The sequence below is a fragment of the Sodalis sp. RH14 genome, from assembly GCF_047324285.1.
Lineage (GTDB): Bacteria > Pseudomonadota > Gammaproteobacteria > Enterobacterales > Enterobacteriaceae > Acerihabitans.
On sequence record NZ_CP178739.1, the window covers coordinates 2,816,231 to 2,931,234 of the forward strand.

Annotated in this window: 102 protein-coding genes, 2 tRNA genes, 1 other RNA gene and 1 other annotated feature (2 of these 106 running past the window's edge); of the genes, 65 read left to right on the top strand and 40 right to left on the bottom strand. The window is 55.5% G+C overall.

The features are described 5' to 3' along the window. From ACL2XQ_RS12860 to ACL2XQ_RS12875, 4 genes are all read left to right on the top strand, one after another. On the top strand, positions 1 to 176 hold the final stretch of the coding sequence (locus ACL2XQ_RS12860) for an ABC transporter substrate-binding protein (protein WP_410014939.1). The gene continues 853 nt to the left of window position 1, outside the view; the window shows 176 of its 1,029 coding nt (coding positions 854-1,029); the start codon falls outside the window, past its left edge; it ends in the stop codon at positions 174 to 176. Between the two features lie 43 nt (positions 177 to 219). Continuing rightward, entirely contained in the window at positions 220 to 1,488 is a 1,269-nt protein-coding gene (locus tag ACL2XQ_RS12865; RefSeq protein WP_410014940.1) for an ABC transporter permease, read from the top strand. 8 nt (positions 1,489 to 1,496) lie between these two features. Then, a complete protein-coding gene (locus ACL2XQ_RS12870) occupies positions 1,497 to 2,336 on the top strand; it encodes an ABC transporter permease (protein ID WP_413740455.1) in 840 nt (279 codons plus the stop codon). A gap of 111 nt (positions 2,337 to 2,447) precedes the next feature. Beyond that, positions 2,448 to 3,179 carry an SDR family NAD(P)-dependent oxidoreductase gene (locus ACL2XQ_RS12875; protein WP_410014942.1) on the top strand — a complete coding sequence of 244 codons (732 nt, stop codon included), beginning with the start codon at positions 2,448 to 2,450 and terminating at the stop codon, positions 3,177 to 3,179. Positions 3,180 to 3,199: 20 nt separating this feature from the next. On the opposite strand, the gene ACL2XQ_RS12880 is transcribed toward ACL2XQ_RS12875, so the two are convergent. After that, complete coding sequence (locus tag ACL2XQ_RS12880) at positions 3,200 to 3,880, bottom strand: GntR family transcriptional regulator (protein ID WP_410014943.1); 681 nt, start codon at positions 3,878 to 3,880, stop codon at positions 3,200 to 3,202. Positions 3,881 to 4,161: 281 nt separating this feature from the next. Here ACL2XQ_RS12880 and ACL2XQ_RS12885 point away from each other — a divergent pair, with 281 nt between their 5' ends. The 3 genes from ACL2XQ_RS12885 (at position 4,162) to btsR (ending at position 7,824) form a co-directional block, all read left to right on the top strand. Further along, a complete protein-coding gene (locus tag ACL2XQ_RS12885; protein WP_413740456.1) occupies positions 4,162 to 5,169 on the top strand; it encodes a zinc-binding alcohol dehydrogenase family protein in 1,008 nt (335 codons plus the stop codon). A 244-nt stretch (positions 5,170 to 5,413) separates the two neighbouring features. Next, a complete protein-coding gene (locus tag ACL2XQ_RS12890; RefSeq protein WP_410014945.1) occupies positions 5,414 to 7,105 on the top strand; it encodes a LytS/YhcK type 5TM receptor domain-containing protein in 1,692 nt (563 codons plus the stop codon). Then, entirely contained in the window at positions 7,099 to 7,824 is a 726-nt protein-coding gene (gene btsR, locus ACL2XQ_RS12895) for a two-component system response regulator BtsR (protein ID WP_413722927.1), read from the top strand. The genes ACL2XQ_RS12890 and btsR overlap by 7 nt, the downstream gene beginning before the upstream one ends. 36 nt (positions 7,825 to 7,860) lie before the next feature. Here btsR and ACL2XQ_RS12900 read toward each other — a convergent pair whose 3' ends face one another. Then, positions 7,861 to 8,724, bottom strand: a complete 864-nt coding sequence (locus tag ACL2XQ_RS12900) for a helix-turn-helix transcriptional regulator (protein ID WP_413740457.1) — start codon at positions 8,722 to 8,724, stop codon at positions 7,861 to 7,863. 189 nt (positions 8,725 to 8,913) lie between these two features. On the opposite strand from ACL2XQ_RS12900, the gene ACL2XQ_RS12905 reads away from it, so the two are divergent. The 4 genes from ACL2XQ_RS12905 to ACL2XQ_RS12920 all read left to right on the top strand — a co-directional run bounded on the left by ACL2XQ_RS12905 (position 8,914) and on the right by ACL2XQ_RS12920 (position 10,764). Next, a complete protein-coding gene (locus ACL2XQ_RS12905) occupies positions 8,914 to 9,228 on the top strand; it encodes an ArsR/SmtB family transcription factor (protein ID WP_410014948.1) in 315 nt (104 codons plus the stop codon). After that, a complete protein-coding gene (locus ACL2XQ_RS12910) occupies positions 9,225 to 9,584 on the top strand; it encodes an SRPBCC domain-containing protein (protein ID WP_410014949.1) in 360 nt (119 codons plus the stop codon). Before ACL2XQ_RS12905 ends, ACL2XQ_RS12910 begins: the two co-directional genes overlap by 4 nt. 51 nt (positions 9,585 to 9,635) lie before the next feature. Further along, on the top strand, positions 9,636 to 10,229 hold the full coding sequence (locus tag ACL2XQ_RS12915) for an ATP-dependent Clp protease proteolytic subunit (protein WP_413740458.1): 594 nt from the start codon (positions 9,636 to 9,638) through the stop codon (positions 10,227 to 10,229). A gap of 259 nt (positions 10,230 to 10,488) precedes the next feature. Then, positions 10,489 to 10,764 (top strand): alpha/beta fold hydrolase, encoded by a 276-nt coding sequence (locus tag ACL2XQ_RS12920; protein WP_413740459.1) that lies wholly within the window; start codon positions 10,489 to 10,491, stop codon positions 10,762 to 10,764. 6 nt (positions 10,765 to 10,770) lie between these two features. Here the strand turns inward: ACL2XQ_RS12920 and ACL2XQ_RS12925 are convergent, their stop codons facing one another. Then, positions 10,771 to 11,235: a nuclear transport factor 2 family protein gene (locus ACL2XQ_RS12925; RefSeq protein WP_413740460.1), complete on the bottom strand. Its 465-nt coding sequence runs from the start codon at positions 11,233 to 11,235 to the stop codon at positions 10,771 to 10,773. 98 nt (positions 11,236 to 11,333) lie between these two features. On the opposite strand from ACL2XQ_RS12925, the gene ACL2XQ_RS12930 reads away from it, so the two are divergent. After that, a complete protein-coding gene (locus ACL2XQ_RS12930) occupies positions 11,334 to 11,738 on the top strand; it encodes a winged helix-turn-helix transcriptional regulator (RefSeq protein WP_410014953.1) in 405 nt (134 codons plus the stop codon). 136 nt (positions 11,739 to 11,874) lie between these two features. Here ACL2XQ_RS12930 and ACL2XQ_RS12935 read toward each other — a convergent pair whose 3' ends face one another. Then, a complete protein-coding gene (locus tag ACL2XQ_RS12935) occupies positions 11,875 to 12,708 on the bottom strand; it encodes an EamA family transporter (RefSeq protein ID WP_413723441.1) in 834 nt (277 codons plus the stop codon). 307 nt (positions 12,709 to 13,015) lie between these two features. On the opposite strand from ACL2XQ_RS12935, the gene gcvA reads away from it, so the two are divergent. Beyond that, a complete protein-coding gene (gene gcvA, locus ACL2XQ_RS12940) occupies positions 13,016 to 13,921 on the top strand; it encodes a transcriptional regulator GcvA (RefSeq protein WP_413728794.1) in 906 nt (301 codons plus the stop codon). An 80-nt stretch (positions 13,922 to 14,001) separates the two neighbouring features. Beyond that, the gene (locus ACL2XQ_RS12945; protein ID WP_413740461.1) at positions 14,002 to 14,829 is read left to right on the top strand and encodes a DMT family transporter; all 828 of its coding nucleotides are present in this window, start codon (positions 14,002 to 14,004) and stop codon (positions 14,827 to 14,829) included. 113 nt (positions 14,830 to 14,942) lie between these two features. Here the strand turns inward: ACL2XQ_RS12945 and ACL2XQ_RS12950 are convergent, their stop codons facing one another. Next, positions 14,943 to 15,518, bottom strand: a complete 576-nt coding sequence (locus tag ACL2XQ_RS12950; protein ID WP_413740462.1) for a TetR/AcrR family transcriptional regulator — start codon at positions 15,516 to 15,518, stop codon at positions 14,943 to 14,945. A 152-nt stretch (positions 15,519 to 15,670) separates the two neighbouring features. Here ACL2XQ_RS12950 and ACL2XQ_RS12955 point away from each other — a divergent pair, with 152 nt between their 5' ends. Further along, entirely contained in the window at positions 15,671 to 16,405 is a 735-nt protein-coding gene (locus tag ACL2XQ_RS12955) for an SDR family NAD(P)-dependent oxidoreductase (protein ID WP_410014956.1), read from the top strand. Between the two features lie 170 nt (positions 16,406 to 16,575). Continuing rightward, a complete protein-coding gene (locus ACL2XQ_RS12960) occupies positions 16,576 to 17,175 on the top strand; it encodes an NADPH-dependent F420 reductase (protein WP_410014957.1) in 600 nt (199 codons plus the stop codon). A gap of 170 nt (positions 17,176 to 17,345) precedes the next feature. On the opposite strand, the gene ychF is transcribed toward ACL2XQ_RS12960, so the two are convergent. Together ychF and pth are read right to left on the bottom strand one after the other, a co-directional pair. Continuing rightward, on the bottom strand, positions 17,346 to 18,437 hold the full coding sequence (gene ychF, locus ACL2XQ_RS12965; protein WP_410014958.1) for a redox-regulated ATPase YchF: 1,092 nt from the start codon (positions 18,435 to 18,437) through the stop codon (positions 17,346 to 17,348). A 187-nt stretch (positions 18,438 to 18,624) separates the two neighbouring features. Further along, complete coding sequence (gene pth, locus ACL2XQ_RS12970; protein ID WP_410014959.1) at positions 18,625 to 19,209, bottom strand: aminoacyl-tRNA hydrolase; 585 nt, start codon at positions 19,207 to 19,209, stop codon at positions 18,625 to 18,627. A gap of 262 nt (positions 19,210 to 19,471) precedes the next feature. On the opposite strand from pth, the gene ACL2XQ_RS12975 reads away from it, so the two are divergent. Both ACL2XQ_RS12975 and ychH read left to right on the top strand, forming a co-directional pair. Beyond that, positions 19,472 to 19,945, top strand: coding sequence for a GNAT family N-acetyltransferase (locus tag ACL2XQ_RS12975; protein WP_413740463.1), 474 nt, complete (start codon positions 19,472 to 19,474; stop codon positions 19,943 to 19,945). 383 nt (positions 19,946 to 20,328) lie between these two features. Then, positions 20,329 to 20,598, top strand: a complete 270-nt coding sequence (gene ychH / locus ACL2XQ_RS12980) for a stress-induced protein YchH (RefSeq protein ID WP_410014961.1) — start codon at positions 20,329 to 20,331, stop codon at positions 20,596 to 20,598. Between the two features lie 366 nt (positions 20,599 to 20,964). Here ychH and prs read toward each other — a convergent pair whose 3' ends face one another. From prs to lolB, 3 genes are all read right to left on the bottom strand, one after another. After that, a complete protein-coding gene (gene prs / locus ACL2XQ_RS12985; RefSeq protein WP_331122568.1) occupies positions 20,965 to 21,912 on the bottom strand; it encodes a ribose-phosphate diphosphokinase in 948 nt (315 codons plus the stop codon). 152 nt (positions 21,913 to 22,064) lie between these two features. Continuing rightward, complete coding sequence (gene ispE, locus ACL2XQ_RS12990; protein ID WP_410014962.1) at positions 22,065 to 22,925, bottom strand: 4-(cytidine 5'-diphospho)-2-C-methyl-D-erythritol kinase; 861 nt, start codon at positions 22,923 to 22,925, stop codon at positions 22,065 to 22,067. Further along, complete coding sequence (gene lolB / locus ACL2XQ_RS12995) at positions 22,922 to 23,545, bottom strand: lipoprotein insertase outer membrane protein LolB (protein WP_410014963.1); 624 nt, start codon at positions 23,543 to 23,545, stop codon at positions 22,922 to 22,924. Before lolB ends, ispE begins: the two co-directional genes overlap by 4 nt. A gap of 221 nt (positions 23,546 to 23,766) precedes the next feature. Between lolB and hemA the strand changes: the two genes are divergently transcribed. Genes hemA through kdsA form a run of 6 tightly spaced genes read left to right on the top strand, consistent with a single transcriptional unit; the run spans position 23,767 to position 29,121 of the window. After that, complete coding sequence (hemA, locus tag ACL2XQ_RS13000; RefSeq protein WP_410014964.1) at positions 23,767 to 25,023, top strand: glutamyl-tRNA reductase; 1,257 nt, start codon at positions 23,767 to 23,769, stop codon at positions 25,021 to 25,023. 32 nt (positions 25,024 to 25,055) lie between these two features. Continuing rightward, positions 25,056 to 26,138, top strand: a complete 1,083-nt coding sequence (gene prfA / locus ACL2XQ_RS13005; protein WP_410014965.1) for a peptide chain release factor 1 — start codon at positions 25,056 to 25,058, stop codon at positions 26,136 to 26,138. Continuing rightward, positions 26,138 to 26,971: a peptide chain release factor N(5)-glutamine methyltransferase gene (gene prmC / locus ACL2XQ_RS13010; protein ID WP_410014966.1), complete on the top strand. Its 834-nt coding sequence runs from the start codon at positions 26,138 to 26,140 to the stop codon at positions 26,969 to 26,971. Before prfA ends, prmC begins: the two co-directional genes overlap by 1 nt. Positions 26,972 to 27,002: 31 nt before the next feature. Continuing rightward, entirely contained in the window at positions 27,003 to 27,401 is a 399-nt protein-coding gene (locus tag ACL2XQ_RS13015) for a SirB2 family protein (protein ID WP_410014967.1), read from the top strand. Next, on the top strand, positions 27,398 to 28,207 hold the full coding sequence (sirB1, locus tag ACL2XQ_RS13020) for an invasion regulator SirB1 (protein ID WP_410014968.1): 810 nt from the start codon (positions 27,398 to 27,400) through the stop codon (positions 28,205 to 28,207). Before ACL2XQ_RS13015 ends, sirB1 begins: the two co-directional genes overlap by 4 nt. A gap of 59 nt (positions 28,208 to 28,266) precedes the next feature. Beyond that, positions 28,267 to 29,121, top strand: coding sequence for a 3-deoxy-8-phosphooctulonate synthase (kdsA, locus tag ACL2XQ_RS13025; RefSeq protein ID WP_410014969.1), 855 nt, complete (start codon positions 28,267 to 28,269; stop codon positions 29,119 to 29,121). Positions 29,122 to 29,724: 603 nt separating this feature from the next. Here the strand turns inward: kdsA and dauA are convergent. Both dauA and chaA read right to left on the bottom strand, forming a co-directional pair. Then, positions 29,725 to 31,419, bottom strand: coding sequence for a C4-dicarboxylic acid transporter DauA (dauA, locus tag ACL2XQ_RS13030; RefSeq protein WP_413740464.1), 1,695 nt, complete (start codon positions 31,417 to 31,419; stop codon positions 29,725 to 29,727). A 299-nt stretch (positions 31,420 to 31,718) separates the two neighbouring features. Beyond that, the gene (chaA, locus tag ACL2XQ_RS13035; RefSeq protein WP_410014971.1) at positions 31,719 to 32,813 is read right to left on the bottom strand and encodes a sodium-potassium/proton antiporter ChaA; all 1,095 of its coding nucleotides are present in this window, start codon (positions 32,811 to 32,813) and stop codon (positions 31,719 to 31,721) included. A 414-nt stretch (positions 32,814 to 33,227) separates the two neighbouring features. Here chaA and chaB point away from each other — a divergent pair, with 414 nt between their 5' ends. Together chaB and ACL2XQ_RS13045 are read left to right on the top strand one after the other, a co-directional pair. After that, complete coding sequence (gene chaB, locus ACL2XQ_RS13040) at positions 33,228 to 33,458, top strand: putative cation transport regulator ChaB (protein WP_413722917.1); 231 nt, start codon at positions 33,228 to 33,230, stop codon at positions 33,456 to 33,458. 259 nt (positions 33,459 to 33,717) lie between these two features. Next, positions 33,718 to 34,425: a gamma-glutamylcyclotransferase gene (locus ACL2XQ_RS13045; RefSeq protein WP_410014973.1), complete on the top strand. Its 708-nt coding sequence runs from the start codon at positions 33,718 to 33,720 to the stop codon at positions 34,423 to 34,425. A 144-nt stretch (positions 34,426 to 34,569) separates the two neighbouring features. Here the strand turns inward: ACL2XQ_RS13045 and ACL2XQ_RS13050 are convergent, their stop codons facing one another. Next, positions 34,570 to 35,865 (bottom strand): acyltransferase family protein, encoded by a 1,296-nt coding sequence (locus ACL2XQ_RS13050; protein WP_413740465.1) that lies wholly within the window; start codon positions 35,863 to 35,865, stop codon positions 34,570 to 34,572. A 240-nt stretch (positions 35,866 to 36,105) separates the two neighbouring features. On the opposite strand from ACL2XQ_RS13050, the gene ACL2XQ_RS13055 reads away from it, so the two are divergent. The 4 genes from ACL2XQ_RS13055 (at position 36,106) to spy (ending at position 41,337) form a co-directional block, all read left to right on the top strand. Further along, positions 36,106 to 37,524: a YchO/YchP family invasin gene (locus ACL2XQ_RS13055; RefSeq protein WP_413740466.1), complete on the top strand. Its 1,419-nt coding sequence runs from the start codon at positions 36,106 to 36,108 to the stop codon at positions 37,522 to 37,524. Positions 37,525 to 38,017: 493 nt separating this feature from the next. Beyond that, a complete protein-coding gene (gene astA, locus ACL2XQ_RS13060; protein WP_410014976.1) occupies positions 38,018 to 39,118 on the top strand; it encodes an arginine N-succinyltransferase in 1,101 nt (366 codons plus the stop codon). After that, a complete protein-coding gene (gene astB, locus ACL2XQ_RS13065; protein ID WP_413740467.1) occupies positions 39,102 to 40,442 on the top strand; it encodes an N-succinylarginine dihydrolase in 1,341 nt (446 codons plus the stop codon). The genes astA and astB overlap by 17 nt, the downstream gene beginning before the upstream one ends. Positions 40,443 to 40,869: 427 nt before the next feature. Next, a complete protein-coding gene (gene spy / locus ACL2XQ_RS13070) occupies positions 40,870 to 41,337 on the top strand; it encodes an ATP-independent periplasmic protein-refolding chaperone Spy (RefSeq protein ID WP_413740521.1) in 468 nt (155 codons plus the stop codon). A 49-nt stretch (positions 41,338 to 41,386) separates the two neighbouring features. Here the strand turns inward: spy and nadE are convergent, their stop codons facing one another. Then, a complete protein-coding gene (gene nadE, locus ACL2XQ_RS13075; RefSeq protein WP_413740468.1) occupies positions 41,387 to 42,211 on the bottom strand; it encodes an ammonia-dependent NAD(+) synthetase in 825 nt (274 codons plus the stop codon). A gap of 230 nt (positions 42,212 to 42,441) precedes the next feature. Between nadE and osmE the strand changes: the two genes are divergently transcribed. Then, positions 42,442 to 42,774 carry an osmotically-inducible lipoprotein OsmE gene (gene osmE / locus ACL2XQ_RS13080; RefSeq protein WP_410014980.1) on the top strand — a complete coding sequence of 111 codons (333 nt, stop codon included), beginning with the start codon at positions 42,442 to 42,444 and terminating at the stop codon, positions 42,772 to 42,774. 120 nt (positions 42,775 to 42,894) lie between these two features. Here osmE and katE read toward each other — a convergent pair whose 3' ends face one another. Together katE and ACL2XQ_RS13090 are read right to left on the bottom strand one after the other, a co-directional pair. Then, positions 42,895 to 45,168, bottom strand: a complete 2,274-nt coding sequence (gene katE / locus ACL2XQ_RS13085; RefSeq protein ID WP_413722914.1) for a catalase HPII — start codon at positions 45,166 to 45,168, stop codon at positions 42,895 to 42,897. Positions 45,169 to 45,333: 165 nt separating this feature from the next. Continuing rightward, positions 45,334 to 45,903, bottom strand: coding sequence for a metal-dependent hydrolase (locus ACL2XQ_RS13090; RefSeq protein ID WP_413722913.1), 570 nt, complete (start codon positions 45,901 to 45,903; stop codon positions 45,334 to 45,336). Between the two features lie 300 nt (positions 45,904 to 46,203). Between ACL2XQ_RS13090 and ACL2XQ_RS13095 the strand changes: the two genes are divergently transcribed. Beyond that, complete coding sequence (locus ACL2XQ_RS13095) at positions 46,204 to 46,383, top strand: hypothetical protein (RefSeq protein ID WP_413740469.1); 180 nt, start codon at positions 46,204 to 46,206, stop codon at positions 46,381 to 46,383. A gap of 805 nt (positions 46,384 to 47,188) precedes the next feature. Here ACL2XQ_RS13095 and kduD read toward each other — a convergent pair. Continuing rightward, positions 47,189 to 47,950 carry a 2-dehydro-3-deoxy-D-gluconate 5-dehydrogenase KduD gene (kduD, locus tag ACL2XQ_RS13100; RefSeq protein ID WP_410014983.1) on the bottom strand — a complete coding sequence of 254 codons (762 nt, stop codon included), beginning with the start codon at positions 47,948 to 47,950 and terminating at the stop codon, positions 47,189 to 47,191. Positions 47,951 to 48,031: 81 nt separating this feature from the next. Then, entirely contained in the window at positions 48,032 to 48,868 is an 837-nt protein-coding gene (gene kduI, locus ACL2XQ_RS13105) for a 5-dehydro-4-deoxy-D-glucuronate isomerase (RefSeq protein WP_410014984.1), read from the bottom strand. 278 nt (positions 48,869 to 49,146) lie between these two features. Between kduI and ACL2XQ_RS13110 the strand changes: the two genes are divergently transcribed. Further along, the gene (locus tag ACL2XQ_RS13110) at positions 49,147 to 49,479 is read left to right on the top strand and encodes a cupin domain-containing protein (RefSeq protein WP_413728388.1); all 333 of its coding nucleotides are present in this window, start codon (positions 49,147 to 49,149) and stop codon (positions 49,477 to 49,479) included. 88 nt (positions 49,480 to 49,567) lie between these two features. Here the strand turns inward: ACL2XQ_RS13110 and hxpB are convergent, their stop codons facing one another. Further along, positions 49,568 to 50,233 (bottom strand): hexitol phosphatase HxpB, encoded by a 666-nt coding sequence (gene hxpB / locus ACL2XQ_RS13115; RefSeq protein WP_410014986.1) that lies wholly within the window; start codon positions 50,231 to 50,233, stop codon positions 49,568 to 49,570. 125 nt (positions 50,234 to 50,358) lie between these two features. Between hxpB and ACL2XQ_RS13120 the strand changes: the two genes are divergently transcribed. After that, positions 50,359 to 50,904 carry a YniB family protein gene (locus ACL2XQ_RS13120; protein ID WP_410014987.1) on the top strand — a complete coding sequence of 182 codons (546 nt, stop codon included), beginning with the start codon at positions 50,359 to 50,361 and terminating at the stop codon, positions 50,902 to 50,904. A gap of 40 nt (positions 50,905 to 50,944) precedes the next feature. Here the strand turns inward: ACL2XQ_RS13120 and ACL2XQ_RS13125 are convergent, their stop codons facing one another. The 4 genes from ACL2XQ_RS13125 to ACL2XQ_RS13140 all read right to left on the bottom strand — a co-directional run bounded on the left by ACL2XQ_RS13125 (position 50,945) and on the right by ACL2XQ_RS13140 (position 54,737). After that, positions 50,945 to 51,808 carry a fructosamine kinase family protein gene (locus ACL2XQ_RS13125; protein WP_410014988.1) on the bottom strand — a complete coding sequence of 288 codons (864 nt, stop codon included), beginning with the start codon at positions 51,806 to 51,808 and terminating at the stop codon, positions 50,945 to 50,947. 315 nt (positions 51,809 to 52,123) lie between these two features. Continuing rightward, complete coding sequence (pfkB, locus tag ACL2XQ_RS13130; RefSeq protein WP_413728389.1) at positions 52,124 to 53,065, bottom strand: 6-phosphofructokinase II; 942 nt, start codon at positions 53,063 to 53,065, stop codon at positions 52,124 to 52,126. Positions 53,066 to 53,514: 449 nt separating this feature from the next. Continuing rightward, positions 53,515 to 53,691 carry a hypothetical protein gene (locus tag ACL2XQ_RS13135; RefSeq protein ID WP_410014990.1) on the bottom strand — a complete coding sequence of 59 codons (177 nt, stop codon included), beginning with the start codon at positions 53,689 to 53,691 and terminating at the stop codon, positions 53,515 to 53,517. A 134-nt stretch (positions 53,692 to 53,825) separates the two neighbouring features. Further along, positions 53,826 to 54,737: a glycosyltransferase family 2 protein gene (locus ACL2XQ_RS13140; protein WP_413722910.1), complete on the bottom strand. Its 912-nt coding sequence runs from the start codon at positions 54,735 to 54,737 to the stop codon at positions 53,826 to 53,828. Positions 54,738 to 55,181: 444 nt separating this feature from the next. Here ACL2XQ_RS13140 and thrS point away from each other — a divergent pair, with 444 nt between their 5' ends. The 16 genes from thrS (at position 55,182) to ACL2XQ_RS13220 (ending at position 70,185) form a co-directional block, all read left to right on the top strand. After that, entirely contained in the window at positions 55,182 to 57,110 is a 1,929-nt protein-coding gene (thrS, locus tag ACL2XQ_RS13145) for a threonine--tRNA ligase (RefSeq protein WP_410014992.1), read from the top strand. A 3-nt stretch (positions 57,111 to 57,113) separates the two neighbouring features. Further along, positions 57,114 to 57,656: a translation initiation factor IF-3 gene (gene infC, locus ACL2XQ_RS13150; RefSeq protein ID WP_162365931.1), complete on the top strand. Its 543-nt coding sequence runs from the start codon at positions 57,114 to 57,116 to the stop codon at positions 57,654 to 57,656. 96 nt (positions 57,657 to 57,752) lie between these two features. After that, entirely contained in the window at positions 57,753 to 57,950 is a 198-nt protein-coding gene (gene rpmI, locus ACL2XQ_RS13155; protein WP_162365777.1) for a 50S ribosomal protein L35, read from the top strand. A 43-nt stretch (positions 57,951 to 57,993) separates the two neighbouring features. Beyond that, positions 57,994 to 58,350, top strand: a complete 357-nt coding sequence (rplT, locus tag ACL2XQ_RS13160; RefSeq protein WP_162365778.1) for a 50S ribosomal protein L20 — start codon at positions 57,994 to 57,996, stop codon at positions 58,348 to 58,350. A 107-nt stretch (positions 58,351 to 58,457) separates the two neighbouring features. After that, positions 58,458 to 58,580: a sequence feature (Phe leader region), on the top strand. Beyond that, positions 58,463 to 58,507 carry a pheST operon leader peptide PheM gene (gene pheM, locus ACL2XQ_RS13165; RefSeq protein ID WP_001386830.1) on the top strand — a complete coding sequence of 15 codons (45 nt, stop codon included), beginning with the start codon at positions 58,463 to 58,465 and terminating at the stop codon, positions 58,505 to 58,507. Its footprint overlaps the feature before it by 45 nt. Positions 58,581 to 58,627: 47 nt before the next feature. Then, positions 58,628 to 59,611 (top strand): phenylalanine--tRNA ligase subunit alpha, encoded by a 984-nt coding sequence (pheS, locus tag ACL2XQ_RS13170; RefSeq protein WP_410014993.1) that lies wholly within the window; start codon positions 58,628 to 58,630, stop codon positions 59,609 to 59,611. A gap of 14 nt (positions 59,612 to 59,625) precedes the next feature. Next, positions 59,626 to 62,013 carry a phenylalanine--tRNA ligase subunit beta gene (gene pheT / locus ACL2XQ_RS13175; protein WP_413722909.1) on the top strand — a complete coding sequence of 796 codons (2,388 nt, stop codon included), beginning with the start codon at positions 59,626 to 59,628 and terminating at the stop codon, positions 62,011 to 62,013. Positions 62,014 to 62,017: 4 nt separating this feature from the next. Beyond that, positions 62,018 to 62,314, top strand: coding sequence for an integration host factor subunit alpha (ihfA, locus tag ACL2XQ_RS13180; RefSeq protein WP_011411244.1), 297 nt, complete (start codon positions 62,018 to 62,020; stop codon positions 62,312 to 62,314). 289 nt (positions 62,315 to 62,603) lie between these two features. Beyond that, positions 62,604 to 63,728, top strand: coding sequence for a DUF2502 domain-containing protein (locus tag ACL2XQ_RS13185; RefSeq protein ID WP_413740470.1), 1,125 nt, complete (start codon positions 62,604 to 62,606; stop codon positions 63,726 to 63,728). Between the two features lie 181 nt (positions 63,729 to 63,909). Then, positions 63,910 to 64,386 (top strand): DUF2502 domain-containing protein, encoded by a 477-nt coding sequence (locus ACL2XQ_RS13190; RefSeq protein ID WP_413730404.1) that lies wholly within the window; start codon positions 63,910 to 63,912, stop codon positions 64,384 to 64,386. 241 nt (positions 64,387 to 64,627) lie between these two features. Then, positions 64,628 to 65,629 carry a vitamin B12 ABC transporter permease BtuC gene (gene btuC / locus ACL2XQ_RS13195; protein WP_413740522.1) on the top strand — a complete coding sequence of 334 codons (1,002 nt, stop codon included), beginning with the start codon at positions 64,628 to 64,630 and terminating at the stop codon, positions 65,627 to 65,629. A 54-nt stretch (positions 65,630 to 65,683) separates the two neighbouring features. Next, the gene (locus tag ACL2XQ_RS13200; RefSeq protein WP_413730406.1) at positions 65,684 to 66,235 is read left to right on the top strand and encodes a glutathione peroxidase; all 552 of its coding nucleotides are present in this window, start codon (positions 65,684 to 65,686) and stop codon (positions 66,233 to 66,235) included. Between the two features lie 14 nt (positions 66,236 to 66,249). Beyond that, positions 66,250 to 67,056 carry a vitamin B12 ABC transporter ATP-binding protein BtuD gene (btuD, locus tag ACL2XQ_RS13205; protein ID WP_413722907.1) on the top strand — a complete coding sequence of 269 codons (807 nt, stop codon included), beginning with the start codon at positions 66,250 to 66,252 and terminating at the stop codon, positions 67,054 to 67,056. A 44-nt stretch (positions 67,057 to 67,100) separates the two neighbouring features. Then, entirely contained in the window at positions 67,101 to 67,559 is a 459-nt protein-coding gene (locus ACL2XQ_RS13210; protein WP_410014999.1) for a C40 family peptidase, read from the top strand. 35 nt (positions 67,560 to 67,594) lie between these two features. Beyond that, positions 67,595 to 68,611 carry a lipoate--protein ligase gene (locus ACL2XQ_RS13215; RefSeq protein WP_413740471.1) on the top strand — a complete coding sequence of 339 codons (1,017 nt, stop codon included), beginning with the start codon at positions 67,595 to 67,597 and terminating at the stop codon, positions 68,609 to 68,611. Between the two features lie 122 nt (positions 68,612 to 68,733). After that, positions 68,734 to 70,185 (top strand): protein adenylyltransferase SelO, encoded by a 1,452-nt coding sequence (locus ACL2XQ_RS13220; protein ID WP_413722905.1) that lies wholly within the window; start codon positions 68,734 to 68,736, stop codon positions 70,183 to 70,185. Between the two features lie 51 nt (positions 70,186 to 70,236). On the opposite strand, the gene ACL2XQ_RS13225 is transcribed toward ACL2XQ_RS13220, so the two are convergent. The 4 genes from ACL2XQ_RS13225 to ACL2XQ_RS13240 form a co-directional block, all read right to left on the bottom strand. Beyond that, entirely contained in the window at positions 70,237 to 76,095 is a 5,859-nt protein-coding gene (locus tag ACL2XQ_RS13225) for a hypothetical protein (protein WP_413740472.1), read from the bottom strand. A gap of 917 nt (positions 76,096 to 77,012) precedes the next feature. After that, positions 77,013 to 82,856 carry a hypothetical protein gene (locus tag ACL2XQ_RS13230; protein ID WP_413740473.1) on the bottom strand — a complete coding sequence of 1,948 codons (5,844 nt, stop codon included), beginning with the start codon at positions 82,854 to 82,856 and terminating at the stop codon, positions 77,013 to 77,015. 296 nt (positions 82,857 to 83,152) lie between these two features. Next, the gene (locus ACL2XQ_RS13235; RefSeq protein WP_413740474.1) at positions 83,153 to 84,199 is read right to left on the bottom strand and encodes a 3-deoxy-7-phosphoheptulonate synthase; all 1,047 of its coding nucleotides are present in this window, start codon (positions 84,197 to 84,199) and stop codon (positions 83,153 to 83,155) included. 107 nt (positions 84,200 to 84,306) lie between these two features. Continuing rightward, positions 84,307 to 85,128 (bottom strand): pyruvate, water dikinase regulatory protein, encoded by an 822-nt coding sequence (locus tag ACL2XQ_RS13240; protein ID WP_410015005.1) that lies wholly within the window; start codon positions 85,126 to 85,128, stop codon positions 84,307 to 84,309. A 207-nt stretch (positions 85,129 to 85,335) separates the two neighbouring features. On the opposite strand from ACL2XQ_RS13240, the gene ppsA reads away from it, so the two are divergent. Then, positions 85,336 to 87,711 carry a phosphoenolpyruvate synthase gene (ppsA, locus tag ACL2XQ_RS13245; RefSeq protein WP_410015006.1) on the top strand — a complete coding sequence of 792 codons (2,376 nt, stop codon included), beginning with the start codon at positions 85,336 to 85,338 and terminating at the stop codon, positions 87,709 to 87,711. A gap of 135 nt (positions 87,712 to 87,846) precedes the next feature. Here ppsA and rprA read toward each other — a convergent pair. After that, positions 87,847 to 87,951, bottom strand: an RNA gene (gene rprA, locus ACL2XQ_RS13250) — antisense sRNA RprA. Between the two features lie 157 nt (positions 87,952 to 88,108). After that, positions 88,109 to 89,215 (bottom strand): AI-2E family transporter YdiK, encoded by a 1,107-nt coding sequence (ydiK, locus tag ACL2XQ_RS13255; protein ID WP_410015007.1) that lies wholly within the window; start codon positions 89,213 to 89,215, stop codon positions 88,109 to 88,111. Between the two features lie 310 nt (positions 89,216 to 89,525). Between ydiK and ACL2XQ_RS13260 the strand changes: the two genes are divergently transcribed. Together ACL2XQ_RS13260 and ACL2XQ_RS13265 are read left to right on the top strand one after the other, a co-directional pair. Then, entirely contained in the window at positions 89,526 to 92,648 is a 3,123-nt protein-coding gene (locus ACL2XQ_RS13260) for an FAD-binding and (Fe-S)-binding domain-containing protein (protein WP_413740475.1), read from the top strand. Then, entirely contained in the window at positions 92,648 to 93,097 is a 450-nt protein-coding gene (locus ACL2XQ_RS13265) for a hotdog fold thioesterase (RefSeq protein ID WP_413722901.1), read from the top strand. The genes ACL2XQ_RS13260 and ACL2XQ_RS13265 overlap by 1 nt, the downstream gene beginning before the upstream one ends. On the opposite strand, the gene ACL2XQ_RS13270 is transcribed toward ACL2XQ_RS13265, so the two are convergent. Then, on the bottom strand, positions 93,075 to 94,280 hold the full coding sequence (locus ACL2XQ_RS13270) for an MFS transporter (RefSeq protein ID WP_413740476.1): 1,206 nt from the start codon (positions 94,278 to 94,280) through the stop codon (positions 93,075 to 93,077). The genes ACL2XQ_RS13265 and ACL2XQ_RS13270 overlap by 23 nt on opposite strands. A 757-nt stretch (positions 94,281 to 95,037) precedes the next feature. On the opposite strand from ACL2XQ_RS13270, the gene sufA reads away from it, so the two are divergent. The 7 genes from sufA (at position 95,038) to ACL2XQ_RS13305 (ending at position 102,063) form a co-directional block, all read left to right on the top strand. Next, a complete protein-coding gene (gene sufA, locus ACL2XQ_RS13275; protein ID WP_410015011.1) occupies positions 95,038 to 95,412 on the top strand; it encodes a Fe-S cluster assembly scaffold SufA in 375 nt (124 codons plus the stop codon). Between the two features lie 13 nt (positions 95,413 to 95,425). Continuing rightward, complete coding sequence (gene sufB / locus ACL2XQ_RS13280) at positions 95,426 to 96,931, top strand: Fe-S cluster assembly protein SufB (RefSeq protein ID WP_410015012.1); 1,506 nt, start codon at positions 95,426 to 95,428, stop codon at positions 96,929 to 96,931. Positions 96,932 to 97,010: 79 nt separating this feature from the next. Then, positions 97,011 to 97,757, top strand: coding sequence for a Fe-S cluster assembly ATPase SufC (sufC, locus tag ACL2XQ_RS13285; protein ID WP_410015013.1), 747 nt, complete (start codon positions 97,011 to 97,013; stop codon positions 97,755 to 97,757). Then, the gene (gene sufD, locus ACL2XQ_RS13290) at positions 97,732 to 99,033 is read left to right on the top strand and encodes a Fe-S cluster assembly protein SufD (protein WP_413722899.1); all 1,302 of its coding nucleotides are present in this window, start codon (positions 97,732 to 97,734) and stop codon (positions 99,031 to 99,033) included. Before sufC ends, sufD begins: the two co-directional genes overlap by 26 nt. Then, positions 99,017 to 100,243 (top strand): cysteine desulfurase SufS, encoded by a 1,227-nt coding sequence (gene sufS / locus ACL2XQ_RS13295; RefSeq protein ID WP_413740477.1) that lies wholly within the window; start codon positions 99,017 to 99,019, stop codon positions 100,241 to 100,243. The genes sufD and sufS overlap by 17 nt, the downstream gene beginning before the upstream one ends. 25 nt (positions 100,244 to 100,268) lie before the next feature. Next, on the top strand, positions 100,269 to 100,682 hold the full coding sequence (gene sufE / locus ACL2XQ_RS13300; RefSeq protein WP_410015016.1) for a cysteine desulfuration protein SufE: 414 nt from the start codon (positions 100,269 to 100,271) through the stop codon (positions 100,680 to 100,682). Positions 100,683 to 100,992: 310 nt separating this feature from the next. Further along, on the top strand, positions 100,993 to 102,063 hold the full coding sequence (locus ACL2XQ_RS13305; RefSeq protein ID WP_413730412.1) for a L,D-transpeptidase family protein: 1,071 nt from the start codon (positions 100,993 to 100,995) through the stop codon (positions 102,061 to 102,063). 300 nt (positions 102,064 to 102,363) lie between these two features. Here ACL2XQ_RS13305 and ACL2XQ_RS13310 read toward each other — a convergent pair whose 3' ends face one another. From ACL2XQ_RS13310 to ACL2XQ_RS13330, 5 genes are all read right to left on the bottom strand, one after another. Further along, positions 102,364 to 102,603, bottom strand: coding sequence for a major outer membrane lipoprotein (locus tag ACL2XQ_RS13310; RefSeq protein ID WP_410015018.1), 240 nt, complete (start codon positions 102,601 to 102,603; stop codon positions 102,364 to 102,366). A gap of 341 nt (positions 102,604 to 102,944) precedes the next feature. After that, positions 102,945 to 104,357, bottom strand: coding sequence for a pyruvate kinase PykF (gene pykF / locus ACL2XQ_RS13315; RefSeq protein ID WP_410015019.1), 1,413 nt, complete (start codon positions 104,355 to 104,357; stop codon positions 102,945 to 102,947). Positions 104,358 to 104,933: 576 nt separating this feature from the next. Then, positions 104,934 to 105,010, bottom strand: a tRNA-Val gene (locus tag ACL2XQ_RS13320). A gap of 8 nt (positions 105,011 to 105,018) precedes the next feature. Then, positions 105,019 to 105,095 (bottom strand) — tRNA-Val (locus ACL2XQ_RS13325). 150 nt (positions 105,096 to 105,245) lie between these two features. Next, positions 105,246 to 106,619 carry an MATE family efflux transporter gene (locus ACL2XQ_RS13330; RefSeq protein ID WP_410015020.1) on the bottom strand — a complete coding sequence of 458 codons (1,374 nt, stop codon included), beginning with the start codon at positions 106,617 to 106,619 and terminating at the stop codon, positions 105,246 to 105,248. 205 nt (positions 106,620 to 106,824) lie between these two features. Between ACL2XQ_RS13330 and ACL2XQ_RS13335 the strand changes: the two genes are divergently transcribed. Further along, positions 106,825 to 107,466: a riboflavin synthase subunit alpha gene (locus ACL2XQ_RS13335; RefSeq protein WP_410015021.1), complete on the top strand. Its 642-nt coding sequence runs from the start codon at positions 106,825 to 106,827 to the stop codon at positions 107,464 to 107,466. Positions 107,467 to 107,719: 253 nt separating this feature from the next. On the opposite strand, the gene cfa is transcribed toward ACL2XQ_RS13335, so the two are convergent. Continuing rightward, positions 107,720 to 108,871 carry a cyclopropane fatty acyl phospholipid synthase gene (gene cfa / locus ACL2XQ_RS13340; protein ID WP_413722897.1) on the bottom strand — a complete coding sequence of 384 codons (1,152 nt, stop codon included), beginning with the start codon at positions 108,869 to 108,871 and terminating at the stop codon, positions 107,720 to 107,722. Between the two features lie 445 nt (positions 108,872 to 109,316). Next, complete coding sequence (gene purR / locus ACL2XQ_RS13345) at positions 109,317 to 110,333, bottom strand: HTH-type transcriptional repressor PurR (protein WP_410015023.1); 1,017 nt, start codon at positions 110,331 to 110,333, stop codon at positions 109,317 to 109,319. 237 nt (positions 110,334 to 110,570) lie between these two features. Here purR and ACL2XQ_RS13350 point away from each other — a divergent pair, with 237 nt between their 5' ends. Then, a complete protein-coding gene (locus tag ACL2XQ_RS13350; RefSeq protein ID WP_162365808.1) occupies positions 110,571 to 110,660 on the top strand; it encodes a YnhF family membrane protein in 90 nt (29 codons plus the stop codon). Between the two features lie 63 nt (positions 110,661 to 110,723). Here the strand turns inward: ACL2XQ_RS13350 and ACL2XQ_RS13355 are convergent, their stop codons facing one another. Continuing rightward, complete coding sequence (locus ACL2XQ_RS13355; protein WP_410015024.1) at positions 110,724 to 111,617, bottom strand: NlpC/P60 family protein; 894 nt, start codon at positions 111,615 to 111,617, stop codon at positions 110,724 to 110,726. 411 nt (positions 111,618 to 112,028) lie between these two features. On the opposite strand from ACL2XQ_RS13355, the gene ACL2XQ_RS13360 reads away from it, so the two are divergent. After that, on the top strand, positions 112,029 to 112,376 hold the full coding sequence (locus tag ACL2XQ_RS13360) for a Grx4 family monothiol glutaredoxin (protein ID WP_410015025.1): 348 nt from the start codon (positions 112,029 to 112,031) through the stop codon (positions 112,374 to 112,376). Between the two features lie 73 nt (positions 112,377 to 112,449). Here ACL2XQ_RS13360 and rnt read toward each other — a convergent pair whose 3' ends face one another. Both rnt and gloA read right to left on the bottom strand, forming a co-directional pair. Next, positions 112,450 to 113,115 (bottom strand): ribonuclease T, encoded by a 666-nt coding sequence (gene rnt / locus ACL2XQ_RS13365; RefSeq protein ID WP_410015026.1) that lies wholly within the window; start codon positions 113,113 to 113,115, stop codon positions 112,450 to 112,452. A gap of 119 nt (positions 113,116 to 113,234) precedes the next feature. After that, on the bottom strand, positions 113,235 to 113,642 hold the full coding sequence (gloA, locus tag ACL2XQ_RS13370; RefSeq protein ID WP_413740478.1) for a lactoylglutathione lyase: 408 nt from the start codon (positions 113,640 to 113,642) through the stop codon (positions 113,235 to 113,237). 225 nt (positions 113,643 to 113,867) lie between these two features. On the opposite strand from gloA, the gene ACL2XQ_RS13375 reads away from it, so the two are divergent. Continuing rightward, positions 113,868 to 114,113, top strand: coding sequence for a DUF1289 domain-containing protein (locus ACL2XQ_RS13375; protein WP_410015028.1), 246 nt, complete (start codon positions 113,868 to 113,870; stop codon positions 114,111 to 114,113). A 572-nt stretch (positions 114,114 to 114,685) separates the two neighbouring features. Then, positions 114,686 to 115,004 carry the 5' portion of a transcriptional regulator SlyA gene (slyA, locus tag ACL2XQ_RS13380; protein ID WP_162365814.1) on the top strand. Its footprint extends 116 nt past the window's final position, so only the first 319 of its 435 coding nucleotides appear in the window; its start codon is at positions 114,686 to 114,688; its stop codon lies beyond the right edge, outside the window.

The window sequence follows — 115,004 nt, forward strand, 5'->3', positions numbered from 1 at the left end:
ATATTCCCTACGGGCCAACCAATAAAAACGCCATCGGCCTGATCGCGCCGGCGATTGCCGCCAACCTGCCGACGTCGCCGGATAACCTGGCCAATGCCCTGGCGGTGGATACGCAGTTCTGGATCGAGCATGGCGAAGATCTTGAGCAGCGCTTTAACGCCTGGGCCGCCCAGTAAGGGTTGGCGGCATGGGATCGCCACGCATTTCGGAGACGAAACAATGACATCAAGTAGAGCCATGCCGGCGCGGGATGCCGACGACGGCACGTTAAATACCGCCACGCTGAAGCAGCAGTTGTCTCAGTCGCAAAGGATTTACAAGCGCCGCACCTGGCTGCTGGTGGCTCCGCTGTTGCTGTTTATCCTGATAAGTTTTGTGGTGCCCATCGCCTCTATCCTGATAAAAAGCGTGGCGAACCCCGAGGTTCGCGACGGGCTGCCCAACGTGACGGCGGCGCTGTCCCGGTGGGACGGCACCGCGCTGCCGGATGAGGCCGTTTTCCAGGCGCTGGTCAGCGATCTGCGCCGGGCGCGCGCCGACGGGCAGATTGCCACGGTGGCAAAACGCCTGAGCTACGAAAGCCCCGCTTACCGCGGGCTGATTATGCGTACGCTGCGCGCCGCGCCTGACGCGCCGGGCATGACCCGCGCCGCGCTGATCCAGGCCTTACCGCAATGGGGCGATATTACCGTCTGGCGCTCGGTGCAGCGGGCCAGCCGGCCTTTTACCGGTTATTATGTCCTGGCGGTGTTTGATCGCAAGGTGGATATCCAGACCGGGGAGATAACCCGTTTGCCCGAGGGGCAGGCGCTGTATATCGGGGTGCTGCTGCGTACGCTGCTGATGGCGGCGGTGGTGACGCTTATCTGCCTGGCGCTGGGCTACCCGCTGGCTTACTGGCTGTCGAAACAGCCGGCCGGCCGCGCCAACCTGCTGCTGATCATGGTGCTGCTGCCGTTCTGGACTTCGTTAATTGTTCGTACCGCCAGTTGGATTGTGCTGTTGCAATCGGGCGGCTTGATCAACGGCGCCCTGTTGTATGCCGGCATTATCGACAAGCCCCTGGTGCTGGTGTTTAACCGCGTCGGCGTGTATATCGCCATGACCCATATTTTGCTGCCCTTTATCGTCCTGCCGCTGTATGCCGTGATGAAAGGCATCTCGCCTAACTATATGCGCGCCGCCATTTCGCTGGGCGCGCATCCCTTTACCGCCTTCTGGCGGGTGTATGTGCCGCAAACCTATGCCGGCATTGCGGCGGGGGGACTGCTGGTGTTTATCATGGCCATCGGTTATTACATCACGCCCGCGCTGCTCGGTGGCCCCGGCGACCAGATGCTGAGCTATTTTGTGGCGTTCTTCACCAATACCACGATGAATTGGGGCATGGCGGCGGCTCTCGGCAGCCAATTGCTCATCATCGTGATCCTGCTCTATATCGTCTACATCCGGGTTACCCGGACGCAGGCGGAGCTGGCCGCGCATTAACCGGGAGAATGATGATGATAAGACAGGAAGGCCTGTTTCTGATGCGGTTGTGGCATACCGCCTTTAATTTTTACAGCGCGGCGATACTGCTGTTTTTGGTGGTGCCGGTGCTGATCATCGTGCCGCTGTCGTTTAACTCCGGCTCGTTTCTCAGCTATCCGCTAAACGGATTTTCACTGCGCTGGTATCAGGCGTTTTTTCATTCCCGCGAGTGGTTGGGGGCGCTGGGCAATAGTTTGCTGATAGCGCCGCTGGCCACGCTGCTGGCCACTATTCTCGGCGTCCTGGCCTCGGTGGGCCTGGTGCGCGGCGAGTTCCGCGGCAAGACCCTGGTGATGGCGATTATCGTCTCGCCGATGATAGCGCCGGTGGTGATCGTGGCGGTGGGCCTGTTTTTCTTTTTCGCCCGCATATCGCTGTTGAACAGCTATCTCGGCCTGGTGCTGGCGCACGCCATGCTGGGCGTGCCTTTTGTGGTCATCACCGTCACCGCGGTGCTGAAAAACTACGATCGTAACCTGTCCCGCGCCGCCGCCAGCCTTGGCGCGCCGCCGTGGCTGGTGTTTGCCAGGGTAACGCTGCCGCTGATTGCCCCCGGGGTGTTTTCCGGCGCCTTGTTTGCCTTTGCCGCCTCATTCGACGAGGTGGTGGTCACTTTGTTCCTGGCCAGTCCCGGACAGCGTACCCTGCCAATCCAAATGTTCGCCGGCATCCGCGAAAACCTGGATCCGACCATTGCCGCCGCCGCCTCGCTGATGGTGGGCGCCTCGCTGATATTATTATTGGTGATGGAAATGCTCCGCCGCCGTTCCGCACGCATCCGCGGATCGGAAGGGCGCGGGAGATAAGATGGCGCAACGGTGATTAGGGGGGCGGCGCCAAGCGGAAAAAAGCGGATGCCCCGGCAAGGGTTTTCAGGTAGATTTTGTTGCATCACGCATCACAGGGGAGTGAACGCCTTGGAGCAGAAAACCTTATTGCTGACCGGCGCCAGCCGCGGGATCGGCCATGCCACCGTCAAGCATTTCCATGCGGCCGGCTGGCGGATTTTTACCGCCTCGCGCCAAAGCTGGGTGGAAGAATGTCCCTGGGCCGAAAAAATGCTCAATCACATCCATCTGGATCTGGAAGATATCGCCGGCGTCGAGTCCGCGCTGCCGCTTATCAAAGAAAAACTGGGCGGGCGGCTGGACGCGCTGGTCAATAACGCCGGCATCTCGCCCAAGGCCGCCGACGGCGGCAGGCTGGGGGTGCGCGAAACCGATTACGCCACCTGGATGCGGGTGTTCAATGTCAACCTGTTCTCCACCGCGCTGCTGGCCAACGGCCTGTTTGCGGAGCTGCGGCAGGCCCAGGGCGGGATCATCAACGTGACCTCCATTGCCGGCACCCGGGTGCATCCTTTCGCCGGCGTCGCCTATGCCACCTCCAAGGCGGCGCTGTCCGCGCTGACCCGCGAAATGGCCTATGATTTCGGCCGTTTCGGCATCCGCGTCAATGCCATTGCGCCGGGGGAAATCGATACCGCCATCCTCTCACCCGGCACCCAGGATATTATCGAACGGCAGGTACCCTTGCAGCGCCTGGGCCGGCCGGAGGAAGTGGCCTCGCTGATTTATTTTCTTTCCACCAACGGCGCCGCCTATGTCAACGGCGCGGAAATTCCGGTTAACGGCGGGCAGCACGTCTGACCGGGAGCGGGTTTACCGGTTTACCCCGGCGGCGCCGTCTGGCTGGCGGCGGTAAATCGGGCCAGCATCGCATCGCTGTCCAGGATATCCTGGCGCATGGCGTTGGCGGCCGCGTCACCGTCCCGCTGGCGCAACGCGGCCAGCAGCGTCTGGTGATGGCCGATGGTCATCTGTTGGGTGAGCTGGGCGTAGGCTTGGGCAATCAGCGGCCCGGTGCGCATCCACAACCGGTCGATAAAGCTGCTCAGCACCGGCATCATGGCGCTTTGCGCCACCAGTAAATGAAATTCGCTGTTAAGCCTGAGCGCGGACACCCAATCCTCTTCGGTAATGGCGCGAATATTGCGCCGGATATTGACGGTCAACAGCTGGACGGCGGCGGGGGTGACGCGCATGGCCGCGCGCTGCGCGCCCATGCCTTCCAGCTCCAGGCGCAGGGTTTTCAGCTCCAGGTATTGTTCCTGGTTAAGGGACGGCACGCGAATGTCTTTGGGCGTGCGCATCTCCAGCGCCTGTTCTTTGGCCAACTGCAATACCGCGTCCCTGACCGGGGTTACGCTGGTGCCGACCTGCGCCGCCAGTTCGCGGATGCGTAATCGATCGTTAGGTTTCAGCTGGCCGGTAATCAATGCCTGGCGCAGATTGGCGTATACGCTGGAACCGAGGTAAGAGTGTTCTATTGGGCCTGGTTGATAACTCACCGCTTTTCCCGCCTGAAGGCCGCCGCGGCGGCAAATAAACACAGTGCATCAAATATACAACATGATGCGTCAGAATAGCCATGCGCTTTCCGCCGCCGCTGATTTACACTTCTACAGAGTAGGTGTTAGTGCATTTTATGGGTAGGTGGCGGTAAAAAAAAAGTCTAGACTTTCAGAATGTTGATGAATCCGCATTGCGCCCGGCGCCGGCGTTGCGCCACGCTTGAACGCCAGATGGCCCGGGCCGCATTTTATTAAGACGATCTACGGGAGAAAAACTGATGAAAGCGATTGCCTATACCCGCCATGGACTGCCTATTGAGGATCCCCAGGCGCTGGTGGATATCGACCTGCCCAAACCGACACCGGGAGCGCGCGATTTGCTGGTGGCGGTCAAGGCGATTTCCGTCAATCCGGTCGACACCAAGGTGCGCGCCAAGGCGGAGGTCAGCGCACCGCGCGTGCTGGGCTGGGATGTCGCCGGCGTTGTCGAGGCGGTGGGCGCGGACGTCACGCTGTTTAAACCCGGCGATGAGGTTTTTTATGCCGGTTCCATTACACGGCCGGGCTGCAACAGCGAATTTCACCTGGTGGATGAGCGCATCGCCGGGCACAAACCAGCCTCGCTGGACTTCGCCCATGCCGCCGCGCTGCCGCTGACCTCGGTCACCGCCTGGGAATTGTTGTTTGACCGGCTGGGCGTGGCCGAAAACGGCGGCGAAGGCGACGTGCTGCTGATTATCGGCGCCGGCGGCGGGGTGGGGTCGATACTCACCCAACTGGCGCGAAGGCTGACCCGAATGACGGTGGTCGGCACCGCCTCGCGTCAGGAAACCCGCGACTGGGTGCTGAAACTGGGCGCGCACCATGTGATCGATCATTCCCGTCCCCTGCTGGATCAGTTAACGCAGTTGGGTATCGCCAATGTCACCCACGTGGCGAGCCTGACGCATACCGACAGCTATTATCCGCAGCTGATCGAGGCTCTGGCGCCACAGGGACGCCTGGCCCTGATTGACGATCCGGCCGCGCTCGACGCATTGCCGCTTAAGGCCAAGTCCCTGTCCCTGCACTGGGAATTGATGTTCACCCGTTCCCGGTTTGAAACCGCGGATATGATTAACCAGCACCACCTGCTTGAACGCATTGCCGCGCTTATCGACCAGGGCGTGCTCCAGACCACGTTCGCCCGGCATTTCGGCGCCATCAACGCCGCCAATCTGCGCAAAGCGCACGCGCTGCTGGAAAGCGGCAAATCCCGGGGCAAGTTAGTGCTGGAAGGGTTCTGATCCTAAGGACTGATAGCCGCGCGTACGGTATTGCCGCCGGCCGGGCTTACGCCTTAGCGCCTGCGTAACAGAACGGCGGCGGCGGGGTCAAAACCTACCGCCGCCGTTTACAGCGCTTTTAATGTAATCAGCATACAAATTAGTGAGTACCATCAAAGACAACGCCGGCGTTTTTCGGTAAGTTAGCGCCACTGAGTCCCGCGCGCGCCGCGCATGACGGGCGTTATTTTACGAGCCGTTGTTTATGCATGAGTTCAATTTGGTTTTACTGTTGTTACAGCAGATGTGCGTCTATTTGGTTATTGCGTACCTGCTGAGTAAAACGCCGCTGTTTATCCCGCTGATGCAAGTTACCGTCCGACTGCCCCATAAGCTCTTGTGCTATGTCATGTTTTCCATGTTTTGCATTATGGGCACCTATTTCGGCCTGCATATTCAGGATTCCATCGCCAATACCCGCGCCATCGGCGCGGTGCTGGGCGGCCTGCTGGGCGGGCCGGTGGTCGGCGTGCTGGTCGGTTTGACCGGGGGGCTGCACCGCTATTCCCTGGGCGGCATGACCGCCGTCAGCTGCATGATTTCCACGGTGGTGGAAGGCCTGCTCGGCGGTCTGGCGCACCGGCTGCTGATCAGGCGCGGGCGTATCGATCGCCTGTTTAATCCGTTTACCGCCGCCGGCGTCACGCTGCTGGCGGAAATGCTGCAGATGATGATTATCCTGGCGGTGGCCCGTCCTTATGAAGAGGCGCTGCGGCTGGTCAGGAGCATCGCCTTGCCGATGATCGTCACCAACAGCGTCGGGGCGGCGATGTTTATGCGCATCCTGCTGGACCGGCGGGCGATGTTCGAGAAATATACCTCGGCCTTTTCCGCCCGCGCGCTGAAAATCGCCGTTTGTACCGAAGGTTTTCTGCGCCAGGGTTTTAACCAGGAAAACAGCATGAAGGTGGCGGAGGTCATCTACCAGGAGCTGGATATCGGCGCCGTCGCTATTACCGACCGGGAAAAGCTGCTGGCGTTTATCGGCATCGGCGACGATCACCATGTACCCGGCACGCCGATTTCCTCCGCGCATTCGCGCCGGGCCATTGATAATAATGAAGTGTTCTATGCCGACGGCAACGAGACGCCGTACCAGTGTTCGTTACAACGTCACTGCAAGCTGGGGTCGGCGCTGGTCATCCCGCTGCAAGGCGAAAACGGTGAGGTGATTGGCACAATCAAGCTGTACGAGGCCAAAAACCGGCTGTTCAGCTCCATCAACCGTACCCTGGGCGAAGGCATCGCCAGCCTGCTGTCCGCGCAGATCCTGGCCGGGCAGTACGAACGGCATAAACTGTTGCTGACGCAGTCGGAAATCAAGCTGCTGCATGCCCAGGTCAATCCGCATTTTTTATTTAACGCCCTGAATACGCTGGTGGCGGTGATCCGCCGCGACAGCGATCAGGCCAGCCAACTGGTGCAGAATCTCTCGACGTTTTTTCGCAAGAATCTGAAACGCTCGGAGGAGGTGGTCACGCTCGCCGACGAAATCGAGCATGTCAATGCCTACCTGCAAATTGAAAAGGCGCGTTTTCAGGACCGTCTGCAAATCCGCTTTGATCTGCCCGAGGCATTGCTCGGCATGCATCTGCCGGCCTTCTCCCTGCAGCCCCTGGTGGAAAACGCCATTAAGCACGGCACCTCGCAACTGCTGGGTCAGGGCATCGTGACCCTGAGCGCGCGGCAGCATGACCACCGCCTGCTGTTGTGCATCGAGGACAATGCCGGTCTGTATCGGTTGGTCGCCGGCAATACCGGGCTTGGCATGAATCTGGTGGATAAGCGCGTACGGGTGCGCTATGGCGAGGAGTACGGCATCAGCGTCGAATCCCGTCCCGAGCTGTTTACCCGTATTATCCTGAGCCTGCCGCTGGAGGAAGAGGTCCCATGCTGAGCGTGCTGATTGTCGATGACGAACCGCTGGCGCGGGAAAACCTGCGCTGCCTGCTCCAGCAGGATCCGCAAATTGCCATCGTCGGCGAGAGCGCCAATGCCCTGGAAGCGATAGGGGCGGTGCACCGGCTGCATCCGGACGTCATCTTTCTGGATATCCAGATGCCGCGCATCAGCGGGCTGGAAATGGTCGGCATGATCGATCCGGCCTGCATGCCGTATATCGTCTTCCTGACCGCCTTTGATGAGTACGCCGTCCGCGCGTTCGAGGAACACGCCTTTGATTATCTGCTAAAACCTATCGAGTCGCGGCGCCTGGCCAAGACGCTTGGCCGTCTGCACAATGAACGCCCGGAGCAGGATATCGGCCTGCTGGCGGTTCAGGAAAGCGCCCTGAAATACATTCCCTGCACCGGCCACAGCCGCATCTATCTTTTGAAAACCGAGGACGTGCTGTTCGCCAACTCCAGGCTGAGCGGGGTGTATGTCACAGGTATCGAGGGCGGGGAATGTTTCACCGAGCTGACGCTGAAACTGCTGGAAAGCCGCACCCCGCTGGTGCGATGTCACCGGCAGTTCCTGGTCAATCTGGCGCATTTGCGCGAAATTCGCCTGGAAGATTCCGGCCAGGCGGAGATTGTACTGAGCAACGGCCAGACGGTGCCGGTCAGCCGGCGCTACCTTAAATCCCTCAAGCAAAGCCTGGGGCTAAAAGCGTAGCAGGGGGCCAATGCGCCGCCGCCCTGGCCTGGGCGTCTACTCCGGCATCGCCGGCGGTAGCGGCGCAGGCGCCTGGGTTGCCGCCAACAGCGCCCGGATGCCGGCCCGATCGCCGGGCGTTGCCGGATTATAGATAACCAGGCCCAGATCCGGCTTGCCGTCGACGGAGAACGCCGAATATTCGAGCGTGATCAGTCCCAGGGTCGAATGCCGGATGTACTTGGTTCCCTCGCCATAAATGCCGACGTCGTGGTCACGCCACAGGGCCGCGAACTCCGGGCTGGCCAGGCTTAATTCCTCTACCAGCGCCCTGGCATGCGCGCCTACGCCGGTCCTGGCCGTTTCGGTGCGAAAGGCGGTGACCACGAAACGCGCCACGCTTTCCCAATTGGGTATTTTTGTCATGACGCCGGGATCGCAGAAAATGATGCGCAAAATATTGCGCCGGGATTCGGGCAGCGCCGGATAATTGGCCAGCACCACCGTGGCGGCGCGATTCCAGGCAATAATGTCCCATTCGGCGGTTTTGACATACGCGGGACAATATTCCAGCGAGTCAAGCATACGTTGCAACTGCGGCGTCACGCCGCGGCGCTTGGCATAAGCCACCTCCGGCGGCCGGTTCTGGGCCAGCAGGAATAAATGCTCGCGCTCGACATCCGTCAGGGCGAGCGCGCGGGCGAGGCGGTCGAGCACGTCGGCCGACGGCGCGCCGCCGCGGCCCTGCTCAAGCCAGGTATACCATGTGGTACTGACGTTGGCGAGCAGCGCCACCTCCTCGCGGCGCAGGCCGGGCGTACGCCTGCGTGTCATGGAATAGCCCAGGCTTGCCGCGTCGAGCCTGGTGCGGCGATACCTGAGATAGTTTCCCAGCAGATTGTCATCCTGCGCTGTCGTCATGCCGTTGCCTTTCCCCACGGGTGCTTTGCCGTATTATCGCCATATCGGGCCGGTTTGTCACAGACCGCCTTGAACCGGTGCGACATAAACAGTATAGCGCCATGCTTTTTCGCGCACCATCACGCGTTCAGGGCGCTTAAATAGCGTGGAAGCTTGCGCGACACATAAGTAAGTGCTAATGTATTTGCTATGATAGAAAACGACATCTTCAAGGCGTTAGCCGATCCGACGCGACGCGCCATCTTCGAAAAACTGGCGGACGGCAGTATGAACGCCAGCGCGCTGCGCGTGGGCATCGAAATTAGCCAATCCGCCATGTCGCAGCACCTGGCGGTACTGCGCAACGCCGGTCTGGTGCGCGAAGAGCGGCGGGGCCGTTTTGTCAACTACGACATTAATCCGCAGGGTTTGGCGCTTATCGCCCGCTGGCTGGCGAAGTATCGGGCCTACTGGCCCGCGCGGGTGGATGATTTGAAGGTTTTGCTGAAGGATATGGATCAATGACAAACCCTAAAACCGGGGATCGCGTCAACGAGCTGCGATTCGAATATGAACTTGATGCGCCTGCGGAAAAGGTCTGGCGGGCCATCAGTATTCCCGCGCTGCGTGAGAAATGGCTACCCGGCGTGGCCCTGGGGCAATGCGCACCCCTCTCATCAACCCGGGAAGGCGAAATACGTTATCGCCTGCGGGAAGCAGAACCGCCTTTCCTTGCAAGCCATGTCACGTTGCATATCAGGCCGAATGACGCGGGCGGGACCATTCTGACTATTATCCACCGGCTGGCAGATGCGCGGCTGGGCAGCCCGGTGCCCCCTGCGGCCAACGACGACACGTCTTCTCTGATGCTTGCCGCCTGATCCGCCTGGCGGGCCACAGCGTATTTTTGCCATAACCATAAGGAGTCGCCCATGCGCGAAGCGCTGCAACTCATCCCGATGGTGGTCGAGCAATCCAGCCGGGGTGAACGATCTTTCGATATTTATTCACGGCTGTTGCGCGAACGCATTATCTTCCTCAATGGTGAAGTCGACGATACGATGTCGGCATTGGTCTGCGCGCAGCTTCTTTTCCTGGAAGCCGAGAATCCGGAAAAGCCCATCCATCTGTATATCAATTCGCCCGGCGGCGTCGTTACCAGCGGTTTCGCCATATATGACACCATGCAGTTTATTCAGGCGCCGGTCTATACCCTTTGCATGGGAACCGCGCGCTCGATGGGATCATTTCTGTTGATGGCGGGCGCGCCCGGCCAGCGGGTGGCGCTGCCCAACGCCAGTTTGCACGTGCATCAACCTTTGGGCGGTTATCAGGGACAGGCGTCGGACATCTTTATCCACGCCGAAGAAATGCGGCAAACGAAACGCCGGATTACGCGATTATATGCCGAGCATTGCGGGCGCAGCTATGAAGAGGTTGAGCGCACGCTCGATCGCGACCGTTTTATGACGGCGGAGGAAGCGCTTGAGTGGGGACTGATCGATCGCGTTCTTATTAAGACGTAAGAGAATATTTTGAATGCGCACCGATCGCGCGCGTTCTTATAAAACGTAACAGGGCTTTTATGACGTACGGCAACGCTCCACCACGGCAAGCCGTCCAGGCTACCCCTGAATTTTCTCTTGACCTTGACAGCACTGTCAGAGTTTAGCCTAAAGCCTCCTTTGATTACGGTGAGAGTTTATATCATGCCAATGGTTAAAATCGAGGGTACGACAGTGTCCTATCGGGTTGATGGCGAGGGTCCTGGTCTGGTATTGGTACATGGCACCGGCGGTGTCGGGGAAAGTAACTGGGCGCCAGGTGGAACTGGACCTGGTTTTGGACGTAAGCGATCGGGTCGGGCGCATTACCCAACCCGCGCTGGTCATAGGCTGCACTCATGACTATATGGTGCCGCCCGCCCACGGGCGGGCGCTGGCCGCGCAAATAGCCGGCGCCCGCTATGCTGAACTGGACGGCGGACACCTGGCGATGCTGGAACGCCCCGAAGAATTCACGCAGAGGGTGACGGGCTTCCTGCGCGCCGCGGGACGTTAAGGGATCCTAAGCACCCGCGAGCACCGTTGGATCCCCCGTCCGCCAGACGTTGTCGACCGTGTTGCGCTGAATAAGCCAGACCTGGTCACGCCTTACCAGCTCGACGTTATAGCGGTTTTTCATCAGGTAGTGGCGCGAGTTATCATTGCGCGCTACGTGCTGCGCCTCCACCAACGCCTCCAGATGCGCCTTATCGCCGTTAATGCAGACCCGCGGATTGCTCACGGAATGTGTCGTGTCGAGCTGGCTAAGTGCGTTCGACAGGGCCGTGACAATCGTCTCCCGGCCTTCCAGCACCGGGTATTCAAATCCGGCTTTTGCCGCGGCGGGCCGGAAATCGGACACCGCATCTTCCGCCAGCGCTGAGGCGAGCAGGTCGGTATCGCGCAGATCGATGCCCGCGGCGAACCGGTACAACGCCTCGACCACGGCGAGCGTATCGGCGGTTTGCTCAGGATATAAAGATGACATGGGTAACTCCTTGTGGGTTATGAATCTATATGGTATATGACGTATACTAGGTGTCAATTAGGCACTAATATGTCATCAGGTATCCCAGAGGAAACCGCATGTTGAATCAGGCTGGGCAAACGGCGGCTCAAGACGAGCCGGCTATAGAGGCGGGGGGAGCCGGCGGTTCAAGCCGTTTACTGCTGGATCAGATCACGGATAAATGGTCGGTGCTGATCCTGGCGGCGCTGTGCCATAAGCCCTTGCGCTTCAATGAAATCAGGCGTTGCCTGGACGGCATTTCCCAAAAATCACTGACCCTTAGCCTAAGGCGCCTCGAGCGCAGCGGCATCCTTGCCCGCCGGGTTATTCCTGCTTCCCAGGTCGCGGTGGAGTACAGCGTCACGCCGCTGGGGCGCACGCTGGAGGTGCCGTTTCGGGCATTATTTGACTGGACGGTTACTCATTCAGCCCAGGTTCTGCAAGCCCAGATGGATTACGATAAGGGAACAATGAATCTGTAGTGGTCATCACGGCATTGCGGCACGGCCTTTCGTCGCTGTCTCTTTCTAATGCCGGCGCTGGCGATCGCCTTCGGTACTACGCGATGTAAACCAGATTAATTGCTTAACGGCTGGGGGAAATTTTAGCGCCGGGATTTTAAGCCAACCGCAACACTCCCGCGCCTATCGCTATGATGCAGGCCGCCACGACCCGTGATGGACTTATGCGTTCGCGCAGGACCAGGCCCGAGAGAATAAGACCAAATAATATCGAGGTTTCCCGCAGCGCGGCAACCACGGCGACCGGCGCAACCGTCATGGCCCACAGCGCCAGCCCATAGGAGGCGACGGTGCCAAATCCGCCCGCCATGCCCAGATGCCAATTGGCGGCGAAATAGCCTTTTACCGCAGCGCGTCGCCTGCACATGGCCCAGGCAAGCAGGGGCACTCCGGTAAACAGGAAAATCAACAACGTATACGCGGCGGGGGCGCGGGATAACCGCACGCCTTGCCCGTCAATAAGGGTGTAACCGGCGATAACAGCGGCATTGAGCAACGCCAACACCACCCCTTTTTTGTCTTGCCCGTGCGCAAATATGGCCATGCTTATTATGCCTGCGCAAATTATGGCAATTCCCAGCCAGGCGGTCGGCGTTAATAGCACGCCAAAAAATAGCGCGCCCATGGCCGCGACGATAAGCGGGGCGCTGCCGCGCATTAAAGGATAGGTCTGACTCATATCGGCGATGCGATAGGTTCTCGCCACCAGGCAAAAATACAGAACTTGCAGCAGGGCCGACGCGCCGATAAAAGGCCAGCTTTCCCTGGCGGGGGCGGGCAAAAACGGCAGCGCCAGGGCGGCGATCAGCGCGGCGCACGCGGTGACCAGTATGGTCGTTAGTAGTTTATCGGCGCCGCCTTTGACCACGGCATTCCAGGTGGCGTGCAACACAGCGGCAAACAGCACTACGCTAAAGGCAAAAGCGGTCATGCGAACCAGCGTCGAGGGAAGCAAAATAGGGTCATAGATATACTGCGTTTTGCGAATGTTAAAAAAAAGCATGCCGCATGATGGGCACGGAAATCAAATACAAATGCTGTAGGCATATAAATTTTCGGGGACTTGGCCGCGTACGGGCGGCGCCTGAACGTCCCGGTCCGTCCCTGGGGTAGATTTTCGATGAATTCAGCACCGCAAGACCCCGGCATCTATTTTTCAGCCGGGGCATAGAATATATTACCATGAGCTTCTGTTCATATAAGCCGCTATGGCGTGTGTTCACCGAGGAAACAACATGATGAGGGATCTGCCTCCCACCGCCACGCTGCGCGCCTTTGAGGTGGCGACGCGGCATGCAACGTTCACCGCCGCTGCGGACGAATTGCATATTACCCAAAGCGCGGTAAGCCATCAGCTTAAACATCTCGAAGAGATCTGGGGCTTGTCGCTATTTCAGCGTGGCAAATCATTGAGCCTGACGCCTGCAGGCGCAGCGCTGGCGCCCATCGTGCGTGAATTCTTTATGCACCTGGAGGCGACGCTCAGCGATCTGAGAGAGCAAAAGGGCAGGGTCCGGCTCAGGCTTAGTACCACCTACTCCTTCGCCCTGAAATGGCTGCTGCCAAGATTGCCGGATTTGTCCCAGCGGCATCCGGAAATTCTGGTCACGCTGGAAACCACGGACAAAGCCATCAATTTTTCCAGCGCCGAGTCGGACGTGGCCATCCGTTTCGGCACCGGCAATTATCCAGGCCTGTACTCGGAATTCATGTTCAGGGAGCAGATCTTTCCGGTTGCCAGTCCCGATCTCTTGCACCGTTTTGGCGCGCCCCATGAGCCTGCCGAATTATTGCGCTACCCGCTGCTGACAAGAGACGGCGCGGATCTGGTGCCGAAATGGGCGCTGTGGCTGCAACAGGCGGGGGTCGGCATTTCCGCGCTCCGGGAAAGCGTCAGGTTCGCCGACACGAATATGACGGTCCAGGCGGCGCTGCTGGGCCAGGGTATCGCCCTGGCCCGCAGCGGACATGTCGAAACTGAACTACGCGACGGCAGCCTGGTCCGGCTGTTCGACATACCGTTCCCTTCGCCGGTCGCTTATTATTTTGTCTGTCCAAAAGCTGTCGAATCGCAGCCTCATATCGTCAGCTTTCGCCACTGGCTCATGGCGCAATCAGCCCAGGCCCAACAAGGCTATCTCTGATACCGATACATGAGGATATCTTCATGCAGCAATGAGGAGACTTTGCTTTCATCAAAGAGCGGGGCTGCTTACTATGGCGCATGCCCTTTCATATTATTTTACTGATACTGTGCGCCGCGCTCTTGCATGCCGGCTGGAATACGCTTTTGCGCGGCGGAGCCGACAGGTTGTGGTCGATGACGGTCATGTGCCTGGCGGTGGCGGTTGCCAGCGCCGCCATCGCCTTGTGCCTGGCGCCTCCAGCCAAAGCCAGCTGGATGTATGCGCTGCTGTCAGCGGGACTGCATGTGGGTTATAACCTGTTTCTCGTCAAGAGCTATCAAGCCGGAGACCTCGGGCAAACCTATCCGGTTTCACGCGGCTCCTCGCCTTTGTTAATCACCCTCGCGGCATCGGTGTTCGACGGCGAGCGGATAGGGATGGGCGCTCTGGTTGGCATCGCCCTGATATCGGGCGGTATTATTTCCCTGACCTTCACCGGGCGCCGGCTGGCGCCGGCAAGCCTGCCGTATGCCCTGGGAACCGGATGTTTCATTGCCGCTTACAGCGTAACGGACGGCATCGGCGTGCGCTTGTCCGGCGCGCCGATGGCATACACGGCATGGATGTGCGCCTTGTGGGGCATCTTGATGCCGGCGGTATACATCGGCCTGCGCGGCGTAACAAGTTTATTGACCCCCCGGCCCGGGTTCATCACGGCTTTTATCGGCGGGCTGGTGTCTCTGCTGGCCTATGGCATCGTCATTTACGCCATGGCGGGCGCTCCGATGGGGGCGGTATCGGCATTGCGCGAAACCAGCATCCTGTTCGCGGCGGCGATGGGGTATTTTTTCCTGGGCGAGGCGCTGACGGTGCGCAAGATGCTGGCGTGCGCGGTGATCGCCGCCGGCGCCATTCTCATCGGCTGACGACCCATGGCGGGGTGGCGTGGCAGGCTATCAGACTGACGCGCCACAATAGTCCGCCACGCCCAGCCAACGGACAATCTCACGCAATGCGAACAGCCATGCGTTGCGCTCTGCTACGTTGCCTTGTTAATGGCGTTGCCCGGCTGATTTGTCAGGATGGCGCTCGTAATAAGATGAAAGAGATGATCCCGCCGCGGCGCGAATCCGGGCTGGGCGACGAGCCAGCCGAGCGCCGACATCAGGGCGAACAGGTCGTCCGCATCCATATCTGCGCGCGCCGTTCCCTCGGCCTGGGCACGGCGCAGCAGTCGCGCGCCCGCCGAGCGCACCGCGATGCATGGCGCGTAAAGCGCGGACTCCGGGTCTGCGTGGGCGCTGGCCATCAAGGCGACTACGCCGCTGTAGCTATCAACGAACGCCACCCCGGCGTGAAACCAGGACACGAGCGCCTCGTCAGGTGGCTTCGACGTCTCAACTTCGCCTGCCTTTTGCGTCAGAGCCTCCAGATTCGTGCGCAGCAACGCTTCGAACAAGGCTTCGCGCGTCGGGAAATGCCGGAGCAGTGTGGCCAGCCCGACGTCGGCCCGGCGGGCGATCTCGCGCATGGACGCATCGGCGCCCTGCTCGGTGACGACCTCACGCGCGACGGTAAGGAGATGGCTGTAATTTTTTCTGGCGTCGGCTCGCATAGGGTACCTTGACAAGTGGATCAGTGATCCGTATATTTGGATCAGTGGTCCAGATACTGGCGTGATGATCTGGACCGGTGATCCACAAGATACAGCGTCCTGATACCAATGGCAATACAGACGCTGTCCGACACGATGAAAGGGGAAACGCCATGGGAAAGCTGGAAGGTAAGGTCGCAGTTATCACGGGTGGCTCAAGCGGCATGGCGCTGGCGAGCGCCAAGCGGTTCGTAGAAGAAGGCGCCTATGTTTTTATCACGGGCCGCAGGCAAGAGACGTTGGACGAGGCCGTTAAGCTCATCGGGCGCAACGTGACCGGCGTGCGCGGCGACGCGTCCAATCTCGACGACCTCGACCGCCTGTTCGCGACGGTCAAACGGGAAAAGGGCAAGATCGATGTCTTGTACGCGAGCGCTGGCACCGGCGAAGCCGTCCCGCTCGGCGAGATTACCGAGCAGCATTTCGATGCGACCTTCGGCCTGAATACGCGCGGCACGCTGTTTACGGTTCAGAAGGCGTTACCGCTGTTTAACGATGGCGGATCGATCTTTATGACCGGGTCAATTGCGTCAATCAAAGGTTTTCCTGGTTTCAGCGTCTATGCGGCGAGCAAGGCGACGTTGCTTGCATTCGCCCGCGGGTGGCTCAACGAACTGAAGGGCCGCAAAATCCGGGTGAACGTGCTGAGCCCCGGGCAGATCGCCACCCCCATTCAAGAGCAACTCTTCGACGAAGAGACGAAGCGGTATTTCGAATCCCTGGTGCCGCGGGGAAAGATGGGGGGGCCTGAGGAAATCGCGGCGGTGGCGCTGTTTCTTGCTTCAGACGAATCGAGCTTCGTGAATGGGGTGGAATTGTATGTCGACGGCGGCACCTCGGCCATCTGAAATCGCGCTGGAAAGCGGGTGGCGGCCCGCTAACGTGGCGAAGATGATCCGGGTTATGTCGATAAATAGGGCATCCCGTTCAATTAACGGGACTGATTTCGGTGATTGTCCAGCGGGTATTGCCATGTCTGCTTACGCTGCCGGTCACCCCTACTGAAGGGAGAGTTTGCATGAGTTATTCGATTATTGGCTTTGGCGCGGTAGGCCAGGCGCTCGCCCGGGCGTTTGCAAGAAAGAACATCAATGTGAGCGTCGCTAGCCGTCGCCCTCCCGAAGCGTTGATGCAGCGGGCACAAGCGATCGGCCCCACCGTTGTCCCCAGGACGCTGCAGGATGCCATTGCGTCCGACATCATCTTTTTGGCGGTGCCGTTTTGGGAACATCGGGACGTCGCGAAACAGAAAACCACCTGGCGCGGCAAGACCGTCATCGACATGACCAATGCTTTCGGCGTTGCCGTTGAAGACTTGCAAGATCAGCCGTCGTCCGCGGTTGTCGCCAAAGCCTTTACCGACGCCGGGTTCGTAAAGGGTTTTAACCATCTGGCCGCCGGCGTTCTGGCCGCTGATCCGAGCGTGAATGGCGGCAGCCGCGTCGTGTTTTTGTCGAGCGATGACGAAAATGCGCTGGCGCCGGTCGCGGTTCTCGCGGAACAGCTCGGTTTCGCGCCGATTGCGCTAGGACCGCTCAAGGATGGCGGCCTGCTCGTCCAGGCCAGGGGCAATACCTGGGGTAAACTGATCTTCAAGGATCTCGTCAAGTTCACATAACGGCGCCTCAACGCTATGCTGCTTATGACAGTCAGCCAGCCACTCATCAAGAAGTGAGCATAACTGTGTTGAGACGATTAAAAACGAAAAATCCACGCAACCGCGTGGATTTAGGATAATCATTTATTTGAAATGCCCTGTGACGCGTCGAAGTTGAGTGACCTATTTAATTAAACATTAAACAAGAAGTTCATCACATCCCCATCCTTGACGATATATTCCTTGCCTTCGGAGCGCATCTTGCCGGCTTCCTTGGCGCCTTGCTCGCCTTTATAGGCAATAAAATCTTCAAACGCGATAGTCTGGGCGCGGATAAAACCTTTTTCGAAATCGGTATGGATTTTACCGGCCGCTTGCGGGGCGGTGGCACCGACCGGTATGGTCCAGGCGCGCACTTCCTTGACCCCGGCGGTAAAGTAGGTTTGCAGGTTCAGCAACTCGTAGCCGGCGCGGATCACCCGGTTCAGGCCCGGTTCTTCCAGCCCCAGTTCCGCCATGAATTCCGCGCGCTCCTCTTCTTCCAGTTCGGCGATATCGGATTCCACCGCGGCGCAAACCGCCACCACAACCGAGCCTTCCCCGGCGGCGATAGCCCGGACTTTATCCAGGTAGGGGTTGTTTTCGTAGCCGTCTTCATTGACGTTGGCGATATACATGGTCGGCTTAAGCGTCAGGAAGCTGAGATAACGGATAGCCGCTTTTTCTTCCTCATTGAGATCGAGCGTGCGCAGCATGCCGGCGTTGCCCAGGTGCGGCAGGCATTTTTCCAGCGCGGACAGCTCGATCTTGGCATCCTTATCGCCGCCCTTGGCGCGTTTTTGCACCCGGAAGATAGCGCGCTCGCAGGCTTCCAGATCGGACAGCGCCAGCTCGGTATTAATCACGTCGATATCATCCACCGGGTCGACTTTGCCGGCAACGTGGATGATATTATCGTTCTCGAAGCAGCGCACCACATGGCCGATGGCCTCGGTTTCGCGGATATTGGTCAGGAACTGGTTGCCCAGTCCTTCGCCCTTCGACGCGCCTTTGACCAGGCCGGCGATATCAACGAATTCCATGGTGGTCGGCACGATACGCTGCGGCTTGACGATGGCCGCCAGCTGGTCCAGGCGCGGATCGGGCATCGGCACCACGCCGGTATTCGGTTCAATCGTACAGAACGGGAAATTGGCCGCTTCAATTCCCGCTTTGGTCAATGCATTGAATAGCGTGGACTTACCCACGTTCGGCAGACCCACAATACCGCATTTGAAACCCATGGTTATATCACCTTAAATAGCTTTATTATCAGATGGTTAATTTAGTCTTACCGTACCATCAATACGTTAATGCCCCATTATACACATAAACCGCGCATAACTCGATTGGCGCCGGGCGACCGGGGTCATCGCCTGTTATAGATCCGCACGCGGCGGCAGACCGTTTTTGCTCCGGATCGGGGAGCCATCAGGCGGCTTTGAAGGCGTGCAGGCGATTCATCGCTTTTACCGGGCCTTCCTGGATTAAGATCTCGGTGCATTTAACCGCCTCGGCCACGGCTTGATCGATTAAGTCCAGTTCGCTGGCCGGCGGCTTGCCCAGCACAAAACCCACCACTTTGCTTTTGTCGCCCGGATGGCCGATGCCGATGCGCAGACGATGGAAGTTGGGATTATTGCCCAACCGGCTGATGATATCCTTCAGGCCGTTATGGCCGCCATGGCCGCCGCCCAGCTTCAAGCGGGCGTTGCCCGGCAACAGATCCAGCTCATCGTGCGCCACCAGGATTTCTTCCGGCAGAATACGGTAAAACGTGGCAACAGAGGCGACCGCCTTGCCGCTCAGATTCATAAAGGTGGTCGGGACCAGCAGCCTGACGTCCTGTCCGGCAATCGCCAGGCGGGCGGTATACCCGTAGAATTTGCTCTCTTCCCTGAGGGACTGGCGAAACTGTTCCGCCAGCAGATCCACATACCAGGCGCCCGCGTTATGGCGGGTGGCGGCATATTCCGCGCCCGGATTCGCCAGGCCAACAATCAACTTGATAGTCATTACGGTTTCATTCTCAACTATTGCTCTCGATTAAACAGACCAACGCACAACGGGAAATCAGGCGGCCGTGGTCCTGCGCCGGTGATCCCGCGGTCATGTTAACAGATTTGCGCCGCAGCGGCTTAGCGAAGTGTCATCACCCCGTCGGGCAAGCCTCATGGCCTTGCGGGTGCCCTGGCGCGCGAAAACACACTTTCGTTGCCGGCGGATTGATGGCAATAATGGGATGATGTGTAACGCGTGAAAACGTCATGGGGGCATTATGGAACTGCGGCTGGCGCGCGCCCAGGAGGCGCAGGCATTATGGCTAATCCGCAATCAGGCCGTCCGGGCGGGCTGTGTGGGCGTCTATGATGCCGACACCATCATGGCTTTTACCCCGGACATCATGCCGGCGGGCTTTGTTGCCTGCATCACGCAAAATCCTTTTTTCGTCATTGCCGCGACAGCCGCCGGCGGGCCTGTGGCAACGGGGTTCCTGGATGTCACCAGGGCGTCGGTGGAGGCCATCTTTACCCTGCCGGCGTACCAGGGCAGGGGATATGCCGCGCGTATCCTGGCGCGGATTATCAGCGAGGCGAAAACCCGGGGGTTAACCCGTTTAACCCTGGCCTCGACGCCGAACGCCGTGCAATTTTATCGTCGCCGCGGTTTCAGCATCCTGGGCGAGGGGCAATATTATTCCGCCTCGGCGCAACGCTATCTGTTTTGCGTCGACATGAGCCTCGCGTTGTAACCCCGTCCGTTACAGCAACGCGCAAAACAGAATGATAATCGTCAGTGCAAGCCCGAGGCTGGTTATCACTTCCAGGTCGTCAGTGTACATAGTCACCTCCTCTCGTCTGATCCGATAATGAGGTAATCCCTGGCGCCAGGCTGTGACCGGCCGTTCAAAAAAGCTGCAATCCCGCGTGCCGGCACGCTATTGCGCGCCTCATTGATCGAGATCAATTTCTTTTAAAAACAGAATGACAGGGAATTATGATTTGTGTGACTTATTGTCAACTCTGTGATCGCGGGCACGATGCCTTTAGCAAGATATTGACTATACTTTACACAGATTGATAAGGACGACGAATGAACAATTCACGATTTCATTGAGTAACCCGGAGGTGAACGATGAAACGCAAATCAGCACTCTTATGTGGCAACAGCCTGATGGGCGTAGGTATGATAATGATGCTCGCAGGGCTTGCCTGTTCAGTATTAAATCAGCTTCCGCAATTGCACTTTACGCCATTGGTCGCGCATAGCGCCATCATGGGTATTTTTATCGGCGCCTTGTTATGGGTTGCAGGGGCGCGCATGGGCGGGCACGAACGCATCAGCGATCGTTACTGGTGGCATCGCAGGTTTGATTCCCGCTGCCGTCGTACCGGACATCATTAAGCGCCGGCACCTTGAGCCAGGTTTTTGACAAATGCACTGATCCGGCGGAGGTCTTTATTGGCGCCGCTGGTTGGCAACCGGTCATTTAACGCCGCCGTCGAAACAGCGGCTTGTGTCTCTCACTGTCCGTTAACGCGGGCGATAACAATTGAAAAAACAACGACATAGATTAATATCAACGATGACTGGTTTTATTTCCTGTCCTGAACCTGCTTACGGGTTCGGGATTTTTTTTGCATAAAAAGCGGGAAACAGTAATACGGGCGGGCCGGGCGGCCCGTATCCGGGGGCTAAACCACACGCCGGCCGATCGCCGTGGCGTGGAATGAGCAAGGCGCGCCGCCGGGGCGGCGACGCCGGCGGCTATTAATGCTCGAACATGGCGGAGATGGATTCTTCGTTGCTGATGCGACGAATGGCCTCGGCCAACATGCCCGACAGGGTCAGGGTACGGACGTTGGGCAGTGCTTTAATCTTGGGATCCAACGGAATGGTATCGCAAACAATGACCTCATCGATAACCGAATTCTTGATGTTGTCGAACGCATTACCGGAAAAAATCGGATGGGTGGCATAGGCAAAAACACGTTTTGCGCCCCGATCCTTCAGCGCCTCCGCCGCTTTGCACAGGGTGCCGCCGGTATCGATCATATCGTCCACCAACACACAGTCGCGGCCCGCCACGTCACCGATGATATGCATCACCTGGGAAACGTTTGCGCGCGGACGGCGTTTATCGATGATGGCCATATCGGTATCGTTCAGCAATTTGGCGATGGCGCGGGCGCGTACCACGCCGCCGATATCCGGCGATACCACGATCGGATTTTCCAAATCCTGCTGCAGCATATCCTCCAGCAGAATCGGGCTGCCGAAAACGTTGTCGACCGGAACATCAAAGAAGCCTTGGATCTGTTCCGCGTGCAGGTCCACCGTCAGGACACGGTCAACCCCTACGCTGGATAAGAAGTCCGCCACCACTTTCGCGGTGATGGGCACACGTGCGGAACGCACGCGCCGATCCTGGCGGGCATAACCAAAATAGGGGATAACGGCGGTGATACGACCGGCGGATGCGCGGCGTAACGCGTCGACCATGACCACCAGTTCCATCAGGTTGTCATTGGTTGGCGCACAGGTGGACTGGATGATGAAAATATCACCACCGCGTACATTTTCATTGATTTGCACGCTGACTTCGCCGTCGCTAAAGCGACCTACAGCGGCGTCACCAAGACTGGTATATAAACGGTTGGCAATACGTTGTGCTAGTTCCGGGGTGGCGTTACCAGCAAAAAGCTTCATATCAGGCACGAGAAGAACCTCAGGCTTGCGTCCAGAGAAGGTATTGCACAGCATAACACTCGGGACCGGAGCGCCATACAGGGCAATGCCACACGGGTAAAGATAAATCGAGATAACCTGGCGGAACCGTCACCTAGCGGCGGCATAACGGTCCGGTTACCTTAATGCGCCCCGGTCAACACGCGGTGCAGCGGCGAAACGTTAACGCCTCGCGCCACAAAACCACGCATCCACGCCGGGGCATGCTCCAGCACCTGACGGGCGGCGGACTCGGTATCGAATTCGGCAAATACACAAGCGCCGGTGCCAGTCAGTCGCGACGGCGCGTATTCTAACAGCCATGAAAGATGCTGTTCAACCTCGTAAAAATGTTTTCTTGCGATTGGCTCACAATCATTATGAAAAGGCTGCGCTAATAACGCCTCCAGCGCGCGTACCGGCGAGTCTCTTTTTAACGCCGGATCGGCGAATATCGCCGGCGTCGATATGCTTACGCCGGGGAGGGTGACCAGGTACCATTTTTCCGGCGGATCGGCCGGGGTCAATATTTCGCCGATTCCCTCGGCAAAGGCCGCGTGGCCCCGCACGAACACCGGTACGTCGGCGCCAAGTTCGAGGCCCAGACGGGCCAGCGCTTCCTGCTCAAGGCCGCAGCGCCACAGATGATTAAGGGCCACCAGCACCGTGGCGGCGTCGGAGGATCCCCCGCCGAGCCCGCCGCCCATCGGCAGGCGTTTAACCAGGCGAATATCGGCGCCGGGTAGGGCGGAATTATTTTTAGCCCCCCACCGGCGACGCTGCAGCAACCGCGCCGCCCGGACGATAAGGTTATCATCGTCGCGTACGCCGGCAAGGGGCGTCAGCAGCCGGATATCCCCGCCTGCGACCGGCTCGATGGTCAGCGTATCGCCGTAGTCAAGAAACTGGAACAGCGTTTGCAACTGATGGTAGCCGTCGGGCCGCCGGCCGGTAATATATAAAAATAAATTGAGTTTAGCCGGCGCCGGCCATTGATGAATCATTGCAGGGTCCAGCTGTCCATTTTGAGTTTAATACGCTGCTCGCCCTGGCGCAGTTCCAGATTGGCCGGCAGCACCGGCCGGCTGTCGTCATGGTAGCCCAGGTAAACCACCGTCCATTGCTGGCCGTCCTGGCTGTAGTTGACCTGTTTGAGCAAGCCGCGCGAATCGAGGGTGAAATCGGTGGCGTCGCCCGGCAGCCCCAGCATCCATTTACGCAGGTTGTCGAGGGGAATATTCATGCCGGTCAGCTTTTGGATCATCTGCTGCGGATCGTTGCTGACATACTTCTTACCCTGGTTATTGGTAATCTGGGCCACGCCGGGCTGCACGTTCAAATCCATTTCGGTGCTGCCGAGCGGATTGGTCAGCAGCAGGCGGTAGCGATCGGCGCCGGTTTGCTGCCAGTTAAAGCGGGCATAGACTTTTTGCTGGCCGGAAATATAGGCGAAAGAGCCGCGCGTCTGGTAGCTGGACAGCTGCGACACCGAGCGTTGATGCTGTTGCCACTCGGGGGAGGTTTGGCTTTTAGCGGGGCCTGAGGGCGTGTGGACGCTACAGGCGGCCAATAGCAGGCCGGCCAGCGGCAATACGCGGTAGTAGGCGGGAATACGCTTCGGCATAGGGAACTGCTTCCTTAATTTTCTCGTGGGTAAGGCGTTTTGTCCGGTGTTTAACACCATGATAGCGTCAATTTTCACGCTAAGCGGCATTTATTTCATTACCGGCGCCATGCCCTGATAGGTCGAAAATGCGGTGTGACTTTTCTTGATCACGCGCATCAAGTAGAATGCACTCAAACCATAACCATACTAACACTCGTATTATTTAATAGCCGTATTCCATGACCCTGCTCGCATTAGGTATTAATCATAAAACGGCGCCGGTTGCGTTACGCGAGCGGATAGCGTTTTCGCCCGAAACCCTTGACCAGGCGCTGGTCAGCCTGCTCCAGCAACCGCTGGTGCGGGGCGGCGTCGTGCTGTCTACATGCAACCGGACCGAATTATACCTAAGCGTGGCGCAGCAGGAAAATTTCAAGGAATCGCTGGTGGGCTGGTTATGCGATTATCATCATTTGCAGCCGGACGAGGTGCGCCAAAGCCTTTACTGGCATCTGGACGACGGCGCGGTCAGCCACTTGATGCGGGTCGCCAGCGGGCTGGATTCCATGGTGCTGGGCGAGCCGCAGATCCTTGGGCAGGTAAAAAAAGCCTTTGCGGATTCCCAACGCGGGCATACCGTTTCCGGCGAGCTGGAACGCTTATTCCAGAAATCCTTTTCCGTCGCCAAGCGGGTGCGCACTGAAACCGAAATCGGGTCCAACGCGGTATCGGTGGCGTTTGCCGCCTGTACCCTGGCGCGGCAGATTTTTGAATCCCTGGCTGATGTCACGGTGCTGCTGGTCGGCGCCGGCGAAACCATCGAACTGGTGGCGCGTCATCTGCGTGAGCACCATGTCAAGCAGCTGATCATCGCCAACCGCACCCGCGAGCGCGCGCAACTGCTGGCCGACGAGGTCGGGGCGCAGGTCATCGACCTGGCCGGGCTCGACGACCGCCTGGCCAGTGCCGATATCATTATCAGTTCCACCGCCAGCACGCTTCCCATTATCGGCAAGGGCATGGTCGAGCGGGCTATGAAGCAGCGCCGCAACCAGCCGATGTTGCTGGTGGATATCGCGGTGCCGCGCGATATCGAGCCGGACGTGGGCAAGGTCCCCAACGCCTATCTTTATACGGTGGATGATTTACAGGCCATTATTGAAAAAAACCTCGCCCAGCGACAGTCGGCGGCCGTCCAGGCCGAAACCATCGTCGCGCAGGAATGCCTGGATTTCATGGGCTGGCTGCGCGCGCAAAGCGCGGTGGAAACCATTCGCGATTTCCGTTCCCAGGCCGATAGCCTGCGTGCGGAAATAGAGGAGCGCGCCGTGGCGGCCATCAGGCTCGGCGCCGACCCCGAGGCGGTGATCCGCGACATGGCCCACCGCCTGACCAATCGTCTTATCCACGCTCCAACCAAATCACTGCAACAGGCCGCCCGTGACGGTGATGTCGAACGGCTGCAAATACTGCGGGACAGTCTGGGACTGGACTAGTTCATTATACTAATAAGGTAAAACCATCACCTATGAAGCCTTCTATCGTTGCCAAACTGGAAGCGTTGCAAGAGCGCCAAGAAGAAGTCGAGGTGTTGCTTGGCGACGCCGGCATCATTAACGATCAGGATAGATTTCGCGCGCTGTCGAAAGAATATGCGCAGCTGACCGATGTTACCGCGTCCTTTAAGCGCTGGCAGCAGGTACAGGAGGATATCCACACCGCGGAAACGATGCTCGACGACCCGGAAATGCGCGATATGGCGCAAGAAGAACTGAAAGAGTTAAAAGCATTGCAGGAAGAGCTGGAGCAGCAGTTGCAGTTGCTGCTGCTGCCGCAAGACCCGGATGATGAACGCGGCTGTTTCCTGGAAGTGCGCGCCGGCACCGGCGGCGACGAAGCCGCCATCTTTGCCGGCGATCTGTTCAGGATGTACAGCCGCTTTGCCGAAACCCGGCGCTGGCGGGTAGAGATCGTCAGCGCCAGCGACGGCGAGCACGGCGGCTACAAGGAAGTGATCGCTAAAATAGACAACGACGGCGCCTATGGCCAGCTGAAGTTCGAGTCCGGCGGCCATCGCGTGCAGCGGGTGCCGGAAACCGAATCCCAGGGCCGCATCCACACTTCCGCCTGCACGGTGGCGGTCATGCCCGCAATCCCGGAAGAGGAATTGCCGGTGATCAATGCCGGGGATTTGCGTATCGATACCTTTCGGTCCTCCGGCGCGGGCGGCCAGCACGTCAATACCACCGATTCCGCCATCCGCATTACCCATCTTCCAACCGGCCTGGTGGTTGAATGCCAGGACGAACGGTCGCAGCACAAGAACAAAGCCAAGGCGCTGGCGGTGCTGGGCGCCAGGCTGCGCGCGGCCGAGGTGCGCCGGCGCCAGCTGGAGGAGGCGTCGACCCGCCGCAACCTGCTGGGCAGCGGCGATCGCTCCGATCGTATCCGGACCTATAATTTCCCCCAGGGGCGCGTGACCGATCACCGTATCGGCCTGACGCTTTATCGCCTGGATGAAGTGATTGAAGGCAAACTGGATATGCTGATCCAGCCGATCATGCAGGAGTACCAGGCGGATCAGCTGGCGGCGCTGGCAGAGCAATCCTGATGCAGTGCGGCCAGTGGCTTGATGGCGCCGCGCGCCGGCTCGCCGGCGGCGACAGCCCCAGACGGGATGCCGAAATCCTGCTCGGTTTTGTCACCGGACGTGCGCGTACCTGGCTGCTGGCCTTTGGCGAAACACCCCTGACGCCGGAGGAGCTTGCGCGGCTCGACGCCCTGCTGTTGCGGCGTGCGGCGGGGGAACCTATAGCCTACCTGACCGGCGAGCGTGAATTTTGGTCCCTGAAGCTTAAGGTTTCGTCCGCCACGCTTATCCCGCGTCCCGACACCGAATGTTTGGTGGAGCAGGCGCTGGCGCTGCTGCCCGACCAGCCGGCGCAGGTGCTGGATCTGGGCACCGGCACCGGCGCCATTGCCCTGGCATTGGCCAGCGAAAGGCCGTCATGGCGGGTGACCGGCGTGGACTTGCGGCCCGAGGCGGTGGCATTGGCGCGTGAGAACGCCCTGCAGCTGGGTATCGCCAATGCGCGCTTCGCGACGGGAAGTTGGTTTAAATCATTGCAGGGAATGCGCTATACCCTTATTGTGAGTAATCCGCCCTATATCGCCGTGGACGACCCGCATCTGCATCAGGGAGACGTGCGTTTCGAGCCGCAAAGCGCGCTGGTGGCGGACGATAACGGACTGGCCGATTTGACGGCCATCGTCGTGGGCGCCGCCGACCACCTGCATCCCGGTGGCTGGGTGGCGCTGGAGCATGGCTGGCATCAGGGCGAGGCGGTGCGCGGCCTGTTGGCGCGCGCTGGTTTCGTCCTGGTGGGTTCCCGGCGGGATTATGGCGGCAATGAACGCGTAACAATGGGACAATGGCCGGGTTAAGACCCGCCGGTTATAGGATGCTGGAGCAGTGATGAGTGCTTACATGACCATCAAGTACTTACATTTAACAACGGTATGGATCACCATTACGCTGTTTATCATCCGTTTTTATTGGCGCTGGCGCGGTTCCACCCTGCTGAGCAAAGGGTGGGTGCGCATTGTCCCGCATATCAACGATACCCTGTTATTGATATCCGGCGTCACGCTGATTATCCTCTCGGGCATTTCTCCCTTCACCGCCGACGGCCGCTGGCTGCTGGATAAACTGGTGTTGGTCGTTATTTATATCCTGCTCGGCTCTGTTGCGCTGGGCAACAATACGCGGCGCGAAAAAATCCGCTGGCTGGCATTTATCTGCGGGCTGGCGTGTCTGTACACTATTTACCGGCTGGCTAGCAGTAAGCTTCCCCTGCTGACAGGATTTCTATGAGTAATATTGCGGATTTTGAATATAATCTTTCACCGCTTAGCGAGGGTGTCATACGTATTTCCCTCGCCATCCGGGAGGATTTTCCCGCCGATAGCGTTCGCCAGCAGCTGCGTTTGCTGGCCGAGGACGCGCGGGAGCAGATCTCGGTGGAGCTGAACCAGGACGAACAGCTTGGGCTTTTGCTCAAGCTGTTTTATCGTACCTGGGGATTTGGCGGCGTCGGCGGCGTGTATCGCCTGTCGGACGCCCTGTGGCTTGATAATGTGCTGGAGCGCCGCCAGGGTCTGCCTGCGTCGTTGGGCATTATCCTGCTGCATGTGGCGCAGTCCATGGGCATTCCCCTGCTGCCGGTGATTTTCCCTACCCAGATGATACTGCGCGCGGGCTGGCTTGACGGCGAGATGTGGCTTATCAACCCGATTAACGGCGATACCCTTGATGAGCATACGCTGGATATTTGGCTGCGCGGCAATATCGGCACCGGTATCGAGCTGGCGGATGAAGATCTGGAAGAAGCGGATAACAATACCGTGGTGCGTAAATTGCTCGACACCTTAAAATCGGCGCTGATGGACGAAAAACAGATGGAGCTGGCCCTGGGCGCCAGCGAGGCGATGCTGGAATTTGATCCCGACGATCCTTATGAAATCCGCGATCGCGGTTTGATTTATGCCCAGCTGGAGTGTGATCACGTGGCGCTTTCGGACCTGAATTATTTTGTCGAGCAGTGTCCGGAAGATCCCATCAGTGAAATGATCAAGGTTCAGATACATTCCATCGAGCAGAAGTCGGTGACCCTACATTAACCCGATGCCGGACGGTATTACCCCGGCCGGCAGGTCGATAAAAAGTATAAGGTACAGGTATGAAACAACTTGTGGTGAATATCGGCGATATCCCGGTGGCGAACGATCGTCCTTTTGTGCTGTTCGGCGGCATGAATGTGCTTGAATCGCGCGATCTGGCCATGCGCATTTGTGAGCATTACGTGACCGTGACCCAAAAACTGGGTATTCCGTATGTGTTCAAAGCTTCGTTTGATAAAGCCAACCGTTCATCTATTCACTCTTATCGCGGTCCGGGCCTGGAAGAGGGCATGAAGATCTTTCAGGAGCTGAAAGCGCAGTTTGGCGTGAAGGTCATTACCGACGTGCATGAGGCGGCTCAGGCGCAGACGGTGGCCGGGGTGGTGGACGTGATACAGTTGCCGGCATTCCTGGCGCGCCAGACCGATCTGGTGGAGGCCATGGCCCGCACGGGTGCGGTGATAAACGTTAAAAAACCGCAGTTTATCAGCCCGTCGCAGGTGGGCAATATCGTTGATAAATTCCGTGAAGCCGGTAATGAGCAGGTTATCCTGTGCGATCGCGGCAGTAATTTCGGCTACGATAACCTGGTGGTGGATATATTGGGATTTAACGTGATGAACCGCGTTTCCGGCGGTTGTCCGGTGATTTTTGACGTGACCCATGCGCTGCAGACGCGAGATCCGTTCGGCGCCGCCTCGGGCGGTCGTCGCGCGCAGGTGGGCGAGCTGGCCCGCGCCGGTATGGCGGTGGGTATTGCCGGGCTGTTTATCGAGGCCCATCCCGATCCCGATCATGCCAAATGCGATGGCCCGTCGGCGCTGCCGCTGGATAAGCTCGAGCCGTTCCTGGTGCAGATGAAAGCCATTGACGATTTGGTGAAAAGCTTTCCGGCGCTGGATACGGGCAGTTAACGTCCTGTCTGCATCGACCCCCATCGGCACGGTCTCCCTTGAACACGGCTGCTTTAAGTCCGGTGTTGGCGGGCCTAGCGTGCCATGGGGCGCTCGGTCGGGCGGGAACACCACGCCCGATTCGACCCCATAGGCACGCTCTCCCTTGAACACGGCTGCTTTAAGCCCGGTGTTGGCGGGCCTAGCGTGCCATGGGGCGCTCGGTCGGGCGGGAACACCACGCCCGATTCGACCCCATAGGCACGCTCTCCCTTGGACACGGCTGCTTTAAGCCCGGTGTTGGCGGGCTTACCGTGCCATGGGGCGCCCGGTCGGGCGGGAACACCACGCCCGATTCGACCCCATAGGCACGCTCTCCCTTGAACACGGCTGCTTTAAGCCCGGTGTTGGCGGGCTTACCGTGCCATGGGGCGCCCGGTCGGGCGGAACACCACGCCCGATTCGACCCCATAGGCACGGTTTCCCTTGAACACGGCTGCTTTAAGCCCGGTGTTGGCGGGCTTACCGTGCCATGGGGCGCCCGGTCGGGCGGAACACCACGCCCGATTCGACCCCATAGGCACGCTCTCCCTTTAACACGGCGGCATTAAGCCCGGTGTTGGCTTATTTGGCTTCCTCCGCCAGCGCCTGTTCCAACGTGCTGTAGAATGCCAGCCGGCCGGGGATGGGATGGATATTGGCCCGCGCCAGCGTTTTCAGCGGCTGGAAGGGGATATCGGTTATCACCAGGCGTTTGCCCGCCGCCAGGTTTTCGCTGAAGTGCACAAACGCCTGCAGGCCGCCGGCATCCAGTACCGGCACCGCATCCCATTGCAGAATAATCACGTCATCCTGCGCCGTCAGCACGGCGATTTCCTCAAAAATGCGTTCGGCGGCGGCAAAGAACAGCGGACCGTTGACCCGCAGCGCCCTGAGCTTGCCGCTGGTGCTTTGCGGCAATTCGCTGATACGGGTCATGGCGGCGATACGGCGCATAAACAGCAGCGAGGCCAGGACGATGCCCACCGTAATGGCGATCACCATATCGAACAATACCGTCAGCGACATGCACAGCAGCATGACCACGATATCGTCCCTGGGCGCCCGGCGCAGCAGGTAAATGACCTTGCGCGCCTCGCTCATGTTCCAGGCTACCAGCAACAGCAGCGCGGCCATGGCCGACAGGGGCAGATAGGACAGGGCCGGCGCCAGCACCAGCAGCGCCAGCAGCACCAGCAGGGAATGTACCAACGACGACACCGGCGAGGTGGCGCCGGCGCGCACGTTGGCCGCCGAACGCGCAATGGCGGCGGTGGCGGTAATGCCGCCGAAGAACGGCGCGATGATATTGCCCACTCCCTGTCCGATAAGTTCATTATTAGACTGATGCTTTTTGCCGGTCATGCCGTCAAGCACCACGGCGCACAGCAACGACTCAATCGCGCCGAGCATCGCCATCGAGAATGCGGCGGGCAGCAGGGCGGAAACGGTATGCCAGTTTAAGCCCATCGGCACGCCGTGCACATCGGGCAGCGTCCACGGCAGCAGCCACTGCGGCAGGATCGGGGGAATACCCTGCCCATGGGTGCCGTCCGCCAGGATATAACCGAAACGGGTGCCGATGGTCGCCACCGGCATATCAAATAGCCACAGCACCGCCATGATGCCGGAGCCGGCTATCAGCGCCGGCAGGTGCGCCGGGAAACGGATGCCCAGGCGTGGCCAATAGACCAGCACCGCCATGGTGCCGATGCCAATCAGCGTATCTCCGGGATTGAACGTCGGCAACGCCGCGAAAAGCGCCGCTACCTTGCCGACATACTCCTCCGGCACCACGGGCAGGGTAAGACCAAAAAAGTCTTTGATTTGCATGGTGGCGATGGTGATGGCAATGCCCGAGGTAAAGCCCAGTGTGACCGAGAGCGGAATAAACTCGATAAGCTTGCCCAGCCGGGCAAAACCCATAATCACCAGGATCACGCCGGAAAGCAGGGTGGCAATCAGCAAACCGGCAAGCCCGAACTGTTGCGACACCGGATAAAGTATGACCACAAAGGCCGCGGTCGGACCCGACACGCTAAACCTGGAACCCCCGCACAGGGCGATGACAATACCCGCCACGGCGGAGGTATACAGGCCGTACTGGGGCGCCACGCCGCTGCCAATGGCCAGCGCCATGGCCAGGGGAATGGCGATGATGCCGACGGTAATACCGGCGATGATGTCTTTGATAAGGCGCTGGGTGGTGTAAGGTTCTTTCCAGCAGGCGTCAATAAGCGCGCTGAACGGGCGAAGACCGGTGAAGAGATGATTTTTCATTAAAACAACGAGCCAAAACGTGAGCAGGGCGGGCCGTGCGGTCCGTCGTAAAGAGACACTAAAATACCAGTTATGATGAACGGAACACCAGTGCTACATCATCAAATAGGTGAAAAAGAACCGATATGGCGAATATTTTGCTTAAAATTCTTTCTTATCAGCGGAAGAAAGGGTTTTATCGCGCAGGGTAAGGGAAATACCGGTTCGATTTTTTTATCTCGCCGGTAGACGAGTACGGGGCCCTGGAACGGCGGACGCCCGCTAACCCCTTCAATATGAGGGAGGAAATGCCGTCGGCCCTACAGCATGAGGGTCATCACATAAGCACCGAAAAGCGCCAGATGCGCGGTTCCGTTCAATACATTGGTACGGCCGGTTGAAAAGGAGATTTGGCACAGGATCATGGCGGTTAACAACACCACCACTTGCGGCATGCCCAGGCCGAACGCCAGCGGATGGCCTGTCAGGATGGCGATGATGGTGACGGTGGGCACCGTGAGGGAAATGGTGGCGAGCACTGAACCGAAAAACAAATTCATGGCGCGTTGCACCTGGTTTTTAAGCACCGCCCTGATGGCGCCCAGGCCCTCGGGCGACAGGATCAGCAGCGCGACCAGGAAGCCGGTGAATTGTTGGGGCGCATGCAAATCACCGAGCAGTTGTTCCAGCGGACCGGCGTTGAACTTGGTCACGGTTACCACCGCCAGCAGATGCAACAGTAGCCAAATGCCGTGCCATTTGGAGCTGTGTGCGGAGGGTTTGCCGTGGGAATCATCGTCGTCGCCGTCTTCATGCTCGTAGATAAAATAGCGTTGGTGCGTTTTAGTCTGTATCAACAGGAATACGCCGTACATGGCGGCGGAGATAGCGGCGGCAAACAGTGCCTGGGCGATGCTGAAATTGCCATCCGGCAGGGCCGTGGGCAGCACCAGCACAATCACCACCAGCGGGATGATGGCCATCAGGTATTGCTTGATGCCGGCCAGGTTCACCGACTGGGTGGCGAATTTACGCCCGCCCAGCAGCAGGGAAAAACCGACCAAGCCGGTAGTGACAATCATGATGACCGAAAACAGGGTATCGCGCATCAGGCCGGGCGAGGCATTGCCGGTGGCCATCAGCGCCGAAATCAGGCTCACCTCGAGGATCACCACCGACAGGCTGAGGATCAGCGAACCAAAGGGTTCTCCCAGCCGGTGCGCCAGCACGTCGGCATGGCGCACGACGTTAAACGCGCTGACAAGGATGGCGATGAGGGCGATAAGATTGATGATGACCGTCACGGCGAAAGTGGGCGTGGCGCCCCATACTATCAATACCGCCAGCGCTGCAATGGGAAACAGCAGGGTATATTCCTTGTGACGCGTTTTGATCCCCTGATCGGCGGATTTCATGATAGGTAATCTCCTTGCAAAGAGTCAGGCTTGCTACCGGTTATCATTATAACCAGGCGCCAACGATAAAATTTATGGAATAAGCCTACCAGAAAACGGCTGTATAAAATGTCAAGTTATGTATAAATATCCGTCTTGAAGAAAATAATCCGGAAGCGATGGGAAAAACAGGCTATAAGATGATTTTTATCGGGCAAGTCACATTATAAGCTAGTAAAATACAAAAAATATCCCCTTTAATCATCTTATGTTATTCATCTAATCGTCTTTATCTGCCTGTTTGGTAGCAGTGTGCTTGCCAGATATCTATAAATAAATTTATATGTCCCGTCCCACCCCCGGCCGGCCTGGCGTATGCCCGCAAAGTTTCTATACTTAAGTGACACTTAGCCATGTTCGCCAAGGAGACGCACCATGCCCTATAAAAGCAATTCAGACTTACCGGACAGCGTGACCAACGTTTTACCCAAGCATGCCCAGGATATTTATCGCGAGGCGTTCAACCACGCCTGGGATCAATATGCCGATAAGTCGGAGCGGCGCGGGGATGAATCCCGCGAGGAAACCGCGCACAAGGTCGCCTGGGCGGCGGTAAAGCACGGTTACCAGAAAGGCGATGACGATCGATGGCATCCCAAGAAATAACCGGACCTGACGACCGCCATCCATTCCCGCCACCTTCCTTCCCGACAGCGGCGGACGCCTAGCGCCGGATTTTAGCGCCGGGCAGGGCCGCTGCTTTTTTAAACGTGATAAAGATCAAACTTGCCAGCGTCCCGATAAACGAATAATGTCATAATGTTCACAATAAAATAATTGACTCTTACATAATTCTTATTGTTAGTGTCGGGTGAACGGCTTTACCTTAGTGTGTGGCGATCGTCAGCCGGGAGAAGAAAAACGAGTGTTAACACGTGACTTTTTACAGAAAGCCGATTGTAAAACCGCCTTCGGCATTATAGACGAGGCGCTGTTACTGTCCCCTGAACAACGTCATGCCTCATTGCAATGTACGCTTTCCCGCAGGCCGGATAATAGCCCGGTGTGGATCTTTGGTTACGGCTCCTTAATGTGGAACCCGATATTTGAAGCCGATAAAGTCAGTCCCGCTACGCTGATGGGGTGGCATCGCGCCTTTTGCCTGCGCCTTACCGCCGGGCGCGGCACCGCCACTCAGCCCGGCAGGATGCTGGCGCTCAAAGAAGGCGGCCAGACCACCGGCCTGGCCTTCAGGTTGCCGGAAGCCAAACTGCATGAGGAACTCGAACTGTTATGGAAGCGGGAAATGCTTACCGGCTGCTATATTCCCACCTGGACGGAGCTTCAGCTTGAAGGGGATGAAAAAGTCACGGCGCTGGCGTTTGTGATGGATCCAAAGCATCCTTTTTTTGAAGCGGATACCCGTTCGCAGATTATCGCCCCGTTAATTGCCTGTGCCAGCGGTCCGCTCGGTACCAATGCGCAATATTTGTTTGCGCTGGAACAAGAGCTGAATAACCACGGGATGCATGATGAATGTATGGTTGAATTAGTAAAACACGTCCGCCAACTGTTGCAGGCGCGCTCCGCTATAAACCGTCATCCCTTTGACGGCTCCCCGCTGGCACTGTGACATCACCGGCCCCCGGTACGGGGCGCCGGTTGTTCAGCAACCGCTTCATATTGAAAACCGCGACTCCCGGCTGCGAGGGCTTACCTTGACGACGTCCGGCTTACCTTTTCCCGGCCGGCATTGACCGGGAGGGCCTCGCCGTGCTCAGGAATGGGACCGATCCGGGGCGCCGATACGCCCGACCCGCGCCTCTTTGGTCAGGTAGCGTGCCACCAGGCGTTTACGCATGCGCGCCACAAACTGTTCCTGGAACAGCACGCATAGCGCGATAGTCGTCAGCATATAAATAAGGTAGCCGCCCAGGGAGGGCTGTACGTCGCCGGCCGCCGCGATGCACCCGGGCCAATCGCTGAAACAGGCTTTGGGATCGCCGCGAAAAAATTGTTCCAGGGTGCGCGCGAGATTGAACAGCGGCACATGCAGCGCAAACATGGACAGCGACGCCGCTCCCAGGCGTGTAGACCAATGCCGCAGCCATTCGCTGTCAGGCGTGCGCGCCAGGGCGCAAAGATAAATCAGCGCGATTTGCGACGGCAGCAGCAGGCCGTTATGCAGCAGGAAATACCAGTACTTGGGGCCATGGGTAAACAGCGCGGCGGCAACCAGGAAGCAGACCAGGATGAAACAGGCCATGGCGCGACGCTGCCAGCGGCTGAGAACCTGTTCTTTTAACCGGGCGCGGCGGAACAAGGCATAACCGAGTATCCCGCCAAAAAACTCCGGCACGCGAAAAATCGGCACCCGCTGCAGCAGCCCGGTATAAGGAATGCCGTATAAATGTTGCCATACCACCCAGGCCGGCGGCAGCAGGTAGAGCGCCCAGATCACCGCCAGCCAGAGCCAGGTCCTGCGCGCGTTCATCAGCCGCGGCGCAAACCAGGGGAAAAGGATATAAAAGAAAAACAGCGTGGAAAGCGACCACAGCGGCGCGTTAAAGGTCAGGAAGTAGGGGTTCCAGGCCTGGAGCATCAGCAATTGTAAAACGCTGTTGAACGTCAGTTGAGCGTTATCCATATAATGGCGGAACAGCTCCGGATTGGTTTGCCCGAGTATGTCATTGGTATCGTAGACCACGAAGCGCACGCTGGCGCCGGGCCCGTCCGGCGGGATCGCCAGCCATTGCATCAGGGCGATGACCAGGATGGAGGACACCAGCGCCACGATATGAATCGGGTAAAGGTTAAAAAAACGTTTGGCCCAGAACGTGGTGGCCGGCTCGCGCAGCTGATTGCCGCGGACGTAGACATGCGCCAGCAGGAAACCGGACAAGACAAAAAAAGAACTGGTGGCGAAAAATCCCATGCTGGTCAGTTCGCCTATTCCCCTGATGCTTTGTAGCTGGGGATAGGTATGGGCGGTATGGTAAAGCATGACATAACAACCGAGCAAAAAGCGCAGCCATTCTAAGCCATTGAATCGTTCCTTTTCTAAGGGTTTCATATCGTTATCTCCGGGCCTTAGTCTTATATGACTTTTTTTGTGGCGGGCAGGTGCCGATTAAAGCATAGCAGCTTAATAATTGTAGTTTAAAATACTGAGCTGGATAGGAGGTTCATGACCGTCACGGGTTTATGGTATAGTGCCTTTCTCGGGTTACTTTATGAGCAGTCCGGCATTGAGCCGGTCATCAAAGCACCATGCCTTGTTTACCGGGTGTGAACTGAGAGGGATATTGTCCTTATGCCCTATGTGCGTCTGGGTCAGGTATGCGCTTATTTTCTGCCGCTGGTGGTTGGATGCCTGGGGTGGCTCTCTTTAAGCGCAGCGGCATTGACCACGGATTCGTCCAGCTCACAGAATAATTCCGTTGCAGTAAATTCCGAACACCAGAGCCTACCCGATTTAGGCGGCGGGAATTTAAACGAAAGTGAAACGGAAAAGAAACTCGCCACTTTGGCAAAACAGCTGGCCGAGGCGAACAATGACGCCAGCGATCGGTCGTGGCGTTCTTATCTGGTCGAACAGGCAAAAGAAAAAGTGTTGACGCAACTGCAGCAGCAAAGCGAAAGCATGCTGCAGCCGCTGGGGTATTCCAGCATCTCGCTCGATGTCTCGCCCCAGGGCGATCTGGCCGGCAGTTCAGGACAACTACTGTTGCCGCTGTGGGATAATCCCAACCGGGCGCTGACGTTCAGCCAGGTCGGCGTGCAGGGGTCGGCGCAGGGCGCGGTGGCGAATATCGGCCTCGGGCAGCGCTGGAACGCCGGCCGCTGGCAGGTGGGCTATAACCTGTTTTACGACCAGTTTCTCGCCCATGACTCCCTGCGGCGCGGCGCCGTCGGCGCCGAGGCCAGCGGCGATTATCTCAGCCTGTCCACTAATTTCTATTATCCGTTGTCCGCCATGAAAGCCGAACAAAATTCCGCCAGGTTCCTGCGCCAAACGGCCGGCGGCTATGACCTGACGACGCGCGGTTACCTGCCCTTTTACCGGCAGCTGGGCGCCTCGGTCAAATATGAGCGCTACTACGGCGATAATGTGGATTTGTTTGATAGCGGCAATTATCGTAACGACCCCGCGGCGTTTGCATTTGGCGTTAATTATACCCCGGTGCCGCTGATGACCCTGACGGCCAGCCATACGCAGGGCGACAGCGGAGAATCGCAGGATAACTATGCCCTGACGGTCAATTACCGCCTGGGCGTGCCCCTGGAACAACAGCTTTCATCACGCAACGTTGCGCAGGCGCACACGCTGCGCGGCAGCCGCTATGATTTGGTGGCGCGCAACAATGCCCCGGTGCTGGCGTTCCGGCAACGAAAAACGCTGTCGGTTTTTCTCGCCACCCCGCCCTGGTCATTACACAGCGGTGAATCCCTTGAGCTTAAACCCGAGGTCGTCGCCCGCAATACCATTACCGCCGTCAGTTGGCAAGGCGATACCCACGCCCTGAGCCTGACGCCGCCCCCCCGCAGCAATCAGCCCGACGGCTGGACGATTATCATGCCGCAATGGCATGACGAGGCGGGAGCCAGCAACGAATATCATCTCTCGCTGACGGTGGAGGATGAAAAACAGCAGCGCGTCACCTCGAACTGGATTGTGCTGAAAGTCGACCCGCCGTTAGCGCTCGGAACCGCCGGCGCGGTCTTCGATTAGCCGGGCCTGGCTTACCGCCCGCGCATTATTGCGCGCCTGGAACACAGGGCCGGCGCCCTGCCATGGTGCGTTACTGCACTTTTTTAAAGCGCTGGCGCCAAGAGGGCGATGCCGCGCCGGCGTTTCGCACTTTTAATCCGTCTCTCCGGCCCCACTGTCACCCGCAGCGACGGGGTGCATAAATTATTCCCTTTAAGCGCGCAACCCCGCCGGCAATGCATAATATTCATTTTTTATTCATTAAAAATGAATAATGATGTCGTGTAACTTATTGTTTTTAAAGACACCAATAAATTTTATTCATTTATCTGGCTATAGCTGGCACGTTGTGTGCAATCTATACTCATTATCAGCTGGCGTGTTTGCCCGTGACCTGCAGGCAGGGAAAGGCCCGGCACGTTATCGGCAACCCGGTGCCCTTTTAGGTGCCCGTTTATCGTGCGATCGGTTGAAAACCGTTTTATGCCCCATGGCGTGGCGAGGAGTAGTAATTATGATGATCATCCGACCGGTAGAACACCGTGACCTGCTGGATATCCTGACGCTGGCGGGCAAGGCCGGCGCGGGACTGACCTCCCTGCCGGCGAATGAGGAGGTTTTGGCGGCCCGCATCGATCGATCGGTGCGCACCTGGCAGGGCGGCCTCGCGCGCGGCGAGCAGGGATATCTGTTCGCGCTGGAAGACAGCGACCGGGGCAAGGTGGTCGGGGTCAGCGCCATCGAGGTGGCGGTGGGCCTCAAGGAACCCTGGTATAATTTCCGCGTCGGCACCCTGGTGCATGCCTCCACGGCGTTAAATGTTTATAACGCCGTGCCGACCCTTTACCTGAGCAACGATCATACCGGCCTGAGCGAACTCTGTACGTTATTTCTCGATCCCGACTATCGCCATGGCGCCAACGGCCAGTTGCTGGTCAAGGCGCGGCTGATGTTTATGGCGGCCTTCCGCGATTATTTCGGCCAGCGCGTACTCGCCGAAATGCGCGGCTATTGCGATGAACAGGGCTATTCTCCTTTCTGGGCCAATCTGGGCCAGCGGTTTTTTTCCATTGACTTTGCCCGCGCCGATTATTTAAGCGGTACCGGCAACAAGGCGTTTATTGCCGAACTGATGCCCAAGCATCCGCTGTACGTGGATTTCCTGGCGCCGGAGGCCCGCGCAGTCATCGGCCGGGTACACCCGCAGACCGAGCCGGCCAGGGCGCTGCTGGAATCCGAGGGGCTGCGTTACCAGGGATATATCGATATTTTCGACGGCGGCCCGACGCTCGAGGCCGAAATTGATCAGATTCGCACGGTGCGCGACAGCCGCAGGGTGACGGCGCAAATCATGGCGGATGGCGACGCCGGGCGCCACAATCAAGACGCCGCCTGGTGCCTGTTGGCCAATGAGGACTACCAGGGTTTTCGCGCCGTGGCCTGCCGGTGTGAAATCGGCCGCGAATCACTGGAAATTGACCTTGCCACGGCCGCCGCGCTCGGCCTGGCGCCGGGGCAAGCGCTGCGGGCGGCGACGCTGTATGCGGACGGCCGCACGCGCGCGGGCTCAACCTCACCACAGCAAACAGGATGTGCCCATGCAGCATTGTGTTGAAGCGAACTTCGACGGTCTGGTCGGCCCCACCCATCATTATGCGGGCCTCTCCTTCGGCAACGAAGCCTCGACGCGCCACCGGCGCGAAGATGCCAATCCGCGACTGGCCGCCCGGCAAGGGCTGGCCAAAATGAAAGCGTTGTCCGACGCGGGATTTATGCAGGGGGTATTGCCGCCCCATGAACGGCCGCATTTAGCGTATTTGCGGCGTCTGGGCTTCACCGGCAACGACGCGCAGATCCTGGCGCAGGTGGCGCGCGACCACCGGCAATTGTTGTCGATACTCAGTTCCGCGTCGGCAATGTGGGTCGCCAACGCGGCCACCGTCAGCCCGTCGGCGGACAGCGCCGACGGCCGGGTGCACTTTACCCCCGCCAACCTGCATAATAAATTCCATCGCGCCATAGAGGCCGAAACCACAGGGGCTATCCTGCGGGCGGTGTTTCGAGACGCGCGCTTTTTCCGCCACCATGAGGCGTTGCCCCAGTCCGCGCTGTTCGGCGACGAGGGCGCGGCAAACCATAATCGCCTGGGACGTTATGATTCCCCGGGGGTACAAATGTTCGTGTATGGCAAAAGCGGCCTGGAGGCGGGCAGCGAACCGGGGCGTTATCCCGCCAGGCAGACGCGTGAGGCCAGCGAAGCCGTGGCGCGCCTGCACCTGCTGGCGCCGGAACGTTGTCTGATGGTCCAGCAGGATCCCGCCGTCATCGACCAGGGCGTATTCCATAATGACGTGATTTCCGTCAGCAATGAACAGGTGTTGTTTTATCATCAACAGGCGTTCGCCGGGGGAGAGGGGGTCCGTGAGCGGCTAAGCCGCGCGCTGGCGCAGCTCGGCCAGGAATTGACGGCGCTCGAAGTGCCGGCGCGGCGCGTATCCGTGGCCGACGCGGTGGCGACCTATTTATTCAACAGCCAGTTATTAAGCCGCCGGGACGGCAAGATGACTATTGTGGTGCCGCAGGAGTGCCGCGAGCATGATGGCGTCTGGGCATATCTTAGTGAGCTGGTGGCCGAAGGCCGGGCGATAGACCGGGTGAGCGTCGTCGATTTGCGCGAGAGCATGCGTAACGGCGGCGGTCCGGCGTGCCTGCGTTTGCGCGTGATCCTTACCCCGCAGGAACAGGGCGCGGTGAATCCCGCCACGCTGATGACGCCGGCGCTGTTTGACCGCCTTAACCTCTGGGTCGACAGGCATTACCGCGACCGGCTGAATCAGGACGATCTGGCGGATCCCTCGCTGCTTAACGAGGTTCGCACCGCGCTGGACGAACTGACGCAGTTGCTGGACCTGGGCGCGATTTATCCATTCCAGCAATAAATCCATGGCTCAGGCAACCGCGCCATGGGGCGCGCTTGCCTAGGCCGCCTTGCCCGGGCCCGCAACCGGTGGGCTTGATTTATAATATTTGCCATCGGTAAATACAGAAAATAATCCTTGCTACGTGGCGGCTAGAGAAATTACTGAATATTCGTTGGCGGTGAGTAAAGTAAGAGTTATCATATTGACGTGGCTAAAACCTCATTTTATTGCCACGAAAAATAACGCTTTCCACACATAAAATCCATATTTTCTCCATGATTGCCTTAAAAGTGAGTTTCAGGCTTTAAGTTATTTACTTTTACTCGCATTACTTGAAGATAACGCGAGTACACTTATATCTGTAACGAACCCTGCCGGCGAAATTATTTTGCGGCAGACAATAATCAGATATGAGGAAATTATGCGCAAATTAACTGCTTTATTTATGGCTACTACCCTGGTGTTAGGTTCAGCTCAGTTAGCCGTCGCCGCGGACAGCAGCGCTACTGCGGCGCCAGCCGGCGATACCGCGCAAGGCGAAATGCATCATAAAGGCGGTATGCAACATCAGCGCGGCCCTATGATGGACCATATGTTTAAGGATCTTAAACTCACGGAACAACAGCGCCAGAAAATGCATGACATTGCGCGCGATTCCATGAAAGATATGAAAAAGCCATCGGCCGCCGAGCATCAGCAGATGCATGACGTAATCGCCGCCGACAGTTTTGATTCCGCCAAGGCCCAGGCCCTGGTAAATAGCATGGCGCAGGAACAAAACCAAAGAATGCTCGCCAATCTGGAAATGCAAAACAAGATGTATAATGTGTTAACGCCGGAACAAAAAGCGGAATTCAATAAAAAATTCCAGGAACGCGCGCAAAAAATGCAGCAGCGCGACGCGACTAAATAAAAGATAGCCAGAAATCATCGTTAAAAAAGCGGCCCGCGGGCCGCTTTTTTTATTGCCAGAAATCATCAAATACCGTGATCGGCGGATGCCGTTTATGCTCGGTGCGGGCATACCAGCCTTCAATGATCTTCGCCGCCTCGGGCGCGATGGTTTTCCCTTCCAGGTAATCATCAATCATTTCATAGGTGACGCCGAGCGCCGATTCATCCGGCAGCGCCGGGCGATCCTCCTCCAGATCGGCGGTCGGGGCTTTAAGATACAGGTGCTGCGGACAGCCCAGATAGGCCAATATGGCCCGGCCCTGACGTTTGTTCAGGCGATAGATGGGATTGATATCCGTGCCGCCGTCGCCATATTTGGTAAAAAAGCCGGTTACCGCCTCGGCCGCATGATCGGTGCCGACCACGATGCCCGCGTTCATGCCGGCGATGCTGTACTGCGCTTTCATGCGTTCGCGGGCCTTTTCATTGCCCTTGATAAAATCGCTCAGGGTGATGCCGGCCTCCAGCAGCGCGGCCTCGCTGGCCAGGACGGCATTTTTGATATTTACCGTCAATACGCGATCGGGTTGGATAAAGGCGATGGCATCCCGGCAATCCGCCTCATCCTGCTGCGCGCCGTAGGGCAGGCGCACGGCGATGAATTGGTAGCGCTCATCGCCCGTTTCCCCGCGCAGTTCGCTGATGGCGGCCTGGCAAACCTTACCGGTAAGCGTCGAATCCTGCCCGCCGCTGATGCCCAGCACCAGGGTGTGGATAAAGGTATAGCGCTGCAGATAACGTTTCAGGAAATCGACGCTGACGCGAAATTCCGCGGCCGGATCGATAACGGGTTTTGCCCCTAGCGCTGCAATAATGTCTTGTTGCCGAGTCATGAGTCTATTTCCCTCGCCGGCGTCGCAACGAGTTCGACGCCAAAAAAAAGATTAATTTCCTGATTGTAAAACGAATTGGAATTTAGCGAAAGCATCAGCATGGCTAAAAACGGTTAACGGCCCCGCCGTGGGCGAACGAAAAAAAAGGTGACTTACCGTTGCGCTTAGATTTGTAAAAAAGCCTTTTGTCTTCTACACTTATCCATACATATCAAAATGAGGTGACACTTATGAATAAGAAAATTGTTATTGCCTTTACCGCCGCTACCGCGCTTACCATTCTTTCCGGTTGTACCGTTTACGATCGTGCCGACAGTTATATGAAAAAACCTGTAGTGAGTGATGTCAAAAAAGGCATGACTAAACAGCAGGCCCGTGCTATCGGGGGCATTCCGTCCACCTCCGCCACCATGATTAACGCCCGTGGTACCTGCGACTCCTATGTCCTGGGCACACGCGACGGCAAGCCGATTAACTATTTCGTCAGCTACGACCAAAATAATATTGTCCTGAATAAGGGCTTCCAGAGCTGCCAGGAATACGATACCAACCCGCAAAAATAATGCTGTAATGATCGCCGGGTAGGAAAAGTGATGGGCGATAAGTGAATTTTTTCACTTATCGCCCATTTCGTTTTTCTCAGCCAGGCGCGCGCGACGGACGCCTGGCGGTGACCGCGCCCGCTAAGCCGGCACGCCGTCAATTTTGCTAATCCGCGACCATACCCGGTGCAGCTTCAGCTGATCCAGAAAATCCTGCATCAGCCGGCCTTGTGTGGCGGCGCCTTCACAAATGCCGTCCTCCGGCAGATCGGTCAGCCCCAGGGGCTGTTTAAACCGATTGGCGTCACCGCTAAGGCCGATGACTTTCAGATGCTTGTAGGCTTCCAGAATATAATGCCGCGCGGCGCCGCTGAGCAGCAAGGCGTCCAGGTTGCCGTCCGGCACGATAACCCCGTCGACCGTAATCGAGGGCGATCCGTCAAAGGTGGCGTCGATAGGCAGCGTAGAGCCGTCGTTCGCCACCACGTTGCCGCCGTGCGAGGCCAGTATTTTGGCATGCACGCCTTCCGCCTTCAGCGCCTGCAATGCCTCCAGCACGTCGGCGGCGTCGACGCCGTCGCTGACCAGCAGCGCCACCTGGCGGCCTTTCAGCGCGCCGCTGCCGGTGGCATACAGGCTGAGGGTCGGATCTTGCGCTACGCCATTGACCGGTTTGGGCGGCGGCGTGTTAAGCGCATCGTCGGAAAGCCGGATGCCGAGTTTGGCGGCGACCTGTTTGGCCAGCTCCACGTCGACGCGGGTCAGCAAATCCACGACTCGCTCGCGAATATAGGCGCGGCCGACCTTGCCCAGCTCAAAGCTGAAGGCATCGACGATATGCTGCTGTTCGGCCGGGGTCTGGCTGAGCCAGAACAGGCGGGGATGCGAGAAGTATTCCAGGAACGAGTCGCTGCGCTCGCGAATTTTATGGCCGTCCACCCGTTCCTGATAAGACGCGAAACCGCCGTTTTCCGCCGCCGGCGCGGTTTCCCGCGGCCAGTTGTCATTGATGGAGTTGGGTCCATGGGCGGCGGGATTGGTATCTATATCCTGGCGGTGCATACCGTCGCGCTGGAAATTATGATAAGGACAGACCGGACGGTTTATCGGGATTTCATGGAAGTTCGGCCCGCCGAGCCGGCTGATTTGCGTATCGGTATAAGAGAATAACCGGCCCTGCAGCAGCGGATCGTTGGTAAAATCAATGCCGGGCACGATGTGGCCGGGGTGAAACGCCACCTGTTCGGTTTCCGCAAAAAAGTTATCCGGATTGCGGTTCAGCGTCATTTTACCCACGATTTCCACCGGCACCAGCGCCTCGGGGATCAGCTTGGTGGGATCGAGCAGATCGAAGTCGAACTTATGCTCGTCTGCTTCCGGTATCAGCTGCAGGCCCAGTTCGTATTCCGGATAGTCGCCGGCCTCGATGGCGTCCCACAGGTCGCGCCGGTGGAAATCAGCATCCTTACCGGCCAGTTTTTGCGCTTCATCCCAGACCAGCGATGCTTTACCCGCCAGGGGTTTCCAATGGAAACGCACAAAGGTGGCTTTGCCCTGGGCATTGATCAGGCGGAAGGTGTGGATGCCGAATCCTTCCATGGTGCGGTAGCTGCGTGGAATGCCGCGGTCGGACATGGCCCAGAAGACATTGTGCAGGGTTTCCGGCTGAAGGGAGACGTAATCCCAGAATGTGTCATGCGCGGAACCGCCCTGGGGCATTTCGTTATGCGGCTCGGGTTTGACCGCATGCACGAAATCCGGGAATTTAACCGCGTCCTGGATAAAAAATACCGGCGTATTATTGCCCACCAGATCGAAGTTGCCTTCCTGAGTATAAAATTTAGTGGCGAAACCGCGGATATCGCGCACGGTGTCCGCCGACCCGCGGGAACCCTGTACCGTGGAAAAACGTACGTATACCGGCGTTTTCACCGCCGGATCGCTGAGAAATCCGGCCTTGGTGATCTCGGTCAGCGGACGGTAGACCTCAAACACGCCATGTGCGGCGGAGCCGCGGGCGTGGACGATACGTTCGGGGATGCGCTCATGGTCAAAATGGGTGATTTTTTCGCGCAGGATAAAATCTTCCAGCAGGGTCGGTCCGCGCTTGCCGGCGCGCAGCGAATTCTGGTCGTCGGATATTTTTACGCCCTGATCGGTGGTCAGGGGTTGCTGATACCCTGATTTACGATGCGGCTGTAGCGCGTCAAGCTTGGCATTGCTGTTTTGCGGGCTTTTAACCGAGCCCGATACGGTGGGTTGTTTACCCGGCTCCGATGTGCCGGGCTGCGCCAGATGGCTGTTGTCGTCCGGCGCGAGATGGCCCAGCCCGGGCTGCGCCGAACTGCCGTCGGGGGCGGGGGCCTGATGGGTTAGGGGGGTTTTGCCTTGTGAAGGATCGGTGGGTTTTGACATAGTCGATTGCTCCTCTTACCAGTGTAATGGCAAACAGTGGCTGGTCCGCGGTTATGGTTATCTGAGCGGTAGATCAACTATAGAACAGTTTTTTCGGGGAACCGGCGCGCAGCGCGCAATTGCCCGGTATTTTCTGAAAAGATGATATTGTCTGCAAAACGGCTATTAGAAATTACCGCGCACCTTGGACCATAACGCCGCAACGGAATCCGGGATGGGCATGCGGGTGCCCAGCGGCGCGCCCTGCGGATGCTGCACGGCGAAAATCAGCACCGCCACGCACAGCACCCGCTCAAGCTGGTTGCCTTTTTGCGGATACAATACCGGCAGGCGGAACCGCCAGCGGCAGGGCCAGAGCAGCGGAACGCCGGCCGGCGTCAGCATATCGGCGAGAATATGGCTGAGATAACCAATGATCATGCCGTGGAACGCGTCCAGCGGGATAAGCATTCCCGGGTCGAGTTTCAGGGTAAAGAGCACGATGCCGGCGATGATGGCCAGCAGGCTATGGGTAAAACCGCGATGACCGAAGACGCGGGCGATGGGCAGCGAGATCCACTGCAGGCGTTGGCCGAGGAAGGAGCGGGGATGATCGATGTCGGGCAGCAGGCAGGTTACCAGGCCGCCGGCCACGATATGCCACCAGTCGCCGTGGGCAAGCGCGGGCGAGAGCTCCATTTTTTTGGCTAAAATGGTGCTCGCCAGAGCGAAGATAAGATGCCCTTCAGCGGTCATAGCGGATGCGATCGGTTAAACTGGTCATTTGTCCAGTATAAAGGAATCCGTCGGCGGCGGGAATAGGTTACCTTGTAACAAATAAAAAACCCCGCGGCGCGGGGTCTTGCCACCGGGTTTATCCAGTGCGGGTGATAGCGGGCCTTTTGCGCCATGGTGCCTCGTTCGGGCGGGGAAACCCCACCCGATAAAACGCCATAGGGACAGATTCCGTTTCATCCGCTGTGTGTCGATTTGGCGATCGCCGCCCTGGGGTGTTATGCGGCCGATAGGGTCTGGTGATATTGGACAGCCGTGCAGATGGCGGTCGCCGCGGTGAGGGTTTCGCTGGCGGTTTTCAGGGTGATGTCTGTGGTCGCGGTGAGGGTTTCGCTGGCGGTTTTCAGGGTGATGTCTGTGGTCGCGGTGAGGGTTTTGCTGGCGGTTTTCAGGGTGATTATGGGGCCGCAGCGTGAGTTTCGCTGGCAGTTCGCTGGGTGATCTATGTCGCCGCGGTGAGGGTTTCGCTTGCCGTGCGTTTGGCGGTTATATGGAATGCCGGGTGCCGGCAAGCGACAAAGAGGCCGTACCGCGACGGCCTCCTTGACCTCCGCGCGCCCGGCAGGTCGCGCGTCGCTGTGCGATGCCTTCCGTCGCCCATGCCCCCGTGATGCACCGGCCCGGTATGCGCTCCCGGCGCAACCGGGCCTTTCGCCGCTCCCGGCGGCTCATGCCGGGGTCACAGACGCCGTCAGCGCGCTTTATGCCGGTCCACATGTCGCTGTTGGCAATGCGTTTTATGAAACGACAGCGGCGCTGTTGCTTGGGATAGTGTCTGGTGTAGGGTATGTAACCGTTATGATTTCCCGGTAAATACATACCACTAAGGAACCCAAAACGCCATTTTACTCACAGACGATGGTGTTGACGTGGTGCCGGCATAGAGTGCGCCGGCAGCGCGCATCGCGGCTGGATGAGCCGCCGGGAGCGGCGAAAGCTAAGGGCCGCGCCGGGAGCGCGTCCCGTGCGGTCCACAAGCCGTGATGGGCGATGCCGGGAACCGCGCAGCGGCGCACACACTGCCGGACGCGTGGAGGTCAAGGAGGCCGTCGCGGTACGGCCTTCTTGTCGCTTGCCGGTACCGGGCAGGACATAAAACACCCTCACGCACGGCAAGCGAAACCTTCCCGAGATGACATATGCCCTACCGCAAGCTACCGCAATACTGTGACCCGGGCGGACGGGAAAAACACGCCCTAAGGCGCGCCTTCCCTTTACCACGCCTTGGGGGCGGGAGAGCGCGGGCTTAGCGCGCCAGCCAGCCGCCATCCACGGCGATGGTATAGCCGTTGATATAATCGGACGCGGTGGAGGCCAGAAAAATGGCCGGTCCTTTCAGATCGTCCGGCAAACCCCAGCGACCGGCGGGGATGCGTTCCAGGATTTCTTTGCTGCGGCCTTCGTCGGCACGCAGTTGCTGGGTATTATTCGTAGCCATGTAACCTGGCGCGATGGCGTTGACATTGATGTTATGCTTAGCCCATTCGTTGGCCAGCAGGCGGGTAACGCCCATGACGGCGCTTTTCGACGCGGTGTAGGAAGGCACGCGGATCCCGCCCTGGAAGGACAGCATGGAGGCGATATTGATGATTTTGCCCCCTTTGCCCTGCTTGATAAACTGGCGCGCAACCGCCTGCGACATAAAGAACACGGTTTTGATATTGATGTTCATGACGTCGTCCCAGTTCTTTTCGCTGAACTCGATGGCGTCTTCGCGACGGATAATGCCCGCGTTGTTGACCAGGATATCGATATGGCCGTATTCAGCCACTGATTTCTCAATGATGCCCGGGATATCGTCGATTTTGGTTAAATCAGCGGTCAGGCTCAGGAAACGACGGCCAAGGGCGGTCACTTTGGCGATGGTTTCTTCAGGGTCGACGATGTTGACGCCAACGATATCACAGCCGGCTTCCGCCAGGCCGATAGCCATGCCCTGACCCAGGCCGGTGTCGCAACCGGTAATCAGCGCCACTTTACCCTGCAAATTGAATGAATCTAAAATCATACCAGAACCTCATTGCTGGCGGCGGTAGGACATCGCCAGCGTAGTGTGTTTAAAGGGCCGGAACACGCCGGCCGGGGATAATTAGCGGATTTCGCTGACTTTTACGTGGTCCATATCGTCGAAAACCTGATTTTCGCCGACCATGCCCCAGATAAAGGTATAGTTTTTCGTGCCCACGCCGGCATGGATCGACCAGCTCGGTGAAATCACCGCCTGTTCGTTATGCACCAGCAGGTGACGTGTTTGCTGCGGCTGGCCCATCATATGGAATACCGCGGTTTCTTCGTCCATATCAAAATAAAAATAGACTTCCATGCGGCGTTCATGGGTATGGCACGGCATGGTGTTCCACAAGTTGCCTTCAGCCAGCTTGGTCAAACCCATGGTCAGCTGGCAGGTCGGCAACACGTCGGGAACAATAAATTTATTGATGGTGCGCAGATTGCTGGTAGCGTTGTCGCCGATGGTCTGCGGCGAGGCTTCGGCCAGCGTGATTTTACGGCTTGGGTAAGTCATATGGGCCGGGGCGCTGTTATAGTAAAACTTCGCGGGTTTAGCGGCGTCGACGCTGGTGAACTGCACGTCTTTGGCGCCCATACCCACATACAGGGCTTCCTGGTGGCCGATCTCGTAGGTTTTGCCGTCGACGACAATCACCCCGGGGCCGCCGATATTAATGACACCCAGCTCGCGGCGTTCCAGGAAATAACTCACGCCCAGCTGTTTACCGACTTCGCCGCCGATGGTCACCGCTTTGGTGACCGGCTTGATGCCGCCGACGATGATGCGGTCGATATGGCTATAGGTCATGGTGTAGGCATCTTCTTCGAAGATCTTTTCGATCATGAACTGGCTGCGCAGGCCTTCGGTATCCAGTTGTTTAGCGTGATCGCTGTGAATGCTTTGGCGAACTTGCATAGTCGTAATGCCTCTCTTTCAGAATATGTACGTAGTATGGCTTTGACCCGGGGGAAAGCGTTGTCCTTTTATTGCTGAAATGATAGTGCTACCGGGATGTGAATTCAATAAAAATGAAATATTGTTTTATTTATTTTATGAGGAGCGTCATGCTTTTGATGTTTTTCGGTTTCATTCCAGAAGCCGGACCTTAAAATAAAGCGGTGGAAATACGTCGTATCCCGTCGCGTCCTTCGTCAGGATCGCGCCGGAATGGGTTGGTTAATGGAGAACAAAGCATGAAGACTTTTTATATTGACGAAGAAACGCCATGGGAAGCCGTGGGCGAGGGCGTTAAACGCAAAATCATGACCTGGAGCGACGACCTGATGATGGTCTGCGTGCATTTTGCCAAGGGCGCTATCGGCACGCCGCATCAGCATGACATCCACGATCAGATTGCCTATGTCGCCGCCGGCAGCTTCAAGGTGACCATCGAAGGCCATGAGCGGGTACTGAAAACCGGCGATGCCTACCGCGCGGTAAAGCATGAGATGCACGGCGTGGTGGCGCTGGAAGATAATAGCGTGCTGATTGATACCTTTACGCCCAAGCGCGACGATTTTCTCTGAAGCACGCCATCCCGCCGCGTGGCGCCCGCACGTGAATTTTCAGGCGGCCTCCCTGCGCGGCGGAAGTGACGGCGATGCCGGCGCCGGGTTAACGGAAATGTTCGGGTGTTATTTCCGCCAGCGACGCCAGCCTGACGTCCGCCAGCACCCAGCGGGGGTCGGCACGAAAGGCGATGTCGGGCACGACTATCGAGCGCATCCGCGCCGCTTTGGTGGCAATCATGCCGTTAAAGGAATCTTCCAGGGTGGTACAGCGCTCAGGCGCGACGCCCAGGCTTAACGCCGCCTGGATATAGACTTCAGGATGCGGTTTGCTGTAAGGCAGGTTCTGCGCCGATGCCAGATGGTCGAAATAATGGCGCAGGTCAAACATCTCCAGCACATGTTCCAGCATAAACAGCGGTGACGCCGAGGCCATGCCAATCTTCATGCCGCAATCCCTGGCGGTCTCCAGCGCATGGGCGACCCCGGGCAGCAGCGGACGGCGTTCATCCACCAACGCCAACGCGCGCTGAATGATGCTGTTGCTGACTTCCTCCAGAGAAGCCCCCTGCCACGGACTTAACTGATACCAGGCCTTCACCACCTGATCGATGCGCATACCCAATGTATCCGGAATCGCGTCATGCACCGACACGTCCATGCCCATGGCGGCGAAGACATCCAGCTCAGCCTGATGCCATAAGGGCTCGGAGTCGATAATCAGTCCATCCATATCAAATATTACAGCTTCCTTGGGTAGGGTTAACGCCATACCTTGGGCTCCTGTTTGCAAAAAAAGGGCGAGGAAAGAGGGTAGCACCAATAAAACACAGCAGAAAAGGTAAATTATAGATAAACTTAAGGGCTATGGTTGGCGTCGTTTAACAAGGGGAACGCATGACGTATCAACAAGCTGGCCGCCTGGCCGTGATCAAACGCCTCGCGGGATGGATTATTTTTATACCGGCTTTACTTTCTACCGTGATTTCTATCCTGAAATTTCTCTATCAGCATAGTGAGCAAAATAAGGGAATCAATGCGGTCATGGCTGATTTTTTCCATGTCATGATAGATATGCTGCGTTTTAACACCTCATTTCTGAATGTTTTCTGGTACAACTCGCCGCAACCGGTGTTCGATGGCCAGGGGTTTAGCGCTAACCTGATGTTCTGGCTCATTTATTTCCTGATTTTTGTCGGCCTGGCCCTGCAGGCTTCCGGCGCGCGCATGTCGCGCCAGGTCAGGCACGTGCGCGAAGGGGTCGAGGATCAGATGGTGCTGGAGCAGGCCCGCGGCAGCCAGGGGCTGAGTCGTACCCAGCTGGAGGAAAAGATCGTGATGCCGCGGCATACGATTTTGCTGCAATTTTTTCCTTTATACATCCTGCCCATTATCCTGGCGGTGGTGGGCTATTTTGTCCTCAAGCTTCTCGGCATGCTCTGAAGACGCGCGGGCAGCCGCAGGGCCGCCCGCATGGCTCCGCTTAATCACTGCTCAGTATTTTATCCAGAGCTTCGTTGGCGATGGCGATATGCTCGCCGCCAAACAGGTTGGCCCGGTTCAACAGGTAATAGAGCTGGTAAAGCGGCTGTCGTTCGATAAACCCCTTATCCAGCGGCCACACGCTCTGATAACCGTCGTAAATTTGCGGCAGCAGCCGATCGTAGAGCGGCAGCATGGCCAAATCACATTCGCGATCGCCCCAATAACACGCCGGATCGTATAAAAAACCACCCTGAGCGCTGTTGGCGCAATTATCCGGCCACAGATCGCCGTGCAGCAGTGAAGGCTGGGGCTGGCGATCGTGCAGGCGGTCCGCGACCTGGGCGATAATCTTATCAATATCGCCAAAATAGAGCCCTTTTTCCGCCGCCAACTGCAGTTGCCAGCCTATACGCTGTTCGGCGTAGAACACCGACCAGCGGCGCTGCCAGGCGTTGGGCTGCGTTACGGTGGAGAGGTCATTGTCAAAATCCAGGCCGAACTGCGGCTGCTCGCTCCATTGATGCAGCCGGGCAAGCTGCTGGCCGAGGCAATAGGCCCCGTGGGCGTCAAAAGGGCGCTCCACCAGGAATTCGAGCAGCAAAAAGCTTTCATCCTTGGCGCTGCCGACGCCGTACACCTCCGGTACCCGCACCGTATGGCTACGGGCCAGCATCGCCAGCTGATCGGCCTCGTTGGTGAATTTTTGCAGCAGCTCACGCGTATCGGACTTTACAAACACCGCGTGTTCGCCGTAACGGAGATACCAGGCGGCGTGTAACTCCCCGCCGGGCAGTTCCCGCCGTTCGCTGATTTCATCCCTGTTAAATTTTTCTGCCAACATGGTGCTAATGGCGTGCCACATCGTCATATCCCCCTACAGTCGTTTTGCCGATAAGGTATGAATTTTTTGATGACAACTCGGTGACAACTTCGCAAAAACAAGCAGCGCGGCGCAACCGCCGGCGATGCGGCGACGATGAGCCTTGGAGCGAACCGGCAACTGCACGGCCTGAAACGGCGCGTACCGGGTTCAAAAGAAAGGGCTTAATATAAAAAGCCGGACGAGCGGCTAGCGCAGGGCGCCGTTCCGTCAAGCGTTGAGAGAGTGTTGTTGCGAACGCCGCCGATGTCAACTGCTAATTCTGCAACCGATATCCGGCGGCGTGGGCTTAGGGTCTTAGATCATACTTTCCCGACGCAGGTAATCATAGATACGTCCGGTATCTTCCAGGGTACATAAGCGGGTGCCTTTATGCAGCGTGGCCGCGCTGCCCGCCGCGACGCCGTAGCGCACCATATCCAGCAAATCCGCGCCGTCGGCCAGTTTCAGCGTCATGGCGCCCACCATGCTGTCGCCGGCGCCGACGGTGCTCATTTTTTTAACCGGCGGCGGCACCACCTGGAACACATTATCCTTATCCACCGCCAGCGCGCCCTGGGGACCGAGCGACACCACCACCCGCTGGGTTTTGCCCTGTCTGATGATTTCCAGGGCCGCCTGCCTTACCGCGTCGGGATCGTTCAGTTCACGGTTGACCAGTTCGGCCAGTTCTTTTTGATTCGGCTTGACCAGCGCCAGGCTGCCGACATCCAGGCAGGCTTTCAGCGCCGGACCCGAGCTGTCGACGATACACTGCAGTCCCAGGCGTTGCGCCTCGCGCAACAGATGCTGCAGGTTTTCCACGCTCACACCCGGCGGCAGGCTACCGCTTATCACCAGCAGCGAGCCTTGCGGCAGTCCCGACAGATGGCTTTCGAACCGCTGGAATTCATCCGCCGTCAATCGTGCGCCGGGCATGACAAAGCGATACTGCTCGCCGGTGCTCGCCACGTGGACATGCAGGTTCTGCCGCGTCCAGTCCTGGGTTTCCAGCGCGACGGCGGTGACGCCCTCCGCGGTCAACAGATCGGCCAGGTGCCGTCCCGTAGGGCCGCCGACGGGAAAAAGCGCCGTGGCCCGTCCCCCCAGATGCACGATCGCCCGCGCCACATTGATGCCGCCGCCGCCCGGCTCGAACTGGGGCGCGGAGCAGCGCAGCTTGCCTTCGGCATACATGCGGTCGGTGGTGGTGGCGCTATCCAGCGAAGGCGCCAGGGTCAGGGTCGTTATTTGGGTCATAACAATCTCCTTATAATGAAATGGCTCCCAGCATAGCACCAATCGCCACCCGTCCCAGGCGCGTAAAAAGCGGCGCCGTCATTATTTTTATTTTTTCGCTCAAGTTTCTGCCCCGCCGGACGATATAGGCATAGACGATTGAGGGGGAACGCGATGAATAGCAAATCAGAACAACGTTGGAAGTGGATTAGCCTGCTTTTACTGGTCGTTTTAGCCGGATTGTCAGGCGTCTTGATGCAGGTGAACGGCCAGATGTAACGCACTGACGCCCAGCGACCCGCAAGGCATGCTGAAAAGAGGGAAAAGGGTGTCCGTTACGTGATCCAGTAAGCGTTTTTGATAGATTAAATGTATTAAAGAATGATCCAGATCCTGTTTTTTATACAAGAATTGGCGTAGGATTATTCTTAAAAGATGTCAGGTAAATGTGAGGTGGTTATGGATCAGTTCTATCGTTTAACGTTGCCCAGCATAGTATTGATATGCATGGCTTTTTGGGTCGCTGTCGTTACTGCTTTGGTATAATTTACCTCATGATGACATGCTGATTCAAACAAACCCGCTTCGGCGGGTTTGCTGCTTTTTGGTGCAAAACCATTTTTTTTACTTGACACTTTATACGCCATGATAATGTTCTGTTGAGCCACGATTATAAAGATGTTTGCATTCTGTAGCAAAAACGCCGCCCGCCGTTTTCACCAGATAGCCCTCCGTTTCTGGCGTAGCGCCGGCATGATTGCCGGCATCTATCGGGCTGTGCTTATTTCTTTATTATATACCTTGGCCGGTTTTTAGTTTCCATATAGATACGGCCGATATATTCACCCAATACCCCTATGCCGATCAGCTGCACACCGCCTAAAAACAGAATGGCCGTCATCAGGGATGGATAACCGGGCACGTTATTGCCCCAGACCAATTTGTCGATGACCATCCAGATAGCGTAGAAAAAAGAGGACAGGGCGACGCTCAGTCCGATGTAGGACCACATGCGCAGGGGGAAAGTGGAAAAACTGGTGATGCCCTCGATAGCGAGGTTCCATAATTTCCAGCCGTTGAATTTGGATTCGCCGGCCACGCGGCTGGCGCGGGAGTATTCCACTACCGCGGTGCGCCCGCCCACCCAGGAAAGAATTCCCTTCATAAACAGGTTCCGCTCGGGCAAGGTGAGAATATTATCCACCACCTCGCGGGACATTAAGCGGAAATCACCGACGTTTTCCTCGATTTTGGGCGAACTGATTTTATTATGCAGTTTATAGAACCATTCGGCGGTTGTGCGTTTCATCCGGCTGTCGGTCATGCGGTCCGAGCGTTTTGCCAGGACGATATCCGCGCCGTCGCGCCATTTATCGATCAGGCGGGGGATGACGTCGATCGGGTCTTGTAAATCGACATCGATGGGAATGACCGCCTCGCCGCCGGCATAACGCAGCCCGGCGAACAGGGCGGGTTCCTTGCCGAAATTGCGGGTAAAGTCCACCTTTTTCACCAGGCTGTCGGCCAATGCCAGCGCGTCGATGATCTCAGCGGTATTGTCCCGGCTGCCGTCGTTGATAAACACTATTTCCACTTCAAATTGCCGCAGGGGCTCAAATTCCCGCACCGCTTTATAAAACAGCGGTATGGCTTCAGCTTCATTATAAACAGGGACAACCAGTGATATTTTCATGAATCATTTCCAACGAAACGGAGCATGTTGAAGAACAAACGTCGCCGCGCGGGAGCTTAGCACCACGGACGATACAAAGGGACACAATTGTTATGGATTTTTAGCGCTTATCACCCTTTTGTTTACGCCTATCACGGCAGGCGCTGGATTTTCGCACGCCGCCGGGCCCGGCGGCGTATCCCGGCGCTTAAAGCAGTGGGGGAGCCTGGGGACAGGGGCGCGGAACAAGGGAAATTTTTGTAGATGCCAATAAGTTCATGGTGTTACTATCAGGCCCTGGTTGCGGTGTCATACAGCGGCGCTAACAGAAATTGTGCGCGCCTTTGTGTCCATATTTCGTAAGGTATAACGAGATAGCACAATCAACCTTCTGATTTTACTATATAAATTAAATTTGTATGTGGTCTTGCGTATGGATCACCACTGCAAATTAAGGAAACCACCATGCCTGTTATTACTCTTCCTGATGGAAGCCAGCGTCAGTTCGATCATCCCGTATCACCCCTTGATGTGGCCCGCGATATCGGTCCCGGCCTGGCGAAAGCCTGTATTGCCGGACGCGTGAACGGCGAACTGGTCGACGCCGTCGATTTGATTACCGATGATGCCCAACTGGCCATTATCACCGCTAAAGACGAAGCCGGGCTGGAGATCATCCGCCACTCCTGCGCGCATTTGCTGGGACACGCCATCAAGCAGCTGTGGCCCGACACCAAGATGGCCATCGGCCCGGTAATCGACAAAGGTTTTTATTACGACGTGGATCTGGAGCGGACGCTGACCCAGGAAGATCTCGACCTGCTGGAAAAGCGTATGCACGAGCTGGCCGATAAAGACTATGACGTCATTAAGGAAAAAGTGAGCTGGCAGCAGGCGCGCGATACGTTTGTCGCCCGCGGCGAGCAGTATAAGGTGGCGATCCTGGATGAAAATATCAGCCATGACGACCGGCCAGGCCTGTATCACCATGAAGAATATGTTGATATGTGCCGCGGTCCGCACGTGCCCAATATGCGCTTTTGCCATCATTTCAAGCTGCAGAAGACGTCCGGCGCCTATTGGCGCGGCGACAGCAAAAATAAAATGCTGCAGCGCATCTACGGCACCGCATGGGGCGATAAAAAACAGCTCAACACCTATCTGCAGCACCTGGAAGAGGCCGCCAAGCGCGACCACCGCAAAATAGGCAAGCAGCTCGATTTGTACCATATGCAGGAAGAAGCGCCGGGCATGGTGTTCTGGCACAATGACGGCTGGACCATTTTTCGCGAGCTGGAAGCCTTTGTGCGCATGAAGCTCAAGGCGTACCACTATCAGGAAGTAAAGGGTCCCTTTATGATGGACCGTGTCCTGTGGGAAAAAACGGGCCATTGGGAAAACTATGCCGAGCATATGTTCACCACGTCCTCGGAAAACCGCGAATACTGCATTAAGCCGATGAACTGCCCCGGCCATGTGCAGATTTTCAACCAGGGATTGAAATCCTACCGCGACCTGCCGCTGCGCATGGCCGAGTTCGGCAGTTGCCATCGCAACGAACCGTCCGGCTCGCTGCACGGCCTGATGCGCGTGCGGGGGTTTACCCAGGATGACGCCCATATCTTTTGTACCGAGGACCAGGTGCGGGATGAAGTAAACAATTGCATCAAAATGGTGTATGATATTTACAGCACGTTTGGCTTCGATAATATCCTGGTTAAACTTTCCACCCGGCCGGCTAAGCGTATCGGTACCGACGATACCTGGGATCGGGCGGAAAAAGACCTGGCCGCCGCGTTGACTGAAAACGGCATCGCGTTTGAATATCAGCCGGGTGAAGGGGCGTTTTACGGTCCTAAGATTGAATTTACCCTGCTTGATTGCCTGGATCGCGCCTGGCAGTGCGGCACGGTACAGTTGGACTTTTCCTTGCCGGGTCGCCTGAGCGCCTCTTATATAGGCGAGAACAACGAGCGTTTGGTACCGGTAATGATCCATCGCGCCATATTGGGTTCGATGGAGCGGTTTATCGGTATCCTGACCGAAGAATATGCGGGTTTTTATCCTACCTGGCTGGCGCCGACCCAGGTTGTGGTGATGAATATCACCGACAATCAGTCTGATTACGTCGCAAAAGTGACAGAAAGATTGTCCGCAGCCGGCATTCGTGTAAAAGCGGACTTGAGAAATGAGAAAATAGGCTTTAAAATCCGCGAGCATACTTTGCGTCGGGTGCCCTATATGCTGGTCTGCGGTGATAAAGAAACCGAAGCGGGCAAAGTTGCCGTGCGTACACGCCGCGGCATCGATTTGGGCAGCATCGACGTTAACGAGATTATTGAAAAGCTGCAGCAAGAGATACGCAGCCGTAATCTTCATCAACTGGAGGTATAAAGTATTAAAGGCGGAAAACGAGTTCAACCGGCGCGTCCGAATCGTATCAACCGAGAAATTCGCGCGGCAGAGGTTCGTCTGACGGGAATCGACGGCGAGCAAATCGGCATAGTCAGCCTCAACGAAGCGCTTGAGAAAGCCGAGGAGTCGGGTGTTGATTTAGTTGAAATCAGCCCTAATGCCGAGCCGCCGGTTTGCCGAATCATGGATTACGGCAAGTTCCTCTATGAGAAGAGCAAGTCCACCAAAGAGCAGAAAAAGAAACAAAAAGTTATTCAGGTTAAGGAAATCAAATTCCGGCCTGGTACCGACGAAGGCGACTATCAGGTAAAACTACGCAACCTGATTCGTTTTCTGGAAGACGGCGATAAAGCCAAAATCACCCTGCGGTTTCGTGGACGTGAAATGGCGCATCAGCAGATCGGTATCGAAGTGCTTAACCGCGTTCGTGACGATTTGAGTGAACTGGCGGTAGTTGAGTCTTTCCCGAGTAAAATCGAAGGACGCCAGATGATCATGGTGCTCGCACCCAAGAAGAAACAATAAGGCCTGACAAGTAGGGCAGCCTGGCGCCAAACGGCGGTAAGTTGCCTTCGCCTCATTGCTTCATTTTATCAACAATGCGCAGTAGAGAAATAGACAATGCCAAAAATCAAGACAGTACGCGGTGCTGCCAAGCGCTTTAAGAAAACCGCTTCCGGCGGCTTCAAGCGCAAGCATGCTAACCTGCGTCATATTCTGACCAAAAAAGCCACTAAGCGTAAACGTCACCTGCGTCCTAAATCCATGGTCTCCAAAGGCGATCTGGGTTTGGTCATCGCATGTCTGCCGTACGCATAAGCGTCATTTTAACTGGTTCGAATAAGACTTTAGGAGAGAGCATATGGCTCGCGTAAAACGTGGTGTGACAGCTCGTGCACGTCACAAAAAGATTCTGAAAAAAGCGAAAGGTTATTATGGCGCCCGTTCACGCGTCTACCGTGTTGCCTTTCAGGCGGTTATCAAAGCAGGCCAATATGCCTACCGTGACCGCCGTCAGAAGAAACGTCAGTTCCGTCAACTGTGGATCGCGCGTATTAACGCCGCTGCCCGCCAGAACGGCATATCATACAGTCGTTTCATTAACGGCCTGAAAAAAGCCTCTATTGAAATTGACCGTAAAATCCTGGCAGACATCGCTGTATTCGACAAAGTGGCGTTTACCGCCCTTGCCGAAAAAGCGAAAGGCGCGCTGGCGTGATATGAATGAGAGAGGGAGTTTAACTCCCTCTTTTATTTTTTGGATTTATTTATTACGCTAGTATCAATCACCTAACGGATACTTCCCCGACAACGTTTAAGGTAATGCAAGCATGAATGCTGCCATTTTCCGCTTCTTTTTTTACTTTAGCACCTGATCCCGGGGGCTTGCGCGTAAGAAAAGAAACGAAAAATAGCGCTAAAGCCTCCCGGTGTGGAGGTTTTTTTTTGCTCGCCATTAACGATTAAGCCATTAAGGCCGGAAAAAGAGGAAAGCAATGCCACATCTGAGAGATTTGGTTGTGCAAGCCAAAGCAGCCATCGCACAAGCCCAGGACAGCGCGGCGCTCGATAACGTGCGCGTCGAATATCTTGGCAAAAAAGGGCATTTAACCCTGCAAATGACCACCTTACGCGATTTGCCGGCGGAAGAGCGGCCGGCGGCGGGCGCGGTGATCAACCAGGTTAAGCTGGAGGTGCAGCAGGCGCTGAATGAACGTAAGGAAAGCCTGGAGTCGCAGGCGCTCAATGCCCGCCTGGCGCAGGAGACCCTGGATGTATCGTTACCCGGCAGACGTATGGAGAATGGCGGGCTGCATCCGGTGACCCGCACTATTTCCCGCATTGAGCACTTCTTCGGCGAACTGGGTTTTTCTGTGGCCACCGGCCCGGAGATTGAAGATGATTATCATAACTTCGACGCCCTGAATATCCCTGCCCACCATCCGGCCAGGGCGGATCATGATACCTTTTGGTTCGACGCCACGCGGTTGTTGCGCACCCAGACCTCCGGCGTGCAGATCCGCACCATGAAAAATCAACAGCCGCCGATCCGCATCATTGCCCCGGGACGCGTTTATCGTAACGACTACGATCAGACCCATACCCCGATGTTTCACCAGATGGAAGGGCTGATCATTGATACCAATATCAGTTTTACCAACCTGAAGGGAACCTTGCACGATTTCCTGCGCAATTTCTTTGAAGAAGACCTGCAGGTACGGTTCCGCCCGTCTTATTTCCCTTTTACCGAACCCTCCGCCGAAGTCGATGTGATGGGTAAAAATGGCAAATGGCTCGAAGTGTTGGGCTGCGGCATGGTGCATCCGAACGTATTACGCAATGTCGGTATTGACCCCGAAGTCTACTCCGGTTTTGCGTTCGGCATGGGCATGGAACGCTTGACGATGTTACGTTACGGTGTCACAGATTTGCGCGCATTCTTCGAAAACGATCTGCGTTTTCTTAAACAGTTTAAATAGGGCGGGACGAGCACATGAAATTCAGTGAACTTTGGCTGCGTGAATGGGTGAATCCCGCTATCACCAGCGATGAGCTGGCGGAACAGATCACCATGGCCGGCCTGGAAGTCGACGGCGTCGCCGAGGCCGCCCCCGCCTTCACCGGCGTGGTGGTGGGCCGGGTAGCGCAATGCCGCCAGCATCCCAACGCCGATAAACTGCGGGTGACCAAAATCGATATCGGCGGCGACGCGCTGCTGGATATCGTCTGCGGCGCGCCCAATTGCCGCGAAGGCTTGACGGTGGCGGTGGCGACCATCGGCGCCGTGCTGCCGGGTGATGTTAAGATCAAAGCCGCTAAACTGCGCGGCGAGCCGTCCGAAGGCATGCTGTGCTCCTTTACCGAGCTGGGCCTGGCGGACGACCATAGCGGCATTATCGAACTGCCCGCGGATGCCCCGCTGGGCGTCGATATCCGCGATTATTTGCAGCTTGACGATCGTATTATCGATATCAGCGTTACGCCTAACCGGGCCGATTGCCTGGGACTTATCGGCATAGCCCGCGACGTGGCGTTAATCAACCGCCTGCCGCTGAACATACCGGCCATCGAGGTCGTGGCGCCGGTTATCGAGGACCGGTTGCCGATCCGCGTCGATGCCCCCGACGCCTGTCCGCGCTATCTTGGCCGCGTGATCAAGGGGATAAACGTCGCCGCGCCCACGCCGTTGTGGATGAAGGAAAAGCTGCGCCGCTGCGGCCTGCGTTCAGTGGACGCGGTGGTGGACATTACCAATTTTGTCCTGCTGGAACTAGGGCAGCCGATGCATGCGTTTGATCTGCAACGCATTGACGGCGGCATCGTGGTGCGCATGGCGGAAGAAGGCGAAAGCCTGACGCTGCTGGACGGGACGCAAACCCGCCTGCGGGCCGATACGCTGGTCATTGCCGATCGGGAAAAGGCATTGGCGCTGGGCGGTATTTTCGGCGGCGAATTCTCCGGCATCAGCGCCGACACCCAGGATGTGGTATTGGAGTGCGCTTTTTTCAGCCCCTTGGCTATCGCCGGCCGCGCGCGCCGCTACGGCCTGCACACCGACGCATCGCATCGCTATGAGCGCGGCGTGGATCCCGCGTTGCAGCACCGGGCCATGGAGCGCGCCACCGGCCTGCTGCTGGCTATCTGCGGCGGCCGGCCTGGGCCGGTTGTGGACGTGAGCGCACCGTCCGCGCTGCCGCGCCAGGCCACCATCACCCTGCGCCGCGAAAAACTCGATCGCCTGATAGGCCACCGCGTTCCCGATGCCGATGTCGGTGATATCCTGTCACGGCTGGGATGTACCGTGACCGCCGGGCAAGACAACTGGCAAGCGGTGGCGCCGACCTGGCGTTTTGATATGGAGATCGAAGAAGATTTGGTGGAAGAAGTGGCCCGGGTGTTTGGCTACAACAACATTCCGAATGTGCCCGTGCGCGCCAATCTGGAAATGACCCGGCACCAGGAGGCGGCATTGCCGCTTAATCGCGTAAAAACGCTGCTGGTGGATCGGGGTTATCAGGAAGCGATCACTTACAGCTTTGTCGATCCGAAGATACAATCACTGCTGCATCCTGACCAGGAGCCGCTGCTGCTGCCCAGCCCCATCTCGGTGGAAATGTCCGCCATGCGGTTGTCCCTGTGGAGTGGACTTTTGGGCGCGGTGGTTTATAACCAGAACCGCCAGCAAAACCGGATTCGTTTATTCGAAAGTGGACTGCGCTTTGTTCCTGATAAAACAGCGGACCTCGGCATTCGTCAGGATCTTATGCTGGCGGGGGTCATTACCGGTCCGCGTTTTGACGAACATTGGGATCTTGCGCGCCAGCCGGTGGATTTTTACGATTTGAAAGGCGATCTTGAATCATTACTTGAACTTACCGGCAAACTTGCTGATATTGAATTCAAACCTGAGCATAATCCCGCTTTACACCCGGGCCAGAGCGCGGCATTGTATTTAGCAGGGGAACATATTGGATTTATTGGCGTTATACACCCTGAACTTGAAGCAAAGCTGGATTTAAATGGCCGTACCCTGGTCTTTGAACTACGCTGGGATAAGGTTGCAGCGCGTAAAGTTCCTGAAGCCAGTGACATTTCACGCTTCCCGGCCAACCGCCGCGACATCGCTATTGTGGTGGCTGAAAGTGTCCCTGCAGCAGATATTATGGCAGAGTGTAAGAAAGTTGGCGCAAATCAGGTAGTTGGCGTAAACTTGTTTGATGTGTACCGGGGGAAGGGCGTAGCGGAAGGTTTTAAGAGCCTGGCTATCAGCCTGATACTACAGGATACCGCTCGTACACTGGAAGAAGAGGCTATTGCCGCGACCGTAGCAAAATGTGTGGCGGCACTAAAACAGCGATTCCAAGCATCCTTGAGGGATTGAACCTATGGCGCTTACTAAAGCTGAAATGTCAGAATACCTGTTTGAAAAGCTCGGGCTGAGCAAACGGGATGCCAAAGAAATAGTGGAACTGTTTTTTGAGGAAGTCCGGCGAGCGCTGGAAAATGGCGAGCAGGTAAAATTATCCGGTTTTGGTAATTTTGATCTGCGCGACAAAAATCAACGTCCAGGGCGTAATCCGAAAACCGGTGAAGATATTCCTATCACTGCCCGGCGGGTGGTGACGTTTCGTCCGGGGCAAAAGTTGAAAAGCCGTGTCGAGAATGCCTCACCTAAAGAGTGATGTATTGTCCTCTCTCTGAAAAGGCCGCCCCGTGCGGCCTTTTTTTTCGTCAACATGGCGGGTGCCGGCGGGAAAGGGGCGGCATGCGTTACCCGTCAGGGCATTATCATCATGCCCGCTTCTTTTAGCACCCGGGGGAAATCCGTACCGGCGCCCCGCGGGATGGCGGATTGTCAGGTTTTGGTAAGGGGATCGCCTGTTTATCGTAAAGGCGACATTGTCTGATAGTGGCGGCCGTTGGCCGCTGCTATAACGGCGGCAAATCGTATCTGTATCACAGGTAGATATCATGAGAAAGACCACCTTATTATGTGCGCTGGCGCTGCTGATGCCCTGCGGCGCGCTGGCGGATGTATTTATCAGCACCAATAATCCCGGCATGGTGATTAACCTGGGCAGCCAGGATCAGCGCGGTTATTTCTGGGATGGCGACGAGTGGCGTCCGCCGCACTGGTGGTACGATCACCGCGGCCGGCATGTCGGCGAACGCAACGAGCGCGGGTGGTTTTGGGATGGTTACCAATGGCGTACGCCACAGTGGTGGTACGAACATGAGGATGATGATATCGGCGATCGTAATGATTTCGGCTGGTACTGGGACGGCGGGCGCTGGATAGAGGAAATGCCTGACGGCATGCGCAACGACCGGGGCCAGTATTGGTATAACGGTATCTGGACCATAGCGCCGCCGCCAGGCTATGGCCGGCGCGGGCGCAACTATCATGAACCGAGCCGGCGGCAGGAATTTTCCACCTGGGATCATAACGACAGGCACGATAGCCGGCCGCAGCAAAACGGCGGCGGACAGTGGCATCAGGGCGGCAATGACAACCGGCCGCAGCAGAACGGCGGCGGACAGTGGCATCAGGGCGGCAATGATAACCGACCGCAGCAAAACGGCGGCGGACAGTGGCATCAGGGCGGCAATGATAACCGGCCGCAGCAAAACGGCGGCGGACAGTGGCACCAGGGCGGCAATGATAACCGGCCGCAGCAGAACGGCGGCGGGCAGCCGCACCAGGGCGGCAATGATAACCGGCCGCAGCAGAACGGCGGCGGGCAGCCGCACCAGGGCGGCAATGATAACCGGCCGCAGCAGAACGGCGGTGGGCAGTGGCATCAGGGCGGCAATGACAACCGGCCGCAGCAGAACGGCGGCGGGCAGCCGCACCAGGGCGGCAATGATAACCGGCCGCAGCAGAACGGCGGCGGGCAGCCGCACCAGGGCGGCAATGACAACCGGCCGCAGCAGAACGGCGGCGGGCAGCCGCACCAGGGCGGCAATGATAACCGGCCGCAGCAGAACGGCGGCGGGCAGCCGCACCAGGGCGGCAATGACAACCGGCCGCAGCAGAACGGCGGCGGTCAGCCGCACCAGGGCGGCAATGAAATAATCAGGCCGAAGCCGCATTAAACCCGGCCAAAGCCCGTTTAGGGATGCGGGGCAGTGGGCGGCAGTTCGCCGTAAAGCATCGGGGCTCAGTGTGAGTATTTCGTCAGGTTAGCGTAAGAGTAATGCAAATCCGTGCTTGTCTGATAGTGGCATTTTGCCGCGGCTGTTATAACCACTGCAAATGGATTCAGGGACACAGAATATGAAACAAAAAGCAGTATTTTTGGCCATGGCTCTTTTGGCAACGCCTTGCGTCATCCCCACGGGCGCCATGGCGGGCATGCTGGTCCATACCTCTGCCCAGGGCGTCTCGGTGCAAATCGGCGCGCGTAACGATCGGGGCTATTACTGGGATGGCTATGACTGGCGTACTCCGACCTGGTGGCGTGGACACAAGGGCAAGCATGTAGGCGAACGCAACACCCGCGGCGAATATTGGGATGGCGGCCGCTGGTCGCCCAAGCCGCCCGCGGGACAAGGTAAAACCGCCAAGGCGCGCCAGCAGCCGGTAGCGCATAAAACAACGTCCCGCAATACCGGCGACGATCATAATACCCACGCCCAGCCCAATGGTGATAACGGCAAGCAGGGACAGGCACAGAGCGGCCATGAGAGCAAAAGTCAGGAAAACCAACACCAGGGAAGCGGCGGTGAACCGATAAAACAGCCGCAACAATAACAACAGAGTTAATATTGACCCTATGGGTCACCTTACCCGGCGCCATCTGATTCCCCACTTATGGCGCCGGTTTTTTTTCTTTCAGTACTTCCCGCCCCGCCGGTAAAACGCCGTTTATCCCGTCGATATCACAACCTTCATTTTCCCGCCATTGGCGCTACCGCTTTGCCGTTAATCCCGGTAGGATAAAAGCCCGTTTTCCGTGCCCAGATAACCTTGTATTACCGGACCTTAAGTGATGATGCCGTCAAACAGTCCACTTTTCAGCGATCTGAAATATCGGCAATCCCGTCGCGATACCGCGCGCGTCCGCGTTTTGGCGCTGTTTGTGTTTATTGCCCTGCTGGTGAGCCTGTGCGCCGGCGATGTCTGGTACTGGCCGACCCAATGGCTTGACGACACGCCCCGCATGTTCATCTGGCAACTGAGGCTGCCCCGCGCCCTGGCGGTGATGGCCGTCGGCGCGGCGCTGGCGCTGGCCGGCGCCGCGATGCAGAATATTTTTGAAAATCCGCTGGCCGAGCCAGGATTGCTGGGCGTGGCCAACGGCGCAGGCGTAGCGCTTACCCTCGGCGTACTGCTTGGCCGGGGGACGATACCGGTGTGGGGCCTGGGTCTGTGCGCGGTGGCCGGCGCGCTGGCGATTACGCTGCTGCTGCTGTGGTTTGCCAGACGCCGCGCCTCCAACGCCCGGCTACTGCTGGTCGGGGTCGCGCTTGGCATTGTTTGCAGCGCCGTGATGACCTGGGCGGTCTATTTCAGTACCAGCCTGGATCTGCGCCAATTATTATATTGGATGATGGGGGGCTTTGGCGGCGTGGACTGGCGCGACAAATGGCTGGTATTGTCCCTGCTGCCCTTTATTCTCTGGCTGTGCCTGCAGGGCCGGGTGATGAACCTGCAGGCCTTGGGCGAACAGCAGGCGATGCAATTGGGCTTACCGGTGTTTGTCTGGCGCAATGTGTTTGTACTGGCCTTCGGCTGGATGGTGGGCATCAGCGTAGCCCTGGCCGGCGTGATTGGTTTTATCGGCCTGGTGGTCCCGCATATCTTGCGTTTATGGGGATTAACCGATCACCGACGGCTGCTTCCCGGCTGCGCCCTGGCCGGCGCGGGCATACTGCTGCTGGCGGATGTGATTGCCCGCATCGCGCTGTATGCCGCGGAACTGCCGATAGGCGTGGTAACCGCCACCCTTGGCTCGCCGATATTTATCTGGCTATTAATCCGGATAAGAGGATAAGCTGGTGTATGGCGTTAAGCTGCTGATTTTAACTGTAACCCGTAGGAGATTCAGATGAGTGATACCCTTTATACCCTGCCGCTGAAGACCATTACCGGGGAAGTTACCACCCTGGAAAATTACCGGGGCTCGGTACTGCTGATTGTCAACGTCGCCTCGAAATGCGGTCTGACCGATCAATACGAAGGACTGGAAGCGCTTTATAAAACCTGGCATGCCCAGGGGCTGGAGGTTTTAGGCTTTCCCTCCAATGAGTTTGCCGGCCAGGAACCCGGCAGCGATGAAGAGATACTGGCCTTTTGTCGCGGGACATTCGGCGTCGAATTTCCCATGTTCAGTAAAATTGAAGTCAACGGCGAGCAGCGCCACCCGCTTTACCGGGCGCTGATCGCCGCGAAACCCACGGCGATAAAACCGCAGGGCAGCGCATTTTATGAGCGCCTGGCGGGAAAAGGGCGCGCGCCTAAGCAGCCGCAGGATATTTTATGGAATTTTGAAAAATTCCTGGTAGGGCGCGACGGTACCGTCCTCGAACGCTTTGCCCCGGATATGACGCCTCAGGATCCCATTCTCCTCGATGCCGTCAAACGGGCCCTGGCGCAATAAACGGCGCACCGGCCATGCAGCCGCCGTTATTACTGGATCTGCGGCGCGTATCGGTGCCGCGGCGCCTGGCGAAGATATCGGTCCAAGTACCGACCGGCAGCCTGATCCATATCATCGGACCTAACGGCGCGGGGAAAAGCACGCTGCTGGCCTGTATCGCCGGCCTGATGGCGTCGGCGGGGGACGTCAGCCTGCTCGGCCGGCCGGTGGGACAGTGGCATGGCGCCGACCTGGCCCTGCGCCGGGGCTATTTATGCCAGCAGGCGCTGCCCTCCACCGCCATGCCGGTATTCCAGTATCTGATGCTGCATCAGCCGCGCAACGCCGACGAGGCCGCGATTGATCGGACCGTGGCATATCTGGCCGCGGCCTTGTCGCTGGCGGATAAACTCGACCGCCCGTTAAGCCAGCTATCCGGCGGCGAATGGCAACGGGTAAGGCTAGCGGCGGTATTTCTGCAGATCTGGCCGGACGTGAACCCCCTTGGCCGGCTACTGCTGCTCGACGAACCCGCCGCCAGCCTGGATATCGCCCAGCGCGTGGCCCTGGATGCGCTGCTGGCGGAAGTCGCGGCCGCGGGGCTCGGCGTGCTGATCTGCGCCCATGATCTTAACCATACCCTGCATCATGCCGGCCGGGTGTGGCTTATGTCCTCCGGCGCCCTGGCGGCGCAGGGCAGCGCGGGGCAGGTTATGCGTCCCGAGATCCTTTCGCCGGTGTTCGGCGTGGATTTTACCCTGCTCCAGGCCGGCGAGCGCCCCTGGCTGGTGGCATCGGGCCCGTCTTTACCGTCGCAGCGGATGATTTCGGGCGCTTCTTAATCAGCATGGTCAATATAAAGAGTCATAAGTAGAAAATGAGACGGATGTCCTTTTGGCTGTTGGCAGTAACGTTATTGATTACCGGCTGTAGCCACCATGCGCCCAGTCCCGACCCGCGGCTGGCCAACGCCAGCGTGGTGCAATCCCGTCTCCATGCGCAGCTGCGCCAATGGCACGGCACGCCCTACCGCTATGGCGGTCTGAACCAGGACGGGGTGGACTGCTCCGGTTTTGTCTATCGCACCTTCAGGGACCGGTTTGACATCATATTACCGCGCTCCACAGAGGCGCAGACTAAAGTCGGCACGCGCATCTCTCGTGACGATCTATTGCCGGGGGATCTGGTGTTTTTCAAAACGGGCAGCGGCGCCAACGGACTGCATGTGGGTATCTATGATACCGACGATCTGTTTATCCATGCCTCGACCAGCCGCGGCGTCATACGCTCATCGCTGGACAATGTTTACTGGCGCAAAGCCTATTGGCAGGCGCGGCGTATTTAACCGGCTGATTTAACGTCGTCACGACGGGAGAAAGTATGTCATCCCTGCGGCTATTTTTGTCCGATTCCTACGATCCCTGGTTTAACCTGGCGGTGGAAGAGTGTATTTTCCGCCAGATGCCGGCCACCCAACGCGTGCTGTTTTTATGGCGCAATGCGGATACGGTGGTGATTGGCCGCGCGCAGAATCCCTGGAAAGAATGCAATACCCGGCGCATGGCGCAGGACCATATCAAACTGGCCCGGCGTAGCAGCGGAGGCGGCGCGGTATTTCACGATCTGGGTAATACGTGCTTCACTTTTATGGCCGGCAAGCCGGGCTATGATAAATCCATTTCCACCCAAATTATCCTCAATGGCCTGCGCGATATGGGCATCGCGGCGACCGCGTCGGGGCGTAACGACCTGGTGCTGGGCACCCCCGACGGCGAGCGTAAAATCTCCGGCTCAGCCTATCACGAAACGGCGGATCGGGGATTTCACCACGGCACCCTGCTGCTCAACGCCGATCTGGACCGACTGGCGCTATACCTTAATCCCGATGTGAAAAAATTACAGGCAAAGGGCATTTCCTCGGTGCGCGCCAGGGTGGCCAATCTTGTCGAGGTGCTGCCCGCTATCGAGCATCACCTGTTATGCCGCTACCTGAGCGACGCGTTCAGCCAATGGTATGGCGAACCGGTGATGCCCGAAATCATTTCGCCGGACAAGGTGCCGGACCTGCCCGGGTTTGCCGCGCAATTTGCCAAACAAAGCAGTTGGGAATGGAATTTTGGCCAGGCGCCGGCCTTCAGCCATACGCTGGATGCGCGTTTTGCCTGGGGCGGGGTGGAACTGCATATGGACATGGAACACGGCGTGATAACCCGCTGCCAACTCTTTACCGACAGTTTGAATCCCAGTCCCCTGGAGGCATTGGCCAGGGCATTGCCCGGCGTAACCTATCGTCCCGCCGATATGGCATTGGCTTGCCGGCGGATAATGGCCGATTTTGCGCAGGACCGCGACGCGCTGGAAGACGTCAGCGCGTGGTTGAGCGACGCCGTGCGCTAAAAGGAATTTTTCCCGGCGGCATGGCCGGCCATGGCTCATGCGGCGGCAAGCGGTGACGGGGAGACCGGTGGTCGCACTACAGGTATGTCGCCGGACGTTCTACACTTGAGTAAGGAGGCACCATGGCACAGACCCCGATATTCAAGAATAGCTATTTCCACCAGTTGCCCGGTTTTTATACCGCTCTTGCGCCCACCCCGCTGCGCGGCGCACGATTGCTTTACCATAGCGCGGCATTGGCCGGCGAGCTGGCTCTTGCCGATGAACTGTTCGACGAGCGGCATGCGGCGATATGGTCCGGCGAACAGCTGCTGCCCGGCATGCAGCCGCTGGCGCAGGTTTACAGTGGCCATCAGTTCGGCGCCTGGGCGGGCCAACTGGGCGACGGGCGCGGCATACTGCTCGGCGAACAGCAACTGGCGGACGGAAGGTCGATGGACTGGCATCTGAAAGGCGCCGGCCTCACGCCCTATTCGCGCATGGGGGACGGCCGCGCGGTGCTGCGTTCCGTGGTACGCGAGTTTCTGGCGTCCGAAGCGCTGCATTATCTTGGCATCGGCACGACGCGGGCACTGACCATCGTCACCAGCGACGAGCCGGTATGGCGCGAAAAAGCGGAGCCGGGCGCCATGCTGCTGCGGGTGGCGCCAAGCCATGTGCGCTTTGGGCATTTCGAGCATTTCTACTACCGGCGCGAACCCGATAAGGTACGCCAGTTGGCGGATTATGTTATCGGCCGCCACTGGCCGCAATGGCTGGGCCTGGAAGATCGCTACCGTTTATGGCTGACGGATGTGGTGGAAAGGACGGCGCGCATGATTGCCCAGTGGCAGGCGGTGGGATTTGCCCACGGCGTGATGAATACCGACAACATGTCGATTTTGGGCATTACCATAGATTATGGCCCCTTTGGTTTTCTTGATGCGTACCAGCCGGATTATATCTGCAACCATACCGACCATCAGGGCCGCTATGCGTTTGACAACCAGCCGGCGGTGGGTTTATGGAATTTGCATCGACTGGCGCAGGCGTTATCCGGCCTGATGCCGGTCGACTCTCTTGAGCGGGCGCTGGCTTGCTATGAACCGGCGCTAATGGACGCTTATGGCGAGGAGATGCGCGCCAAACTGGGCTTTACCACGCGCGATCGACAAGATAATGATATTCTCACCGGCCTGCTTGGACTCATGGCGCGTGAAGGCAGCGACTACACTCAGGTGTTTCGCTTGTTAAGTGAAAGCGAGGCTCGTAATCCGCGCTCGCCGCTACGCGATGAAATGAAAGACCTGGCGGGTTTTGACAGCTGGTATCAGTCTTACCGCCGCCGGCTACTGCAGGAAGACGTCGATAACGATCGGCGCAGGCAGGCCATGCTGGCTAAAAACCCCAACATCATCCTGCGCAACTATCTGGCCCAGCAGGCTATCGACGGCGCTGAACAAAACGACACCGCTTTTTTAGCCAGGCTTCACCAGGCCCTGCGCCGTCCGTTTGATGGCGATGCGGCGTTTAACGACCTGGCCGCGCCGCCGCCGGAGTGGGGCAGGCATTTGGAGATATCCTGTTCAAGTTGAGGTGATTGCCTGCGCGCGCGCCCTTTATCCGTCATCCGTCCGGTTATGCCATCAGTGCCGATCGCCCGGGTTGATTTCATTAGCAAACCAATCGGACAGATAACGATATTCGTCCAGCGAGAGTATGACATCCAGAAAAGCCTGCTCGACAATAAAGCGATCCTCCTCGCCGGTTAAGTGATATTCGGCGATAATGGCATCCAGTATATGTAAGGACTGCGGACTAAGGGATTGTATATGACGGGGGATATCCGCGTTGGGCGGGGCATAGCCATATAATTGCTGCAAAATATCCAGATAGATTAACGGCATTTGACCAGCATTTGGGGCTGATGCCGGGATAGGGCCCGTCGCCGTGGTGTTATTTGGCGCCGCCGCACGATCGCGCTTGTTGCGCTGGACTAAAATTCTTTTATGCATATTCAGTACGAAGCTTATCAAATCATGCAACCGGCGATGTATCCTCTGGCTTTGGCTGAAGCTTCCATCCTCGGAACCATGAGAGGAATCGACGCTGCCGCGGGCCGGGCTCATATGCTGCTTACCCGGTCGAAACCAGGTAAACCATTCCGGCCTGCGCTGGCGGATATCGTCGCTGATTTTATACGGGTAAGCCTTAATAGGCAGACCTAGCTCATTGGCAAGGATTTGCCCCGTCGAAAAGCGGTGGCCATAGCCGCTGTAGCAGGAAAAAAGTTCAATGCTTTCCAAATCCTGAAACCTGAATTTGGCATTATCCAGATACGAAAGCCCGCGGACAATGTCTGAAAACTCAATGGCATCCATGTTATTCACATTAAAGGGCGCGCCATGCAGTTTTATCCTTAAGCGCGTCTTGGCATCACTGATCAGGTCGATATGACAATCTTTTCCCAACAGGATTTTTTCGCGCGAAACCTGCTGCTCCCTGTAGCCTCTTTGCTGGCCGTCACTCAGATAAATAGGCACTTTTTCACGAGGAAGTTCATCCATTAATGTGGGGATCTCAATCTTCGAGCCAAAGGCCTTGCCCGCCATGACGAAGAGGTTTTTGCCGTTGTGGCGCAGCGTCAGCAGCCCTTGCCCGAACGTGCCCATTTGTTCGGCGATAACGATGGAAACCCTTGCCGGCAGGTCGGGATCAAAAAAGTGATTTTCTATGCCGATAAATCGACCGTGGCCCTGACAAAGCAATAGATGCTCAAGTAAATTGGCCGTGCTGTAGAGCGCCAAAAGGTTGCCTTCGTTAATTTTGAGCATGTTCTCTATGGATGTTATCCTGAATTTGTCGGAAAGAATGGCGTGGCTATTAAAATTATCTATTTTTGCCTGGTTTATCATTCGGGTCAGTTTTATTGCGCTTTCATTATCCAATTTTTTGGTTTTGTATAAAACATGCAGGGGGAATTCTTCTTTAAACGTATAGGTATAAGTTGAATGGCGTAATGCCCGTGCGGCCAGACGAAAATCGGATGATTGCATATAACCGGTTGAATATTTTAGTTTGCCAGGAGCATTATTGCTTCTGATAATCAAAGGAAAATACCATGTTGGTTCTTTAAGCAAGAAACCGTTTTTAAGAATACTGGACGGCGACGTAGCCTCCCGGTATGTCAGATAATTAACATCCTCTAATGAGTCGATATCTTTATATTTAATGAGTTCGAATTCTAATGGCGATTTATTATACATGCTCAACCATTCATTTTCGGTGAAAACATCCATGGTATCCAGTAAAATGAATGAACCACGCATTTCTTTAAGATCAATAATAAATTTATAATTTTCAATATCAAGTGTTAATGCAAAATAGGTTTCAGGTACTGTTGAATGCTTGTTTTTCCAGCCGCAAATAGCACGGAAACGCATAATCCCTTCTTGTTTTTCAGTCAAGGCCCGTATAGCGGAAACCAGAAATTCTTCATCCTGGCTATAACCGTTAAACTTTAAAGAATCAATAATCTCCTGCCGAAAGAAAAAGCTGCGATGAAATCTGCCAATAAAATTTTCATGCTGTATGTTTTGATTAATGATATCACGCACATAATCATTTTTATAAAGATAAAATCGTATCACGCGCTTATAGAAATCTATGGTGCTGTTATCGATATCCGGTTTTTTTGACAAGGTGGGCGCAGCTTCACATTGTATTATCTCAATATGATTGCGGTTTTTTTTTGCTACTTCATAAAAATCGTAGGAGGCAATGAAATGACTGGAACGACTACCGACACTGGCTATCCAATTGCCGGTGCTGCTGCGTACTACCGGCACAGCAAAATCTTTTTCATTAGTCATTTTTTTATTGATAATCCTCCATCCTCCATAATGTTTATCCCAGAAAACCTTGAAATAGTCATTATCATTTACAACATAATATAATTTGTTTTGCGTGATTTTATCAACCAAAACACCCGTTGATTTTATTTCCAGTAGACGGGCATCAATATCTGTTTTCCATGCCTGCCGCAAATTTTTCTTGCGCCGTGATTCTGCTCTGATAGCTTCGTTGACGATTGAAACAATTTCGGTGATTTTATTTTTAATGTTCAAGGTAAGAAAAAACAGTAAGCTGCCGTAAGGCTGTAGCGGAAAAAGGAAAGAAGCAAATTCCTTAACCGACGCCGCGGCGAGTTTTTTTCCCACTTCAGGTGCGGATAGCACTAATTCATTAAGAATAAATCGTTGTAGCATCTCTCGCGGTGTATTGTTTTTTATGGCTTTGTATAATGCATGTTTTAATGTGTTTTCAGGGATTTTTTTAAATTGCCCCCCCATAAATACAATCGTGGTGATGAGATCAAATAGATCGAACATGATTTCATTGAATTTTATTTCATGCTCTTTATCATACCAGTGTTTGCAAAGCGTATCGAAAAAAGGAATAAACGAGGCTATATATTCAGGCCAACTATGGTTACGCAGCGTTTCTTTCAATCGATCGGCAATGGTAAGCAGTGTCGCATGAGACAAATAATCAATATTGGTAATCAGCGGCGTATCAAGACTTACCGGCGGTGACGAGTCAATCGGTTGTGAAATATAGGGTTTGATCAATGATATGATATCGCTACTATTGACTGCAACCAGCGTAAAGGGCGCCGCATGCATACCCATGGGCTCGTCTTCCGGAGGAGAAAGCACCAGGTCGATCATGGTGGTAAGATCGCCGCTGTTAGCGTCGATATCAGGAAACAGTCCCGCCAGGAAATCAGCCCCGCACCCCAGCGGCTCTGGGCGCCCCGATTGCTTATTCGCGTTATAGCCGCGCCAGTAAGCCATCATCTGTTGCACAAAAGGCTGGTTATCAAATTTATCAATGTCATGGATAAAGACATAACCGCTAAGGGTTGATAAAAGAAAAAGCTTGCCGCTTTGTAATCGCAAAAGTGAGAGGTAGCCAATATTTTTATGGGGGAAATAAACATAATTAAACGGGGATAGGCTGTTAGAAACATAGTTTCGCGAGAAAACTTCAAAGCAAAATATTTCTTTTGGCGGGTATATGGCGTCGACATAATCGATTGCGGACAAGTTAATCGCCGCCAGGCTGCTTTTACGGGCTTCATGACCGGCGTAAAAATGCTTATAATCATAAAATTGTTTATAATAATCTTCTAAAGAATCTTTTTTATCTGAAGGTGACAATTGATAAATGCTTAAATGGCCCACTTGTTCGCGCGTTTTATACTCAATGAAAAAATGCTGTTGTTCGCTGACAAAACTTCTTAGAATATACAATGCTTGTAATGAAGACAATAGGTCTTCATCAAAATTGTTTTTTGTGCTTAGATACCAAAATACGGAGGCTTTCATCATAAGTTCAACATCACCTTCCAAAACCCGTCGCTGATATGACAAAAGCATCTGATAATCTGTATGGTGGCCTTGCGTTTTTTTAGTTTCGGTTCTCATCGCCTCAATTTTTGCCGCAGCAATATATTGTTCAGCATTATCCGCTACAAGTGTTATATTTTTGCCCCTAAAATAATCAATGATGTTAATAAATATTCTTTGCAAATTCTTGAAGTAAGCAAGTAATATAAGCGTTGACTTATATGCATGTGAGTTTATTTTTAAGTCGTTATACCATTTCTGCTCTGTGTGGAATTTTTCTTGCTCTTGGTAATTTGCAATCAGTATTTCCGATAAAATAGCATATGCCTGGTCCCAGGGTGCAATGTTTTTTTCTTGCCAGGATGCCTCATCTTCAGGTTGAACTTCGTTCAGCCGAGATAACTCTACCATTTTAAGTATAAAATTTAGATGGGTATGATTATTATGTCTAAAATGGATGTAATTTTCCGCCTCATTTATAAAGAGTCTTTCCATATCCGCAATATCAATTATAGTTTCATCAGCGACGAAAGGGTATCCAAGATTGGTCATTTCTCCTGGCAATAAAAAGTTATTAGTATGAACGCTTATTTCATTAAAACGGGTATACTCAAATATATAATAAAACCTTAATTTCAGCAGGCTCTCGGTTAAGGCTTTTTTATTGTTATCAATCAGAGCGGTGTAAATGTCCTGATTGGTCGTGTAAGTGACCCGTTCCAAAGTGGTATGGTCGGCTTGGAAAAGCTGTGCGGTATATTCATCATGAGCTATTTTCATGACTTTGAGCGTGTTGTATATTTCGACATGAAAGGCATGATCATAAAATGAGGTGTTTTTTATTTTTAATATCTGTTCATTTACGACTGAGGCGAAATCCCTGTTTTTCAGCAAAGCTACAGTATGACTAATGATATCGATATTGATATCTTCATAAGCCTCGACAAGCTTTCCTTCTATATCCGGAATATAGTCGTGCAGAGTTTTATAATCAGCCATATGCTGTTTGATCAGGCGATGACCGTCGGTGTTTGTTGCGCTTAAACCCAGCAACGACGTCAAGAGTTTTTCGGTTAACGTTTTAAGGATCAGTACGTGCAGTACATACGCTTTGTCTTTAAAATAAAGCCCATAATAAAATATATCTTCAGCCTTGGCGGCGATAAGCTTGTCTAACTCTATTAACGTCTCGCGATTGCCGTTGGCAAGGTTAACGCCTGTCGCCTGCAATTCCCGCCCCAGCTCATGTAACACCGCCCGGCCGGCGGGATTGGCGGGTGTAAGGTTGAATTCCTGGTCATCAATGAAAAAGCGGCCAAGTTCAGGCGAGCCATCAGCGCGCGCACCGAGCGGATGGGGCATCACGGCGTCTGTTGGAAGCGCCGGAGCCGGCTTGAATTCTAATGGGCGTGGGCTATCGCCCGCGGGGGCCGGATGCGCTGATATCTCGGCAGCGGCTGAATAAAGGGTTTGGCGCCCTGCGGGCTCATGGAGCTGCAGGCCGCTCGTCTGGGGGAATATCAGCGGATCCCGCGCGTTGGCGAACCAGTTTAAAGCCGTATCCAGCCAAGCCGGGCGCGCCAGGATATACCCCGTGTTATATCCCTGAGCCAGGTGCGCCAGCAATTGGCCCAGCGCCGAGGTGACAGTGAGGGGCGCCTGCAGCAGATCTTCAATATAATAATTATTTTCGTGGACCACAACCAACCGGCTGTCCAAATATCCCGCTAGAATAGCCCGGCCGCTCGGCAAAGTAATATGCCTGACGGGGAGATTAATTGTTGTATCCATTAGCGTGATATTAATATAACGTACGCCGCCGGCCGTGAGTAAGCAGTCTTTGTTGCGAATCAATTCATTTGCACATTGATATAAATAATTAATTCTATCATCTGAGCCCGGGGTGGATCGCTGTTTGTCGCCGGCAATACCCGTATGGTTTCCTTGATGGCGAATATCTGGCTCTTTTGGGTGATTAATATTTCTAGCTTTAATGATAACTTTTGAAAATGAATGCAAACTATTTATTGGTTTCAAATAAAAAGATGACGCCGATGGGGCATTGGATGTGCCGTAATTGATTAAATTAACCATATATTTCCTTAAGTTGTGCTGATGCTCACGAGGTTGAGGGCGAAATGAGTACGGGCCAGATAACGTCAATGATAAATGGTGTACGACCTATTTCCGGTTGGTATTATTGGTTATGCAAGGAGTTAGTGACCTACCATAATATAAACGAGTAGCTTAATTAAGCTTTAATAAGATTTTGTTTAATTGATTGAGAGGTTAAGTCGGGGAGACGCGGTGATAATCCGCCATAAAAAAGCCGCAGGGAAGGGCAACCTTTGATGCCGGCCCATAAAGGCTGGCTTAACTTGCTTTTTGCCGTCGGCTGCGCAAATCAACCGCACCGGCCAGCCGCTCAGGTGGCTGTTCACTGTCAGCCCAGGTAGCCACCGCGTATGATGATATGGCCGCTACGGTTACCCGTCGTTTGGTAAATAGTCTTTCGCCTATGCTTATCCATGCATCGGACAGCTATGACGACATATGCAATGTCAACTGGCATAAAGCCGATAGGCGGGCGCGGCGTATTTAGCCTGTTGATTTGACGTCGTCGCCAGTAAAAAAATGCCGCCAGTCTTTCGACACTTGAACGTCTTAGCGCCGTGGCACAGACACCGGTATTACAGGGTTCTTCTTTCTCTATGGCAGCCCCCCGCTGCGTAGGGCGCGGGTTTCAGGCGTTTGAGACGCTGCATTTATTGGGTAGCGGCACGACATGGGCGTGACCTCTTAAAATCGCCACCTTATCCTGCGCCACTCTCTGGCCCAGCAAATAATCAGCTGGGCCGAACAAAACAACGCCACATTTGGCCGGGCCACACCAGACTCCGCGCCGTCCGTTTGACGACGGACCGGCGTTTAACGACTTTCCCGCGCCGCCGCCTGACTGAGACCGGCATTGAGTGATTCTGTGCTTGAGCTAAGACAGTGTGCTCGAGCGCTTAGTCTTGAAGAGAGGTAGTATTAAATTGATTGGATAAATATTTATACTCATCAATTGATAGGATAATATCCATAAAGGCTTGTTCGATAATGAAAACCTCGTTGCCGGCGACAATAGTATAATCCGCGATAATTTCTTTAAGCAATTTAAGAGAATCGGGACGCAATATTATATCCCCTACAATAAGAGGGTGGTGAGGGTTAGGTGGGTAGAATAACTGCAATATGTCGATGTAAATAAAAGGAACGTGTTGGGACACACCATGAAAGGGACTATCTGTAATGTTTTGCCCGCGTTGTATGAATTCCAATCGGCGAATAACGTCGCGCACGGCATACAAAATTTCGTGCATTGCGCGCTGCATATTTTGCACTTTGATATATTCCTGGTGGTGAGTCCAATGCGGCAGTTCGCTGGGGGTGCCCATCGTGCTCATACTAACTTCTTCGGGATAATAGTCATAAAACCATTCAGGCCTTCTTAACCTTACAGTATCACTGATATAAGGTGGCACAGTATAAACCCTAATCCCCAGTTCATTAGCCAGGGCCTGCGCGGTAGAATAGCGGCTTCCATAGCCACTGAAGCAGGATGTCAACTCGATGCTGGTAATACTACGCAAATCAAATTTCTCACCATCTAAATATTTCAGTCCTTTAAGGATGTCGGAAAACTCGACAACGTCCATATGATTAACCATAAAAGGTGTGCCACGCAATTTTATAGATAAACGCGGCGTAGCTCCGTTAATGCGGGATATATGGCAATCTTTACCCAACAGTACCTGTTCCCGGGGGATATGTTGTTCCCGATATTTTTTTATGCGGCCATCGATAAAATATTCAGGGATTTTCTCTCTGGGAACATCGTCCAGCATTACCGGGGCATCGTCTTTCGCGCCGAACGCATCACCGGCGAATACTGTAAAAGTTTGTTCTACATGATGAGGTTTTAACAGACCATGGATGAAGGTACCCATCTGCTCGGCGATAATTAACGTGGCTCTTGCCTGGGGTGCAAAACCAAAAAAATCATTGCCCAAACCTATGAAACGTCCATTACCCAAACATAGCAATAAATGCTCAAGCTGATCGAGATAATTAAAAACAGCAATCAGTTTACCTTTATTGATTTTTAATAAGGCGGAGGTGGAGGGTATTATTTGCTGATTACTTAAAATGGCTAGACTCATCACCCTGTTGGATTTGGCCTGGGTGATTAAATTTAATAATCTTGCGGCGCCCGCATTATCAATTATTGCAGATTTTAGTAACACATATAAAATAAATTCTTCATTAAAATTATAACTTTCGAAATGATTTCGCAATACTCTTGCTACTAAATGAATTTCAGGATTAACAATAGTTTCTTGAAAAACATTGAGGTTCTTTAAACTGGTATTTGTTTTTATAGTTAATGATCTATACCAAGAGGGCTCTTTTAGTAAAAACCCATTTTTTATATAAGTGTGCGGTGCTGTCGCCTCACGATAATTAAAATATTTGGCATCACCAATAAATTCAAAATCTTTAAATTTTATCAGTTCAAAGGGAGACGGTGAGTTATTCATCATCATGACCCATTCGTTTTCTGTGAAAACATCTCTTGTGTCATTGAAGCCAAAAATAGAACGGATTTCATTTAAATCAAGGATGTATTTCATCTCTCCTATCTTAATGGCCAAGGCGAAATATGTTTCTGCCATCATGTCGTTCTTGCTGCGCCAGCCGCATACTGCTCGGAATTGCACTTTGCTATCATCAATGCCACTTAACGTTTTTATCACAAGTTCGCTTGATTTTATATCATAAGTAAATCCATTGAATTCTTGTAAAGCCAGTATTTCTTGCTTGATGGAAAAAAAATGAAAAGAGTGATCCAGAAAAACATTAATGTCTATCTCGGCGCCAATTATCCTTTGTGAGTAATAATGCCTTTGTAGATAAAAATGTAATATTTTTTTATGGAAATCAATTAAATAATTATCTGAAATGTTTTGATAGCTACTTGTTTTTATAGGCTCCATGAAGATTATTTTATTATCAAATTTCTTGTGATTCATTGGACTTATGCTGAAGGATGAAAATTTCAAGTCCACTAATTGCCCCGCGCTCGCAACCCAGTTGCCAGAATGGGTGCGGGCAACGGGAATAGCAAAGTTTTTATAATTGGGGCCATGTGAATTGATGATTCTCCATTCACCGTTATATTTATCCCAAAATACCGGGAAGTAGTCATTATTATTGATGACGTAAAATAATTCAGCCGATGTTGAATTTGTTGTGGCAACTCCTGTGTTTAATGTTTCTAATATCTTATCACTTACATTTGCTCTCCAAGGTTGGCGGAGTTTTTTTTTAAACGCACTATCGGATTTTAAGGCGCGATTAGCGATCGCTATTGAATCTAGAATGTTAACTTGCATATTATCTACAAAGACCGATAAAGCCTTACCTGAAGGATGGATAACGTTAAAGTAAGAAAAAAATTCATTTAGAGCGGTTTTGGTAAACTTTACCCCTATTTCCGGGGATGCGTTGATTAACTCGTTGATGACAAATTTTTTAAAAAGATCATGCCGTATTTTCTGCTCGATGGCCTTATGTAAGGCATGTTTTAATGTGTTTTCAGATATTTTTTTAAACTGGCCGGTAAAAGAAGCTAATGTCAACATTAGATCATAAATATCAAAAATAACGTCTTCAAATTTTATTTCATGCTCTTCATCATGCCAGTGACGGCAAAGCGTGGTGAAAAATGGGATAAAAGCGGCAATGTATTCCAACCAAGTGGCTTCATATAACTTTTCTTTCAACTCATCAGCAATGGATATCAATGTTGCCTGATTCATATAGTCAAAATTTGTTAGTAAAGAGTGGTTGATGCTTAAGGGTTGGAATGTATTCTGTTGCTGAGGTGTATAAGGTGTGATGATTAAATTTATATCATTATCTTTTACGGCAACCAACCCATATGCCGGCGCGGCGATGTCGATTGATTCCTCCTCGGGAGGACGCAGCAGTATTTCAACCATGGACGTTAGTCTATTACTATTGGCGTCGATTTTGGGGAATAGCGACGCAAGTGTCGTTTCATTAATAGGAAACTGAGGCCGATTGCGTAACGAAAAAATACTATCGCAATTAGCCCAATATGATTTCATTTGAAGGATAATGTCGGTTTTTTCCGGTGTGTCGATATCGGCGATGAATGGGAAACCATTCAATGTGGATAATAATACCTGCCGGTTGCTATGTAATGTTGCAATGGATAGATAGCCAAGATTTTCCGCAGGGAGATATACCGTTGTAAAGGGGGATAAATGGTTAGTAACGTAATTGCGGGAAAATATCTTGAAGCAGATAATGTCTTTTGGTGGATAAATAACATCTAAATAATTCAAAGTTGAGTTATTTAAGGCAATCATGGTGAGTTTTTGTGCTTCAGAAAAAGAATCATGAATTTTGTAGTATCTGAATTGATTATAATATCCATCAGCCGAATCTATCTGTGATGAAGGTTTGAGCTGGAAAACACTGGTGAAAGGTTGTTGCTGCCGAATGTGATGCTCATGTGAGATTTTCTGTTGAGCCGAGATAAAGTGTTTGAGTATATAGAGTACATTGATAGCGCTTAAAAAACCATCATCGATATTATTTTGTTGTGACATATACCAGGCAACCGCGGCCTTGGTTAGAACTTCTAAGTGACCGTTTGATTCGAGATTATTATATTCCAGTATTAAGCTATAATCATCTTTTTCTTGCGTTTCCTTTAGGGATATATTGCGTGCCGCTTCAATTTTTGCAGCTGCGATACGTTGTTCCTGAGTTGTTGCAACTATATGTCTTTTGTTGCTTCGAAAATTAACCACTTCATTAATAAATAGCTTTTGCAAATTAATTAAATATGTCATCATAATGAATAGCGTTTTGTCATTGTGAAGCCTGCTGACGAAGTCATTATACCAAAAAATATTCTCAAGGAATTTTTCTTTTTCAAATTGGTTAGCTTCGATAATATTTGATAATATTTCCTGTGCACGATAAAAATAGCTTATGTTATTTTCCATCCAATTGCCTTTATCGTTTGTGTTTATTTCATCTAGGCGGGAAATTTCGATTAAATCCAAAGCTTGATCGAAATGCAGGTGCGACGTTTTGTGTTGATAAATGAAACTTATTAATTCCTCGGCAAATAATTTATTCATCCCCTCTTTGTCGAATTCAATTTCATCTTCAACAAAAATATGCCACAGGTTTGATATTTCTCCCGGTACGATAAAATTTGATGTAAATATACTGATGCCATTGGAGCGTGTATATTCGAAGATATAAAGGAATTTTAGCTTTATTAAACTGTTTGTCAAATGTTCAGAGTTGCCGCTAATCAACGCACTGTAAATATCTTGGGAATTAATGTACAAAGCTTTTTCCAATGAAGGGAAATCGTCCAGGGTCATTTGGTGTCGGTATTCATCAAGGGCCTGAGTGAATAATATGAAATAATGCAGTAATCTTTTGTAATAAACACGCATCTCAAATGTAGATTGCTTAATATTATCGATTATTTCCTTTTTGGCTGTGGGGAAGTCTTTATTTCTTATGTGCGACACCAACTCTTTGATGATTTTAGTATCAACACGCCGAGTGGCATCCAGCACTCTTTGTTCTAAATCAGTAATGTAATCGCCAATTCTTATTTGATCTTCAGAATATTTGGCGATGTCATCGGCAGTGGGTGAGCCTTTTAACGCCAATATGTTCATGGTGGAAATAATGTTTTCGGAAATCATCTTGAAAATAATAATATTAAGCGAGTTGTTTTTTTCTTTAAGATATAAACCCTGATGAAACATAATCGCCATTTCGCGGCCGATATACGCGTCAAATTCAAGTAGCATGGTCAGGGGATTGTCCACCTGCGCTGCGTTTTGCTGAAAAAAATAATGTATAAGGCTTTGCAGCTGAGCCTCGGCTTCCAGATTCGCGGGTGCAATTTTGAACTCATGGCTATCGATAATAAATATTAACTGACTGGGAATAACGGCGGTCTTCACTGCCTTATCGGTCCCAGATGAAGAAGACAAGGCCTGCTTGACCGGCGGTGATAAGGTGGTGGTCTCAATGTCTTTTTCCTCGCGTGAAATCGTGTCTGCCGGGCCTAACTGCGCCGAAAAATCAGCCTGCGCGGCGTAAATAACATTACCGGAAGTGAAATTGGTAGGGACTAACGGCTTGCCGTCGGCCTGTGGGAAAATTAACGGGTCGCCCATGCTGCCAAGCCAGTTAAACGCTTTATGCATCCAGCCGGGCCGGTCCTTTGCGTTCGACCAACCGCTTGCGTAGGTAAGGTGAGCAAGCAAATTGGCAAAAGTTGCTTTCCAGGTTAATGGTGTGTGCCAGGAGTGTTCGATATGATAATTGCTGCCGTCCGATACAATTAATCTTTCCTCAACATACCCAGCATAAATTGACCTGCCGCTGGGCAATGAGATGTTTTTTGCGGGTATGGATTTTTTGTTCCCCATTAATTCAATTGCGATATATTTTGTATTGCCGGGGCGCAATAAACAATCCAGGTTATTTCGGAGTTCATTGACGCAACAAAATAAATAGTCGATATTTTTCTCATGGTTCTTTTCTACTTGTGCATCACCATATCGGGCAGTGCTGTGTCCATTTATTTCAGTTTTATTGATTTTATCTTCTAAGTAAATATTTTTGACATTCATAACCGCTTCGGTATAAGGATGTCTTGAACTATGTGTCATCAATTTTTGATCGATGCACCGCATATTGCCATGAGAGTTAATATCTATTGCATTTGTCATGTTAGGCATGAATTCTTCCTTATTCATTATGATTGACAATGATTAATGGGGTTATTATGCGGGCAAGATTATGGTCGTGATCGGTGAATGATATATCGTGCGGGTGCAATGATGTTAATATTTGCCAGCATGGGTTTATCATATCACTGCGCGGGTGAATCAAAACTTAATACTTTGTGGCGGTTTAACAAAAAATGAGATTTTATTGCCGTCGTTTTTTGTGGGGATTATTATCTAAAAAGCCGCCTTCAGGCGGCCTTGGCGCGTTAACTAAGCTCGGCGCTATTTTGACGGGGTCCATGCGCTCAAAAGCGGGTATCCACCGCGTTGGCCAGCATGGCCAGCAGTCTTTCGGTATCTTCCCAGCCCAGGCAGCCGTCGGTAATGGATTGGCCATAGGTCAACGCCTGGCCGGGTAGCAGGGCCTGGCTGCCTTCCACCAGGAAACTTTCGGCCATCACGCCCGCCACCCGCCGTGAGCCGCCGCGTATCTGCGCGCATACCGATTCGGCCACGTCCAGCTGGCGGCGATACTGCTTCTGGCTGTTGCCATGGCTGAAATCCACCAGCAAATGCGGCGGTAGCCCGAACTCCTGCAAATGGGCGCAGGCCTGCTGCACATCCGCGGCGTGGTAATTAGGCGTGCGCCCGCCGCGCATGATGATATGGCCGTAGGGATTGCCGGACGTTTGGTAAATGGTCATTTGGCCCTGCTTATCCGGCGACAGGAACATATGGGAAGCGCGGGCGGCGCGAATGGCGTCAACGGCGATTTGTGTGTTGCCGTCGGTACCGTTTTTAAACCCGACCGGGCATGACAGCGCCGACGCCATTTCCCGGTGGATCTGGCTTTCAGTGGTGCGGGCGCCGATGGCGCCCCAGCTGATTAAATCGGCAATATACTGGCCGATCACCATATCAAGAAATTCCGTGGCGGTGGGCATCCCCATTTCATTCAGCGCCAGCAGCAGGCGGCGCGCGGCTGCCAGCCCGTCATTGACACGATAGCTGCCGTCCAGGCCAGGATCGGAAATCATGCCTTTCCATCCGACCACTGTGCGCGGTTTTTCAAAATAGGCGCGCATAACGATCTCCAGGCGATCCTGGTAGCGAACGCGCAGGGTATTCAACTGGCGCGCATAATCGATGGCGGCGTCGGTATCATGGATGGAGCAGGGGCCCACCACCACCAGCAGGCGCGGATCGTTGCCGTGAAGGATATTTTCAATGCGCCGGCGTGCGCCGTTGACATGATCCGTTATCTGCGGGTTGAGAGGCAAAAGTTCGGCAAGCTTCGCCGGCTCAATAAGACGACCAATGCGCCTGGTGCGCAATTCATCTGTGTTAAACATGGACAATCTCTAAAATGGCTTCTTCGCAACGGTGGAAATACCGGGAAGTGATGCCGATCACAATAAACCAAAAGCAGATGAATTCAAAAAAAATAATGCAATTTGCATTAGTACATGCGCCGGTTCAAGCCCAGTAAATCCATTATTTTGGTCGCCATTTCCTCTACTGAATGATTGGTGGAGTTGAGAAAAGGGATCTGATGGTTGCGAAACAGCGACTGGACTTCGTTAACTTCCAGCCGGCACTGGCGCAGCGAGGCGTACTGGCTGTTGTTCATGCGTTCATCGCGAATGGCCGCCAGACGCTCCGGATCGATGGTCAGGCCGAACAGTTTATCATGGTAGGGTTTCAGCGCCGCCGGCAGGCGCAGGTTATCCATGTCGTCGGCGATAAAGGGATAATTGGCGGCGCGGATACCGTACTGCATGGCGAGGTAAATGCTGGTGGGGGTTTTGCCGCAGCGCGACACGCCCAGCAGGATAATCTGCGCCTGATCCAGGTTGCGCAGCGAGATGCCGTCATCATGGGCCAAGGTGTAATCGATGGCGGCGATGCGGGCATCGTATTTGGTCAGGTTGGTGGCGGTCAGCCCATGGGTGCGATGCGCCACCGGATCCGGTGCCAATCCCAGTTCCTGCTGTAGCGGCGCCACCAGCGCCTGGACCACGTCCTGGCAAAATCCGGCGCTGTTTTCCACAATGGTGCGGATAACCGGCGATACGATGGAATAAAACACCAGGGGACGCACGCCGCTCTGTTTATAGAGCGCATTGATCTGCTCGCTCACCGCCATGGCCCGGGTCTCGGTTTCCACAAACGGCAGGGTATAGCTGGTGGTGGAGACGGGAAATTGGGACAGCACCGCGTGGCCGACCACTTCAGCGGTAATGGCCGTGCCGTCGGAAATAAAGAATACGCTGCGTTCCATGATGTTCTCCTGATGTTGTACGCATGTTGCTTTAAGGGTGTTTTTATCGATAAATCCATTGCGGCAAACTCTGATTTTTGGCGCTGGCACGATTCATCCTAGGCAGATGCAATAAAGTTTATGCTACGCTCTGTCAAATAATCGTTAACACCCGGCATTATCACTAGCAATACCCTATTTCATTATAAGTTATAAAAGGATGATCAGATGTCTCAGACTGACAATGATTCAGATAGCGTATTATGGTACAACCAGCTCGGAATGCATGACGTAGACCGCGTTGGTGGTAAGAATGCTTCTCTGGGGGAAATGATTACCCATTTATCCGCCCTGGGGGTTTCCGTGCCGAACGGTTTCGCCACCACGGCCAAAGCGTTTAATGATTTTCTCAATCAGAGCGGCATCAACCAGCGTATCTATGATCTGTTGGATCATACTGATATCGACGATATCGGCGCATTGTCCCAGGCCGGGAAGCAGATTCGGCAATGGATTATCGATACCCCTTTCCAGCCGGAACTCGCAAACGCCATCAGCGCCGCGTACGGGCAGCTGTCGGCGGATGACGACGAGGCGTCGTTTGCGGTGCGTTCCTCCGCCACCGCCGAGGATATGCCCGACGCCTCGTTCGCCGGCCAGCAGGAAACCTTTCTCAATGTCCAGGGCATTGATGCCGTCATGACGGCCATCAAGCACGTCTACGCCTCGCTGTTCAACGATCGCGCCATTTCCTACCGGGTACACCAGGGCTACGACCACCGCGGCGTGGCGCTTTCTGCCGGGGTACAGCGCATGGTCCGCTCCGATCTGGCGGCGGCCGGCGTGATGTTTACCATCGATACCGAATCCGGTTTTGACCAGGTGGTGTTTATTACCGCCGCCTACGGCCTGGGTGAAATGGTGGTGCAGGGCGCGGTCAATCCCGATGAATTCTATGTGCATAAACCCACGCTGGCGGCGGGCAAACCGGCGATTGTCCGGCGCAATATCGGCTCGAAAAAAATCCGCATGGTGTATGCCGATAGCCAGGAACACAGTAAACAGGTGCGCATCGAGGATGTTCCCGAACGCGAGCGTCGCCGTTTCGCCCTTACCGATGAGGAAGTGCAGGATCTGGCGCGTCAGGCGCTGCAAATCGAACAGCATTACCAGCGGCCGATGGATATCGAATGGGCCAAGGACGGCCATACCGGCCAGTTGTTTATTGTCCAGGCGCGGCCTGAAACCGTACGCTCGCGCGGCCAGGTGATGGAGCGCTACCAGCTTAAATCCCGCGGCGAGGTGCTGATTGAAGGGCGGGCCATCGGTCATCGCATCGGCGCCGGTCCGGTTAAGGTGATTCATGATATCAGCGAAATGGATCGGGTCGCGGCCGGGGATGTGCTGGTCACCGACATGACCGACCCGGATTGGGAACCGATCATGAAAAAAGCCTCCGCCATCGTGACCAATCGCGGCGGGCGCACGTGCCATGCGGCGATCATCGCCCGTGAACTGGGCATCCCGGCGGTGGTGGGCTGCGGCGACGCCACCGAGCGCCTTGCCGAGGGCCTGGAGGTTACCGTCTCCTGCGCCGAGGGCGATACCGGTTACGTCTACCAGGAACGGCTGGATTTCGCCGTTAACAGTTCCGCCATCGATAAGATGCCGGCGCTGCCGCTGAAGATCATGATGAACGTCGGCAATCCCGACCGGGCATTTGATTTTGCCGGGCTGCCCAACGACGGTGTGGGCCTGGCGCGACTGGAGTTTATCATCAATCGTATGATTGGGGTCCATCCCCGCGCGCTGCTGGAGTTCGATGATCAGACGCCGAAGCTGAAACAGGAAATCAACGATTTGATCCAGGGCTATGACAGCCCCAAGGAATACTACATTGCCCGCCTTACCGAAGGCGTTTCCACGCTTGCCGCGGCATTCTGGCCGAAACGGGTGATCGTGCGCCTGTCCGACTTCAAATCCAATGAATACGCCAACCTGGTGGGGGGCGAGCGCTACGAACCCGACGAGGAAAACCCGATGCTGGGCTTTCGCGGCGCGGGCCGTTACGTTTCCGAGAATTTCAAAGCCTGTTTTGCGCTGGAGTGCGACGCCATTAAACGCGTGCGCAACGACATGGGACTGACCAACGTGGAAATCATGGTGCCGTTCGTGCGTACCGTCGCCCAGGGCAAGGCGGTGGTGGATGAGCTGGCGCGCCAGGGATTGAAACGCGGCGAGCAGGGGCTGAAAATCATCATGATGTGCGAAATTCCCTCCAACGCCCTGCTGGCGGATCAGTTCCTGCAACACTTTGACGGATTTTCCATCGGGTCGAATGATATGACGCAGTTGGCGCTGGGCCTGGACCGCGACTCAGGATTAGTCTCCGAATTGTTCGACGAGCGGGACGAGGCGGTAAAAGCCCTGCTGTCGATGGCTATCAAAGCGGCCAAGGGGCAAGGTAAATACGTCGGTATCTGCGGGCAGGGTCCCTCGGATCATGAAGATTTCGCCGCCTGGCTGATGGAGCAGGGTATCGACAGCTTGTCCCTGAATCCGGATACCGTGGTAAAGACCTGGCTAAGCCTGGCCGAACTCTGATATTCCGTTCGCTGAAAAACACCGAAAAAAAAAGCCGGGGACGCCCCCGGCTTTTTTGTTTTAGCCAAAGATTTATAGCTCACCTTTTATGGCAACAATATCCAAGGCAATGATTTATCTGCGCGGGGAAAAAGGCGAAAAAAAAGCCCATCCTATGAGACGGGCAAAGACTACACACAGCAATTCGTTTAACTCAGGGGAAACCTTGATGTAAAATCAGTGAGTTGAGTTAATTGATGTGCTAATAATATTAATTACATGAGGCGGAGTCATTAAGAATCCTCCGAATAAGTAAATTAAAAGTTAAAGAAGCTAACAATTAATGATGTTGGTATATTAATTTCCAGATGAGTTTTATCTCATCTGGAAAAATTATATTGGCGAATTAAATTTAAGCTTAGAATTCCGACAAATCACTGAGGTGTTTCTCGGGGTCGTGCATTTCACTCGGCGAAGGCGCCTCGTGCACCCAGGCAAAGATCAGCCGGTAAGATACCGCCAGCACCACCGGCCCGATAAACAGGCCAATCATCCCGAACGCCAGCAGGCCGCCGATAACGCCGCACAGCACCAGCAGGATCGGTAAATCCGCGCCCATGCGGATAAAGATCGGCCGGAGAATATTGTCGAGCGTGGCGACCACGCAGCTCCATACCAGCAGCACCGTGCCCCAGGTGGTATCGCCGCTCCAGTACAGCCAGATCATGGCTGGGATCAGGATGGGCAGCGGACCCAACTGAGCTATGCAGGTGATAAACATGATGATGGTCAGAATGGTGGCGAAGGGGATGCCGGATACCGCCAGCCCGATGCCGCCCAATACCGCTTGCACGATGGCGGTCAATACCACGCCCAGCGCCACCGCCCGGATGGCTTGCGCAGCCAGCAGGACCGAGGCGTCGCCGCGTTCGGCGCCCAGGCGGATGGCAAAATGGCGCACCGCCAGAGCCACCCGTTCACCACGGATGTACAGCAGTACGCTGAACAGCAGCATCAGGGCGCAATGGATAAGAAAACTGCCCACCTGCGCCACCTGCGACAACAGCCAGGTCGCCGACTGGCCGATGTAAGGCTGTATCTTGGCCACCAGCGGGCCGCCGCCACCGGAAATCGTCGCCTGCCAGCCGGAATAAAGCTTATGGCCGACCAGCGGCACATCGCGCAGCCAGTGCAGCGCCGGCAGGGTGAGCCGGTTTGGCTCGGTCGCCCACGCCACCAGCGGCGCGCTGTTGTCAATGACGCTGCTGATAAGCACGGACAGCGGCAGGACGAACAACAATACCAGCAACAGGGTCATGACGAGCACCGCCAGCGAACGGCGTCCCCATAATAACGCCTGGATTTTGATCAGTAGCGGCCAGGTGGCGATGACCACCATGCTGGCCCAGGCAAAACCCAGGATAAAAGGCTGCACCACCCAGAAACAGGCTAATGTCATCAGCGCGATAAAAGTTACGCTAAAGAGCATCCTTGGCAGATCAAGCAGTTGACGCGGGTAATCCATGAAAAAGTTTTCACCTCAATAAACAGCGGGTAAATAGGGTAAGGCAACGATCGGAGAAAGGGGATCCGTTGTTCAGCAATAGTCTTAATGATGCGTTATTTCCCCGTTTTTTAACAGGCCATAACAACAATTTTAACGCCCGCCAGGGCCAACCGGCGTTGCCGGCAGCGCCGGGGTATCATCGCCTGGGGCAAAAAATTTCTCCGTCCACGCGCGCGTCCAAAAAAAATATGATAAAACAATCGGGTCGGACCTTCATAAAAATCCTTATGCCGGCCCCCTTTACACTTGAAAAGCAGGCTCAGAGTTAATGATCCCACAGATCTCCCAGGCGCCGGGAATTGCCCAACCGGTTCTCGAGTTTATTGCCCAATTGCAACGCAGCGGCTTTACCGGCGACAGCGCCACGTCCTACGCCGATCGCCTGACCATGGCGACCGATAACAGTATTTACCAGTTGTTGCCCGACGCCGTGCTGTTTCCGCGTTCAACCGATGATGTGCTGTTAATCAGCCGGCTGGCGCGGGAGCCGCGTTTTGCCTCGTTGGCCTTTACCCCGCGCGGCGGCGGCACCGGCACCAATGGCCAGGCGCTTAATAGCGGCGTAGTGGTGGATATGTCGCGACATATGAACCATATCCTCGAAGTTAATCCCGAACAGGGATGGGTCAGGGTCGAGGCGGGTGTCATCAAGGATCAGCTCAATGAATATCTGCGCCCGCTGGGCTATTTTTTTGCCCCCGAGCTGTCCACCAGTAATCGCGCCACGCTTGGCGGCATGATCAATACCGACGCGTCGGGCCAGGGGTCGCTGGTGTACGGCAAAACGTCCGATCATGTCCTGGGCCTGCGCGCGGTGCTGATGGCGGGCGAAGTGCTGGATACCTGCGCCATGCCTACCGCGCAGGCGGAAAAGATAGCCGGGGAAGCGGGCGCGGCAGGGCGGATTTACCGCACGGTGCTGGATCGCTGCCGCGAGCGGCGCCAGCTGATCCTGGACTCATTTCCCAAGTTAAATCGCTTCCTGACGGGTTACGATTTGCGCCATGTCTACAGCGACGACCTGCAAACGTTTGACCTGACGCGCATCCTGACCGGTTCGGAGGGAACGCTCGCCTTCATCACCGAAGCGCGGCTGGATATTACGCCTTTGCCGAAGGTGCGCCGCTTGGTGAATGTAAAATATGATTCATTCAACTCCGCCTTGCGCAACGCGCCGTTTATGCTGCAGGCCCATGCGTTGTCGGTGGAAACGGTGGACTCGACGGTACTGAACCTGGCCCGCGAGGATATTGTCTGGCATTCAGTCCGCGAGCTGATCCGGGATGTGCCAGCGCGGGAGATGCTGGGACTGAATATCGTTGAGTTCGCCGGTGACGACGCGTCCCTTGTCGCCGCCAGGGTGGCGGCGTTATGCCAGGGCCTTGATCGGCTGATGGCTGAAGGCGGCGGCGGTGTCATCGGCTACCAGATCTGCGATCGGTTGGCCGATATCGAACGCATCTACGCCATGCGCAAAAAGGCGGTGGGCCTGCTGGGCAATAGCAAGGGCGCGGCCAAACCCATACCTTTCGCCGAGGATACCTGCGTTCCGCCCGAGCATCTGGCCGATTATATCGCCGAGTTCCGCCAACTGCTGGACGAACATCACCTCAGTTACGGCATGTTCGGCCATGTGGATGCCGGCGTGTTGCACGTTCGTCCGGCGCTGGATATGTGCGATCCCGCCCAGGAAATATTAATGAAACAGTTGTCGGATCGCATAGTACAACTGACGGCAAAATATGGCGGCCTGCTGTGGGGGGAGCATGGCAAGGGGTTTCGCGCCGAGTACAGCCCGGCGTTTTTCGGCGCGACGCTCTATCATGAGCTACGGTGTATAAAATCGGCTTTCGACCCCGGCAACCGCCTCAATCCCGGCAAGATATGCGCGCCGGTGGACAGCGACGCGCCGATGAAACACATCGACGCCGTCAAACGCGGCACCTACGACCGGCAGATCCCGGTGGCGGTGCGCGGGTCATTTCGCGGCGCGCTGGAATGCAACGGCAATGGCCTGTGTTTCAATTTCGACGCGCGCAGCCCGATGTGCCCGTCCATGAAAATCACCGGCGACCGTATCCACTCGCCAAAAGGCCGCGCCACGCTGGTCAGGGAATGGCTCAGGCTGCTGGCCGTGCAGGGGGTCGACCCGCTGCTGCTGGAAAAAAACCTGCCCAGCGGTATCGCCACGCTGCGCGATTTGGCCGGCAGGGTGCGCAACAGCCGGCGGGCGAAACAGGGCGAGTATGATTTTTCCCATGAGGTCAAGGCGGCGATGGCCGGTTGCCTGGCCTGCAAAGCCTGCTCGACGCAATGCCCGATTAAAATCGATGTGCCGGGTTTCCGTTCCCGTTTTCTCCAGCTGTATCACAGCCGTTATCTCCGTCCGGCGCGCGATCACCTGGTGGCCGGCGTCGAAAGCTACGCGCCGCTGATGGCACGCGCGCCCAGGCTATTTAACTTTTTCCTGCAGCAGCCCTGGCTGCGCGAACTGAGCCGGACGCGCATCGGCATGGTGGATTTACCCCTGCTGTCGACGCCCTCGCTGCGCACACGTCTTATGGGGCATCGCGCCGCCGGCATCACCCTGGAACAGCTGGAGGCGATGACGGCCGCGCAGCGCCGGGGCCATGTCCTGATTGTACAGGATCCCTTTACCAGCTATTACGATGCCGCCGTGGTGGCGGATTTTGTCCGTCTGGTGGAAAAACTGGGCGGGATTCCGGTATTGCTGCCGTTCTCACCCAACGGCAAGGCCCAGCATATCAAGGGTTTTTTACAGCGCTTCGCCAAAACCGCCGCCAGAACCGCCGATTTCCTTAACCGCACCGCGCGCCTGGGGCTGCCCATGGTGGGCGTGGATCCCGCGCTGGTGCTGTGTTACCGGGATGAGTATCGCGAGATCCTCGGCGACCGGCGCGGAGACTTCCAGGTACAGCTGGTACATGAATGGCTGATGACGCTGCCGCCGCCGGTATCAGTGACAACGTCACAAGATACCGCCGGGTTACCGGTACCCGCTGGCCGACCTGATGCCGGCGGCGCGCAGCCGGTTACTCAGCCCCCGCAGGGGTGGTATTTATTCGGCCATTGCACCGAATCCACCGAGCTGCCGGTCAGCGGTCAGCAGTGGTCCGCTATTTTTGCCCGTTACGGCGCCAGTCTTGAAACCGTCGGCGTCGGATGCTGCGGCATGGCCGGCACCTATGGCCATGAAAGCGCCAACCTGGATAATTCACTGGGCATCTACGCCATGTCCTGGCAGCAGGCCTTGCAGCGCTTGCCGCGCGCCCGCTGCCTGGCGACCGGCTATTCGTGTCGCAGCCAGGTGAAACGTATCGAAGGGGAAGGCATCCGCCACCCCCTGCAAGCCTTGCTGGAGATTATCTGATGATTTGGAAACGTCCCGCGTCCCTGGACGCGCTTAACCAGAAAAGCGCGGGCACCCTGGCCGCGCATCTGGGCATCGTCTTCACCCGTATTGGCGCGGATGAACTGGAGGCGGTGATGCCGGTGGACGAGCGCACCCGCCAGCCGTACGGCCTGCTGCACGGCGGCGCCTCGGTGGCGTTAGCCGAAACCCTGGGATCGGTGGCCGGCTATCTGTGCACGCAGGGCGAGGACATCGTGGTGGGCCTGGATATCAACGCCAACCACCTGCGCCCGGTTACCGACGGCCAGGTGCGCGCCGTGTGCCGGGCCATTCATCTGGGGAAAACGCATCAGGTATGGGAGATCCTGATATCCGATGGCCGCGGCAGGCTTAACTGTATTTCCCGCCTGACCACGGTGGTGCTCAGGGCCGGGGAAGAGTTGCCTAACCCGGTTGCCCGGGGCTAACCCGCGTTTTCAGCCTGAGCATCAATACCGCGGCCAGGGCGGCCATCGCCGCCGCGCACAGATAAATGCTCGACATGCCCAGGTGCGACATCACCAGTCCCGCCGCCGGTCCGGCCAGGCTGAGCCCAAGGTCCAGAAAGGCCGAGAAGGTGCCGAGGGCGGTGCCCTGGTTTTGCGGCGCGACCTGTTTGACCGCTTCCACGCCCAGGGCCGGGAAGACCAGCGAAAAGCCGGCGCCGGTCAGCAGGGCGCCCAGACCCGCCAGCACCGGGCCGGGGGCCGCCCATATCAACAAGAGTCCCAGCGCCTCGGCGGTAAACGACGCCAGCGCGACGTTCAGCCCGCCGTACTTATGGATGGCGTTGCCGAGCACCAGGCGCACGCCGACAAAAGCGCCGCTCATCAGGGTCAGCGCGAAGGCGGCGCCGTCCCAGGCATATTCGGCGTAATAAAGCGTGATAAAACTGACGATGACGCCAAACCCCAGGGTACCCAATCCCAGTCCCACGCCATAAAGCCAGATCTTGCCGACCACGATGCCAAAGGCGATGCGTTTACCGGGAACAATCGCCACCGGGGTTTTACGCAGCGCCAGTACCCAGGCGAGCAGGGCGGCGACCAGGATAAACGCGCCGATGACGCCCAGGCCGCCGATGGCGTTTAGCCACACGCCCAGCGGCGCGCCAATGGCGATGGCGCCATAGGTGGCGACGCCGTTCCAGGATATCACCCGGGCGGTATGGCGCTGTCCGACGCTGGCAATACCCCATAAGATGGCGCCGGTACTGGCGAAACTTTCGCCCACGCCCAATATCAGGCGCCCGGCGAACAGCAGGCCGAGGCTGGCCCACGGCAGGCTCTCGGACCCACTGGCCAGCAGGCAAAACACCCCGCTCAGGCTGCAACATCCCAGTCCGAGCAGCACCCCTTTTTTTGGCCCCAGCAGGTCGGCGTAACGCCCGGCGTAAGGGCGGCTGAGCAGGGTCGCCGCATATTGGATGCTGATGGCAAAACCCGCGATCACCTGATTGTAGCCCAGGGTGTTATGGGTAAATCCGGGAATGATCGCCAGCGGTATGCCGATGGTCAGGTAGCAGATAAAGGTGAAAAAGATAATGGGAAATATCCGCCGGTTCAGCTGCGGCGAGGACAGGACCGGGGGAGAAACGGCTGGGGAGGGCATAAAGGACTATTCCGGAAAAAAACGTGAGTCTTAGCATACCGCCCGCCATGCCGGGAGGCGCGCGAAATGATGTAAAAAAATATCGCGGGTTAACCCGCCTGCGTCGGATCGACAGCGCCGGCGATATCTGGTTCTAACTGTGATATAATTGTATAATAAATGTGAATGGAACGATGCTGCCGCGTGTGACGTACCGCACGTATTGCTTGTGCCGCTACCCTTGCGCAGGGGTATGGTAAACCCGATTATCGTTGCGCGGGGCCGGCCTTTTTAGGCGTCAAAATTGCATTATTATGAATACCTATGCGCAATTAATGCTAATTAAAATCGAGATGGTTATCATTATCAATTGGGGCGGCGCTGTTTTCAGCAAATAGAGGCGCGTCCACCGGCGCTGGGCTATTAAAAAATGGGTAACAATTGCGCTAACCTGACGCGGTAATGATATTTTTGTTTAAACCTCTCGTAAAAATAGTTTTTTTCGATGATTATTTTTATATTCGCGCGCCGAAAAGTTCTGGTATTTTTAATAGGGGTATTCGAGATAAAATGCCTTTTATTTCAGTGGATTATAAAAACAGCCTGCCGAGGGTGCGGCGGGCCGGGCAGTAATATAGCGACTATAATTAACTTAATGCCTGTTTTAACCGCCGTTTTTAGCTATTCCCATGCAAAGTGCAAGGTTGCAGTGAATATTCATATCACTAACATAGAGAGATTGCTGTTTATCGTCTTGAAACATTGAGAGGTAAGTTTTATGCAAATGGACACGGTTGAAACGTTTTCACTGGAAGAAAACATCTGGCAAGGCCTGACCCTCAGCGCCAGCGCCGCCAGGCAAATCCGTCATCTGATGGAACAAAATTCCGCCATGCAAGGGTTACGGCTTGGCGTGAAACAATCCGGCTGCGCCGGTTTCGGTTATGTGATGGACGTGGCGACCGCTGCGGCCGAAGAAAGCGAACTGGTTTATGAGCGTGACGGCGCGCGGCTTTTTGTCCCGCTGAAAGCCATGCCTTTTATCGACGGCACGGAAGTGGACTTCGTGCAGGAAGGCCTGAATCACGTATTTAAATTCAACAATCCCAAAGCTCAACATGCCTGCGGGTGTGGCGAAAGTTTTGGCCTTTGAGCGATGAACCATTATGGCACGAAGCACTATTGAAACTCCCGAGGCGATTGACGCCGCGCAGCCCTGGATAAAAAGCGAACGTTATAAAGAAGGCTTTTTTACCCAACTGGTCACCGACGAGCTGGCACATGGCATCAGTGAAGACGTGGTGCGGGCAATCTCGGCTAAACGTAATGAACCGGAATGGATGCTGGAGTTTCGCCTTAATGCCTACCGCGCCTGGCTGGAAATGGAAGAGCCGCACTGGTTGAAAGCGCATTATAAAAAACTGGATTATAACGATTACAGCTATTATTCCGCCCCTTCCTGCGGCAGCTGCGACGACAACTGCGGTTCCCAGCCCGGCGCCATGCAGCAGCCAGGCCAGGACGCGGCCAAGAATTACCTGACCGATGAAGTGGAAAAAGCGTTCAACCAACTGGGCGTACCGGTGCGTGAAGGCGCCGAGGTAGCGGTCGACGCCATTTTCGACTCGGTGTCGGTATCGACCACGTATCGCGACAAGCTGGCGAAGGAAGGCATTATCTTCTGTTCGTTTGGCGAAGCCATCCATGAACATCCGGATCTGGTGCGGCAGTACCTGGGCAGCGTGGTGCCGCCCAACGATAACTTTTTCGCGGCCCTGAATTCCGCCGTGGCTTCCGACGGCACCTTTGTCTACATCCCCAAAGGCGTGCGTTGCCCGATGGAGCTGTCCACCTACTTTCGCATTAACGCCGCGAAAACCGGGCAGTTCGAGCGCACCATCCTGATTGCCGACGAAGACAGTTACGTCAGTTATATCGAAGGCTGCTCGGCGCCGGTGCGCGACAGCTATCAGCTGCACGCCGCGGTGGTGGAAGTTATCGCCCACAAAAACGCCGAGGTGAAATATTCCACGGTGCAGAACTGGTTCGCCGGCAGCGAATCCGAAGGCGGCATCCTGAACTTCGTTACCAAGCGGGCGCTGTGCGCCGGCGAAAACTCCAAGATGTCATGGACGCAGTCGGAAACCGGTTCGGCCATTACCTGGAAGTACCCCAGCGTTATTCTGCGCGGCGACAATTCGGTGGGCGAGTTCTTCTCGGTGGCCCTGACCAATGGACGCCAGCAGGCCGATACCGGCACCAAGATGATCCATATCGGCAAGAACACCCGTTCGACCATTATTTCCAAGGGTATCTCGGCGGGGAAAAGCGAGAACACTTACCGCGGGCTGGTGAAAATCATGCCCAGCGCCACCAATGCGCGTAATTTCACGCAATGCGACTCGATGCTGATCGGCGCGGACTGCGGTGCGCACACCTTCCCTTATGTGGAAGTGCGCAACAATACCGCCCAGTTGGAACATGAGGCGACGACCTCGCGCATCGGTGAAGATCAGCTGTTTTATTGCCGCCAGCGCGGGATCAGCGAGGATGACGCCATCTCGATGATCGTAAACGGGTTCTGTAAGGATGTGTTCTCGGAACTGCCGCTGGAATTCGCCGTCGAGGCGCAAAAACTTTTGGCTATCAGCCTGGAACACAGCGTGGGCTAATCCCGCTTTTTAGTTGCCGACTGCGCACCAGCATGTGCTGCCCGTACGGGCGCACCGAAAGTCGGGTAAAGGAAAAAATATGTTAACAGTTCGCAATTTAAACGTCAGTGTGGAAGATAACGTCATCCTCAAGGGAGTGAACCTGGAAGTCAGGCCCGGCGAGGTGCATGCGATCATGGGACCTAACGGGTCCGGCAAAAGTACCTTGTCGGCCACGCTTGCCGGGCGGGATGACTATCAGGTCACCGACGGCGAAGTGCTGTTCAAAGGCAAGGATCTGCTGGCGCTGGAGCCGGAAGAGCGGGCGGGCGAAGGTATTTTCATGGCCTTCCAGTATCCGGTGGAGATTCCCGGCGTCAGCAATCAGTTCTTTTTGCAGACCGCGGTGAACGCGGTGCGTAAATACCGGCAGCAAGAACCCCTGGACCGCTTTGATTTTGCCGATTTTATCGAAGAAAAAATCGCCTTGTTGAAAATGCCCCCCGATCTGCTGACCCGATCGGTAAACGTCGGCTTTTCCGGCGGTGAAAAAAAACGTAACGATATTCTGCAAATGGCGGCGCTGGAGCCGGACCTGTGCATCCTGGACGAGACCGATTCCGGGCTGGATATCGATGCGCTGAAAGTGGTGGCGCACGGCGTTAATACGCTGCGCAATGAACAGCGCTCTTTTATTATCGTCACCCATTACCAACGTATTCTGGATTATATAAAACCGGATCACGTGCACGTGCTTTACCAGGGCCGCATCGTAAAATCCGGCGATTTTTCCCTGGTGAAACAGCTTGAGGAGCAAGGCTATGGCTGGCTTACCGAACAACAATAATGCCCAGGCGTTGCAACAATGGCACCATCTGTTCGAAGGGCAGAGCCTGAGCCGCTCCGCCCAGGCTTATGAACACTGGCAAAGCGTCGAGCGCCTCGGCCTGCCGACGCGTAAACACGAACACTGGAAATACACGCCGCTGGACGGCCTGTTAGCGCACCGATTCGCCTTTGCGGCGGGCAAACGCCTTAGCCTGGATGAGCGCGACCGGCTGAGTCTGGATCTGGATGCCGTGCGCCTGGTGTTCGTCAACGGCCGTTTTGCGCCGCATCTGAGCGATAGCGACACCGGCTTCTGGCAGGTGACAGTCGAGCAGGGCGCCGAACGCCTGCCGTTGCCGGCGCCCATCCAGCCGGAAATCTTCCTGCACCTGACCGAGAGCCTGAGTTGCGAAACCACGCGCATTCGCCTTCCGGCGGGTAAAACGGCCGAAAAACCGCTGTATCTGCTGCACCTGAGCAGTGGCGGGTCGAACCCGGAAGAATTGAATACGCTGCACTATCGCCACCATATCGATGTGGGCGGCGGCGCGCAGGGACAGATTATCGAGCATTTCGCAAGCGTCGACGAAACCCTGGCCCATTTCACCGGGTCGCGGTTGACGCTGGCGGTAGGCGATAATGCCCGGTTGGCGCATATCAAGCTGGCGTTTGAAAACCGTGTGAGCTACCACTTCGCCCATAACGATATCCATATCGGCCGCGACGCGGTGGTGCGCAGCAGCAGCTTCCTGCTGGGGGCGGGGTTGGCCCGCCACCAGACCAGCGCCCGCCTCGACGGCGAAGGCGCCGATCTGGCTATCAACAGCCTGCTGTTGCCGTCAGGCAACGACGTGGCGGATACCCGTACCTATCTTGAACATAATAAAGGCTATTGCCTGAGCCGCCAGCTCCATAAGATCATCGCGCGCGAGCGTGGCAAAGGGGTCTTTAACGGCCTGATCAAAGTGGCCAAACACGCCATCAAGACCGACGGCCAGATGACCAATAACAATCTGCTGATGGATCGCCTCGCCGAGGTGGATACCAAACCGCAGCTGGAAATTTATGCCGACGACGTGAAATGCAGCCACGGCGCCACCGTGGGGCGCATCGACGAAGAGCAGATGTTCTACCTGCGATCCCGGGGCATTAAACGGGAGGATGCGGAAAAAATGATTATCCATGCCTTCGCCGCCGCCATTACCGAGGCAATTGATAACCAGACGGTGCGGGAAACGGTCTTGACGCGTATTGCCGATTCATTGCAGGGGGGAATAAATGTCGTATCCCATTGAACGTGTACGGTCGGATTTCCCGATTTTGGCGCGGCAGGTTAACGGACAACCGCTAACCTATCTCGACAGCGCCGCCAGCGCCCAGAAACCCAGTGTCGTCATCGATGCCGAAAGTGACTATTACCGCCAGGGATACGCCGCCGTGCATCGCGGCATCCACACCCTGAGCGCCGAAGCCACCGGCCGGATGGAAGATGTCCGCGCCCAGGCCGCGCGTTTTATCAACGCGGCCTCGACGGATGAAGTCATTTTTGTCAAAGGCACCACCGAAGGCATCAACCTGGTGGCCAACAGCTACGGACGCCATTTTTTCAAGCCCGGCGACAACCTCGTCATCACCGAGATGGAGCATCATTCCAATATCGTTCCCTGGCAGATTATCGCCGGGGAAAAACAGGTGGAAATCCGGGTATTGCCGCTGCTGCCCGACGGCACGCTGGACGAATCGCGCCTGGATGCGCTGGTGGACGACCGTACCCGGCTGCTGGCGATCACCCAGGTTTCCAACGTGTTGGGCACGGTGAACCCGCTTGAGCGCCTGATCGCCCGGGCGCGGGCCGCCGCCGCCGATCTGGTGGTGCTGGTGGACGGCGCCCAGGGCATTATGCACCAGAAAGTGGATGTGCAGGCGCTGGGCTGCGATTTCTACGTCTTTTCCGGCCATAAGATCTACGGTCCCACCGGCATCGGCATACTGTATGGCAAAAAACAGCTGCTGGACCTGATGCCGCCATGGGAAGGGGGCGGTTCGATGATTCGCACCGTCAGCCTGAGCGAAGGCACCACCTTTCTGGAAGCGCCGTGGCGCTTTGAGGCGGGCTCCCCCAATACCGGCGGGATGATGGGGCTGGGCGCGGCGCTGAGCTATGTGGAGAGCCTGGGCATCGAGAATATCCACGTCTACGAGCGGGAACTGATGCGCTACGCGCTTGAGGCGCTGACGCAGGTGCCGGATCTGATCCTGTACGGTCCCGCCGACCGGGCCGGGGTGATCGCCTTTAATCTGGGCAAGCATCATGCCTACGACGTGGGCAGTTTCCTCGATCAGTATGGGATCGCCATCCGTACCGGGCACCATTGCGCAATGCCGCTGATGGCGTATTATCAGGTGCCTAGCATGTGCCGCGCCTCGCTGGCGCTCTATACCACCCGGGAAGATATCGACAGGCTGGTGGCCGGTTTGATCCGCGTGCGTCAATTGCTGGGTTAATACTGATAGCCAGGGAGAACCGTTGATGGCAAATTTGCCGGACAAAGAGAAACTGCTGCGTAACTTTTCCCGCTGCGGCAACTGGGAAGAGAAGTACATGTATATCATCGAGCTGGGCGCTCAGTTGCCGCCGCTCCCCGAGGGCGCGCGCAGCGCCGCAAACCTTATCGCCGGCTGCCAGAGCCAGGTATGGATTGTTATCGCCACCGACGACCGGGGCAATGTCCGGCTGCTGGGCGACAGCGACGCGGCCATTGTCAAAGGCCTGATCGCCACGGTGTTTATTCTTTACCAGGGATTGACGCCGCAGCAGGTCGTGGCGCTGGACGTGCGGCCATTTTTTAACGAACTGGCGCTCGGCCAGCATTTGACGCCGTCCCGCTCGCAGGGCCTGGAAGCCATGGTGCGCAGCATCAGGGCCAAGGCTGCCAACCTGTAATACCCATTGCCGCCGTCTTCTTGTGAGCCAGAATCGCGCGCCTGAGGGGGCGCCTTCTGCGCGATCACGCCCATCCCCGCCCGCAACACCGCATTGCCTGCCGCCCAGATAACACCCGGGCGAAAGGTGTGCTTGCCGCTGCGCTTAACCCGCCATCATTTTGTTCCTTTGCTAAACTCACATTATCAGCGTTATCTGATAGCGAGCGCGAGGTTTGGCTGTTAAACGTGGAGCCGGACCCCGGACTGTCGCCGCCGCGACAACGGAACAGGGTCTTCGGCTTACGATAAAAACAATGCGGGAAATCAATATGAACTATGCGCGGACCCTTAAATGCTTCGCTTTCGTTACCAGCCTCGCCGGGGGACTTCTGCTGGGGAGCTCCTCCGCCGGCGCCACCGAATATGCCCTGCCGGCGGAAAACAGCCGTTTAATCGGGGAAAATATTACCGCCACCGTCGCCAATGACGGCGGTTCGCTGGAAGCCATCGCCGCGGCGCACAAAATCGGCCTGCTTGCCATGCTGGAGGCCAATCCGGGCACGGACCCTTATCTGCCCCAGGCCGGGTCGGTCCTGACCATACCGACGCAAATGCTGCTGCCGGACACCCCGCGCAAAGGCATTGTCATCAACCTGGCCGAGCTGCGGCTTTATTATTATCCAAAAGACGAAAACAAGGTGATCGTTTATCCGATTGGCATCGGCCAGTTGGGACGCACCACGCCGGTGATGACCACCACCATTACCCAGAAAATCGCCAATCCTACCTGGACGCCGACGCCCAATATCCGCAAGCATTACCTGGAAGAGCAGGGCATCACCCTGCCGGCCGTCGTGCCGGCGGGGCCGGACAATCCCATGGGGCTGTTCGCCCTGCGCCTGGCGGCCGGCAAAGGGGTCTATCTCATCCATGGCACCAATGCCAATTTTGGTATCGGCATGCGCGTCAGCTCGGGGTGCATGCGGCTGCGGCCCGATGATATCCAGGCCTTATTCGACACGGTGCCGGTGGGAACCCGGGTACAGGTGGTCAACGATGCGATCAAGGTGGCCCAGGAACCGGATGGCAAACGGTATATTGAGGTCCATCAGCCGCTGTCGCGCAACGATCGCGACGATCCGCAGACGATGCGCATCGCCTACAGCGCCAAGGTGAAGAAATTCCTCGCCGATGGCGCTACCGACCGCGCCGTGGCCGACGAGGCCATCGCGCGCCGTTCCGGCATGCCGGTGCTGATTTCCAGCGGTGAGGCGCAAACCAGCCTGCCATCCGACGCGCCGGCGGTACAAAGCGCTAAAGCACCGGTTAAGGCCGCGCCTGTCGCCAGCATCACTCAAAATGGCGCTGGTGCGGGCGACAGCGCGCTGTCGACGCAATAAGGCCTCCGAGTCCACCGGCGGCATTAACGGCCCGTCGCCGGCGGCACAGAGATGATTTCAGCGGGTATGGGCGGGGGACCGCCGTCGTACGCCCGGTGTGCGGTGAAAACGGCCTGTGCGCCGCCCCAGGAGCATCCACTGGATGACGCAGAACCGGAAAGGTAGCGCCGGGCGCCAAGAAACGAATGGCATGGCTGGCGGAAGGCGGCGAGGGGAAGATACGGGGGCTGTGCGTACAGTTTCTCAGGCAAAAAAAATGGCGCACGTGAGTGCGCCATTTTCTAAACAAGTCTATGACTCTTATTTACGATAAGAGTGAGCTTGGTTATCTAAACGTTGGTTAGCACGGGCAGCGTCGTCTTTAGCGGCCTGAACGTCAGAACGAATAGCGGTGACATCGTTGCTGAGCTGGTCAACTTTCGCGTTCAGAGTTTGAACGTCAGAGGACAGCTGATCGATTTTAGCGTTGCTTGAACAGGCAGTCATACCCATAGATAAAACAAGAAGTGTCGCGCCCAGTACCAGTTTAGTACGATTCATTATTAATACCCTCTAGATTGAGTTAATCTCCATGTAGCATTACAAGTATTACACAAAGTATTTTCTAAGGAGAACAATTTTTAGCAATAAAGCGATTAAATTCGATTGAATGCTCAAAGAAACACCTTGTTTTACAGGGAGGTTAAAAAAAAAGGATAAACCATCACCTTCCATAAGAAAACTCCGATTAAGTCGGGGTAAAAACCAGGCCCTTTTTGTGCTATTGCGATAGAATTATTGCACGCCGTCGGAGCGGTACAACAGAATTACCGGGCGCGGCATTCTCTGCGGGCAAAAAAAAGCCTCCGGCAAGCCGGAGGCGCAGGTGGGTAAACCCGGATTTACAGCAGATGAACGGACGCGGTATTGGTCGTGCCGCTCGGTACCAGGGCACCGGACACCATGACGATGATCTCGCCTTTTTTAGCCAGGCCGGTTTCGATGGCCATGGCTTTGCCGATGCGGTAGAAATCATCGGTAGAGGCGATTTCATCCACCAATTGGCAGGTTACGCCTTTGGACAGCAGCAGCTGACGCGCGGTAATGGCATTGGTGGTCAGCGCCAGGATTTCCGCCTTAGGGAAGTATTTACGCACCGCTTTGGCGGATTTGCCGCCTTCGGTCGCCACGACAATCAGCGGGGCTTCCAGCTTTTCGGCTGTTTCCACCGCGCCGCGACATACGGCTTCGGTGATACGCAGTTTGCGGCTGTCGTTAATGCTGTCGATGCGGCTGGGCATGACGCGGTCGGTACGATCGCAGATGGTGGCCATGATGGTCACGGCTTCCAACGGATATTTCCCCTTGGCGCTTTCACCGGACAGCATTACGGCATCGGTGCCGTCGATGATGGCGTTGGCCACGTCGCCGGCTTCAGCGCGGGTCGGGCGGGGATTCTTGATCATGGAATCGAGCATTTGGGTGGCGGTAATGACCACTTTACGTGCGCGGTTACATTTTTCGATCATCATCTTCTGGGCAAAGATCACTTCTTCCACCGGTATTTCCACACCCAGGTCGCCACGGGCAACCATGATGCCGTCGGAGGCTTCCAGAATCTCGTCAAAATTGTTCAGGCCTTCCTGATTTTCAATCTTGGAGATGATCTGGATATGTTCGCCGCCATGCTGTTTCAGGTGTTCACGAATTTCCAGGACATCGGAGCGTTTACGGATGAACGAGGCGGCGATGAAGTCCACGCCCTGTTCGCAGCCGAAGATTAAATCGCCTTTGTCTTTTTCCGCCAGCGCCGGCAGGGCGATGGAAACGCCCGGCAGGTTAACGCCTTTGTTTTCGCCCAGGTCGCCGTTGTTTAACACCTTGCAGACCACGGTGGTATCGGTAACGTCGATAACTTCCATGCCCAGCAGGCCGTCATCCACCAGCACGGTATTGCCGACCGACAGGTCCTTGGCAAAGCCGGGGTAGGTGACCGCGACGCGTTCTTTGGTGCCGACTACCGTCTGGTCGGTGGTGAACGTAAAGGTCTGGCCGGCGGTAAGGGAAACATCGTTGCCGTTTTCCAGTTTCATGGTACGGATTTCCGGCCCTTTGGTATCGAGCAGGATGGCGGCTTTCTTGCCGGTTTCCTGCAGGATGGCGCGCAGGTTGGTAATGCGGTTGCCGTGTTCTTCAAAGTCGCCGTGGGAGAAATTAAGGCGCATGACGTTCATGCCCGCGTTCAGCAGCTTTGACAGCATTTCTTTCGATTCAGTTTTTGGACCGATGGTACAAACGATTTTTGTCTTTTTCATAACAATGATATCTGCAAGTTGTGTTGGATGATAAATCTGATATATCGCCGGTGAATATCGACGACGAAAAATTGTGCAGCCTTGCGAGCCTGTTCCCCATGTTCAAGGATAGGAGACAAAAGTGAGAAAATGATGAAAATATAGCTAAATTATCTGGCCGAACGTGCCGGCAAGCGGTAGTGGATAAGTCTGTTTTAATTAGTATTTGGCAAATCAACGGGGCTTAAGCCATTCAATTGAAATAACGTTTTGTATTATAGTTATTGGGCCGGCGGAAACAAGATAAAAACAGCACAAATAATGCGTAAGCCGTGAAAAAGAGTGCATTTGTGGTAAATATGCAAATTTTTAGTATCAAGTGTTGCGCAGATGCACAATAAAATCGGTAACCGGTGCGCAACAATGGACGTAAATACCAGCAACAGATAACAATAACGCCATGAGGGATTAACACCACGGGATCCCGGATGTTTGTTTTGCCGGCCGCTTTTAGGTTGACGTAACGGAGAGAAAAAAAGAAGAAAATGCAGGTAACTGCGTTCACCAGCGGGGTACAGACCAGGGAGGAAAATAATATGGTGCGTCCGAGTGGACTCGAACCACCGACCCCCACCATGTCAAGGTGGTGCTCTAACCAGCTGAGCTACGGACGCACAAGAAGTGGTGCGTTCTAATGGACTCGAACCATCGACCCCCACCATGTCAAGGTGGTGCTCTAACCAGCTGAGCTAAGAACGCATTTTACACATCGCCATCTGCCTGACAGCGGGACGAATATTAACGGGCAATATCACCGCATGCAAGAGGAAAAAGCGTTTTTTACCGCCCGCGACCGACAACTGCCCATCTAATACACAGCGTGCCGGTTTTTTAACCGCCAGGGCGCCGTCAGCGCGCCGCCCGATTGAGAATCAGCCGTGAGGGCTGGCGCTGCAGCCAAAGCATACGCAGCGTCATCAGCAGTGCCGCCGACGTCAGGCCGATGATAAAGCCTGTCCAGAAACCGCTCGGCCCCATGGCCGGCACGACATAATCCGTCAGCGCCAGCACATATCCGCACGGCAGGCCCAGCAACCAGTAGGCGGTAAACGTAATGAAAAAAATCGAACGGGTGTCTTTGTATCCGCGCAGTACGCCGTTGCCAATCACCTGGATCGAATCTGAGATCTGGTAGATGGCCGCCAGCGCCATCAGATGGGAGGCCATCGCCACCACCGCCGGCGTATCGTTATACAGCCGGGCGATTTCCACCCGGTACAGGAAAGTGCATACCGCGGTCACGCAGGCCAGCATAACGCCCATGCCCAGGCTGGTCCAGGCGGCGACCCGCGCTTGTTCCACATCATTTTGCCCCAGGCGGAATCCGACGCGGATCGTGGCGGCGACGCCCATCGACAGCGGCAGCACGAACATCAGGGAGCTGAAGTTCAAGGCTATTTGATGTCCCGCCACCGCGACGATGCCAAGCGGCGTCACCAGCAGGGCAACCACGGCGAACAGGGTCACTTCAAAGAACAGCGACAGGGCGACGGGTAGACCCAGGCCTGCCAGCCGGCGCAGCGCCGTCCAGTCGGGCCGGGAAAACCCGCCCGGCAGATGCAAATCCTGAAAGCTGCCGGCCCGGCGCATATAAAGCCACATCACCACATACATGAGCCAGTAGACGGATGCGGTGGCGATGCCGCACCCCACGCCGCCCATGGCCGGGATGCCGAATTTGCCGTAGATGAAAATGTAATTGATAGGCACGTTGGCAAGCAGGCCGAGAAAACCTATCGCCATACCGGGCTTGGTTTTGGACAGACCGTCGCATTGGCAACGCAGCACCTGGAAAAACAAATAGCCGGGCGCGCCCCACAGCAGGTAATGCAGGTAGGCGACAGCTTTTTGCGCCAGCACGGGATCGACATGGCGCATTCTCTCGATGACCAGGCGGCAGTTATACAGCACCGCCATAACCAAAATCGCCGCGGCCGCCGCCAGCCAGAATCCCTGGCGTACCTGATGGGCGATACGTTCGCGCCGCCCGGACCCGTTCAACTGCGCGATAACCGGCGTGAGGGCCAGGATCAGACCGTGGCCGAACAGGATGGTGGGCAGCCAGATGGACGTGCCGACGGCGACCGCCGCCATATCCGTCGCGCTGACGGAGCCGGACATGATGGTATCGACCACGCCCATCGACGTTTGGGCTATTTGCGCGAAAATAACCGGTATGGCCAAGGACATTAATGTACGCGCTTCCAGGAAGTACTTCTGCACGTAGGCACCTATGGTTTTATGTGTATGGAATAAGCAGGCGAAAGTTAACATAAAGGTTAAAAATCTGCGGCATAGTGTAAAGCATTTGTCCGGTTATACCAGTGCGGGACGACACAAATCCGTGCGGCGGCGGATTTGGATTTCCTGGGGAAATCGTGCACACTAGCCTGACTGATTCCAGCGGTGGTTTACAGAGGCCAAGGTTATGTTTACGGGTATTGTTCAGGGCACCGCGCCCATTGTGGCAATTGAAGAAAAAGCGAATTTTCGCACGCATTTCGTTTCCCTGCCGGCGGCGATGTTGTCCGGTCTGGAGGAGGGCGCCTCCGTGGCGCACAACGGCTGTTGCCTGACGGTAAGCGGCATTAACGGCGACGTGGTGGCGTTTGATTTGATGAAAGAGACGCTGCGGGTGACCAATCTGGGCGATCTGCAGGTGGGGGATGAGGTGAACGTAGAACGCGCCGCCACCTTTAACGCCGAGATCGGCGGACATGTGATGTCCGGGCATATCATGTGCACTGCCGAGATTGTGAAAATCGTGACGTCGGAAAATAATCGGCAGATTTGGTTCAGAATGCCGGACAAAGCGCTGATGAAATATGTCCTGTATAAAGGATATATCGGCATCGACGGCATCAGCCTGACTATCGGCGAGGTGGCGGCCGATAAATTTTGCGTGCATTTAATACCGGAAACCCTGATGCGCACCACGTTGGGTAAAAAAAGGCTGGGGCAGCGGATCAATATTGAAATCGATCCCCAGACCCAGGCGGTGGTGGATACGGTGGAGCGTGTGCTGGCGCAGCGGGAAGCGGCGATTGCCGCGACGTTAAATACCCTTTAACACGCCTGCCTTGAGTGCGGTGTTGGCGGGCCTAGCGTGCCATGGGGCGCTCTGGCGGCCAGGAGATGGCCGCTTCGACCCCATCGGCGCGCTCTCCCTTTAACACGCCTGCCTTGAGTGCGGTGTTGGCGGGCCTAGCGTGCCATGGGGCACTCTGGCGGCCAGGAGATGGCCGCATCGCCCCCATCGGCGCGCTCTCCCTTTACCACGCCTGTCTTGAGTGCGGTGTTAAAGGGCCTGGCGTGCCATGGTATTAACGGGGTACGCGAATACCGCCATCCACGCCTTCCGGGCTGAATAATACCTGCCATAAATGGATATTGCGCGCGCGGAATGCCCCCGCGCAGGCATTCAGGTAATAACTGAACATACGGTAAAAACGGTCGGAGTATTTGTTGGACAGCGCCGGCCAGGCGGCGACAAAACGTTCATACCAGGCCATGAGCGTTTTGTCGTAATCAGAGCCGAAGTTATGCCAGTCTTCCATAACAAAATGCTTTTCGCTGGCATGGGCAATTTGCTGTACCGACGGCAGGCAGCCGTTGGGGAAAATATACTTATTAATCCACGGGTCGACATTCATATCGGTGATATTCGAGCCGATGGTATGCAGCAGGAACAGGCCATCCCGTTTCAGGTTGCGATCGATAACGTCGAAATAGGTGGCGTAATTCTTGGGGCCTACGTGTTCGAACATGCCGACTGAAACAATACGGTCAAATTGCATATCCAGATCGCGATAGTCCTGCAGCAAAATGGTGACATCCAATCCCTCGCAGCGCGTTTGCGCCAGCTTTTGCTGCTCGGCAGAGATAGTGACGCCCTGTACCGATACGCCATAATTCCTGGCCGCGTAGGCGGCAAGCCCGCCCCAGCCGCAGCCCACGTCCAGCAGCGTCAGGCCGGGTCGCAGCTGCAGTTTTTCGCAAATCATCTTCAGCTTATCCTGCTGGGCTTCCTCGAGGGTGGTCGCCTGTTTCCAGTAGCCGCAGGAATATTGCATATAGGGATCGAGCATCTTTTCAAACAGATCGTTACCCAAATCGTAATGTTCTTTGCCCACGATCCAGGCCCGCTTGCGCGACTGGAGGTTCATCAGCCGGGCGGCGGCAATGCGTAAGGTATCTTTTAAATGATGCGGAAGTTTATTCTCCAGACCCGCCCTGAGAACACGCTGGAAAAAAATGTCCAGCCGCTCACACTCCCACCAGCCATCCATGTAACTCTCGCCCAATCCCAAAGATCCATCCTGCAATACGCGCTTAAAAAATCCCGGATTCTTGATTCGGATATCAAATGGTCTTGAACCATTGAGTTCAATACCGGCTTCAGAGAGCAATTCATGGACGATACGGTACCAATCATTATCATGAAAGCTCAGGTCTTCAACGCACGAGGAACTCATAGCTTCTCCATCACCTTTCTTCTGCAGTGCCCCGTCAGGAAAAGCACTCACCATGCCTGCGGGCTTTATAAGAATCCACGGTTATCCGTGGTGTCTGAAGTATCACCATCAACAGAGGAATATAAAGTAAACCTTAGACTGCGACTTAGCCGGGCGCTTTATAAAAGGGTGATGTCATGTTGGAAAACACGACATACTTTTATACAAATTTATTAGACAACTCGTTATAATTGTTAACGATATTGAGTATAAGCCTGCATTTTAATTTAGACAATAGCTAACGCGCTAATGTATTTCCCATTATAACTTAATGATTTCTCGCTGAAACAATAACTCTTTGCGCAGAGATCATTATATGAAAAATCTTGTGTCCGAGGCGGACGGCGCTTTACATAGCAACAGACCCTGGAGGCGCCAGCCCGTTGCCCGGGCCTGGCGCGTGGCCTTAAGCGGGGAAGGGACCGTCTGCGACCGAACGGCGTTCAATCAGCGACGGATGGACTTCGATGGTTTTGGCGTTCTCGCGTTTGCTGGTAATCCTATCGAGCAGCATGGTAAGCGCCGCCTCGCCCAAATCCTCTTTAGGCTGATGGATGGTGGTCAGCGCCGGGCTGAAAAAGCACGAATTGCGCACGTTGTCGTAGCCGATGATAGAAATATCCTCAGGTACGCTCAGGCCCATTTCATTAATGGCGCACAGTGCGCCCATGGCCATAATGTCGCCGCCGCAGAAGACCGCGGTGGGACGCGGCGTTTGCGCCAGGATTTGTTTCATCGCCAGGTAGCCGGATTCAGGCTCGAAATTGCCTTGCACAATCCAGCGGTCGTTTAACGGGATGCCGGCCTCCGCCATGGCATGCAGATAGCCGCGGTGGCGGCCGCCGCCGGTGTTGCGCGCCAGCTGTCCGGGAATGGCGCCGATGGCGCGATGGCCGCGTTTAAGCAAATATTGCGTCGCCATATAACCGCCGGCAAAGGCGTTATCGATAATGGTGTCGGTAAAATCACGGCGAGCCTCACCCCAATCCATGACCACCATGGGGATATGCTGATATTCCTCAAGCATATCCAGCAGCGTTTCGGGATACTCGGCGCACATCACCAGCAGGCCGTCGACGCGCTTTTGCGCCAGCATCGCCAGATAGGCGCGCTGTTTTTCGAGATCATTGTGCGAATTGCACAATATCAGGGTATAACCGCGAGCAAAGCAATGGTGCTCAATCGCCTCGATAATTTCGGCGAAATAGGGCGCCTCGCTGGTGCTGGCGAGCAGGCCGATGGACTTGGTGCGATTGACCTTCAGGCTGCGCGCCACGGCGCTGGGTGAATAATGCAGTTGTTTAATGGCGTCCAGCACGGCAATTTGAGTGTCTTGCGCAACAAAACGGGTTTTATTGATCACATGCGAAACGGTGGTTGTCGATACATTAGCGCGTTTTGCCACATCTTTAATGGTTGCCATGCCTTTGATACTCCCGTACGCCCTGGCTGGAATAATGTCTGTCGAAGGCGCAAGCACTTTCCGACGCTGTGGAATTAACCGTTAATTTTCGTTCATCCCGCGCCAAAGTGAAAGTGTTAAATGTGGCGGCTACAGGTTGGGAGCAAGCTTTTTCATCGCTGTTATGGCAAACTGACGATAACTGCTCTGCGGGCCGGTGGATAAGGCCGGCGCCCTGGTTTACGTTAAGGAGATAGAATGGACAGCGATTTAAAAATGTCGTTACTGACCACGGTGTTCTCGCTGCTGGTGATTATTGTCTTCAGCTTTACCGCCGTCATGAACTGACACCCTCTCGGTTCAGATATAAAAAAGAGGAGCCTTGGCTCCTCTTTTTTTTCCGGCGCGCCTTCAGCGGATATTTTTCGGCGTGACCACCCGGCGGGCGCCCACGTAATGATCCTGCCAATAATCCTCACTCAGATAGCTGATACGGATATCGCTGCCGGTGCGGGGCGACTGGATAAAGCGACCATTGCCAAGATAGACGCCGACGTGATCCGCCGCGCCGCGATTGGAAATATGGAAAAAGACCAGGTCGCCGCTTTCCAGCTCGTCTTTCTTAACCGGCGCTGCGTCGCGCAGGTGGTACATTTCGTTGGCGGTGCGCGGCATATGGATGCGTACCACATCCTTGTAGGCGTAATAAATCAGGCCGCTGCAGTCAAAGCCGGTATTAGGCGACATGCCGCCCCAACGGTAAGGCTTGCCCATTTGGGAGAGGAGTTTATTCATGGCGGTAAGCTTGGCGGTCTGGTAGCGTTTCTTATGGCTCTCGCTCATCTTTATCGGCTGATCGTTGGCCACCAGTTCTACCGCCGCCTGATCTTTTATCATCCGGTGCCGGCCGTAACCTTTTTTATAGCCTTTTTTCGGCGGAGTGAAGGAGGCTATTTTTTTCGTCGCCGTGGTTTTTGATGCCTTGGCAAGAGGGGACGTTTTGCTTTTCTTCGCGCCGGTTTTCGCCACCGCGGGTTCCAAAGGCCGTTTCACGCCGGCTTTTTCATGCGCCGGTTCCGGCGATTTTTTAATGCTGGCTTTTTCACTGACGGCGGGCGCGCTGGCGACAGGTTTGCTTTTCTTGGCTATTTTTACCGGTTTGCGTTTGCGCCGGTCGCCGGTTTTTGCCGCCGCTGCCTGGGATTTGCGCTGATCGGCATTGACGCCGGCGCTCGGCGCGGCATGTGCCAGGTTCAAAAACAACTGGGTAAAAAGCAACACAAAAAGCGTAAAGCATAAACGCATGATAAACGCTATCCTTATGTGGCCCAAAATAGGGGGTTATCAACACCTCACAGGAATTTAAGCTATTTACCTCGTCATTGCATCATCAATTCACTACTTATTGTGTATAAACGTGAATAAGTTCGATTTTGCTGCATTTAACAGCGTTCAGCGGCGCTTTATTCAACATATTTTGAGGGTGTGCACCGAATGTTTCAGCCCGTTTTGTTCGGCGGCAGGGGGTAAAAGCCGCTACAGTGATAGTATTGCCTGTCCTACGTGGGCGGGCCGGGAGTGAATTGACGCGCCTTTACCGCGCGGGCCGGCAAAAAAACGTTTATTTGTTTAGCCGGTAGTGGCTAAAATGAAGAGACTGCGTGTAATCCCGCACAGTGCAGATAAGGCCAGATGCTGGCTTGAGGAAGCGAGACAATGACGACGATTGAAAAAATTCAGCAGCAGATAGCTGAGAACCCGATTCTTCTTTATATGAAAGGCTCGCCAAAATTGCCCGGCTGCGGTTTTTCCGCACAGGCAGTACAGGCGCTTTCCGCCTGTGGTGAGCGTTTCGCGTATGTGGATGTCCTGCAAAATCCCGATATTCGCGCCGAGTTGCCGAAATTCGCCAACTGGCCGACCTTCCCACAGCTGTGGGTGGACGGCGAACTGGTCGGCGGCTGCGATATCATTATCGAAATGTATCAGCACGGCGAGTTGCAACCGTTGATCAAAGAGACCGCGGTAAAATACAACTCCCAGGAAAACCAGACCCCTTCCTGAGTTCCCCGGGACGCCTGCGGATAACCCCCGCCCCTTGCGGCGGGGGTTTTTAACCGCCGGACGCAAGCATCGGCTAGGCGTGCTCGCCGGCGGCAGGCTCGCCGACGGGGGGAACAGGCCAGCCGCCGAGACGTTTCCAGCGATTAACCAGCTCACAAAATAATTCAGCGGTGCGTTCGGTGTCATAGAGCGCGGAATGCGCCTGGCCGGCGTCAAATTCGATGCCTCCGGCCGCGCAGGCTTTGGCCAACACCGTCTGGCCCAGCACCAGCCCGCTGAGAGCAGCGGTGTCGAAGGTGGCAAACGGATGGAAAGGATTACGCTTTAATGCCGCCCGTCCGGCCGCCGCCATAAGAAATCCGTGGTCAAACCCGGCATTGTGCGCGACGATAATCGCGCGGTTGCAGCCCCGATCCTTAATGCCTTTGCGCACCATTTTGAAAATTTCATGCAGCGCCTCGTACTCGCTCACCGCGCCGCGCAGCGGGTTGGTCGGGTCGATACCGTTAAAGGCCAGGGCTTCCGGCTGCAGTTGCGCGCCGGGAAAAGGCTCGACATGGAAATGCAGGCATTGGTCGGTGACCAGCCAGCCTTCATCGTCCATGTTGAGGGTGACGGCGGCGATTTCGAGCAAGGCGTCGGTTGCGGCGTTAAAGCCCGCGGATTCAATATCGATGACCACTGGATAAAAGCCGCGAAAACGGCCGCGAAGGGTATTTACATCATCAAGTTCAGCCATGCCTGTTCTTAATTTTTAAGGAAAACAGCCCGCATTATGGCAAATTTTAGCGCCGGATGCATGGCGAATCCGCTCCCTTCTCCCCAGGAGAGCGGATTTGGCGGGGCCGGGCTGGTACTTTATCTGCCCAGGCCCTTGCCGGCATGTTTTTGTTCAATCAACTCGATTTTATAACCATCGGGATCTTCGATAAAGGCGATAACCGTCGTGCCGCCCTTGACCGGTCCCGCTTCGCGGGTCACCTTGCCGCCGGCCTGGCGAATGCGGTCGCAGGTAGCGGCCACATCGTCAACCCCGAGCGCGATATGGCCATAGGCGGTGCCCAGCTCGTAGCTATCGACGCCCCAGTTATAGGTCAATTCAATCACCGCGCCTTCCGTCTCCTCGGTGTAGCCGACAAAGGCCAGGGTGTATTTGTACTCCGTATTTTCGCTGGTGCGCAGTAGGCGCATTCCCAGTATTTTTGTATAAAAATCAATTGATTGCTGTAAATCGGTGACGCGGAGCATGGTATGAAGCAGGCGCATGATATCCTCTATAGACAATGACGACGGTTTATCCATCGCCTTTGGTGAGATCGTGGTTTAACAGTATATCCCAGACCTTCGGCGCGGTGGAGGAGAAATACTCCTGCCTTGCTTGCCCTGGCGGCCGGAGAACCGCGCGATTTCCCCCGGGCAAGCGATTTTTGCCGTCATAAGCTTGCCAGCCGGTGAAATAACGTCTTCAATAAAAGTTAAACAGGAGGGCACGTGCCGGAACAGCTTGAGTTTTTCATCATAACCAGTCCTTGCCGCGGCGTCTGCCAATCCGATGACCGTGGCTTTTGCCGTGGCTGCCTGCGCTCCCGCCAGGAACGTTTCGACTGGATCACGATGAACGACGGCCAAAAGCGCGAAGTGCTGCGGCTATGTCATCAACGCTACCTGCGCCAGCTGCGGGCCGGCAAGAGCACGCCCGCTGAACCCGCAGGTCCGGAACAGCCCTCGCTTTTTTAACACCCCGCAGGCGTGCAACCTTATTCCACTGAGTATCTTGAACGTCGGGATGGCGATTATCACAACCCCGGCACTCATAGTTAATTATTAATATGCACGCTAATAACTTGTTATTTATATATTGTTATTACATTATTAGACCGAATACATGACATAATGATATTTGTTATGTCTTCATTTAACTTAAATTAACAATAAATCACGATGAATGACAATAATAGTGATACAGTCATGAATAATCCGCTTGGCATACTATAGGCGTTGATGTGAGAATGCCGGGGCAACCAGTGCCAGGGACGGATTATATGAGGTTTCCAACGCTTACCCTATACTAAGCGGAAAGTTTTACGCAATGAAGGGCCGCAACCCTCGTCAAGGCTGACGACCGGCAAGGAGTAATGCGCTCAGCGGTGCTGTCCCATATTTCAAAGGAACAACATGGGTATTACATCTAGCTCAACTTAACTTCAACCTTATTCATATATATATATTTGTAATTTGCCATTCCACCCATTAGAATGGATGGGAATCCAGGGAACAAGCTTAATCAGCTTAATTATAAGGAGAGAGAATTGGAATCGCCATTAGGATCTGATTTGGCGCGACTTGTTCGTGTTTGGCGCGCTTTGATTGACCATCGCTTAAAACCGCTAGAACTGACACAAACGCATTGGATCACGTTGCATAATATCTGCCAGCTTCCGCCGGAGCAGTCGCAAATTCAGTTGGCAAAGGCTATCGGCATTGAGCAGCCCTCATTGGTTCGTACGCTTGATCAGCTTGAAGAGAAAAAGCTGATCACTCGCCATACCTGTGCGAACGATCGGCGGGCGAAACGTATTAAATTGACGGAGTCCGCAGAGCCCATCATCAAAGAAGTGAACCATGTCA

Coding starts and splice junctions, on each gene's coding strand:
- ACL2XQ_RS13210 (WP_410014999.1), top strand. CDS start 67,101: ATGTCCTTTTGGCTGTTGGCAGTAACGTTATTGATTACCGGCTGTAGC.
- ACL2XQ_RS13015 (WP_410014967.1), top strand. CDS start 27,003: ATGAGTGCTTACATGACCATCAAGTACTTACATTTAACAACGGTATGG.
- sufA (WP_410015011.1), top strand. CDS start 95,038: ATGCAAATGGACACGGTTGAAACGTTTTCACTGGAAGAAAACATCTGG.
- hemA (WP_410014964.1), top strand. CDS start 23,767: ATGACCCTGCTCGCATTAGGTATTAATCATAAAACGGCGCCGGTTGCG.
- ydiK (WP_410015007.1), bottom strand. CDS start 89,215: ATGGATTACCCGCGTCAACTGCTTGATCTGCCAAGGATGCTCTTTAGC.
- ychH (WP_410014961.1), top strand. CDS start 20,329: ATGAAACGCAAATCAGCACTCTTATGTGGCAACAGCCTGATGGGCGTA.
- sufD (WP_413722899.1), top strand. CDS start 97,732: ATGGCTGGCTTACCGAACAACAATAATGCCCAGGCGTTGCAACAATGG.
- ACL2XQ_RS13360 (WP_410015025.1), top strand. CDS start 112,029: ATGACGACGATTGAAAAAATTCAGCAGCAGATAGCTGAGAACCCGATT.
- ACL2XQ_RS12885 (WP_413740456.1), top strand. CDS start 4,162: ATGAAAGCGATTGCCTATACCCGCCATGGACTGCCTATTGAGGATCCC.
- ACL2XQ_RS13240 (WP_410015005.1), bottom strand. CDS start 85,128: ATGGAACGCAGCGTATTCTTTATTTCCGACGGCACGGCCATTACCGCT.
- ACL2XQ_RS13310 (WP_410015018.1), bottom strand. CDS start 102,603: ATGAATCGTACTAAACTGGTACTGGGCGCGACACTTCTTGTTTTATCT.
- ACL2XQ_RS13125 (WP_410014988.1), bottom strand. CDS start 51,808: ATGTGGCACGCCATTAGCACCATGTTGGCAGAAAAATTTAACAGGGAT.
- dauA (WP_413740464.1), bottom strand. CDS start 31,419: ATGAAAAATCATCTCTTCACCGGTCTTCGCCCGTTCAGCGCGCTTATT.
- ACL2XQ_RS13120 (WP_410014987.1), top strand. CDS start 50,359: ATGACGTATCAACAAGCTGGCCGCCTGGCCGTGATCAAACGCCTCGCG.
- prfA (WP_410014965.1), top strand. CDS start 25,056: ATGAAGCCTTCTATCGTTGCCAAACTGGAAGCGTTGCAAGAGCGCCAA.
- ACL2XQ_RS12925 (WP_413740460.1), bottom strand. CDS start 11,235: ATGTCATCTTTATATCCTGAGCAAACCGCCGATACGCTCGCCGTGGTC.
- ACL2XQ_RS13270 (WP_413740476.1), bottom strand. CDS start 94,280: ATGCCCTCCCCAGCCGTTTCTCCCCCGGTCCTGTCCTCGCCGCAGCTG.
- astB (WP_413740467.1), top strand. CDS start 39,102: ATGCAGCATTGTGTTGAAGCGAACTTCGACGGTCTGGTCGGCCCCACC.
- ACL2XQ_RS12930 (WP_410014953.1), top strand. CDS start 11,334: ATGTTGAATCAGGCTGGGCAAACGGCGGCTCAAGACGAGCCGGCTATA.
- ACL2XQ_RS13215 (WP_413740471.1), top strand. CDS start 67,595: ATGTCATCCCTGCGGCTATTTTTGTCCGATTCCTACGATCCCTGGTTT.
- ACL2XQ_RS13185 (WP_413740470.1), top strand. CDS start 62,604: ATGAGAAAGACCACCTTATTATGTGCGCTGGCGCTGCTGATGCCCTGC.
- ACL2XQ_RS13055 (WP_413740466.1), top strand. CDS start 36,106: ATGCCCTATGTGCGTCTGGGTCAGGTATGCGCTTATTTTCTGCCGCTG.
- kduI (WP_410014984.1), bottom strand. CDS start 48,868: ATGCAAGTTCGCCAAAGCATTCACAGCGATCACGCTAAACAACTGGAT.
- ACL2XQ_RS13200 (WP_413730406.1), top strand. CDS start 65,684: ATGAGTGATACCCTTTATACCCTGCCGCTGAAGACCATTACCGGGGAA.
- ppsA (WP_410015006.1), top strand. CDS start 85,336: ATGTCTCAGACTGACAATGATTCAGATAGCGTATTATGGTACAACCAG.
- ihfA (WP_011411244.1), top strand. CDS start 62,018: ATGGCGCTTACTAAAGCTGAAATGTCAGAATACCTGTTTGAAAAGCTC.
- ACL2XQ_RS12900 (WP_413740457.1), bottom strand. CDS start 8,724: ATGACGACAGCGCAGGATGACAATCTGCTGGGAAACTATCTCAGGTAT.
- ACL2XQ_RS13265 (WP_413722901.1), top strand. CDS start 92,648: ATGATTTGGAAACGTCCCGCGTCCCTGGACGCGCTTAACCAGAAAAGC.
- ACL2XQ_RS12975 (WP_413740463.1), top strand. CDS start 19,472: ATGGAACTGCGGCTGGCGCGCGCCCAGGAGGCGCAGGCATTATGGCTA.
- ACL2XQ_RS13140 (WP_413722910.1), bottom strand. CDS start 54,737: ATGAAAATATCACTGGTTGTCCCTGTTTATAATGAAGCTGAAGCCATA.
- sufC (WP_410015013.1), top strand. CDS start 97,011: ATGTTAACAGTTCGCAATTTAAACGTCAGTGTGGAAGATAACGTCATC.
- ACL2XQ_RS12910 (WP_410014949.1), top strand. CDS start 9,225: ATGACAAACCCTAAAACCGGGGATCGCGTCAACGAGCTGCGATTCGAA.
- kduD (WP_410014983.1), bottom strand. CDS start 47,950: ATGATTTTAGATTCATTCAATTTGCAGGGTAAAGTGGCGCTGATTACC.
- gloA (WP_413740478.1), bottom strand. CDS start 113,642: ATGCGCCTGCTTCATACCATGCTCCGCGTCACCGATTTACAGCAATCA.
- pfkB (WP_413728389.1), bottom strand. CDS start 53,065: ATGACCCAAATAACGACCCTGACCCTGGCGCCTTCGCTGGATAGCGCC.
- katE (WP_413722914.1), bottom strand. CDS start 45,168: ATGTCAAAACCCACCGATCCTTCACAAGGCAAAACCCCCCTAACCCAT.
- ACL2XQ_RS12945 (WP_413740461.1), top strand. CDS start 14,002: ATGCCCTTTCATATTATTTTACTGATACTGTGCGCCGCGCTCTTGCAT.
- ACL2XQ_RS13305 (WP_413730412.1), top strand. CDS start 100,993: ATGAACTATGCGCGGACCCTTAAATGCTTCGCTTTCGTTACCAGCCTC.
- ACL2XQ_RS13220 (WP_413722905.1), top strand. CDS start 68,734: ATGGCACAGACCCCGATATTCAAGAATAGCTATTTCCACCAGTTGCCC.
- rnt (WP_410015026.1), bottom strand. CDS start 113,115: ATGGCTGAACTTGATGATGTAAATACCCTTCGCGGCCGTTTTCGCGGC.
- ACL2XQ_RS12890 (WP_410014945.1), top strand. CDS start 5,414: ATGCATGAGTTCAATTTGGTTTTACTGTTGTTACAGCAGATGTGCGTC.
- rplT (WP_162365778.1), top strand. CDS start 57,994: ATGGCTCGCGTAAAACGTGGTGTGACAGCTCGTGCACGTCACAAAAAG.
- astA (WP_410014976.1), top strand. CDS start 38,018: ATGATGATCATCCGACCGGTAGAACACCGTGACCTGCTGGATATCCTG.
- ACL2XQ_RS12960 (WP_410014957.1), top strand. CDS start 16,576: ATGAGTTATTCGATTATTGGCTTTGGCGCGGTAGGCCAGGCGCTCGCC.
- ACL2XQ_RS13090 (WP_413722913.1), bottom strand. CDS start 45,903: ATGACCGCTGAAGGGCATCTTATCTTCGCTCTGGCGAGCACCATTTTA.
- pheS (WP_410014993.1), top strand. CDS start 58,628: ATGCCACATCTGAGAGATTTGGTTGTGCAAGCCAAAGCAGCCATCGCA.
- ACL2XQ_RS12865 (WP_410014940.1), top strand. CDS start 220: ATGACATCAAGTAGAGCCATGCCGGCGCGGGATGCCGACGACGGCACG.
- ACL2XQ_RS13095 (WP_413740469.1), top strand. CDS start 46,204: ATGGCGGTCGCCGCGGTGAGGGTTTCGCTGGCGGTTTTCAGGGTGATG.
- ACL2XQ_RS13050 (WP_413740465.1), bottom strand. CDS start 35,865: ATGAAACCCTTAGAAAAGGAACGATTCAATGGCTTAGAATGGCTGCGC.
- ACL2XQ_RS13260 (WP_413740475.1), top strand. CDS start 89,526: ATGATCCCACAGATCTCCCAGGCGCCGGGAATTGCCCAACCGGTTCTC.
- chaB (WP_413722917.1), top strand. CDS start 33,228: ATGCCCTATAAAAGCAATTCAGACTTACCGGACAGCGTGACCAACGTT.
- gcvA (WP_413728794.1), top strand. CDS start 13,016: ATGAGGGATCTGCCTCCCACCGCCACGCTGCGCGCCTTTGAGGTGGCG.
- thrS (WP_410014992.1), top strand. CDS start 55,182: ATGCCTGTTATTACTCTTCCTGATGGAAGCCAGCGTCAGTTCGATCAT.
- ychF (WP_410014958.1), bottom strand. CDS start 18,437: ATGGGTTTCAAATGCGGTATTGTGGGTCTGCCGAACGTGGGTAAGTCC.
- lolB (WP_410014963.1), bottom strand. CDS start 23,545: ATGCCGAAGCGTATTCCCGCCTACTACCGCGTATTGCCGCTGGCCGGC.
- ACL2XQ_RS13225 (WP_413740472.1), bottom strand. CDS start 76,095: ATGGTTAATTTAATCAATTACGGCACATCCAATGCCCCATCGGCGTCA.
- osmE (WP_410014980.1), top strand. CDS start 42,442: ATGAATAAGAAAATTGTTATTGCCTTTACCGCCGCTACCGCGCTTACC.
- nadE (WP_413740468.1), bottom strand. CDS start 42,211: ATGACTCGGCAACAAGACATTATTGCAGCGCTAGGGGCAAAACCCGTT.
- rpmI (WP_162365777.1), top strand. CDS start 57,753: ATGCCAAAAATCAAGACAGTACGCGGTGCTGCCAAGCGCTTTAAGAAA.
- ACL2XQ_RS12950 (WP_413740462.1), bottom strand. CDS start 15,518: ATGCGAGCCGACGCCAGAAAAAATTACAGCCATCTCCTTACCGTCGCG.
- ACL2XQ_RS13230 (WP_413740473.1), bottom strand. CDS start 82,856: ATGCCTAACATGACAAATGCAATAGATATTAACTCTCATGGCAATATG.
- ACL2XQ_RS13350 (WP_162365808.1), top strand. CDS start 110,571: ATGGACAGCGATTTAAAAATGTCGTTACTGACCACGGTGTTCTCGCTG.
- kdsA (WP_410014969.1), top strand. CDS start 28,267: ATGAAACAACTTGTGGTGAATATCGGCGATATCCCGGTGGCGAACGAT.
- cfa (WP_413722897.1), bottom strand. CDS start 108,871: ATGAGTTCCTCGTGCGTTGAAGACCTGAGCTTTCATGATAATGATTGG.
- ACL2XQ_RS13355 (WP_410015024.1), bottom strand. CDS start 111,617: ATGCGTTTATGCTTTACGCTTTTTGTGTTGCTTTTTACCCAGTTGTTT.
- ACL2XQ_RS13135 (WP_410014990.1), bottom strand. CDS start 53,691: ATGGCGTATAAAGTGTCAAGTAAAAAAAATGGTTTTGCACCAAAAAGC.
- btsR (WP_413722927.1), top strand. CDS start 7,099: ATGCTGAGCGTGCTGATTGTCGATGACGAACCGCTGGCGCGGGAAAAC.
- btuD (WP_413722907.1), top strand. CDS start 66,250: ATGCAGCCGCCGTTATTACTGGATCTGCGGCGCGTATCGGTGCCGCGG.
- ACL2XQ_RS12915 (WP_413740458.1), top strand. CDS start 9,636: ATGCGCGAAGCGCTGCAACTCATCCCGATGGTGGTCGAGCAATCCAGC.
- sufB (WP_410015012.1), top strand. CDS start 95,426: ATGGCACGAAGCACTATTGAAACTCCCGAGGCGATTGACGCCGCGCAG.
- ACL2XQ_RS13110 (WP_413728388.1), top strand. CDS start 49,147: ATGAAGACTTTTTATATTGACGAAGAAACGCCATGGGAAGCCGTGGGC.
- ACL2XQ_RS13335 (WP_410015021.1), top strand. CDS start 106,825: ATGTTTACGGGTATTGTTCAGGGCACCGCGCCCATTGTGGCAATTGAA.
- ACL2XQ_RS13235 (WP_413740474.1), bottom strand. CDS start 84,199: ATGTTTAACACAGATGAATTGCGCACCAGGCGCATTGGTCGTCTTATT.
- ACL2XQ_RS12920 (WP_413740459.1), top strand. CDS start 10,489: ATGGCACCGGCGGTGTCGGGGAAAGTAACTGGGCGCCAGGTGGAACTG.
- pth (WP_410014959.1), bottom strand. CDS start 19,209: ATGACTATCAAGTTGATTGTTGGCCTGGCGAATCCGGGCGCGGAATAT.
- sufE (WP_410015016.1), top strand. CDS start 100,269: ATGGCAAATTTGCCGGACAAAGAGAAACTGCTGCGTAACTTTTCCCGC.
- chaA (WP_410014971.1), bottom strand. CDS start 32,813: ATGAAATCCGCCGATCAGGGGATCAAAACGCGTCACAAGGAATATACC.
- btuC (WP_413740522.1), top strand. CDS start 64,628: ATGCCGTCAAACAGTCCACTTTTCAGCGATCTGAAATATCGGCAATCC.
- ACL2XQ_RS12905 (WP_410014948.1), top strand. CDS start 8,914: ATGATAGAAAACGACATCTTCAAGGCGTTAGCCGATCCGACGCGACGC.
- sirB1 (WP_410014968.1), top strand. CDS start 27,398: ATGAGTAATATTGCGGATTTTGAATATAATCTTTCACCGCTTAGCGAG.
- ACL2XQ_RS12955 (WP_410014956.1), top strand. CDS start 15,671: ATGGGAAAGCTGGAAGGTAAGGTCGCAGTTATCACGGGTGGCTCAAGC.
- ispE (WP_410014962.1), bottom strand. CDS start 22,925: ATGATTCATCAATGGCCGGCGCCGGCTAAACTCAATTTATTTTTATAT.
- hxpB (WP_410014986.1), bottom strand. CDS start 50,233: ATGGCGTTAACCCTACCCAAGGAAGCTGTAATATTTGATATGGATGGA.
- ACL2XQ_RS12935 (WP_413723441.1), bottom strand. CDS start 12,708: ATGACCGCTTTTGCCTTTAGCGTAGTGCTGTTTGCCGCTGTGTTGCAC.
- purR (WP_410015023.1), bottom strand. CDS start 110,333: ATGGCAACCATTAAAGATGTGGCAAAACGCGCTAATGTATCGACAACC.
- sufS (WP_413740477.1), top strand. CDS start 99,017: ATGTCGTATCCCATTGAACGTGTACGGTCGGATTTCCCGATTTTGGCG.
- pykF (WP_410015019.1), bottom strand. CDS start 104,357: ATGAAAAAGACAAAAATCGTTTGTACCATCGGTCCAAAAACTGAATCG.
- ACL2XQ_RS12870 (WP_413740455.1), top strand. CDS start 1,497: ATGATGATGATAAGACAGGAAGGCCTGTTTCTGATGCGGTTGTGGCAT.
- prmC (WP_410014966.1), top strand. CDS start 26,138: ATGCAGTGCGGCCAGTGGCTTGATGGCGCCGCGCGCCGGCTCGCCGGC.
- ACL2XQ_RS13190 (WP_413730404.1), top strand. CDS start 63,910: ATGAAACAAAAAGCAGTATTTTTGGCCATGGCTCTTTTGGCAACGCCT.
- spy (WP_413740521.1), top strand. CDS start 40,870: ATGGCTACTACCCTGGTGTTAGGTTCAGCTCAGTTAGCCGTCGCCGCG.
- pheT (WP_413722909.1), top strand. CDS start 59,626: ATGAAATTCAGTGAACTTTGGCTGCGTGAATGGGTGAATCCCGCTATC.